Origin of the sequence: Salmonella sp. SAL00672, from assembly GCF_046552175.1 — a bacterium.
Lineage (GTDB): Bacteria > Pseudomonadota > Gammaproteobacteria > Enterobacterales > Enterobacteriaceae > Salmonella > Salmonella enterica.
This window is the reverse complement of sequence record NZ_JBGDUQ010000002.1, coordinates 173,015-288,357: the sequence shown is the minus strand read 5'-3', so window position 1 is coordinate 288,357 and position 115,343 is coordinate 173,015. Positions and strand designations below refer to the sequence as shown.

106 protein-coding genes, 1 tRNA gene, 2 pseudogenes and 1 riboswitch (1 of these 110 cut by a window edge) are annotated in these 115,343 nt (G+C 52.0%); of the genes and pseudogenes, 49 read left to right on the top strand and 60 right to left on the bottom strand.

Annotated features, from left to right (window positions below; genetic code table 11):
- The 3 genes in view from ripA to ripC are tightly spaced (at most 24 nt apart) and all read right to left on the bottom strand, a layout consistent with a single transcriptional unit that may run on beyond the window.
- On the bottom strand, positions 1–77 hold the 5' portion of the coding sequence (gene ripA / locus ACLJTG_RS07165) for an itaconate CoA-transferase RipA/Ict (RefSeq protein WP_000982337.1). Its footprint begins 1,249 nt before the window's first position; 77 of the gene's 1,326 nt are visible here — the first part of the coding sequence; its start codon is at positions 75–77; its stop codon lies beyond the left edge, outside the window.
- A gap of 24 nt (positions 78–101) precedes the next feature.
- On the bottom strand, positions 102–629 hold the full coding sequence (ripB, locus tag ACLJTG_RS07160; protein ID WP_001094307.1) for a (R)-specific enoyl-CoA hydratase RipB/Ich: 528 nt from the start codon (positions 627–629) through the stop codon (positions 102–104).
- A gap of 23 nt (positions 630–652) precedes the next feature.
- Positions 653–1,495 (bottom strand): itaconate degradation C-C-lyase RipC, encoded by an 843-nt coding sequence (ripC, locus tag ACLJTG_RS07155; protein ID WP_001112897.1) that lies wholly within the window; start codon positions 1,493–1,495, stop codon positions 653–655.
- 91 nt (positions 1,496–1,586) lie between these two features.
- Here ripC and ripR point away from each other — a divergent pair, with 91 nt between their 5' ends.
- The gene (ripR, locus tag ACLJTG_RS07150) at positions 1,587–2,465 is read left to right on the top strand and encodes an itaconate degradation transcriptional regulator RipR (RefSeq protein ID WP_000423175.1); all 879 of its coding nucleotides are present in this window, start codon (positions 1,587–1,589) and stop codon (positions 2,463–2,465) included.
- 47 nt (positions 2,466–2,512) lie between these two features.
- On the opposite strand, the gene ACLJTG_RS07145 is transcribed toward ripR, so the two are convergent.
- Entirely contained in the window at positions 2,513–4,252 is a 1,740-nt protein-coding gene (locus ACLJTG_RS07145) for an arylsulfatase (protein ID WP_079951106.1), read from the bottom strand.
- A gap of 68 nt (positions 4,253–4,320) precedes the next feature.
- Positions 4,321–5,505 (bottom strand): anaerobic sulfatase maturase, encoded by a 1,185-nt coding sequence (locus ACLJTG_RS07140; protein ID WP_198898186.1) that lies wholly within the window; start codon positions 5,503–5,505, stop codon positions 4,321–4,323.
- A 510-nt stretch (positions 5,506–6,015) separates the two neighbouring features.
- On the opposite strand from ACLJTG_RS07140, the gene ACLJTG_RS07135 reads away from it, so the two are divergent.
- Complete coding sequence (locus ACLJTG_RS07135) at positions 6,016–6,699, top strand: helix-turn-helix transcriptional regulator (RefSeq protein WP_001275354.1); 684 nt, start codon at positions 6,016–6,018, stop codon at positions 6,697–6,699.
- A gap of 104 nt (positions 6,700–6,803) precedes the next feature.
- Here ACLJTG_RS07135 and ACLJTG_RS07130 read toward each other — a convergent pair whose 3' ends face one another.
- The 4 genes from ACLJTG_RS07130 to ACLJTG_RS07115 all read right to left on the bottom strand — a co-directional run bounded on the left by ACLJTG_RS07130 (position 6,804) and on the right by ACLJTG_RS07115 (position 10,737).
- Positions 6,804–7,361 (bottom strand): DUF3156 family protein, encoded by a 558-nt coding sequence (locus tag ACLJTG_RS07130; RefSeq protein ID WP_000100101.1) that lies wholly within the window; start codon positions 7,359–7,361, stop codon positions 6,804–6,806.
- Positions 7,339–8,838 (bottom strand): APC family permease, encoded by a 1,500-nt coding sequence (locus ACLJTG_RS07125; RefSeq protein ID WP_000475960.1) that lies wholly within the window; start codon positions 8,836–8,838, stop codon positions 7,339–7,341. The genes ACLJTG_RS07130 and ACLJTG_RS07125 overlap by 23 nt, the downstream gene beginning before the upstream one ends.
- Before the next feature lie 208 nt (positions 8,839–9,046).
- Complete coding sequence (locus ACLJTG_RS07120) at positions 9,047–9,421, bottom strand: cupin domain-containing protein (protein ID WP_000542979.1); 375 nt, start codon at positions 9,419–9,421, stop codon at positions 9,047–9,049.
- A 14-nt stretch (positions 9,422–9,435) separates the two neighbouring features.
- Positions 9,436–10,737, bottom strand: coding sequence for an NAD(P)/FAD-dependent oxidoreductase (locus ACLJTG_RS07115; RefSeq protein WP_001092814.1), 1,302 nt, complete (start codon positions 10,735–10,737; stop codon positions 9,436–9,438).
- Positions 10,738–10,897: 160 nt separating this feature from the next.
- Between ACLJTG_RS07115 and ACLJTG_RS07110 the strand changes: the two genes are divergently transcribed.
- Positions 10,898–12,382, top strand: a complete 1,485-nt coding sequence (locus ACLJTG_RS07110; RefSeq protein WP_001286390.1) for an NAD-dependent phenylacetaldehyde dehydrogenase — start codon at positions 10,898–10,900, stop codon at positions 12,380–12,382.
- 135 nt (positions 12,383–12,517) lie between these two features.
- Here the strand turns inward: ACLJTG_RS07110 and iraD are convergent, their stop codons facing one another.
- The 5 genes from iraD to ACLJTG_RS07085 all read right to left on the bottom strand — a co-directional run bounded on the left by iraD (position 12,518) and on the right by ACLJTG_RS07085 (position 17,648).
- A complete protein-coding gene (gene iraD / locus ACLJTG_RS07105) occupies positions 12,518–12,898 on the bottom strand; it encodes an anti-adapter protein IraD (protein ID WP_000988938.1) in 381 nt (126 codons plus the stop codon).
- Positions 12,898–13,383, bottom strand: coding sequence for an Hcp family type VI secretion system effector (locus ACLJTG_RS07100; RefSeq protein WP_079951108.1), 486 nt, complete (start codon positions 13,381–13,383; stop codon positions 12,898–12,900). The genes iraD and ACLJTG_RS07100 overlap by 1 nt, the downstream gene beginning before the upstream one ends.
- 724 nt (positions 13,384–14,107) lie before the next feature.
- Positions 14,108–15,031 carry a polysaccharide deacetylase family protein gene (locus ACLJTG_RS07095; RefSeq protein ID WP_000540888.1) on the bottom strand — a complete coding sequence of 308 codons (924 nt, stop codon included), beginning with the start codon at positions 15,029–15,031 and terminating at the stop codon, positions 14,108–14,110.
- 38 nt (positions 15,032–15,069) lie between these two features.
- Complete coding sequence (locus tag ACLJTG_RS07090) at positions 15,070–15,948, bottom strand: carbon-nitrogen hydrolase family protein (protein ID WP_001137804.1); 879 nt, start codon at positions 15,946–15,948, stop codon at positions 15,070–15,072.
- A gap of 395 nt (positions 15,949–16,343) precedes the next feature.
- Complete coding sequence (locus tag ACLJTG_RS07085) at positions 16,344–17,648, bottom strand: MFS transporter (protein WP_000784371.1); 1,305 nt, start codon at positions 17,646–17,648, stop codon at positions 16,344–16,346.
- A gap of 404 nt (positions 17,649–18,052) precedes the next feature.
- Here ACLJTG_RS07085 and uxuA point away from each other — a divergent pair, with 404 nt between their 5' ends.
- The 3 genes from uxuA (at position 18,053) to uxaC (ending at position 22,244) form a co-directional block, all read left to right on the top strand.
- A complete protein-coding gene (gene uxuA / locus ACLJTG_RS07080; RefSeq protein WP_001620028.1) occupies positions 18,053–19,237 on the top strand; it encodes a mannonate dehydratase in 1,185 nt (394 codons plus the stop codon).
- A 110-nt stretch (positions 19,238–19,347) separates the two neighbouring features.
- On the top strand, positions 19,348–20,820 hold the full coding sequence (locus ACLJTG_RS07075; protein WP_000437132.1) for a fructuronate reductase: 1,473 nt from the start codon (positions 19,348–19,350) through the stop codon (positions 20,818–20,820).
- An 11-nt stretch (positions 20,821–20,831) separates the two neighbouring features.
- Entirely contained in the window at positions 20,832–22,244 is a 1,413-nt protein-coding gene (uxaC, locus tag ACLJTG_RS07070; RefSeq protein WP_000190180.1) for a glucuronate isomerase, read from the top strand.
- A 299-nt stretch (positions 22,245–22,543) separates the two neighbouring features.
- On the opposite strand, the gene ACLJTG_RS07065 is transcribed toward uxaC, so the two are convergent.
- Together ACLJTG_RS07065 and gss are read right to left on the bottom strand one after the other, a co-directional pair.
- Positions 22,544–23,602: a methyl-accepting chemotaxis protein gene (locus ACLJTG_RS07065; RefSeq protein ID WP_000475245.1), complete on the bottom strand. Its 1,059-nt coding sequence runs from the start codon at positions 23,600–23,602 to the stop codon at positions 22,544–22,546.
- A 669-nt stretch (positions 23,603–24,271) separates the two neighbouring features.
- A complete protein-coding gene (gene gss / locus ACLJTG_RS07060) occupies positions 24,272–26,128 on the bottom strand; it encodes a bifunctional glutathionylspermidine amidase/synthase (RefSeq protein WP_039518511.1) in 1,857 nt (618 codons plus the stop codon).
- A 226-nt stretch (positions 26,129–26,354) separates the two neighbouring features.
- On the opposite strand from gss, the gene yghU reads away from it, so the two are divergent.
- Positions 26,355–27,221, top strand: a complete 867-nt coding sequence (gene yghU / locus ACLJTG_RS07055) for a glutathione-dependent disulfide-bond oxidoreductase (RefSeq protein ID WP_000774853.1) — start codon at positions 26,355–26,357, stop codon at positions 27,219–27,221.
- A 67-nt stretch (positions 27,222–27,288) separates the two neighbouring features.
- On the opposite strand, the gene ACLJTG_RS07050 is transcribed toward yghU, so the two are convergent.
- The 14 genes from ACLJTG_RS07050 to ACLJTG_RS06985 all read right to left on the bottom strand — a co-directional run bounded on the left by ACLJTG_RS07050 (position 27,289) and on the right by ACLJTG_RS06985 (position 39,476).
- Positions 27,289–27,999: a molybdate ABC transporter substrate-binding protein gene (locus ACLJTG_RS07050; RefSeq protein WP_001220944.1), complete on the bottom strand. Its 711-nt coding sequence runs from the start codon at positions 27,997–27,999 to the stop codon at positions 27,289–27,291.
- Positions 27,999–29,051, bottom strand: a complete 1,053-nt coding sequence (locus tag ACLJTG_RS07045; RefSeq protein ID WP_410958911.1) for an ABC transporter substrate-binding protein — start codon at positions 29,049–29,051, stop codon at positions 27,999–28,001. Before ACLJTG_RS07045 ends, ACLJTG_RS07050 begins: the two co-directional genes overlap by 1 nt.
- Positions 29,052–29,126: 75 nt before the next feature.
- Positions 29,127–29,375 carry a hydrogenase maturation factor HybG gene (gene hybG, locus ACLJTG_RS07040; protein ID WP_000334887.1) on the bottom strand — a complete coding sequence of 83 codons (249 nt, stop codon included), beginning with the start codon at positions 29,373–29,375 and terminating at the stop codon, positions 29,127–29,129.
- Positions 29,376–29,402: 27 nt separating this feature from the next.
- A complete protein-coding gene (gene hypA / locus ACLJTG_RS07035) occupies positions 29,403–29,744 on the bottom strand; it encodes a hydrogenase maturation nickel metallochaperone HypA (RefSeq protein WP_000544945.1) in 342 nt (113 codons plus the stop codon).
- Complete coding sequence (hybE, locus tag ACLJTG_RS07030; RefSeq protein ID WP_000004951.1) at positions 29,737–30,225, bottom strand: hydrogenase-2 assembly chaperone; 489 nt, start codon at positions 30,223–30,225, stop codon at positions 29,737–29,739. Before hybE ends, hypA begins: the two co-directional genes overlap by 8 nt.
- Complete coding sequence (locus tag ACLJTG_RS07025; RefSeq protein WP_001221962.1) at positions 30,218–30,712, bottom strand: HyaD/HybD family hydrogenase maturation endopeptidase; 495 nt, start codon at positions 30,710–30,712, stop codon at positions 30,218–30,220. The genes hybE and ACLJTG_RS07025 overlap by 8 nt, the downstream gene beginning before the upstream one ends.
- Positions 30,712–32,415, bottom strand: a complete 1,704-nt coding sequence (gene hybC / locus ACLJTG_RS07020; RefSeq protein WP_000083044.1) for a hydrogenase 2 large subunit — start codon at positions 32,413–32,415, stop codon at positions 30,712–30,714. Before hybC ends, ACLJTG_RS07025 begins: the two co-directional genes overlap by 1 nt.
- Positions 32,412–33,590, bottom strand: a complete 1,179-nt coding sequence (gene hybB, locus ACLJTG_RS07015; RefSeq protein WP_000017678.1) for a Ni/Fe-hydrogenase cytochrome b subunit — start codon at positions 33,588–33,590, stop codon at positions 32,412–32,414. The genes hybC and hybB overlap by 4 nt, the downstream gene beginning before the upstream one ends.
- Complete coding sequence (gene hybA / locus ACLJTG_RS07010) at positions 33,580–34,566, bottom strand: hydrogenase 2 operon protein HybA (RefSeq protein WP_001081721.1); 987 nt, start codon at positions 34,564–34,566, stop codon at positions 33,580–33,582. Before hybA ends, hybB begins: the two co-directional genes overlap by 11 nt.
- Positions 34,567–34,568: 2 nt before the next feature.
- Positions 34,569–35,687: a hydrogenase 2 small subunit gene (gene hybO / locus ACLJTG_RS07005; protein ID WP_000145429.1), complete on the bottom strand. Its 1,119-nt coding sequence runs from the start codon at positions 35,685–35,687 to the stop codon at positions 34,569–34,571.
- 189 nt (positions 35,688–35,876) lie between these two features.
- On the bottom strand, positions 35,877–36,164 hold the full coding sequence (locus ACLJTG_RS07000; protein ID WP_001059119.1) for a DUF2623 family protein: 288 nt from the start codon (positions 36,162–36,164) through the stop codon (positions 35,877–35,879).
- Positions 36,165–36,248: 84 nt separating this feature from the next.
- Positions 36,249–37,892, bottom strand: a complete 1,644-nt coding sequence (locus tag ACLJTG_RS06995) for a methyl-accepting chemotaxis protein (RefSeq protein ID WP_021000782.1) — start codon at positions 37,890–37,892, stop codon at positions 36,249–36,251.
- A 306-nt stretch (positions 37,893–38,198) separates the two neighbouring features.
- On the bottom strand, positions 38,199–38,693 hold the full coding sequence (locus ACLJTG_RS06990; RefSeq protein WP_000439335.1) for a TIGR00645 family protein: 495 nt from the start codon (positions 38,691–38,693) through the stop codon (positions 38,199–38,201).
- 279 nt (positions 38,694–38,972) lie between these two features.
- Entirely contained in the window at positions 38,973–39,476 is a 504-nt protein-coding gene (locus tag ACLJTG_RS06985) for an ESA_00282 family adhesion-associated protein (protein WP_021000783.1), read from the bottom strand.
- A gap of 103 nt (positions 39,477–39,579) precedes the next feature.
- Here ACLJTG_RS06985 and ACLJTG_RS06980 point away from each other — a divergent pair, with 103 nt between their 5' ends.
- The 3 genes from ACLJTG_RS06980 (at position 39,580) to ACLJTG_RS06970 (ending at position 41,389) form a co-directional block, all read left to right on the top strand.
- Complete coding sequence (locus ACLJTG_RS06980; protein WP_000936449.1) at positions 39,580–39,990, top strand: hypothetical protein; 411 nt, start codon at positions 39,580–39,582, stop codon at positions 39,988–39,990.
- Positions 39,977–40,381: a hypothetical protein gene (locus tag ACLJTG_RS06975; RefSeq protein WP_000665654.1), complete on the top strand. Its 405-nt coding sequence runs from the start codon at positions 39,977–39,979 to the stop codon at positions 40,379–40,381. The genes ACLJTG_RS06980 and ACLJTG_RS06975 overlap by 14 nt, the downstream gene beginning before the upstream one ends.
- Positions 40,382–40,504: 123 nt before the next feature.
- On the top strand, positions 40,505–41,389 hold the full coding sequence (locus tag ACLJTG_RS06970; protein ID WP_000019032.1) for an SDR family oxidoreductase: 885 nt from the start codon (positions 40,505–40,507) through the stop codon (positions 41,387–41,389).
- A 112-nt stretch (positions 41,390–41,501) separates the two neighbouring features.
- Here ACLJTG_RS06970 and exbD read toward each other — a convergent pair whose 3' ends face one another.
- Both exbD and exbB read right to left on the bottom strand, forming a co-directional pair.
- Positions 41,502–41,927: a TonB system transport protein ExbD gene (exbD, locus tag ACLJTG_RS06965; RefSeq protein ID WP_001251476.1), complete on the bottom strand. Its 426-nt coding sequence runs from the start codon at positions 41,925–41,927 to the stop codon at positions 41,502–41,504.
- A gap of 6 nt (positions 41,928–41,933) precedes the next feature.
- Positions 41,934–42,668, bottom strand: coding sequence for a tol-pal system-associated acyl-CoA thioesterase (gene exbB / locus ACLJTG_RS06960; protein ID WP_000527859.1), 735 nt, complete (start codon positions 42,666–42,668; stop codon positions 41,934–41,936).
- Between the two features lie 251 nt (positions 42,669–42,919).
- Here exbB and metC point away from each other — a divergent pair, with 251 nt between their 5' ends.
- Positions 42,920–44,107: a cystathionine beta-lyase gene (gene metC / locus ACLJTG_RS06955; protein ID WP_000130262.1), complete on the top strand. Its 1,188-nt coding sequence runs from the start codon at positions 42,920–42,922 to the stop codon at positions 44,105–44,107.
- 139 nt (positions 44,108–44,246) lie between these two features.
- The gene (gene yghB, locus ACLJTG_RS06950) at positions 44,247–44,906 is read left to right on the top strand and encodes a DedA family general envelope maintenance protein YghB (protein ID WP_000268444.1); all 660 of its coding nucleotides are present in this window, start codon (positions 44,247–44,249) and stop codon (positions 44,904–44,906) included.
- Between the two features lie 63 nt (positions 44,907–44,969).
- Here the strand turns inward: yghB and ACLJTG_RS06945 are convergent, their stop codons facing one another.
- Entirely contained in the window at positions 44,970–45,869 is a 900-nt protein-coding gene (locus ACLJTG_RS06945) for an AraC family transcriptional regulator (protein ID WP_001078198.1), read from the bottom strand.
- A gap of 192 nt (positions 45,870–46,061) precedes the next feature.
- On the opposite strand from ACLJTG_RS06945, the gene yqhD reads away from it, so the two are divergent.
- The 4 genes and pseudogenes from yqhD (at position 46,062) to ACLJTG_RS06925 (ending at position 50,308) form a co-directional block, all read left to right on the top strand.
- The gene (gene yqhD, locus ACLJTG_RS06940; protein ID WP_079951110.1) at positions 46,062–47,225 is read left to right on the top strand and encodes an alcohol dehydrogenase; all 1,164 of its coding nucleotides are present in this window, start codon (positions 46,062–46,064) and stop codon (positions 47,223–47,225) included.
- Positions 47,226–47,330: 105 nt separating this feature from the next.
- On the top strand, positions 47,331–48,158 hold the full coding sequence (dkgA, locus tag ACLJTG_RS06935) for a 2,5-didehydrogluconate reductase DkgA (protein ID WP_000013101.1): 828 nt from the start codon (positions 47,331–47,333) through the stop codon (positions 48,156–48,158).
- Positions 48,159–48,323: 165 nt separating this feature from the next.
- Positions 48,324–49,809 (top strand): annotated as a pseudogene (locus ACLJTG_RS06930) (DASS family sodium-coupled anion symporter).
- A 43-nt stretch (positions 49,810–49,852) separates the two neighbouring features.
- Positions 49,853–50,308, top strand: a complete 456-nt coding sequence (locus ACLJTG_RS06925) for an HIT family protein (RefSeq protein WP_001527932.1) — start codon at positions 49,853–49,855, stop codon at positions 50,306–50,308.
- Between the two features lie 157 nt (positions 50,309–50,465).
- Here ACLJTG_RS06925 and ACLJTG_RS06920 read toward each other — a convergent pair whose 3' ends face one another.
- Positions 50,466–50,660 (bottom strand): hypothetical protein, encoded by a 195-nt coding sequence (locus tag ACLJTG_RS06920; protein WP_000525384.1) that lies wholly within the window; start codon positions 50,658–50,660, stop codon positions 50,466–50,468.
- 202 nt (positions 50,661–50,862) lie between these two features.
- A complete protein-coding gene (locus ACLJTG_RS06915; RefSeq protein WP_001274458.1) occupies positions 50,863–53,034 on the bottom strand; it encodes a YgiQ family radical SAM protein in 2,172 nt (723 codons plus the stop codon).
- A 487-nt stretch (positions 53,035–53,521) separates the two neighbouring features.
- Here ACLJTG_RS06915 and ACLJTG_RS06910 point away from each other — a divergent pair, with 487 nt between their 5' ends.
- Genes ACLJTG_RS06910 through ACLJTG_RS06900 form a run of 3 tightly spaced genes read left to right on the top strand, consistent with a single transcriptional unit; the run spans position 53,522 to position 56,347 of the window.
- Entirely contained in the window at positions 53,522–54,505 is a 984-nt protein-coding gene (locus ACLJTG_RS06910) for a TRAP transporter substrate-binding protein (RefSeq protein WP_000799367.1), read from the top strand.
- Positions 54,506–54,546: 41 nt separating this feature from the next.
- Positions 54,547–55,029: a TRAP transporter small permease gene (locus ACLJTG_RS06905; protein ID WP_001221827.1), complete on the top strand. Its 483-nt coding sequence runs from the start codon at positions 54,547–54,549 to the stop codon at positions 55,027–55,029.
- Between the two features lie 10 nt (positions 55,030–55,039).
- Positions 55,040–56,347 (top strand): TRAP transporter large permease, encoded by a 1,308-nt coding sequence (locus tag ACLJTG_RS06900; protein ID WP_021000787.1) that lies wholly within the window; start codon positions 55,040–55,042, stop codon positions 56,345–56,347.
- A 44-nt stretch (positions 56,348–56,391) separates the two neighbouring features.
- Here the strand turns inward: ACLJTG_RS06900 and ftsP are convergent, their stop codons facing one another.
- The 5 genes from ftsP to ACLJTG_RS06875 form a co-directional block, all read right to left on the bottom strand.
- Complete coding sequence (gene ftsP / locus ACLJTG_RS06895; protein WP_000010658.1) at positions 56,392–57,804, bottom strand: cell division protein FtsP; 1,413 nt, start codon at positions 57,802–57,804, stop codon at positions 56,392–56,394.
- Positions 57,805–57,877: 73 nt separating this feature from the next.
- Complete coding sequence (gene plsC / locus ACLJTG_RS06890; RefSeq protein WP_000965730.1) at positions 57,878–58,615, bottom strand: 1-acylglycerol-3-phosphate O-acyltransferase; 738 nt, start codon at positions 58,613–58,615, stop codon at positions 57,878–57,880.
- 256 nt (positions 58,616–58,871) lie between these two features.
- Positions 58,872–61,130 (bottom strand): DNA topoisomerase IV subunit A, encoded by a 2,259-nt coding sequence (gene parC / locus ACLJTG_RS06885; RefSeq protein ID WP_021000788.1) that lies wholly within the window; start codon positions 61,128–61,130, stop codon positions 58,872–58,874.
- Positions 61,131–61,240: 110 nt separating this feature from the next.
- Positions 61,241–62,107 (bottom strand): GyrI-like domain-containing protein, encoded by an 867-nt coding sequence (locus tag ACLJTG_RS06880; protein ID WP_000998788.1) that lies wholly within the window; start codon positions 62,105–62,107, stop codon positions 61,241–61,243.
- Positions 62,108–62,178: 71 nt separating this feature from the next.
- Positions 62,179–62,571 carry a YgiW/YdeI family stress tolerance OB fold protein gene (locus tag ACLJTG_RS06875; RefSeq protein ID WP_000731552.1) on the bottom strand — a complete coding sequence of 131 codons (393 nt, stop codon included), beginning with the start codon at positions 62,569–62,571 and terminating at the stop codon, positions 62,179–62,181.
- A gap of 151 nt (positions 62,572–62,722) precedes the next feature.
- Between ACLJTG_RS06875 and qseB the strand changes: the two genes are divergently transcribed.
- From qseB to ACLJTG_RS06855, 4 genes are all read left to right on the top strand, one after another.
- A complete protein-coding gene (gene qseB / locus ACLJTG_RS06870) occupies positions 62,723–63,382 on the top strand; it encodes a quorum sensing response regulator transcription factor QseB (protein ID WP_001221574.1) in 660 nt (219 codons plus the stop codon).
- Positions 63,379–64,728 carry a quorum sensing histidine kinase QseC gene (qseC, locus tag ACLJTG_RS06865; RefSeq protein WP_000779327.1) on the top strand — a complete coding sequence of 450 codons (1,350 nt, stop codon included), beginning with the start codon at positions 63,379–63,381 and terminating at the stop codon, positions 64,726–64,728. Before qseB ends, qseC begins: the two co-directional genes overlap by 4 nt.
- 106 nt (positions 64,729–64,834) lie before the next feature.
- Positions 64,835–65,416 (top strand): NAD(P)H-dependent oxidoreductase, encoded by a 582-nt coding sequence (locus tag ACLJTG_RS06860; protein ID WP_058653009.1) that lies wholly within the window; start codon positions 64,835–64,837, stop codon positions 65,414–65,416.
- Between the two features lie 31 nt (positions 65,417–65,447).
- Complete coding sequence (locus tag ACLJTG_RS06855; protein WP_000958587.1) at positions 65,448–65,762, top strand: putative quinol monooxygenase; 315 nt, start codon at positions 65,448–65,450, stop codon at positions 65,760–65,762.
- A 124-nt stretch (positions 65,763–65,886) separates the two neighbouring features.
- On the opposite strand, the gene parE is transcribed toward ACLJTG_RS06855, so the two are convergent.
- Genes parE through nudF form a run of 5 tightly spaced genes read right to left on the bottom strand, consistent with a single transcriptional unit; the run spans position 65,887 to position 70,291 of the window.
- Positions 65,887–67,779: a DNA topoisomerase IV subunit B gene (gene parE / locus ACLJTG_RS06850; protein WP_000195318.1), complete on the bottom strand. Its 1,893-nt coding sequence runs from the start codon at positions 67,777–67,779 to the stop codon at positions 65,887–65,889.
- A 27-nt stretch (positions 67,780–67,806) separates the two neighbouring features.
- Positions 67,807–68,388, bottom strand: a complete 582-nt coding sequence (gene yqiA / locus ACLJTG_RS06845; RefSeq protein WP_000105725.1) for an esterase YqiA — start codon at positions 68,386–68,388, stop codon at positions 67,807–67,809.
- A complete protein-coding gene (gene cpdA / locus ACLJTG_RS06840) occupies positions 68,388–69,215 on the bottom strand; it encodes a 3',5'-cyclic-AMP phosphodiesterase (protein WP_000444735.1) in 828 nt (275 codons plus the stop codon). The genes yqiA and cpdA overlap by 1 nt, the downstream gene beginning before the upstream one ends.
- 24 nt (positions 69,216–69,239) lie before the next feature.
- Complete coding sequence (locus ACLJTG_RS06835) at positions 69,240–69,662, bottom strand: DUF1249 family protein (protein WP_000833404.1); 423 nt, start codon at positions 69,660–69,662, stop codon at positions 69,240–69,242.
- Positions 69,659–70,291 carry an ADP-ribose diphosphatase gene (nudF, locus tag ACLJTG_RS06830; protein ID WP_001231950.1) on the bottom strand — a complete coding sequence of 211 codons (633 nt, stop codon included), beginning with the start codon at positions 70,289–70,291 and terminating at the stop codon, positions 69,659–69,661. Before nudF ends, ACLJTG_RS06835 begins: the two co-directional genes overlap by 4 nt.
- Before the next feature lie 200 nt (positions 70,292–70,491).
- On the opposite strand from nudF, the gene tolC reads away from it, so the two are divergent.
- The 3 genes from tolC to ACLJTG_RS06815 all read left to right on the top strand — a co-directional run bounded on the left by tolC (position 70,492) and on the right by ACLJTG_RS06815 (position 74,020).
- Complete coding sequence (gene tolC, locus ACLJTG_RS06825; RefSeq protein WP_072100461.1) at positions 70,492–71,967, top strand: outer membrane channel protein TolC; 1,476 nt, start codon at positions 70,492–70,494, stop codon at positions 71,965–71,967.
- Positions 71,968–72,179: 212 nt separating this feature from the next.
- Positions 72,180–72,851, top strand: a complete 672-nt coding sequence (locus tag ACLJTG_RS06820; RefSeq protein ID WP_000831528.1) for a DUF1190 family protein — start codon at positions 72,180–72,182, stop codon at positions 72,849–72,851.
- 5 nt (positions 72,852–72,856) lie between these two features.
- Positions 72,857–74,020 (top strand): glutathionylspermidine synthase family protein, encoded by a 1,164-nt coding sequence (locus ACLJTG_RS06815; protein WP_000442833.1) that lies wholly within the window; start codon positions 72,857–72,859, stop codon positions 74,018–74,020.
- Positions 74,021–74,081: 61 nt separating this feature from the next.
- Here the strand turns inward: ACLJTG_RS06815 and ygiD are convergent, their stop codons facing one another.
- Positions 74,082–74,870: a 4,5-DOPA dioxygenase extradiol gene (ygiD, locus tag ACLJTG_RS06810; RefSeq protein WP_001520560.1), complete on the bottom strand. Its 789-nt coding sequence runs from the start codon at positions 74,868–74,870 to the stop codon at positions 74,082–74,084.
- Positions 74,871–75,010: 140 nt separating this feature from the next.
- Here ygiD and zupT point away from each other — a divergent pair, with 140 nt between their 5' ends.
- Entirely contained in the window at positions 75,011–75,784 is a 774-nt protein-coding gene (gene zupT / locus ACLJTG_RS06805) for a zinc transporter ZupT (protein WP_000115874.1), read from the top strand.
- 66 nt (positions 75,785–75,850) lie between these two features.
- On the opposite strand, the gene ACLJTG_RS06800 is transcribed toward zupT, so the two are convergent.
- A complete protein-coding gene (locus ACLJTG_RS06800; protein WP_000469259.1) occupies positions 75,851–76,027 on the bottom strand; it encodes a hypothetical protein in 177 nt (58 codons plus the stop codon).
- Between the two features lie 399 nt (positions 76,028–76,426).
- Here ACLJTG_RS06800 and ACLJTG_RS06795 point away from each other — a divergent pair, with 399 nt between their 5' ends.
- The 3 genes from ACLJTG_RS06795 to dsbI are packed head-to-tail and all read left to right on the top strand — an operon-like array spanning position 76,427 to position 79,606.
- Complete coding sequence (locus ACLJTG_RS06795; RefSeq protein WP_000460259.1) at positions 76,427–78,223, top strand: aryl-sulfate sulfotransferase; 1,797 nt, start codon at positions 76,427–76,429, stop codon at positions 78,221–78,223.
- Positions 78,224–78,242: 19 nt separating this feature from the next.
- Positions 78,243–78,914, top strand: a complete 672-nt coding sequence (locus tag ACLJTG_RS06790) for a thiol:disulfide interchange protein DsbA/DsbL (RefSeq protein ID WP_000096230.1) — start codon at positions 78,243–78,245, stop codon at positions 78,912–78,914.
- Positions 78,915–78,928: 14 nt separating this feature from the next.
- Positions 78,929–79,606: a protein-disulfide oxidoreductase DsbI gene (gene dsbI, locus ACLJTG_RS06785; protein ID WP_000345576.1), complete on the top strand. Its 678-nt coding sequence runs from the start codon at positions 78,929–78,931 to the stop codon at positions 79,604–79,606.
- Between the two features lie 170 nt (positions 79,607–79,776).
- On the opposite strand, the gene ribB is transcribed toward dsbI, so the two are convergent.
- Positions 79,777–80,430 (bottom strand): 3,4-dihydroxy-2-butanone-4-phosphate synthase, encoded by a 654-nt coding sequence (gene ribB / locus ACLJTG_RS06780; protein WP_001076978.1) that lies wholly within the window; start codon positions 80,428–80,430, stop codon positions 79,777–79,779.
- Between the two features lie 105 nt (positions 80,431–80,535).
- A riboswitch (FMN riboswitch) is annotated at positions 80,536–80,734 on the bottom strand.
- A 132-nt stretch (positions 80,735–80,866) separates the two neighbouring features.
- Between ribB and ubiK the strand changes: the two genes are divergently transcribed.
- On the top strand, positions 80,867–81,163 hold the full coding sequence (gene ubiK / locus ACLJTG_RS06775) for a ubiquinone biosynthesis accessory factor UbiK (RefSeq protein ID WP_000566824.1): 297 nt from the start codon (positions 80,867–80,869) through the stop codon (positions 81,161–81,163).
- 73 nt (positions 81,164–81,236) lie between these two features.
- On the opposite strand, the gene glgS is transcribed toward ubiK, so the two are convergent.
- Positions 81,237–81,446, bottom strand: a complete 210-nt coding sequence (gene glgS / locus ACLJTG_RS06770; RefSeq protein ID WP_000928927.1) for a cell surface composition regulator GlgS — start codon at positions 81,444–81,446, stop codon at positions 81,237–81,239.
- A 257-nt stretch (positions 81,447–81,703) separates the two neighbouring features.
- Between glgS and ACLJTG_RS06765 the strand changes: the two genes are divergently transcribed.
- The 3 genes from ACLJTG_RS06765 to ACLJTG_RS06755 all read left to right on the top strand — a co-directional run bounded on the left by ACLJTG_RS06765 (position 81,704) and on the right by ACLJTG_RS06755 (position 84,321).
- Positions 81,704–82,324, top strand: a complete 621-nt coding sequence (locus ACLJTG_RS06765) for an OB-fold-containig protein (protein ID WP_001728637.1) — start codon at positions 81,704–81,706, stop codon at positions 82,322–82,324.
- Positions 82,325–82,342: 18 nt separating this feature from the next.
- Complete coding sequence (locus ACLJTG_RS06760) at positions 82,343–84,022, top strand: flotillin family protein (protein ID WP_000342882.1); 1,680 nt, start codon at positions 82,343–82,345, stop codon at positions 84,020–84,022.
- Positions 84,023–84,261: 239 nt separating this feature from the next.
- The gene (locus ACLJTG_RS06755; RefSeq protein ID WP_111754053.1) at positions 84,262–84,321 is read left to right on the top strand and encodes a type I toxin-antitoxin system Ibs family toxin; all 60 of its coding nucleotides are present in this window, start codon (positions 84,262–84,264) and stop codon (positions 84,319–84,321) included.
- 159 nt (positions 84,322–84,480) lie between these two features.
- On the opposite strand, the gene hldE is transcribed toward ACLJTG_RS06755, so the two are convergent.
- The 3 genes from hldE to ACLJTG_RS06740 form a co-directional block, all read right to left on the bottom strand.
- Entirely contained in the window at positions 84,481–85,914 is a 1,434-nt protein-coding gene (hldE, locus tag ACLJTG_RS06750; RefSeq protein ID WP_000867682.1) for a bifunctional D-glycero-beta-D-manno-heptose-7-phosphate kinase/D-glycero-beta-D-manno-heptose 1-phosphate adenylyltransferase HldE, read from the bottom strand.
- 47 nt (positions 85,915–85,961) lie between these two features.
- Complete coding sequence (gene glnE, locus ACLJTG_RS06745; protein WP_021000791.1) at positions 85,962–88,805, bottom strand: bifunctional [glutamate--ammonia ligase]-adenylyl-L-tyrosine phosphorylase/[glutamate--ammonia-ligase] adenylyltransferase; 2,844 nt, start codon at positions 88,803–88,805, stop codon at positions 85,962–85,964.
- 117 nt (positions 88,806–88,922) lie between these two features.
- Positions 88,923–90,224 (bottom strand): inorganic triphosphatase, encoded by a 1,302-nt coding sequence (locus ACLJTG_RS06740; RefSeq protein WP_021000792.1) that lies wholly within the window; start codon positions 90,222–90,224, stop codon positions 88,923–88,925.
- Between the two features lie 241 nt (positions 90,225–90,465).
- On the opposite strand from ACLJTG_RS06740, the gene ACLJTG_RS06735 reads away from it, so the two are divergent.
- The gene (locus ACLJTG_RS06735) at positions 90,466–91,080 is read left to right on the top strand and encodes a TIGR04211 family SH3 domain-containing protein (RefSeq protein ID WP_001125344.1); all 615 of its coding nucleotides are present in this window, start codon (positions 90,466–90,468) and stop codon (positions 91,078–91,080) included.
- A gap of 62 nt (positions 91,081–91,142) precedes the next feature.
- Positions 91,143–92,384, top strand: coding sequence for a multifunctional CCA addition/repair protein (locus ACLJTG_RS06730; RefSeq protein ID WP_021000793.1), 1,242 nt, complete (start codon positions 91,143–91,145; stop codon positions 92,382–92,384).
- Between the two features lie 104 nt (positions 92,385–92,488).
- Here ACLJTG_RS06730 and bacA read toward each other — a convergent pair whose 3' ends face one another.
- Positions 92,489–93,310 carry an undecaprenyl-diphosphate phosphatase gene (gene bacA / locus ACLJTG_RS06725; protein ID WP_001281933.1) on the bottom strand — a complete coding sequence of 274 codons (822 nt, stop codon included), beginning with the start codon at positions 93,308–93,310 and terminating at the stop codon, positions 92,489–92,491.
- A gap of 97 nt (positions 93,311–93,407) precedes the next feature.
- Entirely contained in the window at positions 93,408–93,767 is a 360-nt protein-coding gene (gene folB / locus ACLJTG_RS06720) for a bifunctional dihydroneopterin aldolase/7,8-dihydroneopterin epimerase (RefSeq protein WP_000355776.1), read from the bottom strand.
- Positions 93,768–93,873: 106 nt separating this feature from the next.
- On the opposite strand from folB, the gene plsY reads away from it, so the two are divergent.
- Positions 93,874–94,485, top strand: coding sequence for a glycerol-3-phosphate 1-O-acyltransferase PlsY (gene plsY / locus ACLJTG_RS06715; protein ID WP_410958909.1), 612 nt, complete (start codon positions 93,874–93,876; stop codon positions 94,483–94,485).
- A pseudogene (locus ACLJTG_RS06710) lies at positions 94,469–94,612 on the top strand (fumarate hydratase); the annotation flags it as partial. The gene plsY and the pseudogene ACLJTG_RS06710, both read left to right, overlap by 17 nt.
- Before the next feature lie 122 nt (positions 94,613–94,734).
- Here the strand turns inward: ACLJTG_RS06710 and tsaD are convergent.
- Complete coding sequence (gene tsaD / locus ACLJTG_RS06705; protein ID WP_001264391.1) at positions 94,735–95,748, bottom strand: tRNA (adenosine(37)-N6)-threonylcarbamoyltransferase complex transferase subunit TsaD; 1,014 nt, start codon at positions 95,746–95,748, stop codon at positions 94,735–94,737.
- A gap of 227 nt (positions 95,749–95,975) precedes the next feature.
- On the opposite strand from tsaD, the gene rpsU reads away from it, so the two are divergent.
- From rpsU to rpoD, 3 genes are all read left to right on the top strand, one after another.
- Complete coding sequence (rpsU, locus tag ACLJTG_RS06700) at positions 95,976–96,191, top strand: 30S ribosomal protein S21 (protein WP_001144069.1); 216 nt, start codon at positions 95,976–95,978, stop codon at positions 96,189–96,191.
- A gap of 235 nt (positions 96,192–96,426) precedes the next feature.
- Positions 96,427–98,172 (top strand): DNA primase, encoded by a 1,746-nt coding sequence (gene dnaG, locus ACLJTG_RS06695; protein ID WP_000918865.1) that lies wholly within the window; start codon positions 96,427–96,429, stop codon positions 98,170–98,172.
- 14 nt (positions 98,173–98,186) lie between these two features.
- On the top strand, positions 98,187–100,169 hold the full coding sequence (gene rpoD / locus ACLJTG_RS06690; RefSeq protein ID WP_001120159.1) for an RNA polymerase sigma factor RpoD: 1,983 nt from the start codon (positions 98,187–98,189) through the stop codon (positions 100,167–100,169).
- A gap of 123 nt (positions 100,170–100,292) precedes the next feature.
- Here rpoD and mug read toward each other — a convergent pair whose 3' ends face one another.
- Positions 100,293–100,799: a G/U mismatch-specific DNA glycosylase gene (gene mug, locus ACLJTG_RS06685; RefSeq protein ID WP_000237776.1), complete on the bottom strand. Its 507-nt coding sequence runs from the start codon at positions 100,797–100,799 to the stop codon at positions 100,293–100,295.
- Between the two features lie 125 nt (positions 100,800–100,924).
- Between mug and ACLJTG_RS06680 the strand changes: the two genes are divergently transcribed.
- A tRNA-Ile gene (locus ACLJTG_RS06680) sits at positions 100,925–101,000 on the top strand.
- A gap of 79 nt (positions 101,001–101,079) precedes the next feature.
- Here the strand turns inward: ACLJTG_RS06680 and ACLJTG_RS06675 are convergent.
- Positions 101,080–101,847, bottom strand: a complete 768-nt coding sequence (locus ACLJTG_RS06675; protein WP_000213686.1) for a siderophore-interacting protein — start codon at positions 101,845–101,847, stop codon at positions 101,080–101,082.
- A gap of 231 nt (positions 101,848–102,078) precedes the next feature.
- On the opposite strand from ACLJTG_RS06675, the gene ACLJTG_RS06670 reads away from it, so the two are divergent.
- Positions 102,079–102,726 (top strand): PadR family transcriptional regulator, encoded by a 648-nt coding sequence (locus ACLJTG_RS06670; RefSeq protein ID WP_000983434.1) that lies wholly within the window; start codon positions 102,079–102,081, stop codon positions 102,724–102,726.
- Here ACLJTG_RS06670 and ACLJTG_RS06665 read toward each other — a convergent pair.
- Both ACLJTG_RS06665 and ACLJTG_RS06660 read right to left on the bottom strand, forming a co-directional pair.
- Positions 102,723–104,288 carry a methyl-accepting chemotaxis protein gene (locus ACLJTG_RS06665; protein ID WP_000478471.1) on the bottom strand — a complete coding sequence of 522 codons (1,566 nt, stop codon included), beginning with the start codon at positions 104,286–104,288 and terminating at the stop codon, positions 102,723–102,725. The genes ACLJTG_RS06670 and ACLJTG_RS06665 overlap by 4 nt on opposite strands.
- Positions 104,289–104,675: 387 nt before the next feature.
- Entirely contained in the window at positions 104,676–106,196 is a 1,521-nt protein-coding gene (locus ACLJTG_RS06660; protein WP_000094649.1) for a PAS domain-containing methyl-accepting chemotaxis protein, read from the bottom strand.
- Between the two features lie 429 nt (positions 106,197–106,625).
- Here ACLJTG_RS06660 and ygjG point away from each other — a divergent pair, with 429 nt between their 5' ends.
- Together ygjG and ACLJTG_RS06650 are read left to right on the top strand one after the other, a co-directional pair.
- Positions 106,626–108,005, top strand: coding sequence for a putrescine aminotransferase (gene ygjG, locus ACLJTG_RS06655; protein ID WP_001520281.1), 1,380 nt, complete (start codon positions 106,626–106,628; stop codon positions 108,003–108,005).
- A gap of 170 nt (positions 108,006–108,175) precedes the next feature.
- Entirely contained in the window at positions 108,176–110,194 is a 2,019-nt protein-coding gene (locus ACLJTG_RS06650) for an NADPH-dependent 2,4-dienoyl-CoA reductase (RefSeq protein WP_017465428.1), read from the top strand.
- Between the two features lie 80 nt (positions 110,195–110,274).
- Here the strand turns inward: ACLJTG_RS06650 and rlmG are convergent, their stop codons facing one another.
- Positions 110,275–111,411: a 23S rRNA (guanine(1835)-N(2))-methyltransferase RlmG gene (gene rlmG / locus ACLJTG_RS06645; protein WP_000019985.1), complete on the bottom strand. Its 1,137-nt coding sequence runs from the start codon at positions 111,409–111,411 to the stop codon at positions 110,275–110,277.
- 85 nt (positions 111,412–111,496) lie between these two features.
- Here rlmG and ACLJTG_RS06640 point away from each other — a divergent pair, with 85 nt between their 5' ends.
- The 4 genes from ACLJTG_RS06640 to ACLJTG_RS06625 all read left to right on the top strand — a co-directional run bounded on the left by ACLJTG_RS06640 (position 111,497) and on the right by ACLJTG_RS06625 (position 115,163).
- Positions 111,497–111,994 carry a M48 family metallopeptidase gene (locus tag ACLJTG_RS06640; RefSeq protein ID WP_000202966.1) on the top strand — a complete coding sequence of 166 codons (498 nt, stop codon included), beginning with the start codon at positions 111,497–111,499 and terminating at the stop codon, positions 111,992–111,994.
- Between the two features lie 151 nt (positions 111,995–112,145).
- Complete coding sequence (locus ACLJTG_RS06635; RefSeq protein ID WP_410958908.1) at positions 112,146–112,838, top strand: vancomycin high temperature exclusion protein; 693 nt, start codon at positions 112,146–112,148, stop codon at positions 112,836–112,838.
- 87 nt (positions 112,839–112,925) lie between these two features.
- Entirely contained in the window at positions 112,926–113,924 is a 999-nt protein-coding gene (locus tag ACLJTG_RS06630) for a Gfo/Idh/MocA family protein (protein ID WP_053444906.1), read from the top strand.
- A 270-nt stretch (positions 113,925–114,194) separates the two neighbouring features.
- Entirely contained in the window at positions 114,195–115,163 is a 969-nt protein-coding gene (locus ACLJTG_RS06625; protein WP_001098836.1) for a TerC family protein, read from the top strand.
- The last annotated feature ends 180 nt before the right edge of the window (positions 115,164–115,343 follow it).

Genomic DNA, 115,343 nt, shown 5'->3' with positions numbered 1-115,343 from the left:
CTGCCGGAGGTAATTAAAGTAACCGCCTCGTCAGGCGTCACGCATTTTTCGGCATACACTGCATTAACATTCATCATGACTCTAAACCTCAGGGCGATTTCTCAATAAGCGGCGTCTTCTTCAGGCGAACATCCACAGCAATAAACTAACATTGTTCGTTCGAAGCGCATGACCTCTACACCATTCTGGTTAATACCACATGTCCGAACGGTAACGATGCCTTGTCCCGGGCGACTATTTGACAGGCGTTTGCTGAGTACAGTGCTTTCAGCATAAAGTGTATCCCCTGCGAAAACCGGATGGACGGCTTGTACCTTATCCCAGCCAAGATTGGCCACGACCTTGGCGCTGACAGTACGCACGCTCATACCGGTTAAAAGCGCCAGAGTGAACGTTGAATCAACCAGTAACTTTTTCCATTCCGTTTTGCTGGCGTAAGCCGCATCGAAATGGACCGGCTGCACATTGAGAGTGAGCAGGGTAAACCACACATTATCGGCGTCCAGAACCGTCCGACCGGGACGATGTTCAAAAACATCACCGGGATGAAAATCCTCCCAGTAAAGACCCGAAATTTCTCGGTAGCGCCCCTCGCTAATGGTTTTATAAGCGGGTAATAACGTGTTCATAATCAATTCCTCTGTTAATAAAATCAGGAAAAGATCCCTGCCCGGGCGAGTAATCTCCGGGCCTGACGGGCAACGGCTGCATCTATCATCATGCCGCTAACGATCCCGACGCCTTTGGCATTCTCTGTCAGTACTGCACGAGCATGATTAATTTCTGCCGTTGTAGGAGTAAATGCGGCGTTGATTACACTAATCTGAGCGGGGTGAATAGCCGATTTTGCAGAAAAACCAAAACTGAGCGCCTGCAGCGTTTCCTCTTTCAGACCTGAAAAATCGCCTATATCAAAGAAGGGAGCATCTATTGCAAGAAGCCCTTTCATAGCGCAGGCAGCCACTATTCTGGCCCGCGCCAGCGCAAGAGGCTCCCAGGCGGGTGTGGCGCCAATGTCAGCCGCCATATCTGCGGCGCCAAACATCAACCCGCAGAGTCTGGGGGTGGCGTCCGCAATAGACTCTACGGCATTAAGCCCAACAACTGACTCAATAATGCCAATAAGGCGAGTATCAGAACCAGCCATCATGATAAGACTATCCACGATTTGCAGGTGCGCGGCTGACTCTGTTTTTGGAAGAATAATGTAATCAGGAAAAAAACGGCATTCCAGTAACATATGCAGGTCTTCAATGCCAGCATGAGTATTCATTCCATTAATTCTTAATGCTATTTTCAGCGATGAGTTTGGTCGGGATGAAAGGAACTGCATCGCAATTTTCCGGGCCTGCGCCTTGTCATTCGGGGTGACGGAATCTTCAAGATCGATAATAGAAATATCCGCCGCACTTTCAACTGCTTTTATGAAACGTTCTGGTCGAATTGCTGGGGTAAAAAGCCAGCTACGTGTCGGTGTATGAGAAATATCGGGCATATAGCACCTCCTGTTAACCTCACTATGCGCTCGCTGGTTTCATTCTTCCAATATATGATGGTGCCATTCTTAATTGCTTTTGGAGATGAGGATGGAACTGCGCCATATTCGCTATTTTCTCGCCGTCGCTGAAGAGCGGCATTTCACGCGGGCTGCGACAAAATTAGGCATAGGTCAGCCGCCGCTAAGCCAACAGATTAAGGATCTGGAAAGAGAGCTGGGAGCGCAGCTATTCCGGAGAGTGCCTCATGGCGCGGAATTAACCGAGGCTGGAAAAGCATTTTATGATGTTGTTAAAGGGATGCCTGCTACCGCGACAAGAGCCGTGCTGGCGGCGCAGCGTGTCGCCAGGGGGGAGTCGGGCGTGTTAAGGGTGGGTTTTACTGCCTCTGCGGCATTTAACAGTGTGGTGCCCAGCGCAATCCGTACTTTCAAGCGGGCTTATCCTGACGTTCGTTTGCAGCTTGAGGAAGGAAATACAACCCAACTGGCTGATGAATTGAATGAAGGATCGCTGGATGTTGCCTTTCTGAGACCCGGTTTTACAGGCAATGAACGGTTCCAGCTCAGGTTACTGTCTGAAGAGCCAATGGTTATTGTGCTGGCAGAAACGCATCCTGCTGCGGCGTGTAAACAGATTGCACTCTCGATTCTCAAAGATGAGTTTTTTTTACTCTTCCCACGTGAAATCGGCCTGTCGCTTTATGACGCAGTGATCAAGGCCTGCGGTAAAGCGGGCTTTGAACCGAAAATTGGTCAACTCGTGCCGCAAATTTCGTCAGTCATTAACCTTGTGTCGGCAGAGATGGGCGTGTCGATGGTTCCAGATTCAATGAGACAGGTTAATGTCAAGGGAGTAGTATACCGCCCCGTTGCAGACCAGATGCCCGTCGCAAAGCTGGCTCTGGCATACCGGCGCGGCGATACATCGCCAACGCTGAGAAACTTCATCCTGAAAGTCACTGGCTGAATGCGGTTATGTGAGCGTTGAATAATCATTTGAAACGTAACCAATAATTATTGGTCCGATTTTGTGTCTAAAGGAATCGCTAACGGAGCAGGAACTGGCTGCAATGTCTGTGGATCGACAGCCAGATAACGCCCGGTTTTACTGTCGATACCCACATAATCGATAAGCTTGCCTTTGGCATAAAGCACCATTGTCTGTTTTGCAAATGCCTCATATGCGCTGCTCAGTATTTTCACTTTATCCGCATAATTTGCTGCGAGATTATGCGTTTCCAGGGGGTCACGTTGCAGGTTGAATAATTCCCATGGCGCATTACCCGCCTGTGGGAATACTGTGACAAGACGACGCAATTTCCATTCCCCATCTATCCAGGCCGCCTGATTATGGAGTTCAACACCATATTGTGTGCGAGGCGCGTGCAGACTTTCACCGGTCAGATAGCGTTTAAAACTCACGCCGATTATTGGCAGTGTCGGTCTTTCAGATAATGATTTACTGGCATCAATACCTGCAAATTCATAGAGCGTGGGCGCAACATCATACGCCGCCATCGTGGCGTTATCTATGGCGCCATGATGGATGATACCAGGACCGGAAATCATAAAACTGGTATTAATTCCCCCCTGACCGCTGGTCGTTTTGTGATAGCGACCATAAGGCGCATTGCTGACATCAGCCCAGTGGGGACCATAAGAGATAAATGAATTTTTACGACCAATATTTTCGTAACTATTATCGAATTGCTTCCAAAAATCTGGTTCAGATTCATAGTGAAAGCCCTCTGCCGGATTCACCCCATTATCACTTAAGAAGACCAGAATCGTGTTTTTATCGCGCCCGGTCTTTTTTAATGTCTCAATAACGGTACCAATCTGTGCATCCATATTGGCGATCATAGCAGCGTAAACCTGCATCACCTTCGCCGTATATTTCTGCTGTTCCGGGGTCATCGCCTGCCATTCTTTATCAAGTTCCAGTCCTGGCAGAGGTATGTCATCACGCAGGAAACCCAGTTTCTTCAAACGAGCAATACGCTGACGATAGACGTCTGCATAGCCCTGTTCATACTGACTTTTAAAACGACTAATCCATTCATCCGGCGCCTGCAGAGGATCATGTGGCGCAGTAAAGGCCAACCACGCGAAGATAGGTTGTTCCCGTGGCGTCTCGCTGATCCAGCGATTAATCTGGCTGGCATAGGCTTCGCTGGAGTAAAAACTGGAGGGCAGTGAAATGCGCTGATTGTCACGGGTATAATAGGTATGAAATATCTCCACGGTTCCCAGCGGCACGGCATCATCAAAGTGACTGGCGCCTCCCCCCATCAAGGCGAAAGAATGACGAAAGCCCCGATCTTTTGGCGTCGAGCCTGGCGTAAAACCAAGATGCCATTTACCCGCCATCAGCGTATTGTAACCAGCATCTTTAAAGCGTTCAGCCATGGTCGTCACCCGATCAGTCAGGCGCAATTCATAGCCTTCCTTACCTATGGTATTTTCATACCACCACATACCGCCTATACCCGCTTGCTGACTGGTGTTCCCGGTTAATAGCATCGCACGGGCGGGAGCAGACATGGGAGACGTGTAATATTGACTCATCCGCACGCCGTTCTCAGCCATCGCCTGCAAATTAGGCGTTGGGATTTCCCCACCGAAGGGAGTGATATCAGAATATCCCATATCATCAGCGATAATCACGATAATATCAGGACGTTCGTTTTGCGTACTGTGTGCCGTACCGGAGAAGATAATGCTGAGTGTGGCAAGTGTTACTTCTTTTTTCACGGCTTATTCTCCATTTCAGACTACGGATGTTGTACAAGAGCGGCAGGCAAATGCGGCAAGAGGGACCATCAGCCCGAAAATCTGCCCATAACGTCAGCACGCCAGGCCTTCAGTCCATTCAGATTCCGGGGCCAGGCGCGTAGCGGAGCCAGAATCTCCGTGAAAAAAGAGTAATAGCCGCTACAAAGTCGGTTGTAGCCGGCACTGTTGATATGTGCGGGGCAGCCTCCCTGGCAGACTATTTTCACAGAACACCGTTGACACTCCCGGCGCTGGCTTTTCTTAATACCAAAGGGAAGCCGGGTTGCGGAATCTACGGCTGGCGCTAACGTATTATTAGCAAGCTGTCCCAGGTAATGCTGGCTATTAATCAGATGATCGCAGGCATAGAGTTTGCCGTCCGGCTCCATGACCAGATTCGTGCCGCAGCGGGCGGAATGGACACAGGTGGCGCTGATATGCGTAAAATATTGTGCCCATGCCTGTTCAATGTTGATCACAAAAACCCGTCCCATATCACCGCGTTTGCGCCATTGACGCCAGATATCAATCATGAAACGTCCCCAGTTATCCGCACTCAATTGGTAACGTTGCTGTAGGGCGTTGCCTTCGTCCATCAGTGGCTGAAATTGCAGATAACGAGCGCCAAGGTTAACAACATGATCGTAGATGGCTGCCGCATGGCGAGCCATGTCATCATGCACGACAATCAGTACATTAAAATCGACTCGATAGTGTTGTAACAATGTGATTCCCCGCAACACCGCCGGATAGCTGGCCTCGCCGCGTTTGCCCGGACGATGATGATTTTGCAAGTCTTCACTGCCCTCAAGACTGATGCCAATAGTAAAATTATTGTCGCGAAACAGACGGCACCAGGCATCGTTTAACAACGTCGCATTCGTTTGCAGACTATTACTGATCGTCACGCCGTCAGGCGCATATCGTTGTTGAAGCGCTATTACCTTTTTATAAAAACCGATTCCGGCTAAAAGCGGTTCACCGCCTTGCCAGACAAAATTAATTTCACGCGCACTGGCAGGTTGCGCCGCAATATAGCGACAAATAAAAACCTCCAGCGTTGATTCATTCATTTTTTCTACGGGCGTTTCGCCCTGTGGGTAATAACAATAGCGGCAGGCCAGATTACATGCAGGGCCTATGGGTTTTGCCAATATATGAAAGGGTATCTGCGCGCGATATTCCGTCATTACGGGGATTTGTTGTTGCCGTAATGTGTTGAGATTCAACATTATTCTGTCCTGTAATTATCATTTCTGATGCGGAGACATGACTCACATTTCGCAATAGCGTTCGTCTGGCGCTGAGGGCAGAATGCCGAGAGCAGGCTGTATCTATTGATACGCCGGTTTTCTGCATAGCGCATGACGCTATTGAAATGTTATTTAGCAAATCCTGTCTGAGCCAGAAATTAAGTCTCTGTTAACCTGCGCTATTACAGAAAATCATAGAACAGGCGTCTCAAAAGAATATCGTCCTGAAGGACGAGAACTCACGGCATTTTCAGGAGATGAGTCAACCGCGACAGAAAAAATTATATTAATAATTTTAAATTATTTTTTAGAAAACCAGACAGGATTTAAATTAAAATCATTTATTTTCAATAGGTTATAAAAAATACCGCAACATACGTCACATTATTAACATGTGAATGATTGTGTTAACCGAATGTAAATTGTATGTTTCAACATACCACTATTTTACTGCGCCCCGACGCGCTCATCCGGATGGAAGGAGATAACATGTCAGCCTTATCAACTACTGGCCATAATGACGGGATCACTCTCCATTGCTTACAGAGCATTGCGCAACTCATTCCTCTGTCGTCGGCGGTTTTTTATCGTGTTAATGCTTATTTAAAGCCGGAAGCCTATGTTTTACATAATATTTCTAATAGCACACACCAACAATATCTGGAGCATTTTCAACCATTAGACCCGCTATCGCCTTCCCGATTCGGCCAACAGGTTATTACAGTAGCGACGATGACGCCCGGCATCTGTGCTCGTCATCGCCATTATTATCATGAATTTATGCTACCTAATCATGTGTGCGACATGATTGAGATCTTTATTCGTCGGGGCCATCGTATTATCGCGGGCATTTCATTAATGCGCGATATACCTTTTTCCAGCGAAGAGCGTTTGCGAGCCCAGGCAGTACAACCATTACTGGGACTGGCAATTCATGATTCTCTTCAGGAAGACAACGATCTGGCGTCAATATTGACCGCCAAAGAGCGTGAAATTGTGGGAATGGTCTGCGAAGGGGCCAGCAACAAATTGATTGCCCGTCAGTTGAATATTTCTCTCTCAACAGTGAAAACGCATTTACGTAATATTTTTGCTAAAACAGAAGTGATAAATCGCACGGAACTGGTTTCCCGAACCAGAATGTCCTCGGTACAACATTCACTGAATATGTGAAAGCGTTCTTTTTAACCCGCGTCAATTGCGGGTCTTTTCCCCATATGTCATATATGCCTGAATTAATACCACCCTCTGAGCTGATGCCGCAATAAAATGTCATATTATCTGGCGTCGGTATCCTGTTGCAGCCATTGATTCATGGCCTGATTGATCATATTTATCACACTAAGCAGAAGAACACGCTGGTGCCGCTCAAGCCGCAGATAACGGCGCAGCGGCGGCATTTTACAAACCACTTCGCTAGCAGCCCATAGCTCAATGCTGCAATACCATTCCTTATGATGTAAAACCAGCGTAAACCGACGATAATCCAGTTCACTCAGTGCCTGTTGTAAATTGGGGAAACAATTAAGATAGTTAATCAGCCCGGCGGTACTTTTGCTGCCAGTAAAAATGACGGGATAACGTTTCAGCCATCCGGGCTGATGAACGCGAATTTTGCCCTGCAAAGGATAATTGATTGTGCCTTTCACCCTGAATTCACAACTGTGAATACTGGCCATGAATAACCGTTTTTGCTGAACATGGCAGATAACCTGGGTAAATGCATTCAGATGCAGCACGGCGCTATGTTCGGTCAATTTTTCACAACGCCAGCCGCTCAAATCACGTAACACCATATTCATTAATGCGTTCTTAAACCAGGGGACGGAGGACATCTGGCGTCATCTCTTCATTGTTTCGCTTTTCATAATTGCCCATAGCCCGTTCCACGACCTCTTCTACCGGAAGCGGGAGGAAAGGATTAACCCGTTGCACACATAATGTCCAGAATAAGGCATAGGCGGCAGTCAATCCAAGCATAATACCGAATGGTATAAGTACATCCCGACTGTTCATTCCTGGAGGCGCGATATTAATAATGGCGATAATAATACCCACGCTCGAAATAATCTGAGGTAAGGGAAACCAGGGGGCCCGGTAAGCGCGTGGTAAATCGGGGCGCCGAATACGTAAGATAACGACCGATAACGTTACCAGCAGATAAGCTACTCCCCAGGCGCAGACCGCAGCGAGGATCAGCGGAACAATGTGGTCGATATCACCGTTCAGATACCAGGCATGTAAACAGGGAATCGCAACACCGAATGCGATGGCGATGACCGGTGTTTTAAAGCGGGGGTGCAACCAGGTCAGAAACCGCGGCAAAGCGCCGTCCAGCGCCATGCCGTATATAATACGCGGTACTGCCGCCATTAGCGTATTAATCGTCGCACATCCCGCTAACAACAACCCCACGCCCAGCCAGTATTGCCCGACATGTCCCATGACACGATTGGCAAAGGCGGGAATAGCCATCGGCGTATCCAGTAAAAAGATATGGTTTGCCGCATCGACCACCACATTATTTACCTGCCGGTTAATCGCAGCGCCATAGAGGAACATACAACCTGCCACCGCTAAAAGGCCAAGCGCCATTGCTCTGGGAATCGTACGATGCGCTTTTTTAATTTCCGGCGCCATTGGCGTGACCAGTTCACAACCGACGAACATAAACATCGCCATGCCTATATAACCAAACAGACCAGAAAGATTACTGACATCAAGCGGTGCGCCAAACCACCCGGAATGATGAGTGACCGGGGATAACAGGATCCCGCATAAACCGAAGATGGTCAGGGTAGTCCACATACCGAATGTAAGAAACACTTCCACCTTGCCAAATACTTCAACACCAATGGCATTCAGTAACCCGAAAACCACTACCATGCCGACGCCAACCATCCAGGTATTGTGCTGCATGGCCACGTGTTCGCTAACAGACTCAAAGTTCACCAGCGCCATGACGCCAGCGAGAATCGTTTCTGCCGTGCCGGCAAAAATGTGTACGATCAGGTAAGCGCAAAGCGCACCGGTGATAGCGAAAAAACGCCCCATCCCGCAGGAAATATAGTCGTAGACGGAGCCAGTCGTGGGAATAAGCGTTGCCGCTTCGGCAAAGGTGGTAATCTGCGCTTGCATCATAATAAATGCCAGTAATACCGCAAGAGCAAAGGTATCTCCCCCTGAGCCAAAACCACTGGTCACGGTCAGGATCACCGGGCTTGCCATAATCAGCCCGACGGAGCTGGCAAGCGTCGTGGGGAAACCAATAACGCCACGTTCAAGATGGCTGGCAAGTCTGTTTTTAAACATGGTCAACCTCTTCACTATTATTACAACAATAAATTACCGCTCCGGAATAACGCTTATTTATGGCAGGCACCGTATCTAACAGGTATCGTCCTGAAGAGGGATAACGGTAAATAACGTTGTGACGCCGTCCCCGCATGCGCTAATAGCAAGTGGGGAGCGCGTTATTCTCCCCAGTGATGCCAACGCTACTGACGAACAATTAAAGGATTCAACCCTGCTTATGGCTTTCAACTTTTGCCAGATAATGTTTTACAAAACGGGGCGTTAAAACTTTCCATGCCACTTCGGTTCCCTGTTCAACAAACCAACTATCGCCCGGTGAAAAACGTATCGGTTCCTGACCCGCGACAGTGAGTTCCACTTCCCCTTCCAGCACGGTTGCGTGCTCGGTAAAGGGATAAATCATCGTGAAACCGCCGCGGGTCGATGAAAACAGTCCACAGGTAAATACGTCCTCAGGTTTACCGTAAATCATCGCAACGGCGACCTGGGGATCGCCTTCTGTTGGCAACGCCCCCAACAGGCTGACACTCCCGATTGGCTGTAATTCAGGAACAGGTTGATTGAGTTTAAAAGCGTGCATTAATGTTCTCCTGGTTAATTCCGGCCTTTCCAGAAACCGGCTGTTTGATGTATCAGTTTTCCCGCACTGACCAGCAATAGACGTAGACTGTCGCGACCATAAATTGTCGCGTGGGGAATGCTACTCATCAGACGATACCGCTCGGAACCGCCATTTATTCCTTCGGCCAGGATTTTGCATACAATATGGGAAGGCGTGACGCCAAATCCGGAATAACCCTGAACATAAAAAACATTATTGTGCTCACGAAGCGTGCCAATCTGCGGAAACAGATTCGCGCTACAGGCCATCGGTCCGCCCCAGGCAAAATCGATTTTAACGTCTTTCAAATAAGGAAAGACCTCCGTCAACAGAGTGCGGTTCCAGGCAGCAAAATCGTGCGGGGTATATTCAAGAAACCTTGTGGCGCTGCCAAACAGCAGACGGTTTTCTTTTGTGAGACGGTAGTAATTTATCACCGGGCGGATATCACTAAAAGCCCCGCGCAAGGGACTGATCCGCTCAACAAGCTCGCTGGAGAGAGGTTCTGTAGAGACCTGATAAGAATAAGTAACCAGCGTTTTCTTATAAATTTCTGGTTCCAGATTATTGAGAAAACTATCACAGGCCCACAGCAATTTGGCCGCTTTTACGCTGCCCATCGCAGTACGTACCCGCACAGTTTTACCATAACTGACCTCAACCACAGGTGAATATTCGAATATCTTCACCCCCAGCGAATTCGCAGCCTGAGCGGAGCCCAGCAATAAATTCAGCGAGTGGACATGCCCTCCCCCCATATGCTTGAGAACACCGCAGTAGACGTCGGAACCAATAACCTGCTGCACGTCTTTACCGGTATAGAGTTCAATATCATCTTCCGGCGTAGCAGCTTTGAATTCTTTTTCCCATTGTTGCAGCGTTTTTAACTGCCGCTGGTTGTAGGCCAGATAACCATATCCGGGGACAAAATCAGCATCAATATGGTATTTACGAATTCGCTCCCGAATAATACCTGCGCCGAGGTTCGAGATTTTAAACAGCGTCTCCATTCCCGCTGCGCCTACATATTTTTTAACGGCTTCGATGTCGTGACCTATACCGGCCATCACCTGACCGCCGTTTCGCCCGGTGCCGCCATACCCAAGATGGCGGGCTTCCAGAACGACAACATTAGTGATCCCCTGCTCCGCCAGTTCCAGCGCGGTATTGATGCCTGAAAAGCCACCGCCAATGATCACCACATCGGCATCAATATCGTCTTGCAGAGCAGGAAAATGCAACGGGTATTTTTTCGTCGCGCCGTAGTAATTCAACGCATCGATTTTTGTATTCATCGCGTTACCTTGTCATCACGCTTGACTAAGACCGCTATCACAGCACGGTAACGTTTTACAAAATATCGTCCGGAAGAATGACGTTCTTTGGAACGATATTCAGTTCCAGGCAAGTATGTTGAGATGGAAAACGTACATTCCTGACCTACAGGCACTTCTGATGAGCGACGTGACATTACTTGCCGAAGTAACGACTTTTTTACGCCAACGACACGGACAATTTATTGCAGGTGAACGTCAGGCCGGAAACGGCACGAACTTCTCGGTCACTAACCCAGCCACCGGCAAAATCATCGCCGACGTTGTGTCGGCAACCCCTGCGCAGGCAGAAGAGGCCATGCAGAGCGCCAGACGGGCGTTTGATGTCTGGCGTAAAATGCCAACGTTACAACGCGGCGCATTACTGCTGAAACTGGCTGATACTCTTGCCGCTCATCGTGAAGAGTTAGCTCAACTGGAAAGCGTCTGTTCAGGTAAAACGATTATGCTGTCGCGCGGTCTTGAACTCGATCAGTCAGTGGCCTTCCTGCGTTACTTTGCCGGTTGGGCAGGAAAAATAACCGGTGAAACGCTGAATGTCTCCCTGCCATCAATGGGAGAAGAGAGATACACAGCGTTTACCCAACGCCAACCCATTGGTGTGGTCGTCGGTATTGTGCCGTGGAATTTCTCCATTATGATTGCTATCTGGAAGCTGGCCGCAGCGCTGGTATGTGGCTGCACCATCGTCATTAAACCAAGTGAATATACCCCGCTGACACTGCTGCGAGTCGCTGAACTGGCTAAAGAGGCAGGTTTCCCTGATGGCGTAATTAACGTGGTAAACGGTGCTGGCGGTGAGATAGCGCAACAGCTGATCGCGCATCCAGATTGCGCCAAAGTGAGTTTCACCGGGTCAGTCGCGACAGGTGAGAAAGTCCGGCGTTCGGCAACATCGTCAGGAAAACGCGTTACCCTCGAACTGGGAGGGAAAAATGCGGCGCTGTTTCTCAATGATCTCACGGCACAAGCCATGGTCAACGGTATTCTTGAAGCCGGTTATCTGAATCAAGGACAGATTTGTGCTGCCGCAGAGCGTTTTTATCTGCCCCAGGAAAAACTGGATACGGTCATGACGCTCCTCAGACAACGGTTATCGGAGATCGTGCCCGGCTCGCCTTTAGATGAAAAAACGGTGATGGGCCCGCTGGCGAATCAGGTTCAGCTTGAAAAAGTGCTGCGTCTGATTCAACGTGCACGGGAAGAAGGGGATACCATTGTTTATGGCGGTGAAACTTTACCCGGCGGAGGGTTCTTTTTACAGCCGACAGCGGTAAAAGTGCGTAGTAAAAACAGTACGCTGATGCACGAGGAGACCTTTGGCCCTGTCTGTAGCTTTATCGGTTATCAGAATGAAAAAGAGGCGCTTTCGCATATCAACGCTTCGCCATTCGGCCTTGCTGCAAGTGTGTGGTCGGAAAATATGTCTAAGGCATTACGCTACGCTGAAGATATTGATGCTGGCATGGTGTGGGTCAATATGCATACCTTCCTCGATCCCGCGGTACCCTTTGGAGGGATGAAAGGATCGGGTAGTGGTCGTGAATTTGGCAGCGCGTTTATTGATGACTATACCGAACTTAAATCTGTCATGGTCCGTTATTAACCATCCTGAAAATAATGCAGGCAGATCAACCATACCGAAAGGTGGACTGTCTGCCTGATTATCAGGTTCGCTCGCTGCGTTTTTTTGCTTTTGGGATAATGTTAAACGCCCGGCCCGGCGTTCCTTCCTGCATTACTAGCGCCATCTACCGTTAGAGTAGGCTATCTCCAGCCTTAACGGTTCAGACTCATCCTGTAACATCGCTTCCAAAGACAACGCCAGCGTCTGATGATGGGCATCTTTTACACTGACTTTCAGCATGTTGATGCTCGGTTCATAACGTAAAATAGCAGCGCGAAGCTCACGGCAAAACCAGTTGAGAACCCGTTTGTCACCCACATTCACCTCGTGCCATTCCGGCATACCCCGAGTGAGCAGCGGCGGTAATGTCTCGCCACCTGGCACGGCGCAAGAGTTGAATAAACACATTAACTTGCGTCGTACCAATTCATGTGGGCTTATCCCCTCAACCAAGAGCCTGTCGAATAGCGCGACCGGAATGGTTGGCGTCATCATCATTTCCCTATCTGGTCTATCGCCAGATCCCATACTGACGTTCTGGACTCCTGTTGAGCGCCGTCTGATTTCTCGGCAGTGATTTGCCATTCTATTTTCGTGAAGTTCAGCGACATCGTTTCCACCGGCTTACCGCCGGCGCCGCAGCTAACACTGAGTTGTGATATCAGCGCGTTTGTCAGGGTATAAACGATAAGCGACCGCATTTTGCCACCGTCATTGCGGCACAACGTCAGCACCGCTGTTCTAATTAGCCTCCCGCTACAGCAGTACTCATTGAGCACAGGCGTGGCGAGGTCGACAAATTTGGTGAGCGACATTTCACCAACATGCGCACGCCCGGAAGTCCGCTCAGTGAGGCTAACATCGTTATTTACCTGCATTGCCACATTGTGGCTATAAGACATGATCTCTATCTGATCTTCAAAGCCTTCAATCTGGCTTTCGCCTTTGATATTGTCGAGCTTTAAAAAAATCGCATCCATGATTTATCTCCTTGTTGATCAAGTGGCAGTTAAGCAGCCAGACGAATACCAGCGGCCAACGCTTGTGACTCTTATTAAAAGCGCAACGACCAAAAAACACAGCGTGAAAAGCGCCAGGTTTGCAGGGATTTTGCCAACGTTTACCCACGTCTGATAAACGTTATTCCGCTGGTTGCAATGCAATAGAGGTTTTTGGCCCGCTGTGGCCAAATACAATTGAGGTTATACTGAACGCTCTCTGCCATATTCAATCCCTTTTATCGCAAAGTATCCCTGGTGCCGGTATCACAGCGTCGTTATTCAAAAATTGACATTTCAGAATAATAATCAGCTATATATAAAAAACACATCAAAAAGCAAATATCAACTTAATTTTTACTTATTTAATAAAAAAATCCAAATTGATTTACATCAATTAACACATACAAAAGAATTAAAAATCAAAGCATTAAATAAAAATAATCACTATGGAAAATTTTATTTTTCTTAATACTCACATTATAAATTTTATTTGCTTATTTTCCTGTGAACACAAAAAATGATTTAAATCAAAAAACAAACTATTCTCGTTGATTAACGTTTTGACCGAAATAAAAAAGATTTTATACGTCCCGGGATAGTCTCCCTTTCTGATGGACAATATGCATTAACAAGCGGGCAAACAGGTAACTTCTGCCCGGGTAATCCGTTACCCGACTGATATTAACATTGTCATGAGGTGATATCATTTGCCCGGCCAGCCATAATCATCCGGAACCGGCGCTACGCCACGAACATCAGGACGGAGCATTTTTTGTCGATCCTCTTCGTCATCCACCCAGACACTGGCTATCTCTTCACAGGTTGCAAACCATACGCCATCATGCCCTTTAATATGTTCAATCAAACGTGACAACATCATCATATGATGCCCATGACCGATTATCTGCGGATGAAGGGCCATCGCATATAAACCGTTTTCCTGATGGTGATAAGCATAGGTAAAAATATCCTTCCAGCGTCGCAGAACACCGTCAGTATCGCTCATCCCCTCCTGGTTGCCGGTATACGCCAGTGCGGGAAAATCATCCAGATACCAGCTAACAGGAATCTCCAGAATCGCGCTGGCCGGGCCTGCGATATTTCCCGTCTCCCAATTCACCTGCCAACGTTGAGGATGGTAAGGCACAAGATCTCTCGCCATCAGGCTACTGTCATAGAGAAAACCGGCTTCCTCCAGAAGATCCAGCGTATTCTCGCTATAATCCCAATAGGGAGAACGGTATCCCACAGGGCGTATGCCGAAATGTCTTTTATAACAGGCGAACGCCAGATCCATAAGTCGGCGTTCTGTATCACGATTCACCAGCGTCGGATTTTCATGATAGTAGCCATGGTGAGCGATTTCATGCCCGGCATCAAAAATTGCTTTAATGATTTCCGGGAAGGTGTCTACAGTGTGTCCGGGAATAAAAAAGGTGGTTTTGATATTATTTTCTTTGAACAATTTCAGAAGCCTTGGTACGCCAACTTGAGCACCAAACTCTCCTCGTGACATAAAGGATGGCGACGGTCGATTAAATCCGCCCAGCCATAAAGACTGAGCATCTACATCAACACCAAGATTGACCGCAATCCTTTTACCCTCAGGTAATTTTAAATATCCCATAACGACCTCCAGCTAATACATAGAAGGGACACATTCTGTTATTTAATGTGTGATGGCCAGATATTATATATGCCTGCTTTTCTGCGTCTGTCCTTGAACGTTGTTGCTGCCCCCCCAAGTCTATTTTCATATAGAACATCGAGGTTAATTTCTCCTGAAATGACATCCTCTTGATTGACGTGCGCCTCTGCGATAATACCTTGTGGATTTTTCCACACGACATCACAGGGGCTTAAAATTGAACTTCGGGCCCAGCAGCCTGGCAGTGGCCCGCCCGGGTTTCCGCCCAGGCAACAGTGAACAAGATAAATTTGATTTTCAATACAACGTGCGTGGCAACAATGCCTGACTCGCCAAAATCCCTGTTCAGTAAACGTAGCGGAAGGCGTTAAAATTAACTCCGCACCCTGTTCCGCCAGCGTCGCGGCACACTCCGGTATTTCTGCTTCATAACAAATATTAAAACCCACCTTTGCAAATGGCAGTTGAAAAACAGCCATTTTATCGCCTTCCTGAGTATACCAACCCCGTTCAGCCGGGAAGATATGCGTCTTACTGTGAGCATAATGTTCGCCATCGGGTCCCCATATATGCGCAACATTCTCATAGCGATCTGCTCCAGTCTGCTCCAGATGAGAGCCAGCAATAATGAACTGTCCTCTTTCTTTCGCTTCCTGTTGAAAAAGCTGCTTATAGGCATCCGTGAACTGATCAATTAAAGTAAGGTGTGAAATGGGTCTTTCTTGCCATTTTTTCAATAATGTAAATAACTCAATGGTAAATAGCTCCGGGAAGATAACGACATCAGCACCCTGACTTTTATTAAGAAGTATCCTTACCTTTGTTATGAAATCTTCAAAAGTGTTTATTTCAGTAACAATATACTGACAGGCTGAAACAGTAAAATTACGTGGCATCGTGATATCCCCGGCATGAAATTTAAACTTAAATTAACGTATAGCGCATGGAGAATATTAGGGAGTGGACATTACGACATCAGGTTATTTTTTGTGAAGCTGCGCAAAATATATGGAGAAAAGAGTAGAAGCATTGAACCTTTATTTACATAAAGGGGACTTTATCGATGATCGCAGCGAGACAGAGAGTCGATAAAAATCCAGGCGAAAAACAATAACCCTTACCACAATATTATTTTCAGCATCTGAAAATAATCAGGCAAACTAAATGATAACGCGCTGGTATAAAACCAACGCGTATTTTTACCGATAAGGGTAATGAAGACGGCCACCCGAAGGTGGCCGTTAGAACCCGGTAGCGCTTCGCTTATCAGGCCAGTGAAACCGAGACAGCTTTAGCGGTGAGACGCCAGCGGCTGTTCCGTCATTGGCGGGTGGTGCTTTTCCGGATCTTTAATCAGTACCCACAGGATGATGGCGCCGATAATATCGAACAGACTGAGTGCAATGAAGAACGGGCCGTAACCGATAATAGCGACCAATGCCCCCATAAACAGGTTGAAGCTTAACTGTCCCATCCATGCCGCAGATCCTGCCAGACCGGCAACCGTCGCGACCTCATTTTTCTTGAACAGGTCAGCGCTCATGGTAATCACGACGGTAGACAGCGTCTGGTGCGCAAAACCGCCAATACTCATCAATGCAATGGCGACATACGGGTTAGTCGTAATGCTGACAAAACCGATCGAAATCATCAAAACAGCGCCGATGGTAAAGCTACAACGACGCGCATTGATCGTGGTCATGTGCATCTTTTCCATGAAGAACTTCGCCAGGAAACCGCCTGCAACGCAGCCAAAGTCCGCCGCCAGGAACGGCAGCCAGGCAAACATGGCGATCTCTTTTAACGGCAGATGCATCACGTTAATCAGATACAGCGGCATCCAGAAACTCAGCGTTCCCCATGCCGGGTCAGCAAGAAAACGGGTAATCGCCAACGCCCAGAAGTTACGCTTTTTAACGATCTCTTTAACGGCCGGTTTTTTATTATCGTCCTGGAGATAGCTTTCCTGGCCGTCTTCGATATAACGCAGCTCTTTGTGGGTGATCCACGGGTGTTTATTTGGCGAGTTATAAATCAGGAACCAGGTGATGGCGAACAGCACGCCGATCCCACCGGTAATCACAAACGCCATTTCAGTACCGATGCCGCTATCAGCAAAGGTCAGCATCGCCCAGACCACCAGCGGCGGCGCCAGCATCGCGCCAATTGAAGTACCGATATTAAACAGGCCCCCCGCAATACCGCGTTCTTTCGTCGGGAACCATTCGGCGCTGGCTTTAATCCCGGCCGGAATCGCTGACGCTTCGGTTAGCCCCATCAGACCACGCAGAAATGCCAGACTTATCCAGCCGCCGGCCAGCGCGTGCGCCATGTTGATCAGCGACCACAACAAGGCAAAGATAAAGAAGCCGATTTTCAGTCCGATGACATCCATCAAATAGCCGGTGATCGGCTGCGCAATGGTGTAACAAAGCTGGAAGGCGCTCACCACCCAGGAATATTGTTGCTCATCAAAATGGAGTTCTTTCATCATCGCTGGCGCCGCAACGCTAAGCGAGCTACGGGACAGGTAGTTTACGATGGTCCCTACGCAGACCAGGCCGATAATCCACCATCTTAATTTTGTCATCTTCATGATAAAGCCTCGTTAAAAAACATTAGCTCCGCGCCGTCTGACCTGTAGCGGGAAAACTGAAATCACAAAAATTGGTTGACCAATCAATATTTTCTCATCCGGACCGGTCAAAATCTGGCGGCAACTCCCGCACTTAATATTCTTGAAATAAATACATCAACTCATTTCAAGTTGAATGGTGAATGCTTTTCACCCAGCAAAAATTGACACAGATCAAATAAATAAAATTGGCAGACCGTGAATGATGATATTTGTGATTTGGTTAGCCAATTTAGACAATAAGGTTGACATGAGAAAAATTTTGGTTGAATTTAGGGGGCAGAACGGGTTTACAAAGCACGTTTCGATGTTGGCTGGCAATGGGTCAACCACGAAGACGTTATCGCAAGAAGAGGAAACGAGATATGAAACAAACCTGGCGCTGGTACGGACCTAACGACCCGGTAACGCTGTCAGATGTACGCCAGGCTGGCGCAACCGGCGTGGTAACGGCGTTACACCATATCCCGAATGGAGAAATTTGGTCGGTAGACGAGATCCAGAAACGTAAAGCTATCGTTGAAGAGGCGGGTCTGGAGTGGTCTGTGGTAGAGAGCGTACCTATCCACGAAGATATCAAAACCCACACCGGTCAGTACGATTTATGGATCAAAAACTACCAGCAAACGCTGCGTAACCTGGCGCAATGCGGTATCTATACGGTTTGCTATAACTTTATGCCGGTGCTGGACTGGACACGTACGGATCTGGAATACGTATTGCCGGATGGTTCCAAAGCGCTGCGTTTTGACCAGATTGAATTCGCCGCGTTCGAACTGCACATCCTGAAGCGTCCGGGAGCAGAAGCCGACTATACGGCAGAAGAGATTGCTCAGGCAGATAGGCGTTTCGCCACCATGAGCGAGGAAGACAAAGCACGTCTGACCCGCAACATTATTGCCGGTTTACCTGGCGCGGAAGAAGGCTATACGCTGGATCAGTTCCGTCAACACCTGGCGACGTATAAAGATATCGATAAAGCAAAACTGCGTGAACATTTTGCCTATTTCCTGAAAGCCATTATTCCGGTTGCCGACGAGGTTGGCGTGCGTATGGCCGTTCACCCTGACGATCCGCCGCGCCCTATTCTCGGCCTGCCGCGCATTGTCTCTACCATTGAAGACATGCAATGGATGGTGGAAACCGTTAATAGCATGGCGAACGGCTTCACCATGTGTACCGGATCTTACGGCGTGCGCGCCGACAACGATCTGGTTGATATGATCAAACAGTTTGGTCCGCGCATCTACTTTACGCATCTGCGCTCTACGCTGCGCGAAGAGAATCCGAAGACCTTCCACGAGGCCGCCCATTTGCACGGCGATGTGGATATGTATGAAGTCGTTAAAGCGATTGTGGAAGAAGAGCACCGTCGTAAAGCCGAAGGTAGCGACGATCTGATCCCAATGCGCCCGGACCACGGTCATCAGATGCTGGACGATCTGAAGAAGAAAACGAATCCGGGTTATTCCGCCATTGGCCGTCTGAAAGGGCTTGCGGAAGTCCGCGGCGTCGAACTGGCTATCCAGCGCGCTTTCTTTAGCAAATAACCTTCTTTCGCATGGCGCGACGCGTCATGCGATTTCCCCTACTCAATGCAATAGCAACATGCCTCGCCCCGGAGATCGCGGGCGAAGACGTCGAATGACAGGAGTTTGCAATGGAACAGAATATCGCCACCGCCCAGGTTTCCGTCGCCCGCCCAAACTGGGACAAATCACGTCTGGTATCCCGTATTGTGCATCTGGGCTGCGGGGCGTTTCACCGCGCGCACCAGGCGCTCTTTACCCATCATCTACTGGAAAAGAGCGACAGCGACTGGGGCATTTGTGAAGTGAACCTGATGCCGGGTAACGACGCGCGGCTGATCGCGAACCTGAAAGCGCAAAATCTGCTGTACACCGTTGCAGAACGCGGCGCAGAAAGCACCGAACTGAAAATTATCGGTTCAATGAAAGAAGCGCTACACCCTGAATTCGACGGTCATGCAGGGATTCTGGCGGCAATGGCGCGCCCGGAAACCGCCATCGTCTCCTTAACCGTGACCGAAAAAGGCTACTGCACCGACCCCGCCAGCGGCGAGCTTGATGTCAATAACCCGCTGATCCAAAACGATCTTGCCCATCCACAGCAGCCTAAATCCGCCATTGGCTATATTGTCGAAGCGCTAAACATGCGCCGGGAGCAAGGACTGAAAGCTTTTACCGTGCTGTCGTGCGATAACGTGCGCGAGAATGGTCACGTCGCGAAGGCTGCCGTCCTCGGCCTGGCAAAAGCTCGCGATGCCGCCCTCGCCGCATGGATTGCCGACAATGTAACCTTCCCCTGCACCATGGTTGACCGCATTGTTCCGGCAGCGACCGAAGAGACGCTACAGCTGGTTGCCGACCAGTTAGGGGTTTATGATCCCTGCGCTATCGCCTGCGAACCCTTCCGCCAGTGGGTCATCGAAGATAACTTTGTGAATGGTCGCCCGGACTGGGACACCGTCGGCGCGCAATTCGTTGCAGACGTCGTACCGTTTGAAATGATGAAGCTGCGTATGCTTAACGGCAGCCACTCTTTCCTCGCCTATCTGGGTTATCTCGGCGGGTATGACACTATCGCCGATACCATGACCAACCCGGCTTACCGTCGCGCGGCGCTGGCGCTGATGCTTGATGAACAAGCGCCGACGTTGTCAATGCCGGAAGGCACCGATCTGGAAGGGTATGCGAATTTGTTGATCGCGCGTTTCACTAACCCCTCGTTGAAACACCGCACCTGGCAGATCGCGATGGATGGCAGTCAGAAACTGCCGCAGCGTTTGTTGGACCCGGTACGTCTGCACTTGCAACAGGGCGATGACTATCGCCGCCTGACGCTGGGCGTCGCCGGATGGATGCGTTACGTCGGCGGTGTCGATGAGCAAGGTAAAACCATTGATGTCGTCGATCCGCTGCTCGCGCAGTATCAGGCGATTCATCAGCAATATCAGACGCCGGAAGAACGCGTTCGCGGGCTACTGGCCATCGAGTCTATCTTTGGCAACGACCTGCCGAAGAACCACGAATTTGTGCAAGCCGTTACCGACGCTTACCAACAGCTATTGCAGAATGGCGCGAAAGCCACGGTAGAAGCGCTGGCTAAGTAAGGAGATAAATCATGGCTACGTTTATGACTGAAGATTTTCTACTTAAAAACGACATTGCCCGCACGCTGTACCATAAATACGCCGCGCCCATGCCGATTTATGACTTCCACTGCCATTTAAGTCCGCAGGAAATCGCCGACGATCGCCGTTTCGATAACCTCGGTCAGATCTGGCTGGAAGGCGACCACTATAAATGGCGAGCGCTACGAAGCGCAGGCGTGGATGAGTCGCTGATCACCGGCAAAGAGACCAGCGATTATGAAAAATATATGGCCTGGGCCAATACCGTACCAAAAACTCTGGGTAATCCGCTGTATCACTGGACGCACCTTGAACTACGCCGTCCATTTGGCATTACAGGTACGCTGTTCGGACCGGATACCGCGGAAAGTATCTGGACGCAGTGTAATGAGAAACTGGCGACACCGGCCTTTTCCGCGCGTGGTATTATGCAGCAGATGAATGTGCGGATGGTCGGAACCACCGACGACCCGATAGATTCTCTGGAATATCACCGCCAGATAGCCGCCGACGACAGCATTGATATTGAAGTCGCGCCAAGCTGGCGCCCCGACAAAGTTTTCAAAATCGAACTGGACGGCTTTGTCGATTATCTGGGGAAACTGGAAGCGGCGGCAGATGTCAGCATTACCCGTTTCGACGATTTACGTCAGGCGCTCACTCGCCGTCTCGACCATTTCGCCGCCTGCGGCTGCCGCGCGTCCGATCATGGCATTGAAACGCTGCGATTTGCGCCGGTGCCCGACGACGCGCAGCTTGACGCCATTCTGGGCAAACGTCTGGCTGGCGAAACGTTGAGCGAACTTGAGATCGCCCAGTTTACCACGGCGGTGCTGGTCTGGCTGGGCCGTCAGTACGCCGCGCGCGGCTGGGTGATGCAGCTACATATTGGCGCGATCCGTAACAATAATACCCGTATGTTCCGCCTGCTGGGGCCGGATACCGGCTTTGACTCCATTGGCGATAATAACATTAGCTGGGCGCTCTCCCGTTTGCTCGACAGTATGGATGTGACCAATGAACTGCCCAAGACTATCCTCTATTGCCTGAACCCACGTGATAACGAAGTCCTGGCGACCATGATCGGTAACTTCCAGGGGCCGGGAATTGCCGGAAAAGTGCAGTTTGGTTCCGGCTGGTGGTTTAACGATCAGAAAGACGGGATGCTGCGCCAACTGGAGCAACTGTCGCAAATGGGACTGTTAAGTCAGTTTGTCGGGATGCTGACCGACTCCCGCAGTTTCCTTTCTTATACGCGACATGAATATTTCCGTCGTATTCTCTGTAACCTGCTGGGACAGTGGGCGCAGGACGGAGAGATTCCTGATGATGAAGCGATGCTAAGCCGTATGGTTCAGGATATCTGCTTCAATAATGCCCAGCGTTATTTCACGATTAAATAATCGCTATTAATCTGTGAGCACAGGTTTCAGGTATTTCTAGGAGCAGGAAGGCGGTAAGAGAGTGAGAAATTTAGCAGTAACGCACTTTTCCAGCCAAAGTCTGGCCGCCGATAAAAAGCAAAGAGGTTGCTGATTAATCCCGAATCACTTACTAAAGTAAGTGATTCGGGTAAACAAACACAGCCATCTTCTGCGTCATGCTTTTTTTCTCTGTCCGGAATAACTCCAGTGCAGAAAGTGTGATACATCAGTCCTGTTGATGATGGCTCCTGTTGGTTATACGGTAATAACTCATGACTTCACAGTGTGGTTTCTTTTAATAAATCGACAGCCAGCATTTCCAGCTGGTTAACCACCTCATTACTGGAACGCTCCATTCTGTCGAGTTCTTGCGACATCGCATTCATATCGCCTGCGGCAAAATAGTTCAGCGCAGAGTGACCAGCGCTATGCACCTCTTTATGCGGCGCTTCCAGACTACGGAAACTGTAGTAATTGCTAAACTGCTGCCCTTCAAAACCGTAGTACCATTTCCCCAGCCGACACTGATCGTGCATCGTTATTTTGCTGTTTATGTCTTTATTTAAGAGTAATTTGTAGACTTCCATTTTCCAGATAACATGGTCAACTTTAACAATATTCAAAAACTGCACCGTAGAGATGTACTGCATGACCGATTTCATGCTCAGCGATTTATCGATAACGATGCCAATAGACTCCACAATTTGATTTATGTTAGTCGTAATATTATCAATAACCGGCTGTTGGTTATCCAGCACCTCACTCACTCTGGCCGTATTATCTTTGATTACAGAGGTTAACGTACTGACGCTTTTCGAACTGTGTTTAACATCTTCGGACAGGTTTTTCACTTCTTTCGAAATAACGCTAAAACCACGCCCGGCATCCCCTACGCGCGCGGCCTCGATCGCGGAGTTAATCGCTATCAAATTGGTCTGGTTAGCGATCTTCTGTATCTCTTTAATACACGCATTAATTTGCGTTAAGGAGGTATTTAAGTCGCCCATACGACAGCCAATATCCGATGAAGTCGTGCCAATTTCGGTGATAAATTCCACGAGCGATTTTAATGAACTTCTGGCTTTATCATTCTGTTCGTTAAGTTCATTAATGCGTTCTTTTTCAATGTTGAGCTGCTCACAGGACTTAATGATGGCATTACGAATGATATCGATCGTCGAGATCCCCATCAGAATTTTTTGACACAGTATCCGCTCATAAGGCTCAGGAGTATCCACCACCACGTCAGACGCATTAGCGCCAGATTCTGCTGCTGGCGGCGGTATTTTTACAACATTATTATTCCAGTGGCGCAAGCCTAATACTTTTTTAAACATATACCATTCTCCTTATTATATGTGGACATCCTGATCTATGCCTGGATAAAGTATTATCAACTCATGCTAACATAATGAAAAATCGGCTGTCATCTGCCATAACCATACGTTCACCAGAATAAGACAAAACGTCCACTAAACTTAAATAATTACAGAGTAAACTATTCAACAATACTATTAATAGTCATAATGGAAGTCGCTTCACTTTATACGGAAATATTATTTACAAGGCTGACAATAATAGTTGAATAATAATTAACTGCATTTACTTAGGTGTAGCTATATCTCGCCACGAAGATTGCAGACAGGGTTTAAACGCAAACTTTTGCAATAGAAAAATAACCTAACGTAAACTTTTTATATGACCAATAATATCATTTGGACTCATCAATATATTATGCTGTCCGTTTACCAGCCAAACAGGCATGACCTAAATCCAAAGGAATGGGGGCAGCGTAACCAGCCGCAAAAAGTATCGATTAGTCGAAAATCAGGAAACGGATGCGCCAACGCGGCGAGCGTCACCGCCTGCGTCAGAAAAGTTAAGAATAATTTGTGATATTATTTCTCATATGTTACCAGTAAATGGCAGGCTGATAGCCGTTCGCTGGTAAACACAACAGGCGGGATATCGGCACCCACGCCGATATCCCGACGAGAATGACCCCGTTACGCTTTGATGACGATTAACGGTTCAATATCGCTCTCTTTTTTAATGACTAATGAATCATCGCCGCGCAGGCACGTACCGCCGTAGTTACCGCCCACGGTAAACGTACAGACCTGAATATACTTCCCGGCGACCTTTGGCAGGCACCACAACTGCTGATAGATATTTTTCTGCGTGGCGAACTTGCCGCTGGTTTTATCCAGGAGCTCTTCCTGATGGCTCACCAAATCGATATTACTACCGCAACGTCCGGCGATCGGTTTTACCGCATAGCCGGTCTGCACCAGCTCATCGTTAACGGTAAAATCCGTGTCGAGCAAATAGCGATGATGCGGGAACAGCGACCACAGGATGGGCAGGATCGCTTTGTTGCCCGGGATCACCGTCCACAGCGGTTCAAACACCAACACTTCCGGGCGCAGTAATACATCAATCAGCCGGACTTCATTTTCCGGGTGCCCGGTACGAATAGGCACTGCGGCGTACTCCGTCTCGCTGACTTCGCGTATCTGCTCCATCGCCGTTTCCCACGCCCAGGTTTTCCAGACACAATTCACCAGCCGTCCGTCGCCATCGATCAACTGCCCGGCGTCATCCCAGCGCAACTCGCCCAGCCCGCGGAGAATTTTGCTCGCGAAACCAGCCTGATGCAGCGCCTGCTGCATAAACTGCGCGTGATAGTCCTCCTCAATATCATCATCCTGCATGATATGAACGAAAGGACGCGCTTTACTGTGTTTCCAGGCGCCTGCCAGCTCGTTAATTAAGCCTTCCGCCGGGTTATGCCCTTTACCGGTATAGCCCTGCTCAGCCCATTTTTCGAGAATTAATCCCGCTTCGGTATGGCATGATGCGGAATCGGCATTGTATTCATAGACTTTCAGCCCGCGTTCATCCATGCAGAAATCCATACGACCGGTGATCATATGGTGACGACGGCGCTGCCAGGAGAGGCGCAGGCGCGGCCAAAGAATTTTGGGGATATCGAATAGCGCCAGCAGATTATCGTCTTTTAAAACTTTGTCCGTGGCGTGCAGGTACATCAAATGCAACTCATTGGTCGCTTTGATAAGCTCCTGTTCAGCGCTCTCGGTGATGGTAAAATACTGGTACGGGTCCTGATTGATAACGTGTCCGTTCGCCTGTACATAGGCTTTTTGTAACGGATCGCGCTCATCCAGCCACTGACCGTCAAACTGACCTTTCTCTGGCAGTCTTGCGCTGCGAATCGCCAGCGACTGATTCGCGATGTCAGGCTGTGACAAACTGTATTGCGTGTCGTCGGTCTGGATCATCCAGCCTAAAATCGTCGTGTCATCAAAGGTGTCGCGCAGGGTGTAACACCCGTTTTCTACAACCATTTCCAGTTCGCGAGTCCACTGCTGCCCTGGCGGCAATGGCGTGTGGATAACGTTTTGCTCAGCAATACGAATTTTGTTATCCAGGAGCTGGGTGATAATCGCAACGTGCCCGGTTTCGTTAAACTCGCCGCCCTTTTGCCAGATGAGCAGCGCCCCGGCCTCCGGCGCGCGCGGCGAACCGTTCGGGAAGGCCTGCAAAGGCAAAATATTGTCATTCACGACCTCGCGCAGAAAACGCAGCGAGAAGATTTCCCAGGCCATGCCGACGTCAGTAAAAACAACGCCATAATTCAGAAAGAGAAAACGGCGGGCAAATTCCACGCACTGCCATTTATGCCCCATGTATTCATCGTCGATGTAGCTACGAAAAGCTGCGTCGTCGTCGTCCCACGGATCGAGGGAATTGTAATCTGAAGAGTAGATCGCTACGCCGCCGGGGGCGTAACCCAATAATGTCCCGAAGGGGGCATCCTGACTGGTGGTTCCTTTGCTCATGCACTTACCTCAAAACAAGACCGCCTGAGCAGCCTGGCGTGATTTCGCTCTGATTGTCTGCTCTGTGACACTAACCGGACAGAGGTCGACATAATCATACACCTCAATAAGGCACACTGAGGCCAGAAGGTTAAAATTTCACTCGCCGGAATGTCCCAATAGGTTAAATGTCCGGTTAGCAAGCTGCTACACTGCTTCAACACCACCACTGTGAAGGCAGGTCAATATGGCAGATAATACTTATCAACCCGCAAAAGTCTGGACGTGGGATAAATCCGGCGGCGGCGCGTTCGCTAACATTAATCGCCCGGTTTCCGGCCCGACGCACGACAAAACGCTGCCCGTCGGCAAACATCCGTTACAGCTTTATTCGCTGGGGACGCCTAACGGCCAGAAAGTGACCATTATGCTGGAAGAGCTCCTGGCGCTGGGCGTGACCGGCGCCGAATATGACGCCTGGTTGATTCGCATCGGCGAGGGCGATCAGTTCTCCAGCGGCTTTGTTGACATCAATCCGAACTCAAAAATTCCGGCGCTGCGCGATAACTCACACAACCCGCCGATTCGGGTTTTTGAGTCGGGCGCAATTCTTGTTTATCTGGCGGATAAGTTTGGCCATTTCCTGCCGCAGGATCTGGCTAAGCGCACAGAAACCCTTAACTGGTTGTTCTGGCTACAGGGCGCGGCGCCGTTCCTCGGCGGCGGTTTCGGTCACTTCTATCATTATGCGCCGGTAAAAATTGAGTACGCCATTAATCGCTTCACCATGGAAGCCAAGCGTCTGCTGGACGTGCTGGATAAGCAGTTAGCTCACCACCCGTATGTCGCGGGAGAAGAGTACACTATTGCCGATATGGCCATCTGGCCGTGGTTCGGCAACGTGGTGCTGGGGAATGTCTATGATGCAGCGGAGTTTCTGGATGCCGGAAGTTATCAAAACGTACAACGCTGGGCGAAACAGGTAGCCGAACGTCCGGCGGTAAAGCGGGGGCGCATTGTCAACCGGACCAACGGCCCATTGAACGAACAGCTTCACGAACGCCATGACGCCAGCGACTTCGAAAACAATACCGAAGATAAACGTCAAAGTTAAACCATGATGCCGGATGAGGTAGTAATGTCGTCATCCGGCATGGTATTCCCTGCTGACGCTTCGCTTATCAGTTCTGCGAGTGTGTCATATTCGGCGCTTCACTAAACCCATGTTGCATGAGAATCAACCTCGCCCGTGCTGACAGTAAAAAGTCGGCAAGCGTTTTTCCCTGCTCGCTCAGGCAGGCAAAGCCATATTCAGCCACGGGATTATAAGGTTCCGGGATATCAACCACTCGCAGCGAATTAACCTGCCGTAGCCAGGGAGCATAGCTGGCATAGCCGATAAAGATATCGGTGTAATCATGATTGATGAGCCATTCCGCTGCCAGCCGGCCCGCCGGTAACGGCAAAGTCTGCCTGCCGCCAACCAGCGCTACCGCGCGTTTTCGGACCGCTTCGCCCTCCTTGCCCATCCGCGAAAAAAGCTGCTGCGTATAATCGCCGGAAGGATCGCAACCTGCTGTTGAGGTGCCGATCCGCAGATCCCGCCGGGTTAATAGCGACAGCCAGTCCTCGCCTTCACGCATCGCCTGTGCCCGCACGCTCAGACACAAACGGTTCGTCGTAAAAGGCGCGACCCGCAGCGCCCGCCCGCTTTCCAGCAGCGCCTGCGGATGCGCCAGGTTCGCCGAAGCAAAAAAGTCGCACGCTTCGCCCGCTTCGATGCGTTCACGTAACAGCCCCGCCGGACCGAAATCACATACCGCATCCGCCTGAAACGCCGCCATTAGCTGCGGCCAGACGACACGCAAGCTCCCCGCAGCCAGTATTCGCATCACTGTACGCCCTGATAGTCAGTACGGTAAAAACGTTGATACCAGTCGTTAGCGGCCTTTTGCATGTCAATATCGTGGAATTTTTGCGGATAGAGTTTTTTCGCCATCCACAGTTCGCCGATTCCCACCGCCTCCGGCATCGGATATCCCCAGGCTTTGGCATAATCCGGCATCAGGTAAACCCGATGATGCTTCACCGCGTCAATGACCTGCCACTGGGGATTGTGCAGGATCTCATTGACGACCTTTGGATAGCGATTCTGGACAAAGATCACCTGTGGATCCCAGGCAATCACCTGCTCCATTGTCACCTGCTTAAAGCCTTTCACCGAGGATGCCGCTACATTCAGCGCCCCCGCATGGGCCATCATCAGACCGGTATATTTACCGGAACCGTAGGTGGTCAACTCCGGATTCGCCATATAGGCGCGAACTCGCTCATTTTCAGGAACCGACTGCAAACGGTCGCTGACCATCTTGCGACCTTTATCCATCGCCTCAATCAGCGCTTTCGCCTCTTGCGGTTTATTGGCGATATCGCCAATCAGCGTTATTCCTTCACGCAGCCCGCGATTATAAGCCTGCTCTTCATCGGCCAGGGTCGGGTTCATTTTAGCCTGCTCGCCAGCAATATCATGGCGCAGCGAAATCGCCACTACCGGAATGCCAAGACGGCTGATCTTGTCGATCATCTCCTGCGGAGCGTAATTCGTGACAAACACCACCTGCGGGCGCAGCGCCACCAGTTTTTCAGGATCAACGTGCGTTAGATCGCCCAGCGAGGCTTTTTGCGCCAGTTCCGGCGCCAGACGCGCATAGCCGTCGCCTAATTGCTGTTTCCAGTTCGCCATGACCCCAACGATTTTGTCAGTGGCATTCATCTGTACAAGGAGATTGAGCGTTTGATGCTGGAGCACCACCACTCTGTCGACGGTGTCCGGAACCGTGACCTGGCGGCCAATTTGATCGGTAAAAGTACGCGCCGCCTGTGACATTAACGGCCAGCAAAAAAGCAACGCCAGCAGAGAGAGCTGGCGCAAAAATTTATTCATAGGTTTCGCCCCACAATCGATATATAAATAATTATACAACGATTATAGAGCGATATAATAGAGGTGATTAAGGGATCACGCGCTGGTGATGTCGTACTCCATGCGGCGCAGCGCATCTAACGTGGCTTTCGCTTCGTCTTCGTCAATGATGCTCATCGCAAAACCAACGTGTACCAATACCCATTGCCCTATCAGATCGGCTGGCTTACCTTCACAAATCAGAGCAATATTGACATCACGTTTGATGCCACACACTTCCACCTGCGCAAGCTGGTGAATATCATCTCCGACGGCCAGCACCTGACCGGGGACGCCAATACACATAATTAACCACCTGAAATAAAATGCGGGTTATTCGACCTCAATACTTTTTACTTTCAACGAATCGCCGGTATCCACCCGCAGGCGATCGCCATGACAATGCGGACATTGCGCGTCATGCCTGAGAATTTCCACCACCTGACTGCAATCCCAGCACCAGGCCTGGGCCGGTCTGTAGTCGATGTGCAATTCGCACCCTTGCGCTAAAGTTCCCTGGCAGGCGATGTCAAAGCTGAAACGAACCGCGCGCTCTTCAACGCACGAAAGCGCGCCTATCTCCAGCCATACGCCGGTGACGCGCGCCACGCCGTGCTGTTCTGCCTGCTGCTGAATAATTTCAACGGCGCTTTGGCAAAGAGACAGCTCATGCATTCTCACAGCTCCGACGGCCAAACAGCAACGCACGCCGGCTTGTCTGCGGCGCATCAGGATTGCTTACCGGCAGAGATAACAGCATCCGCGCGCAGTCATCCGCCAGCCGGACGCCCTCTTCCGGCGACAGGCTACGGGAAAGCGGCGACATCAACGAGCAGGCAAGATATTGCGAAACGCCTTCCAGTTCGCCAACGGTAAAGGTCATCGTGCCATAAGGCAGTTGCAGACCGAGTTTTTCACCGACGGTACGCCCGGGCCAGATCTGGTCCGGGCCAGGGAAGATTAATGCGCTTAACATCCACGGCGTAATTACCGTGCCCGTCCATTGTCCTTCAAACAACGTAAAATCAGAGACATGCACAGGCATAGTCGGATGCAGAAAGGAAAGATCGTGCATCGAACGATGGGCTATCTCTTCAAACGCCGCCTGAACCCGGGCGACGGGCGCCGTGTCGAATCCGGAAAACGTTTCAGACATGCGCCGTCTCCTTAGGAATTGCTTCGACGCCGGATTCACGCAGCGCAGCAAGAACCTGCTCAAGCGCAGGTTCAATCATCGCCTCGACGGTTGGCGTTAAGCCGATGTGCGGTTCCAGCGACTGTGGAATAACGCCGACCAGGGTCAACTTCTTCGGAAACTCGCCGGTAAAGCGGAGGGCCGACAATACGTCGGCCAGTCCAAGCTGATGGGGGGAGATTTTGTTGGTGAACAGCGCTGGAACTTCATCGTCGCGCAGTACCATAATGGTTCCCGGCGCGTTCTTTTTCGACACGATGGCGTCGGCAATGATCAAATGATCCCGACTCGCCATATCGCCAAGAAGTTCCATTCCCGCCGTACCGCCATCCAGAATCTCAACGAAATCCGGCAGGGTGTATCGTTGCTCTAACGCTTCAACAATACGCACCCCGATGGCTTCATCGGTCAGCAAAATATTGCCGACCCCTAAGACTAATATCCGCATTACAAAACCTTCACCGAGACCACTTCATTGCCATCGGCGTCCACCACGTGTACCGCGCACGCCATGCAAGGGTCGAAGGAGTGGATGGTACGTACCACTTCCAGCGGCTTCGCCGGATCGGCGATCGGCGTACCGACCAGCGACTGTTCGTACGGCCCCACGTCATCGTTGAAGTTACGCGGACCTGAGTTCCAGGTCGATGGCACCACCGCCTGATAGTTACTGATAATACCGTCTTTAATCACCATCCAGTGAGACAGCATACCGCGCGGCGCCTCCAGGAAGCCCACGCCTTTGAACTCGCCCGTCGCCGGAATGTTCGGCTTCACAAACGTGGTGTAATCGCCTTTGCCGATATTTACAATCAGCGCGTTGTATTGATCCTGCAATATGTTTTGCAGTTCACAACAGTGAACGGTACGCCCGATGATACGACCCAGCGTAGAGTGAAGTTGCGCCATTTCCAACGTTTTGCCGGTCAGCTTCTGATAAAGCGCAATGATTTCATTGAGCTTGGTCTGCGTGGATTCACGACCTGCAGCCAGTTTACACAGCATGTTCGCCAGCGGCCCGACTTCGACGGTTTTGCCGTAGAATGTCGGCGACTTGACCCATGAGTATTTACCGTCATCCGACCAACCGTCGTAAGCCGGGATCGTAGTGCCTTCCCACGGCGCCTGCGGCGCTTCATCTTTGTACCAGGCGTGCTTCGCGCTCTCCTGAATACCTTTAATCAGGAATTCGTCGGAGTGAGAGGTGATCGGACGGTATGTCGACAGATCGGCATTGGTAATGTAACCGCCCGGGAACAGGAAACTGCCGTTTTTACCGTCGGTCGGGAATTCCGGCGCGCTCAGGTAGTTCACCGCGCCTTTGCCGCGCTCCAGCCATTCCGGATAGTAGGCCGCGATGACTGCGGTATCCACTTTATACACCTGCTCGACAAAATCGCTCAGCTTATCGATAAACGATTTGATGTACATCAGGCGTTCAAGGTTCAACGTACCGATGCTGTCGAGATTGATCGGGTTCGCCACCCCACCGACCGCCAGGTTCTGGATATGCGGCGATTTACCGCCCAGCAACGCCACCACGCGGTTAGCGTCACGCTGACATTCCAGCGCCTGCAGATAGTGGGCGACCGCAATCAGGTTGACCTCCGGCGGTAACTGCATTGCCGGGTGCCCCCAGTAGCCATTGGCGAAAATACCTAACTGACCGCTGGCGACAAGATCCTTGATCTTGTTCTGAACTTTCGTGAACTCTTGCGCGCTGTTCAGGTGCCAGCTCGACACGCCATCCAGCATCGCAGAAGCTTTTTCCGGATCGGCTTTCAGCGCAGAGGTAATGTCCACCCAGTCCAGCGCAGAGAGCTGGTAGAAATGGACAATGTGGTCATGGGTGGTATGCGCCGCCAGAATAATATTACGGATATACTGCGCGTTGACGGGAACATCAATATTCAGCGCGCTTTCCGCCGCACGAACGGAGGAGATCGCGTGAGTTGTCGTACAAACGCCGCAAATACGTTGCACAATCATCCACGCATCGCGCGGATCGCGGTTCTTCACGATCTCTTCCATACCGCGCCACATGGTGCCGGACGCCCATGCTTTGGATACGACGCCGTTCTCAATTTCGCAGTCAATGCGTAAATGACCCTCAATACGGGTTACCGGATCAATAGTAATTCTCTGGCTCATGCTTTGCTCGCCTCATGACGATTATGATCGTTTTGTTTTAAAGGAGGAAGTATCGGCAGTAGACGAATGAGTACGATGTATGCACAAATCTCAATAGCCACAAAACCAATAGAAATCAACAATTCTTCCCAGGTTGGGAAGTAGTGGTAGCCGCCACCCGGGTTGAATGCCACCAGCGAATAGGTCAGACGCCACGTCGCGCAGCCCAACAGCGCGCTCAGCGCCGACAGGTACAGCATACGAGAGTCATTACGCAGTTTCGCCACACGCAGCACCACTAACGGGAAGACCATCAGGACGACTTCAATCCAGAACATAGCGGAGTAAAAATCGCCGGCAAACGCATAGGACAGCTTGTCGCGATAAATCAGTTCGCCAAAGCGCAGGACGACGAAAATCGCCAGCAGCACGCTGATGGTATTCGTCAGCTTAACAAACAAATTTTTCTCATCCGGACCGTTTCCTTTCAGGCCTGCCTGAACCAGCGAACCCTCAAATATGACAATGGAGAAGCCCATGATAAACGCGGTCAGAACCGAGAACAGCGGCAGCATTTCATAGCTTTGCCATAGCGGATGCACTTTATAGCCCGCCGAGATCATCAATGACCCCATTGAGGACTGGTGCATCGTCGGCAACAGCGCGCCCAGCGCGATAATAAAGAACATCACCTTATTCAGACGCTTGAGCGACACTTTCCAGCCCAGACGTTCAAACAAGGCAGGCGCAAACTCCAGCGCCATCACGCCGATGTAGATGGTCATACAGACCGCCGTCTCAAACAGTACCGAGTTCACGTTGAAGTGACCTGGAATGTAGAAGTACGGCAGGTTCCAGTAACGACCGACGTCGATAGTGATCGACAGGCCGCCCAGCGAGTAACCAAACAAGCTTGCCAGCAACGCCGGGCGCACCAACGGATGGTATTGCCCACGGTTAAAGACATACACCGCCCATGCCAACGCCCAACCGCCGCAGGCAAAGCCGGTGCCGATCAACAGGTCAAAGGCAATCCAGACGCCCCACGGGAAACCGCCGTTCAGGTCGGAAACGGAGCCCAACCCGAAGACCAGACGCTTCACGATAAGGAGCATACACAGGACGATTAACGGTCCAAAAATAATGACCGGTTTACTGATGATTTTTCCGCCCAGCGGTTTTGGATCATGACTCATGATCGTCTCCTCCATCGTGATGGTCGTTTTTGCTGTTACGACGAACCAGCACGGTTAAGCCCGCCAGCGCAGCCAGGGGTAGTATCATGCCTTTATAAAGCGTGTGTTGAACATGCTCGGAGCGCGCTCCGGTTGAAAGGTCATCCAGCTTCGGCAGATCCAGATCTTCATAAGGAACGCCTGTCAGCACCAGCACCTGAGTACCACCGCCCTCTTTTTCACCGTAGAGGTGTGGGTAGTATTTAGGCACCGTATGCAGATAGGTGTCGTCCGTTTTCAACGTCTGGCGCGGATAGTGATATTCACTGCCTGGTTTGAGGGCCAGACGTTTTTTCGCTTCCGCCATCAGCTCTTCACGAGTACCGAAAATCACGGCCCCTGCCGGACAAACTTCCACGCACCCAGGCAAACCGCCTTTATCCAGACGCTCAACGCCTTTCTGGTTACACAGCTCACACTTGTGAAGCGCGCCAAACGGGTTGTTGTAGTCGTACTTAGGTACGTTGTACGGACAGGCGACCATACAGTAACGGCAGCCGGTGCAGACATCTTTGTCATAGTGGACGATGCCGGTTTTCGGATCTTTTTTCAGCGCCGACACCGGACAAACGGAAACGCAGTTAGGATCGACGCAGTGCATACACTGTTTCTTGATGTAGGCATAGCCGTTCTCTTCCTGATCTTTGTTCACGCCCGTGCCGCTACGCCATACCTGGATAATGTTATTGGTATACGGCGACAGTTTGTCGTTGTTCGACCAGGTCTGCTCCCCTTCCGGGTTACGCGCCGGGAAGTTGATATCCTGACACTTTGTGACGCAGGCCTGACAGCCCACGCACAGAGTAGAGTCATACAACATACCCAGCGAACCTGGAATCGGCGGACGGTTTTCTGCAGCCGCATGGCTGACAGACGGCGCGGCGCCCAACAGCAATGCTCCACCGGAGGCTGCTTTAATAAAGTCACGTCTGTTCACGGTTATTCTCCCCGTGAGTCAGCGTTATCTTTCTTTTGCTGACGCCCCAGTTCACGTACCGCCATCACGCTGACGCCGGCAACCAGACCGACTACGCCGCCAAGCAGACCGACAGCGCCCGCAGAGATATTGCCGCCTTCTTTCATATTGACGTCAGGTTTCTCTGAACGCGGAGTTTGGTTTTCGACATGAGCAAGCTGGTGAATGCCCTTATGGAAGCCGATACCTTCTTCGTTACAGCCATAGCAAGGATGGCCGATCGCCACTGGCCAGACGCCGCCAACGTCACAGAACTGTAACGTAGAACAGTTGCCCCAGGTTTCCGGCCCTTTACAGCCAAGATGGTAGAGACACCAGCCCTGACGGTGGCCTTCGTCGCCAAATTCTTTGGCAAAACGGCCTGCGTCGAAGTGTGGACGACGTTCGCAATGCTCATGAATCAGACGGCCATAGGCAAAGGTTGGACGATTTTTCGCATCCAGCTTCGGCGGCGTGCCGTAAGTGATGATATGCGCGACGGTCGCCAGGAAGTTATGCGGGTTTGGCGGACAACCTGGAATATTGATAACCGTTTTGCCCGGTAAGACTTCCTGCAGACTGACAGCGCCGGTTGGGTTTACGCCAGCCGCAGCAACGCCGCCCCATGCCGAGCAGGAACCGATAGCGATAATCGCGGCTGCGCCGTCAGCGGCTTTGCGGATGTGATCCACGATCGGCTCGCCGGCAACCATGCAGTAGATACCGTTATCTTTTAGTGGGATAGAACCATCCACCACCAGAACATATTGCCCTTTATACTTCTCCAGAGCGTTATGTTTGTTTTCTTCGACCTGGTGACCGAATGCGGCGGAAAGTACCTCGTGGTATTCCAGAGAGATGGTCTCCAGAACGAGGTTTTCAACGGTTGGGTGTGTAGCACGAAGCAGTGATTCGGTACAACCGGTACACTCCTGAGCGCCAATCCAAATAACGGGCGGACGCTGTGGATTGGATACCGATTCTGCCATTTCTGCGGCGGCTTTGCTACTGAGCCCCATAGTAGCGGCCAGTGCTGCACAAAGCTTCATGAAATCACGACGGTTAATGCCGTGAGAAGTGATGAGAGTATTATCTCCAGTCATTTTATAGTTATTCCGTTACGAAGACCTGGCTTTTATTTTGCACTGTTCGCGAAGAAGTTATTGCGATCGGTACGCCATTTACCACACTTTTTTTATGGTTATGTGCGCCATAATACTTCGACGGAACAGTAAAACGAAGGGAAGAGGCGATAGTGTAATTAATTAAAGCAAGATAATACCCCTGTTGGATCAACCTTCGAGTCGATAACCGGCCATAAAGAAGCGAACCGCCATCCCGGAATGATTCTCTTTAAAGAAATCCATCACCATTTCTTTATCCAGACCATAGCGACGCGTCAGAATTCCAGCCTCCCACGCGCTAAGTTGACGATCGCCGGTCTTTTCGAACATACGGTGTGTAAAACCCAATACAAAGCCACGTTTATACTCAGAACAGAAATTCACCGCATGATGCGCGCTATATGCATATGGCGCGTGCAACCCGGCCATTAACCCTTTCCCAAAATGATTATTCATCTGACCTCCTTAGTCGCTATATAATAAATTATATAGCGACTAATTAAATGAAGGCCAGCGCATTACGCGCTTTTTTGCTTCACATCAGAAGGCAACCCATTCATCAGTAGACTGTGCGGGAGTCGACGCCATTCTCTGAACGCCAGGCGCCGCTTTCGCCGTTACGCGTTGTTGCGGCTCACTAGCGGAAAGCCGGAACTGCTGTACGGAGCGTTGCAAATCCTCCGTCTGCCGTTCCAGCGCCGCCGCCGCCGCGGAAACCTGCTCAACCAGCGCGGCGTTTTGTTGCGTAACGCTATCCATTTGCGTGATCGCCACGCCAACCTGAGAGATACCTTTACTCTGCTCTTCGGAGGCGGACGCGATCTGTTTCATAATCGTCGTCACTTCCGTGACGCCGCGCAGGATGGCGTCCATCGTCGCGCCGGTCTCCTGGACCAACTGCGCGCCTTGCGCTACGCGACGTACCGATTCGCCAATTAAGGCTTCAATTTCTTTCGCCGCCCCCGCGCTGCGGCTGGCCAGGTTACGTACCTCACCGGCGACCACCGCGAAGCCGCGTCCCTGCTCGCCCGCTCTGGCCGCTTCTACCGCTGCGTTCAAGGCCAGAATATTGGTCTGGAAAGCAATACTATTAATCACGGTAGTAATTTCGGCGATCTGCTGCGAACTGGCGGAAATACCGTTCATTGTTTCTACCACATCGGAAACCAGTTCACCGCCTTTTCCTGCCGTTAGCGAGGCGGCATCCGCAAGCTGACTCGCCTGGCGGGCGTGTTCGGCGTTCATTTTCACCGTTGCGGTAAGCTGTTCCATGCTGGCGGCAGTTTCTTCCAGCGCGGCGGCCTGTTCTTCCGTTCGGGAAGAGAGATCGTTATTACCGGTAGAAATTTCCGTCGCGCCGCGCCAGATATTGTCGCTTCCGGCGCGGATCGTACTCACGGCTTCGCGTAAACTGTCCTGCATCGCGCGCAGTAGCGGCACCAACCGGCCTACGCAGTTACGCCCCAACGCTTCAATCGGCTGGCTAAGATCGCCTTGCGCGATGCGCTGAAATTGCTGACGGATGCGCTCCAGCGGTTTCACCATCATTGCAACCAGATAGCGATCGGTAAAAATCAGGATAGCAATGCCCAGAATCACCGCCGTGATAAGCAGGATGCGGATGGTATAGGTTTTACCATCGACCATCACGCGGGTGTTATCCAGCATGGCGCCAGCTTCATGACTAAACCGTTCCGCGCTGGCGCCGAACGCGCGACTGAGTGCGGGCGTGACCGTACTGGCATGTTCGCTCCAGGCGGTCAGCGATCCTTGCTGCGCCAGTTGCATTTGAGGAACGACGCCTTTCTCCAGCAAGGCCTGCCAGTTGGACAACACCTCCCTTGAGATATCAGGGTTCATCGGCCCTGGCGATAGCGCTTTCATCTCCTCCAGCTTCTGACGCATATTCTCGAGCGACTGCCGGGCGGGCGCAAAATCGGGCGTGCCGCCGCCGATTTTTACATCCATCGCGCGGCTAAGGCGGGTAACAAAGCGGAAATATTGATCGTTACCCTGGCTTAGCACCGTCATTTGCCGCACAAGATGCCGGTCAATATCATTTCCTTCCGAAACTTCGGATAAAGCATGGACGCTGTATAAACCCACCCCCGACCAGAGTAGACAAAAAAGTCCCAGTATCGTCAGCATGACCATACGAATAGTAAAGTTTTGCAGCAAACGCATATGAATTTCCTTGCTGAATATAAGAGATTAGTCATCAGACGATGACGCACTCTCGTTATCGGCAAGGCGCGGAGAATATATAATGCATTCTCCATTTTTTTACAGTTATCGCCGTTTACGTACCCGTAGATGTTATATATCTGTGAACGCAGAGAAAATCTTTCAGTGTTATTACTGAGTAAATGAATAGATGTAGTAAAAATATTGCGTAAGGCTGCAGGGAGACGGTTATCCACCGTTAAAGAAGCGCTGTTTTACAGCCGGGCTCAGCATCCTTTGCCCGACTGCCCCGCCGTGGACGGCGGCTCAATGGTTATGTCGCGTCAATCTGTCCAGATAGCCCATCACGAACGCCGACAGGACAAAGGTCAGATGGATGATGACATACCACATTAATTTGTTATCCGGGACGTTTTTCGCATCCATAAACACGCGTAACAGGTGAATGGAAGAGATAGCGACTATTGATGCCGCCACCTTATTTTTTAGCGAAGTCGCATCCATTTTCCCCAGCCAGTTCAGCTTCTCCTTGCCCGCAGAGATATCCAGCTGAGAGACAAAATTCTCATACCCGGAGAACATGACCATTACCAGCAATCCGCCGACCAGCGTCATATCAACCAGAGATAACAGCACCAGGATCAGATCGGCCTCCGCCAGGGCAAAAACGTTCGGCAGAACGTGTAGAATTTCCTGGAAAAATTTTAGCGCTAAAGCGATCAGCGCCAAAGAGAGGCCAAAATACACCGGCGCGAGCAGCCAGCGAGACGCATACATTACATTTTCAAGAAAGCGTTCCATAGGGACCTGTCAGGTAACTAAAACCAGCAACAGTATATCTCAACCATGCAACATCAGATCAACATGCCAGTTAAGAGCCTATCCCACCAGGCGTTATTGGCGCAGCCAGTTTGGACGCGGACAGCGCACAAAAACCGGAGCGTACACGTAGTACGTGAGGTTTGACTCGCTACGCTCGCCCTTCGGGCCGCCGCTAGCGGCGTTCAAAACGCTAACGCGTTTTGGCGAGCACTGCCCAGGTCCAAAATGGCAAGTAAAATAGCCCTAATGGGATAGGCTCTAAGTCTCATCCGGTTTAACCTGTGGGCGCTGATATTCCGGCCATACCAGCGCGACCAACGCCGGGTAGGCTTCAAGACTGAACTCACGAAAACACTGGCGTAAATTCAGGACGTCCAAATCCGAATACGGCACCTTTTCTCCGTTCAGACAACGCTTCTTAATATTGTCGTAATACTTATAAACGGCAGAGTTAAGGTCGCTGCAACGACGCTGTGCGTCAAATAATCCAGGCGTTTCATTCAACTCAGTCATTGTCATTCGTTTTATCGTTGCATGAAGGAAATCGATATATTCATGGTTAACGCGCCAGTACCATACCGGCGTTATCGAATTCATTAATACTGAGAAATGATCTTCGCCCTCTTCCTTTGTCATGGGTTCAGTTTGATTTAAATTTACGATTTTTCCACCAGGACGTTTTTTATTAACCTCCCACATCAGGAAGAGTATCGCGCCGGTCAGTAATAGCAATATAATAACAGAATAAAAAATACTGTTCATAGCAGGCTCCATTTTTTTTGATTTTAAAATTACGCCATGTTATTGTCAACGAAACCTACACTATTAAAAATAGTATACCACTGATCGTAAAGGATATTTAGTCATGCTTCCTGAGCATCTGGTTTCCTCTCATTTTCGCCTGTCATCGCCGCCCCCTGAAGCCACAGAAAACAGTAAAAATTTGCCTCAGGGAAAGACAAAACTCAGCGATTACGAGCCCGATATTTTAATTTGCGCTAACGCAACCGGGCAACACAGAAACGTATTATTTGAAGAACGCGACCGTCATATTAAAGAACGTCTGTATTGTGTGGCTAAAATTGAAACGTTTGCCCGCCTGATAAACGCACTACAGGCAGAAGGCGATATTGATGCCCAAACGCTAAGTAAAATACTGGCGGATAAAACCGCAATGATAAATGAAAAAGGTAATGCCATTTGGCTTAATTTAATCACTCGCGAAACCAATATGCCGCTATTTTATTCACTGGAAGATAAAGATGAAAGAAGTTGAAGACAATAACGTTTATTTGGCTTTAGACAACCATAAAAGTGATGAATTTATCTTAAAGCAAAATCTTGCAGCGCTAATCGCCAGTAAAAATGCCACCCTGGAAAAGGTAACGCAGGAAGTGGTATCCATACCGGCGGCGTTAGTGCGCCTGAAGTGGCAAAACCGACGAGAGATGTATGCGTTACAGGTCAAAGAGGAGATTTATGGCGCGACCATCAATGCTATTATCGAGCAGCATCCTGAATTACGAGACAAAATTATGTCTCATCTTGAAAGTGACTGGCAGCATCTGCTGGCTCGCGAGACGGCAACCTTACGTCTGACGCGTAAGCTTTCCGATGGAGACTACCGGACGCGCAACGTCACCACCGTCGCACGGCAAGAAAAATAACCTTCATGGCTAGTTAACTCTGTTGTGAATACGGGCGAAGCATAAGGATCGTTCTGATTCTCCCTCTTACGGTAGTAAAAGTGTCTACGCTTAAAGGGTGTTCAACCTGAAGGGAGAAGCTCAATGTCTCATCTATACGACCCTACCACGCAGTATTACACCGGCGAATATCCTAAGCAAAAACAGCCGGCGCCCGGCGTCCAGGCGAAAATGACGCCTGTTCCTGACTGTGGCGAAAAAAGTTATGTCGGCAGTGGTCGCCTTAAAGATCGTAAGGCGCTGGTGACAGGGGGCGACTCCGGGATTGGGCGCGCTGCCGCTATCGCTTACGCGCGTGAAGGCGCAGATGTCGCGATCAACTATTTGCCAGCGGAAGAAGAGGACGCCCAGCAGGTTAAAGCGCTGATCGAGGAGTGCGGTCGTAAAGCGGTGTTATTGCCAGGCGATCTTAGCGACGAATCCTTCGCCCGTTCGCTGGTCCATAAGGCGCGTGAAGCGCTGGGCGGGCTGGACATTCTGGCGCTGGTAGCCGGTAAACAAACGGCAATCCCGGAGATAAAAGATCTGACCAGCGAGCAATTTCAGCAAACCTTCGCCGTTAACGTTTTTGCCCTGTTCTGGATAACCCAGGAAGCGATTCCGCTGCTGCCAAAAGGCGCCAGTATTATCACGACGTCGTCTATCCAGGCGTATCAGCCCAGTCCGCACCTGCTGGATTATGCGGCAACCAAGGCGGCAATCCTCAATTACAGCCGTGGCCTGGCGAAACAGGTGGCGGAAAAAGGAATTCGTGTGAATATTGTCGCGCCTGGCCCTATCTGGACAGCGCTGCAAATTTCCGGCGGTCAAACCCAGGATAAAATTCCGCAGTTTGGTCAGCAGACGCCAATGAAGCGGGCTGGCCAACCGGCAGAGCTGGCGCCGGTGTATGTCTATCTGGCAAGCCAGGAATCCAGTTACGTTACCGCAGAAGTGCACGGCGTGTGCGGCGGGGAGCATTTAGGCTAACGCATGAAGTCGATTAAGGTGGCGCAATTCTGTTAAGCAAGGCGCCACTTTAGGCAATAAAAAAGCCGGGTGGCGACTTCGCCTTACCCGGCCTACAGCGTCAGCAGAATACTTATTTCGCTTTCGCGGTCTCTTCGCCGACCAGACCAATTTTGAGATAGCCCGCCTGATGCAGCATATCCATCACTTTCATCAGGGTTTCATACTCTACGGTTTTATCCGCGCGGAAGAAAATCGTAGTATCCTTTTTCCCTTCCGTCAGGGCCGTTAGCTCGGCAATCATCGTATCATCCGTCACCGGATCGTTACCGATAAACATGGTGTTATCCGCTTTCACCGACAGATAAACCGGTTTTTCCGGACGCGGCTGTGGCGTACTGGTAGAAGCGGGCAGATTCACCTTGACGTCCACCGTCGCCAGCGGCGCAGCCACCATAAAGATAATCAGCAGAACCAACATGACATCGATAAACGGCGTCACGTTGATTTCATGCATTTCGCCGTTGTCATCCAGGTTCTCGTTAAGACGCATTGCCATGACGCATTACCCTACCCGTAATTTCTGCGCGGCGCGTACCGGCTGCGCACTGGCGCTCGCATTCAGATCGAGATCGCGGCTTTGCAGCAGCAATACCTGCGCCGCCACGTCGCCCAGCGTTGCTTTGTAACTGCCTATCTGACGTGCGAAGATGTTGTAAATGACGACCGCCGGGATCGCGGCTACCAGCCCAATCGCCGTCGCCAGCAGCGCTTCCGCAATCCCAGGAGCAACCACCGCCAGGTTGGTGGTCTGCGTTTGCGCAATACCGATGAAACTATTCATAATGCCCCATACGGTGCCAAACAACCCGACGAAGGGGGAAATGGCGCCGATCGTCGCCAGATAACCGTTGCCTCGTCCCATGTAGCGGCCAACTGCCGCGACGCGACGTTCCAGACGGAAGCCGGTACGTTCTTTAATCCCTTCGTTATCTTCGCTGCCCTGAGAGAGTTCCAGTTCATTCTGCGCTTCATTGATGAGCTGTGCGCTGAGGCTTTTTGCGCTGAAACCTGCCGCAATGTCGGAAGCCTGATCTAAAGAGCGTGCATCGGCTAATTGCAGTTGTTCACGCTTTAAGCGGCGCTTTTGCGTGAAAAATTCAACGCTTTTACTGAAGAAGATAGCCCAGGTGACGACTGACGCCAGAATCAGACCAATCATCACGCACTTCACGACAATATCGGCGTGCTGATACATACCCCAGACGGAGAGATCCGTCTGCATCAAATTATTACCCACTCTGTATCTCCAGGACGCAAATCACAAAATCTGAGCATAATAATATCAAAACAACGTCGAATTGATAGTCGTTCTCATTACTATTTACATACTGCCGCACCTTTACTGCTTTTTCTTTGCGCTTACGCATTAAAAAAGCCACCTGTTTTTATTTTGGCAAAATTTTCATCTGTATCACACGTCGCCAGGGTGCAGATGGTTATATTCATGCTAGTTTAGACATCCAGACGGTTAAAATCAGGAAACGCAACATGACGGATAAACAGTTGGATACCAAACTGGTAAACGCAGGACGCAGCAAAAAATACACGCTTGGCTCAGTGAATAGTGTGATTCAACGCGCTTCTTCACTGGTGTTTGACACCGTCGAGGCCAAAAAACACGCTACCCGCAATCTCGCCAACGGCGAATTATTTTACGGACGCCGGGGAACGCTGACCCACTTTTCGCTCCAGGAAGCCATGTGTGAACTGGAAGGCGGCGCCGGATGCGCGCTCTTCCCGTGCGGCGCGGCGGCGGTTGCCAACACCATTCTGGCATTCGTTGAGCAGGGCGACCACATCCTGATGACCAACACAGCCTATGAACCCAGCCAGGATTTCTGCAGCAAAATTCTCGGCAAACTGGGCGTGACGACAAGCTGGTTCGACCCGCTCATCGGCGCTGATATCACGCAACATATTCAACCGAACACGAAAGTCGTATTTCTGGAATCCCCCGGTTCTATTACCATGGAAGTACATGATATTCCGAGCATTGTTAGTGCGGTCAGACGCGTCGCGCCAGAAGCCGTCATCATGATTGATAATACCTGGGCGGCTGGCGTTCTGTTCAAAGCGCTGGAGTTCGATATTGATATCTCTATCCAGGCGGGCACTAAGTATCTGATTGGTCATTCTGATGCGATGGTCGGTACTGCCGTTGCAAATGCGCGCTGCTGGGAACAATTGCGGGAAAACGCCTATCTGATGGGGCAAATGCTCGACGCCGACACGGCTTATATGACCAGCCGCGGTCTGCGCACGCTCGGCGTCCGACTGCGCCAGCATCAAGAAAGCAGCCTCAAAATCGCCGCATGGCTGGCGAACCATCCTCAGGTCGCGCGCGTTAATCATCCGGCCCTGCCGGGTAGCAAAGGTCATGCGTTCTGGAAACGAGACTTTACAGGCAGCAGCGGTCTGTTCTCCTTTGTGCTCAATAAAAAGCTGACCGAGGCAGAATTATCAGCCTATCTGGATAACTTTTCGCTGTTCAGTATGGCCTACTCCTGGGGAGGCTACGAATCGCTGATTATTGCTAATCAGCCGGAACAGATCGCCGCGATTCGTCCCGCAGGCGGCGTAGATTTTACCGGTACGCTGGTCCGGGTGCATATTGGTTTAGAGAGTGTTGATGATTTGATCGCTGATTTAGCCGCCGGCTTCGCCAGAATTGTGTAAAGTTGCCGGGGATGGACATATATGCAGACAATTTCCGTGGAAAAGTCTGCGTTTGTTGCGTCCGGGATCAAGGCATCCCGGACGATTCAGGAGTACAATAGGCAGATAAAAGCGTAAATGCTGTTCCACAGGAAAGTTCATGGCTGTCATTCAAGATATTATCGCTGCGCTCTGGCAACATGATTTTGCCGCGCTGGCGAATCCACACGTTGTTAGCGTCGTCTACTTTGTCATGTTCGCCACGCTATTTTTAGAAAACGGTCTGCTGCCAGCATCATTCTTACCTGGCGATAGTCTGCTGCTACTGGCAGGCGCGTTGATCGCCCAGGATGTGATGCATTTTTTGCCGACAATTGGCATTCTCACCACCGCGGCCAGTCTCGGCTGCTGGCTAAGTTATATCCAGGGACGCTGGCTCGGTAATACGCGTACCGTCAAAGGCTGGCTGGCGCAGCTTCCGGCAAAATATCATCAGCGCGCCACCTGCATGTTTGACCGTCACGGTTTGTTAGCGTTGCTTGCCGGGCGCTTTCTGGCGTTTGTCCGCACTCTGCTGCCAACAATGGCGGGTATTTCCGGCCTGTCCAACCGCCGGTTTCAGTTTTTTAACTGGTTAAGCGGCCTGCTGTGGGTGACTGTCGTGACCAGCTTCGGCTACGCGCTCAGTATGATCCCGTTTGTTAAGCGCCATGAAGACCAGGTAATGACATTTTTAATGATCCTTCCCGTCGCGCTACTGGTCGCCGGGCTGTTAGGTACGCTGGTCGTGGTGATTAAAAAGAAATACTGTAACGCCTGACGTATCCATAATCGGCCAGGATGGCCCGGTTACGCTTCGTTGACCCGTGGCGGGATGCCCCACTTAGCTCCCTTGCATTGTCCGCATTCTTGCCGCATCTTCGCCCGGCGTAACGCCAAAATAACGTTTAAACTCCCGGCTAAACTGCGATGCGCTCTCATATCCGACCCGCATCGCCGCGGCGCTGGCCTTCATACCGTCGTGAATCATCATCATTCGCGCTTTATGCAGTCGGTAGCTTTTTAAATACTGCAACGGCGAGGTGCTGGTGACCGCCTTAAAATTATGGTGAAACGCCGACACGCTCATGTTCGCTTCTGCCGCCAGTTGCTCAACATTCAGGTTCTCGGTGTATTTCATTTCGATCTGTTTAAGTACGCGACTGATCAGGCTAAAGTGCGTCTGGCGACTAACCAGTGCAAGCAGCGCCCCGCCGCGCGGTCCCATCAGCACATGATAAAGAATTTCGCGAATAATCTGTTTTCCCAGAATCCGCGCATCCAGCGGGCGCTCCATCACATCCAGCAATCTTTCCACCGCACATAAAATCTCGTCCGACAGCGTGGCGGAGTTAATCCCACTGGCCGCCATCGGCAACTGGAAACGCTCATCTTCGCCAATGTCCATGAGCAACTCTTGCAGTTGCAGCACATCAATATCGAGCCGAATACCGGCCAGCGGTACCTCCGGCGTCGCCCAGGTCTCGCATTCAAAAGGGAGCGGCACGGTCAGTAAAAGATATTCATTAGCGTCATAACGAAACTTGCGCTTGTTAATATAGCCAATTTTATGGCCGGAAAAGAGAAATATGATGCCAGGCTGATACATGACCGGCGTGCGCGGCCCCGGTTCAACACCATACAACAGACGAATGCCCGCCAGCCGCTCGCTGATTATTTTATCATTATTTTTTAAATGATTAATTTTATCCGCCAACTGTAAGCAAATTGCTTCACGATTCATAACGCGCCATTTTTTCATCAAATCCACTCCGCTGGATTGTGCGCATTTTTAGCGATTTTCTCCAGCATTCTGGAGAAATAGGCAAAACATTGGCAGAAATGTGCATTGAGAGACATCCCTCACGAGACCACAATGATGGCCATCAGGCAGACAGCCGCCTGCCCTCTTTTTACCCACATAAGGGAATGAGCAATGAACAATTTCAAATTACATACCCCTACCCGCATTCTGTTTGGTAAAGGCGCTATCGTCGATCTTCGCGATCAAATCCCGCAGGACGCCCGCGTGCTGATTATCTATGGCGGCGGTAGCGTGAAAAAGACCGGCGTACTGGCGCAAGTTCAGGAAGCGTTAAAAGGACTGGATGTACGGGAGTTTGGCGGTATTGAACCGAACCCGTCCTATGAAACGCTGATGAAGGCCGTGCAGCTTGTGCGCGACGAAAATATTACCTTCCTGCTGGCCGTTGGCGGCGGTTCCGTACTGGACGGCACCAAATTTATCGCCGCAGCGGCGCAATATACGGACGGCGTCGATCCGTGGCACATTCTGGAAACCGGCGGTACTGAGATTCGTAGCGCAATCCCGATGGGGTCTGTGCTGACCCTACCGGCAACCGGCTCAGAATCGAACGCCGGCGCAGTCATTTCCCGTAAAACCACTGGCGACAAACAGGCCTTCCACTCCTCGTTCGTGCAACCGGTGTTTGCCGTACTGGACCCGGTCTACACCTATACATTGCCGCCACGCCAGGTTGCGAACGGCGTCGTGGATGCTTTCGTCCATACCGTTGAGCAGTACGTCACTTACCCGGTTAACGGCAAAATTCAGGATCGTTTCGCCGAAGGTATTTTACTCACACTGATCGAAGAAGGTCCCAAAGCGCTGCAAGAGCCTGAAAATTATGACGTCCGCGCCAACGTGATGTGGGCCGCTACTCAGGCGTTGAATGGCCTGATTGGCGCTGGTGTTCCGCAGGACTGGGCGACGCATATGCTGGGCCACGAGCTTACCGCGATGCACGGTCTCGATCATGCCCAGACGCTGGCTATCATTCTGCCTGCGCTATGGAACGAAAAACGAGACGTTAAACGTGCAAAACTCCTGCAATATGCTGAACGTGTATGGAATATCACCGACGGTTCCGACGACGAGCGTATTGATGCCGCCATTGCCGCCACCCGCCGTTTCTTTGAACAGATGGGCGTGCCTACCCACCTGTCCGATTACGGTCTGGATGGCAGCACTATTCCGGCGCTACTGGCTAAACTTGAGGCGCATGGATGCACAAATTTAGGTGAAAATCAGGATATTACGCTGGATGTCAGCCGTCGGATTTATGAAGCGGCGCGCTAAGGTTTTTTCGCCTCTGACTTTCGTTTTTGGCCATTTCGTCCAGACTTAAGTCACTTAGTCTCGCCGGCCCCGACTCCGGCGAGCCAATTAAAAGAGGAACACATCATGGCTAATCCAACCATTATCAGGCTACAGGATGGCAACGTAATGCCACAACTTGGGCTGGGAGTCTGGAAAGCAAGTAATGAAGAGGTGATCGCGGCGATTCATAAAGCGCTGGAGGTGGGCTATCGATCGATTGATACCGCCACAGCATATCAGAATGAAGAAGGCGTCGGCAAAGCGCTAAAAGCAGCAAGCGTAGCGCGGGAAGAGCTGTTTATCACCACCAAGTTGTGGAATGACGATCAAAAACGTCCCCGCGAAGCCCTGCAGGAGAGTCTGAAAAAACTGCAGCTTGATTATCTCGATCTCTATCTGATGCACTGGCCCGTACCGGCTATCAATCACTATGTCGACGCCTGGAAAGGCATGATCGCGCTGCAAAAAGAGGGGCTGGTAAAGAGTATCGGGGTCTGTAACTTTCAGATCCATCACCTCCAGCGTCTGATCGATGAAACCGGCGTTACCCCTGTGATCAACCAGATCGAGCTTCACCCCTTGATGCAACAGCGCCAGCTACATGCGTGGAATGCGACGCATAAAATCCAGACCGAGTCATGGAGCCCGCTGGCGCAGGGCGGCGAAGGAGTATTCGATCAGAAAGTGATTCGCGAACTGGCGGATAAATACGGCAAAACGCCCGCCCAGATTGTTATTCGCTGGCATCTGGACTGCGGGCTGGTCGTCATTCCGAAATCCGTCACCCCTTCCCGTATCGCGGAAAACTTTGCTGTCTGGGATTTCCGTCTCGATAAAGATGAATTAGGCGAGATCGCAAAACTGGATCAAGGAAAACGCCTCGGCCCCGATCCGGATCAGTTCGGCGGTTAAGCCGGATTTATCGCACGCCATGCCCGACGATGTCGTCGGGTTTTTTTGCATTCCGAAACATTAAGAAACAATTACGCGCATTTAACAGTATATTTCCCCCACACACAAGCGCAGAATTATTCTGATTTTGTGAATATTTATTCATATTTATTATGAATTTACTTAATACATATAAAATATTTATGGATGTGTGATTGTGGCGGAAAAAAAATCTCAGGGCGTCAAATGGCTCCCATTTATTCTTATTCTGGTTATCGCCGCCGGGCTGTGGCAGCTAACGCCCCCTTCCGGGTTAAGCGCGCCGGCCTGGCATTCCGCGATTATTTTTGTCGCGACGATCGCCTCTATCGTGGCGAAAGTGCTGCCTATTGGCGCGGTCGGTATTATCGGCATCACCGTCTTTGCGCTCGCCTATGCTGCCGGCGACAAAACGGCCAGCGGCGCGATTACCACGGCCTTGAGCGAGCTGAACAGTTCGCTGATCTGGCTTATCGTCGTCGCCTTTATGATTGCCCGTGGGTTTATCAAAACCGGGCTGGGTCGGCGTATCGCCCTACAAATGATCCGTCTGTTAGGTAAACGAACGCTGGGTCTGGCTTATGGTCTGGCGTTTGCCGATCTGATCCTCTCCCCCGCGATGCCCAGTAACACCGCGCGCTGCGGCGGCGTGATTTACCCGATCGCCGACTCGCTGGCGCGCAGCTTTGATTCACATCCGGAAGATGAGTCTCGCAGCAAAATCGGCACCTTTCTGATCACCTGTATTGGCAATGTTAACGACGTCACCGCCGCACTGTTTATGACCGGTTATACGGGTAACCTGCTGGCGGTAAAACTGGCGGCGAACGCCGGCGTTACGTTGAGCTGGGGAAGCTGGTTTATCGCCGCGCTCCTGCCTTGCCTGGTCTCTTTTCTTATCGTCCCGCTGCTGGTCTACTGGCTGACCCGTCCGGAAATTAAACATACGCCGGATGCGCCGGATTTGGCGCGCAAAGAGCTGGCGCAAATGGGCAGTATGACGCGCGGCGAGTGGCTCATGCTGGCGACCGTCGGCGTGTTGCTGGTGCTATGGATTTTTGGCAGCTCGCTCGGCGTGGATGCCACGACGGCCTCTTTTGTCGGTCTCTCGATTTTATTACTGAGCGGCGTGCTCACCTGGGAAGACGTTAAAAGCGAAAAAGGCGCCTGGGATACGTTGATTTGGTTTGCCGCGCTGCTGATGATGGCTAACCAGTTGAAGAAACTAGGATTCACCAGTTGGTTTGGCAACCTGATTGGCGACAGCATCGGCAGTACGATGCATGGAACCAGTTGGATAATCATTCTGCTGCTGCTTAACGCAGCCTATTTTTATACCCACTATTTTTTCGCCAGCGGCAACGCGCAAATCGCCGCGCTGTATGCGGTGTTTCTGGGTGTCGGTCTGCATCTGAATATACCGGCAGCGCCGATGGCGCTTATGCTGGCGTTTACCAGCAGCCTGTACTGCTCTCTTACGCAGTATACCCACGCACGCGGCCCCATTCTTTTTGGCGCCGGCTATGTACCGACGGGCGTCTGGTGGCGAACGGGATTTATTATCAGCCTCTTTAATCAGGCGGTCTTTTTGACAGTCGGCCTCGCATGGTGGAAAGTGTTAGGGTTGTATTAAACGCTTAACGCATCGATAAGCCCTCGGTTAACGGAGAAATGGAATGACCTGCATTTTCTGTCAAATAGTTGAAGGTAAAGCACCTTGTCATAAAGTTTGGGAAGATGAGCATCACCTGGCTTTTTTGTCGATTTTTCCGAATACCGATGGGTTTACCGTAGTGATCCCGAAAAAACATTACCCCAGCTACGCGTTCGATCTACCGCCGCAGGCGTTAGCGGACCTGATGCTGGCGACCCAAAAAGTGGCGAAGAAACTGGATAAGGCTTTCCCGGATGTCAGTCGTACGGGAATGTTCTTCGAAGGTTTCGGCGTAGACCATGTGCACAGTAAATTAAGCCCCATGCACGGTACTGGCGATTTAACCCACTGGAAACCGATTGAATCGCGGCAGAATAAATTTTTCGAACAGTATGAAGGATATCTGTCGTCACACGATCATGAACGGGCGGATGATGAAAAACTGGCCGCGCTGGCGGCCAGAATTCGTGCGGCATAAATACGGAGCACTTCTGCCGGATGGCGGTGTAAGCACCTTATCCGGCCTACAAAACTGTGCTATTCATAGACCTGATAAGCGCAGCGCCATCAGGCATTATACCTTAGATTATATACTTCTTATCTATTTTAATATATCAACCCTGGTAGGTTAAATATTACGGCGCGTGGCTAAATATTTCGTACAAAAACCATCCAGGAATAGCGGCAATAACACCCATTAAAATTATCCCTGCAAGAGTCATTTGCCTGTCTTCACGTTTTTCCATACTACATGCTTTAATAGCCATTATGAATATAACAACAGCTATTATAGCAATTACGATAAAACAGGGAATAATAATCATACCCATGATATCCCCTCCTCTGGGGCTGTATACAAGCATCATGCCTTAATCATTAAGGTAATATATAATTAATTTATACAATCAATAATATTTAAATAAAATATAAAGCTCCCCGTAATTTAGCAATTACTAAAGATCGACACAATATATTTAGATGTCTGTTACTTCCAGAAACATTAGCTTCCAGAAGCAACAGATTCAAAGGTAATTAACGCCCTGCGCCTTTCCCGCGCTTCTTATTCGCAGCAAGCCCCTGCCGCTGATGTTCCACCGGCGTATGCTTGGTCAACGCCGGGCGCGTGTTGCGGTTCTGGCGACGCGCTTCGCGCATCTCTTCAATGGTCGGCGCAGGCACCAGACACTCACGGCGACCGCCAATCAAATGCTTTTTCCCCATCGCTTCCAGCGCCTGGCGAATCAGCGGCCAGTTCGCCGGATCGTGATAACGCAGCAGTGCCTTATGCAGGCGACGCTGCCTGTCTCCCTTCGGCACCACCACATCTTCACTCTTATAACCAATTTTACCCAGCGGGTTTTTGCCGGTGTAATACATGGTGGTCGAATTTGCCAACGGCGACGGGTAGAAGTTCTGCACCTGATCCAGACGGAAGCGGTGGCGCTTGAGCCACAGCGCCAGATTCACCATATCCTCGTCCCGCGTGCCCGGATGCGCGGAGATAAAATATGGGATCAGATACTGCTCTTTTCCGGCCTGTTTAGAGTAAAGGTCAAATAACTCTTTAAAGCGATCGTAGCTGCCCATACCCGGCTTCATCATTTTCGACAGCGGACCTTCTTCAGTATGCTCCGGCGCAATCTTCAGATAGCCGCCCACATGATGGCTTGCCAGCTCTTTAATGTAGCGAGGATCTTCTACAGCGATGTCGTAGCGCACGCCGGAGGCAATTAAGATTTTCTTAATGCCTTTCAGCTCACGGGCGCGGCGATAAAGATTGATCGTCGGCGTATGGTCAGTATCCATATGCGGACAGATATCCGGATAGACGCATGACAGGCGACGACAGGTCTGCTCCGCACGCGGCGACTTACAGCGCAGCATATACATGTTCGCGGTAGGACCGCCCAGATCGGAGATCACGCCGGTAAACCCCGGCACCGTGTCGCGGATCGCTTCGATCTCGTTGATAATAGAGTCTTCCGAGCGGCTCTGAATGATGCGCCCTTCATGTTCAGTGATCGAGCAGAAAGAGCAGCCGCCAAAGCAGCCGCGCATGATATTGATCGAAAAGCGGATCATCTCATAGGCCGGAATACGGGCATTGCCGTAAGCCGGGTGCGGCACACGCTGATACGGCAGCGCAAACACGCTATCCATCTCTTCAGTGGAGAGCGGTATGGCGGGCGGGTTGATCCAGACATAGCGGTCGCCGTGTTTTTGCATCAGCGCCCGCGCGCAGCCAGGGTTAGTTTCGTGATGCAGAATACGCGACGCATGGGCGTACAGCACCTTGTCGCCTTTCACCTTTTCAAAGGATGGCAGCAGGATATAGGTTTTTTCCCACGGCTTCGGACGCGGCGGCTGCACGGTAATCGCTTTAGCTTCCTGCTTTTTCGGCGCGACCGGCTTGTTATCCGCGCACGGCAGATCCTCACCATAGGGATGGGGAATTGGATCGATTTTACCCGGCGTGTCCAGACGAGTGGAGTCGACGCCGCTCCAGCCAGGCAGCGCTTCTTTAACCATAATCGCAGTGTTACGCACGTCGCGAATCTGATCGATGGTTTCGCCCATTGCCAGACGGTGCGCCACTTCCACCAGCGGACGCTCGCCGTTGCCAAACATCAGCATGTCGGCTTTGGAATCGACTAACACTGAACGACGCACAGTATCAGACCAGTAGTCGTAATGCGCGGTACGGCGCAGACTGGCCTCAATGCCGCCGAGGATCACCGGGACATCTTTCCACGCTTCTTTGCAACGCTGGGTATAGACCAGCGTGGCGCGGTCCGGGCGTTTGCCCGCGACGTTATCTGGGGTGTAGGCGTCATCGTGGCGCAGCTTACGGTCAGCGGTGTAACGGTTGATCATTGAGTCCATGTTGCCGGCGGTGACGCCGAAGAACAGGTTCGGTTTTCCCAGACGCATAAAGTCGTCTTTGCTGTTCCAGTCCGGCTGGGCGATGATCCCCACGCGGAAGCCCTGCGCTTCCAGCATACGACCGCAAATCGCCATGCCGAAGCTCGGATGGTCGACGTAGGCGTCGCCGGTTACCAGAATAATGTCGCAGCTATCCCAGCCAAGTTGATCCATCTCGTCACGTGACATCGGCAAAAACGGCGCCGGCCCAAAGCAGGCGGCCCAGTACTGCGGCCAGGAGAAAAGGTCGCGATCCGGTTGGATCAGGGAGATAGCGCTCATATTGCTTCCAAAACGATTGGCAAAAAAATAATCAAAGGTCGGGGATTATAAGCCGTATCTATAGCGAAAATGAAGGAGATTATCGCCTTATATGCAGGGCTGGCGCGAAATAGAAACAACTTTCAACGGCCTGGCCTGATGTGTTTGAAATTGGTCTTATGAATATCTCCAAATTGGTATGCAATTAATTATACCCACGTCTAAAACCGCAGTATCGCCATAACAACAAAAAGTAAAAAAACATCACATTATCAGCAATATATAAAAAAACTTCGCTGAATTGCTCACGACACTGTTTTTACCATGACTTTCTTCTGTGAACCAGATCTCTTTCTTTGGTCTATTGATTAAATTAAATTGGCTGACAGAATTCAGGGGATAAAGAACACCATCACCACGCCTTTCCCCAACGCAACACCTTACGTATCAGCGGGTTATTAATTAATCAACGATAACCACAGGAATCCCAACCTATAAGGAAGCAGATATGAAAAACACACGTTCATTCACAACATCAGCGGTATTACTGGCCGGCTGTTTGCTACTGGCATTTCCAGCGCTCGCCAAAACCACGCTGAAACTGAGCCACAATCAGGATAAAAGCCACGCCGTTCACAAAGCGATGAGCTATCTGGCCGATAAAGCGAAAGCCTATTCGGACGGCGAATTAAATATTCGTATTTACCCCAACGCCACGCTGGGCAACGAACGTGAATCGCTGGAATTGATGAACTCCGGCGCTCTGCAAATGGTGAAAGTCAATGCGGCATCGCTGGAGTCTTTTGCGCCGGAATATAGCGTGTTTAGCCTGCCGTTTTTATTCCGTGACCGCGATCACTACTACAACGTACTGAAAAGCGACTTAGGGAAACGCATTCTCGCGTCCTCCGAAAGCAAAGGCTTCGTCGGCTTAACCTGGTACGACGGCGGTGCCCGCAGTTTTTACGCTGGTAAGCCCATCACTCAACCCGACGATTTAGCCGGTATGAAAATCAGAGTGCAGCAAAGCCCCAGCGCTATCGCGATGGTGAAAGCGCTCGGCGGCGTGCCGACGCCGATGGCGCAAGGCGAACTCTATACCGCGCTCCAGCAAGGCGTGGTCGATGGCGGCGAAAACAACCCCGTGGTTTATGCCGATATGCGTCATGCGGAGGTGGCGAAATTCTATTCCCGCGACGAGCACACGATGGTGCCGGATGTCCTGGTCATCAGTACCAAAGTACTTAACAAATTGAGCGATAAAGAGCGGAAAGCGTTATATAAAGCCGCAGATGAATCCATGCAGCAAATGAAAGATGTCATCTGGCCCGCCGCGGAAAAAGAGGCTTATGAGAGCATGAAGGCCATGAACGCGACTGTTGTTGATATTGATAAATCCGCGTTCAAACAGCGTGTTAAGCCCTTGTTTGATGAGTTCCGCGCAAAAGACGCTCAGTCAGCGAAGGATCTGGAATACATCGAGAATATGTAAATCTGCCGGGCAGGGTTCTCCTGCCCTTTACAGGATGTAATATGCGAATACTCACCAATGCACTGAACAAAATACTGGCCGGGTGCTGCTGTATTATTCTGGCGGTCATGGTTGCCTGCGTATCCTGGCAGGTGGCGGCGCGCTTTATATTCAACGCGCCAAGCAGCACGCTCGACGAATTCACCCAGATTCTTTTTATGTGGATGATTCTGTTAGGCGGCGTCTATACCGCCGGATTAAAAAAACATTTAGCTATCGATTTGTTAGCGCAAAAACTCTCCCGAACGCCCGCCCTCATGCTCGACAGTATCATTCAGGTGATTATTACCGTGTTCGCGCTGATTTTTATGGTGTACGGCGGTGATATTATTGTTGAAAAAGCGGCGCACGTCAGCCAAATGTCCCCGGTATTAAAATGGCCTATGGATAAAGTCTATTGGGTCATGCCGATTAGCGGCGTCATCCTGGTGTACTACACCATTGTGAACGTTATTGATAATTATCATCAGCGCCATCTTCGCTAACGAGGGATATATGGACTTTGAATATATTTACCCAATAATTGTTTTATTTGGCAGCTTTGCCATTATGCTGGCGGTCGGCGTTCCTATTACATTCGCTATCGGGCTGTCATCCTTATTCTCAATCCTGATAGCCCTTCCCCCGGATGCCGCAATCTCGGTTATTTCGCAAAAAATGACCGTCGGTCTTGATGGCTTTACGCTGCTGGCGATCCCCTTTTTTGTGTTAGCCGGCAATATCATGAATACCGGGGGAATCGCCCGGCGCCTGGTGAATCTGGCTCAGGCGTTAGTTGGCCGCCTTCCCGGTTCGCTGGCGCACTGCAATATTCTGGCGAACACCCTGTTTGGCGCGATATCCGGCTCGGCTGTCGCTTCTGCGGCCGCGGTGGGCGGCATCATGTCGCCATTACAGGAAAAAGAAGGCTACTCTCCGGCGTTCTCTACGGCGATCAACGTCGCTTCGGCGCCGATTGGCTTGATGATCCCGCCCAGCAATGTGCTAATTGTCTATTCGCTGGCTAGCGGCGGCACCTCTGTCGCCGCCCTGTTTTTGGCGGGCTACCTGCCCGGCATCTTAACCGCGCTGGCTTTAATGACGGTAGCGGCGCTGTATGCCCATCGCCACCATTACCCGGTTGCCGAACGCATCAACCTGCGGCAGTTTCTGTCGGTATTCCGCGATTCGTTGCCCAGCCTGTTGCTGATATTTATTATTATCGGCGGCATTATCGGCGGCGTATTTACGCCAACAGAGGCCTCTGCGATCGCAGTAATCTATAGCCTGGCGCTGGCGGCCATTTATCGAGAAATTAATGTGAGTAAGTTGCGCGATATTCTGCTGGATTCGGTAGTAACCAGCTCTATTGTTCTCTTACTGGTCGGCTGCTCAATGGGAATGTCATGGGCGATGACCAATGCCGATGTTCCTGAACTGATTAATGAAATGATTACCAGCGTGTCCGAAAATAAATGGGTCATCTTGCTGATTATCAATCTCATTTTGTTATTCGTCGGGACGTTTATGGATATTACCCCGGCTATTCTGATCTTTACGCCTATTTTCCTTCCCATTGCTCAACATCTGGGAATCGACCCTGTCCATTTTGGCATTATTATGGTTTTCAATTTAACCATCGGACTGTGTACGCCCCCGGTAGGCACTATTTTGTTCGTCGGTTGCAGTATCGGCAAAATCAGTATTGATAAAGTCGTCAAACCGCTATTACCGATGTTTCTGGCACTCTTTATGGTCATGGCGATGATTTGCTACTTCCCGCAGTTGAGTCTGCTGCTTCCCACGCTGTTTGCTCCTTCCTGAAAACCCTGACGGGTCTGCGCTATTCAGACCCGTACTCGGACGCTTTACGACGCCGGATTCACCAGCATTTGCCCAATCGAGCCGCGGTCAGCCATTTCCAGCGTCTGGCTGTTGAAATAGAACGGGAAGTGCGGCCAGGACGGCTGACCGTAATAGACCAGCAATTCGACTTGCCCATCCACCCAGACGGTATCTTTCCAGCCTCTATCTTCCGGGAACGGCATAGCGCCGTTGACGTTACGAATCAGGAAAGAGACGCCCTCAATATGGAACGACTGCGGCATATCGGCGCGTACCGTCCAGCGCTCCCAGGTGCCTTGTTGGGCGGTAATATCAATGCGATTCACATCCCACAGTTGGCCGTTAATCCCCGGATCGTCGCCAAGACTGATGTCCCGACTGCGGACAGGCGCGCCGCTCATGATCTCCGTCGGCAACAGACGCATCGGAAGATTATCGGTCACCAGCGGCAGCAATCCGGTTGGCCGTAACGTCAGCACCAGGGTCGAAACCAGAATACTGGAAGGCTCAAAGAAACCGCGAATCCGATCGACTATGCTGGCCGCTTCCCCGCAGGTGATCGAGACTTCGTCGCCGTTGGTCATATCAACCAAGATTTCACGTCGCTCGCCGGGCGCCAGTGACAACTGTTTGACGGAAACCGGCGCAGGTAAAAAGCCCTGATCGCCTGAAATCACATGCAGCGCCCGGCCATCGCTCATCTGAAGCTGATAGCGCCGCGAGTTCGAGGCGTTCAACAACCGTAATCGCACCCAGCCGCGGGACACTTCGACATAGGGGCTTTGCGCGCCGTTCACCAGCAGCGTATCGCCGACAAAACCACCGCTTCCCGGTTCGCTGTACTCCGGCGTCCCAAAGTTATCCAGCCGTTTATCCTGGATAATGACGGGAAAATCATCCACGCCGTAATGGTTCGGAATGGGCAGCGTTTTACTGATGTCGTCTTCGACCAGCCACATTCCGGCCAGGCCGTTATACACCTGCTGCGCAGTGCGGTTAGGCGTGTTAGCGTGATACCACAGCGTGGCGGCGCTCTGACGAATCGGCAGCACCGGCGCCCAGTCCGCGTTCGGCGACATCATACGCGCCGGGCCACCCATCAGCGGCCCCGGCACCAGTAAACCAGCAACCGTCATGGAGACATTTTCCGCCAGGCGGTTGCTATAGATGAGTTTAACGTCATCGCCTTTCCAGACGCGGATTGTCGGCCCCAGATAACGACCGTTCACTCCCCAGACCGGCGCGCGCGTGCCTTGCGTAAAGGACCAGTGCGCTCGCTGTAGCGTCATAAACAACGGCTGCCCGCGACGGGACTCCAGCAACGGCGGAACAGGCAACGGCTGTTGCTGACCGGCAGCATTCGCCCTGAGGGGAATCGCGCCTGCACATAGTGCGATTCCCGATGCCTGAAGAAACTGACGCCGACTGAATGACATATAAGCTCCATGTAAAACAGGCTAAAGAGTTGTGCCTGAAAAAATGATTTCTACAATAACAGAGTAAGACTGCTTAAACCTTACCGGTCGCTTCACGTTCCGCAACCTCTTTATCAAGTTCCGCGATTTTTTGCTCCATTAACGCACGGCAGTGGGCCGCCAGCTCGCGAACCTGGTCTTTACCATATTCGCTGACATCGACTGGCGGCAGCATTTCCACAATAACCAGTCCGTTGTTCAGGCGGTTTAGATTGACTTTGTTAGAGGTGTTGGAAACGCAGACAGGAATGATCGGCACACCAGCCGCGATAGCCGCATGAAACGCGCCGGTTTTAAACGGCAGCAGACCGCGTCCCCGGCTACGCGTACCTTCAGGGAACATCCAGATAGAAATACGGCGCTTTTTAAAATGGTTAACCACTGCCGCAATGGTGCTATGCGCTTTGGCGCGGTTATTACGGTCAATCAACAGATTACCGGTCAGCCAGTACAGTTGCCCAAAAAACGGGATCCAAAGCAGGCTTTTTTTCCCCACCGTCACCGTTGGCGGCTGCACAATATTCGCCGCCGTGACCATATCATAATTATTCTGGTGGTTAGCAATATAGATAGCATTGCCATAGTTTTCCGCGTCGGCGGGTTTGCGGCACTCCACTTTCAGGCCAAACAGCGGGGCCAGACGACCGAACATATGTCCAAACGTCGCCACGTGTTTTGGGTTACGTGGGCTGAAAAGGCAGTAAATAGAACCGAAAACACAGACCAGAATGGAGTAAATAACGGTAACAATAAGACGAAAAATATATAGCATAACAACCTCTGAAGGCCTAAGAGCCCGGCATTCTACGTCACCTGAAATTCAGGTTAGGATTTTGGTAAGTGTGGCTCTCTGGAAAAACGTATTGTTAATCGCAATGCACGAATAAACAACGGTTTTACGGGAAATTTTAATGTTAATCCGATCTGAAACCGTAGGCCGGATAAGACGCTACTGCGTCGTCATCCGGCAACGGCAGAGCGCCGGATGGCGGCTTAGATGCCTTGTCCGGCCTACGGGCGCCCCTGTCTTACTCTTCGCTGTCGCCATGACTTACGCGATGCGGCGAATCAATCTCAATGCGATCGATACGCTGCAGGCCGCGCATTAATGTGCCACGGCGTCCGCGTTCACCGACTACCTTTTGTAACTCTTCAGGGCGCAGTTTGATTTTGCGCTTCCCGACATGGATAGTCAGAGTGCTTTGTGGCGGCAGCACGTACAGGTGCGCCAGTCCATCATCGCCTTTCGCCGCTTCCGCAGAGGGGATATTAATGATCTTATTCCCTTTGCCTTTCGACAGCTGCGGCAGAGAGTCTACCGGGAACATCAACATCCGTCCGGCCTGGGTAATCGCCAGCAGCATATCGTGCTCGTCTTCAATCACCAGCGGCGGCATGACGTGCGCATTTTCCGGCAGTGTAATCAATGTCTTACCGGCACGGTTACGGGCAACCAGATCGTTAAACGTACAAACGAAGCCGTAGCCCGCATCCGACGCCATCAGCAGTTTCTGGTCATCGCCTTCCATCAGCATATGCTCTACGGTCGCCCCCGGCGGCAGCGTGAGTTTGCCGGTCAGCGGCTCGCCCTGCCCACGCGCCGACGGAAGCGTAATGGGATCAATAGCATAGCTGCGCCCGGTGGTATCAATAAACACCACCGGTTGATTACTCTTACCTTTCACCGCGGCTTTAAAGCTGTCGCCCGCTTTATAGTTAAGCCCCGGCGCATCAATATCATGACCTTTGGCGCTGCGCACCCAGCCCATCTGCGACAGCACGATAGTCACCGGTTCGGACGGCAGCATGTCGTGTTCGCTCATCGCTTTAGCTTCTTCGCGCTCACGCAGCGGAGAACGGCGATCGTCGCCATAGGCATCGGAATCTGCCTGTAGTTCTTTTTTCAGCAAGGTATTCATTTTGCGTTCAGACGCGAGAATGCCCTGCAACTGGTCACGCTCTTTTTCCAGCTCGTCCTGCTCGCCGCGAATTTTCATCTCTTCCAGTTTGGCGAGATGGCGCAGTTTCAGTTCGAGAATCGCTTCCGCCTGGGTTTCGCTGATGCCGAAACGCGACATCAGCGCGGGTTTCGGCTCATCCTCGTTACGGATAATCTCAATCACTTCGTCGATGTTGAGAAACGCCACCAGCAAACCTTCGAGGATATGCAGGCGCTTAAGCACTTTCTCCAGACGATAGTTCAGACGACGGCGTACCGTGTCGCGACGGAACGCCAACCACTCGGTGAGGATCTCCAGCAGGTTTTTCACCGCCGGACGACCATCCAGACCGATCATGTTCAGGTTAATACGGTAGCTTTTTTCCAGATCGGTGGTGGCGAACAGATGGTTCATCACCTGTTCCATATCCACACGGTTGGAGCGTGGCACAATCACTAAACGCGTCGGGTTTTCGTGATCCGATTCATCGCGCAGATCGTCCACCATCGGCAGTTTTTTATTACGCATCTGCGCAGCAATCTGCTCCAGCACTTTCGCGCCAGAGACCTGATGCGGCAGCGCGGAAATTACCACAGCGCCGTCTTCTTTGGTCCATACCGCGCGCATACGCACGGAGCCCCGCCCGTTTTCGTAAATTTTACGAATTTCCGCACGTGGGGTAATGATCTCCGCTTCGGTCGGGTAATCCGGCCCCTGGACGATATCCAGCAACTGATCCAGCGTCGTTTTCGGCTGCTCAATCAGCGTAATCGCCGCTTTCGCGACTTCGCGCAGGTTATGCGGCGGAATATCTGTTGCCATGCCCACCGCAATACCGGTGGTGCCGTTCAGCAGGATGTTCGGCAGACGCGCCGGTAACATTTTCGGTTCCTGCATGGTGCCGTCGAAGTTTGGCACCCAGTCCGCCGTCCCCTGACCGAGTTCGCTTAACAGCAGCTCGGCGTATTTGGACAGGCGGGATTCGGTATAACGCATCGCCGCGAATGACTTCGGATCATCCGGCGCGCCCCAGTTCCCCTGGCCATCGACCAGCGGGTAACGGTAAGAGAACGGCTGCGCCATCAGCACCATGGCTTCATAGCAGGCGCTGTCGCCATGCGGGTGATACTTACCCAGTACGTCACCAACGGTACGGGCGGATTTTTTAAATTTAGCGGTGGCGTTCAGCCCCAGCTCTGACATCGCATAGACGATGCGGCGCTGTACCGGCTTCAGGCCGTCGCCAATAAACGGCAACGCACGATCCATGATCACGTACATGGAGTAGTTTAAGTAGGCGTTTTCCGTAAATTCATGTAGCGCAAGGCGCTCTGCCATATCGCTCATTAACAGGGGATCCTCAATCTGCATGCTGACCGTTCGGACGGCAATATTGCCGCAGATAATACCCTATCTCACGGTCTGAGTCACAAACCGTGAGACAGGTGGCGAGGAAGTTAACGAAGCGGCAGATAGATATCCGTCAGCAGCTCATGTTCCGCGACCTCATGGACGAAATTCAGGTACTGGAAGAAGACCGGAAAATCGCGCGGCGTCTCACCGCTGGCGGGTAGCCATTCGCGGAATAAATACCACACGCTCTCCGGGAGGCTGTCGAGCGATCCCTGATGGCGCACCACCGCGCAGCGCCCGCCAGGAATCTCGCTATTCACCACGCCAACGTCATTTTCGGCTATCGGCTGGCGGACGCTGCCGCAGATATCAAAGCGGAATTGAGCCGGCGGCGTCGTCTGCGGGTCGTGCCAGGCAATACCAAAAGTTTGACTGCTGGCAATCGGCGACTGGCCCGTTTCGCGTCGCCATGCAATAAATTTCGCCGCGCTGGCGTTGACCTTATCCGGATGCCCCAGATGCGTCAGCATCGCGACGCGGGTAGGTGGAAATTCAACGATTTTTACGTCCATGACATGCTGCTCCTGTAACGCAAGTTTAGGAACGCGTTGGTGCCAGGCCAGCCAGTCCGGCGATTGCCGAAACCGGCACGGGCTTTGACCAAACGCGGTTTTGAAAGCACGTGTGAACGACTCCGGATTCTGAAATCCGGCATCCAGCGCGATATCGATAACTTTATCTTGCGGATTAAACGCCAGCCGCCATGACGCCCGGCGCAAACGCAACCACTGGATATAGCGATAGAGCGGAAGCCCGCTCCAGGTGGTAAACTGCCGGTGAAAATGAAACGGCGAACTGTGCGCCATCCGGCTTAACGCCTCAATCGACAGAGGCTCATCCAGATGACGCTCAATGTGGTCGCAAACGCGCCGCAGACGTTCGGAATAAGCCGCGCTGATCAGGTCATTCATCACTGCCTCCTTGTGGCCTATTCTGCCCACCGGGCGGCTGTGAATCCTGACCGATCTTGCGCAATGTGGGATTACGGATTCACTTTACGAATCTGTTTTACGTCGATTTCGACAGAGTTCCAGTCTTTATCCACTTCACCCTGAATTTCAACGGTATCCTGCGGGGTTACGGTCAGGCCGTTCCAGCGCTTGTGGTCAATATCCACATTGATAGTACCGGTCGCATCTTTAAACACATACAGGTCGTCGGAAATGCGCTCGACGATATTCCCGCGCAGCGTTACCCACGCATCGTCACGCAGCGATTTAGCGCTCTCTACCGTCGTGCTGCTGCCGTTCGGGCCGACAAATCCGCCGCCTTGCGTTTGCGTCGCCGACGGGCCGGAGAAACCGCCCTGCTGAGCCGCCAGAACCGGGGTAGAACACAGTGCCATAACGGCAACGATTGCAGCTAATTTTTTCATGATTACTTTTCCCTTTCATGTCGTTTCAGATCCATTTAATAAGGTAATCCTTAACAACTTCTTAAGGCAAAAAAAGAATCTTTTTTTCTGTACATCGCCTGCGGCGACAAGGTTAACTGACGGCAACGCGAGTTACCGCAAGGAAGAACAGATGCGAATTTTACTGGTAGAAGATGACACACTTATTGGCGATGGCATAAAAGCGGGCCTGAGTAAAATGGGTTTCAGCGTCGACTGGTTTACCGAGGGACGCCCGGGCAAAGAGGCGCTTTACAGCGCGCCTTATGATGCGGTTATTTTAGATTTGACGCTGCCAGGCATGGACGGACGGGATATTTTGCGCGAATGGCGCGAAAAGGGTAAACAGGAACCGGTGCTGATCCTGACGGCGCGCGACGCGTTAGCAGAGCGTGTCGAGGGGCTACGTCTGGGCGCCGATGACTATTTATGTAAACCTTTCGCGCTCATTGAGGTCGCCGCCCGTCTGGAGGCGCTGGTACGCCGCGCCAGCGGTCAGGCCAGTAGCGAATTGCGCCACGGCCAGGTGACGCTCAATCCAGGCAATCTCGTCGCGACGCTTGCCGGCGAACCACTGGCCCTAAAACCAAAAGAGTTCGCGTTGCTGGAACTCTTACTGCGCAACAAAGGTCGCGTGCTGCCGCGCAAGCTTATTGAAGAGAAGCTGTATAACTGGGATGACGACGTGTCCAGCAATGCAGTGGAAGTCCATGTTCATCATTTACGCCGCAAGCTCGGCAGCGAATTTATTCGCACCGTACACGGCATCGGCTACACCCTGGGTGACGCATGAAATTGACGCAACGTCTCAGCCTGCGCGTCAGGCTGACGCTTATTTTCCTGATTCTGGTCTCCATCACTTGGGCAATTTCCAGTTTTGTGGCCTGGAGAAAGACGACGGATAATGTCGACGAGCTGTTTGACACACAGTTGATGTTGTTCGCCAGACGGCTTAGCACCCTCGATCTTAACGAGATCAACGCCCCGCAGCGCATGGCGCATACGCCAAAGAAATTAAAACATGGGCATATCGATGACGATGCGCTGGCGTTCGCCATCTTTTCCGCTGATGGCAAAATGTTGCTGCATGATGGCGACAACGGTCAGGATATTCCGTATCGCTATCGCCGGGAAGGTTTCGACAATGGCTATCTGAAGGATGACAACGACCTCTGGCGTTTTTTGTGGTTGAACTCGGCGGACGGCAAGTATCGTATCGTCGTCGGTCAGGAGTGGGATTACCGCGAAGATATGGCGCTGGCGATCGTAGCGGCGCAATTAACGCCGTGGCTGATCGCCCTTCCCTTCATGCTGCTGATTTTATTGCTCCTGCTTCACCGCGAGCTCAGACCGTTGAAAAAACTGGCGCAGGCGCTACGCTTCCGGTCGCCGGAATCGGAAACGCCGCTCGACGCCAAAGGCGTACCGAGCGAGGTTCGCCCACTGGTCGAAGCGCTTAATCAGCTTTTTAGCCGCATCCACTCCATGATGGTGCGCGAACGGCGATTTACCTCCGACGCCGCCCATGAATTGCGCAGCCCGCTGGCCGCGCTGAAAGTACAAACCGAGGTGGCGCAGCTCTCGGGCGACGATCCGCTATCGCGTGATAAAGCGCTGACCCAGCTCCATGCGGGGATCGATCGCGCCACGCGGCTGGTCGATCAGCTACTGACGTTATCGCGTCTCGACTCGCTCAATAATTTGCAGGATGTAGCGGAGATTTCGCTGGAAGAGCTGCTGCAGTCCGCGGTAATGGATATTTATCATCCGGCGCAGCAGGCGAATATCGACGTGCGTTTACAGCTTAACGCCCATGACGTCATACGTACCGGCCAGCCGCTACTCTTAAGCCTGTTAGTGCGTAACCTGCTGGATAATGCGATTCGCTACAGTCCGCAGGGCAGCGTCGTCGACGTTACCTTACATGCCCGCAGCTTCACCGTCAGAGATAATGGCCCCGGCGTAGCGCCAGAGATTCTGACGCATATCGGCGAGCGTTTTTACCGCCCGCCAGGCCAAAGTGTGACCGGCAGCGGTCTGGGATTATCAATCGTCCGCCGCATCGCTACGCTGCACGGCATGACGGTGTCGTTTGGCAACGCCGCGGAAGGTGGATTTGAGGCCGTAGTACGCTGGTAGCAGAGATTTTTGCCAAAAACGCAAAAGACTTTGCACATTTTGCTAATTTCACCGCACCGCCCGTCAGCGTAGAATCAGCAGCAAACGCATTTCTTGAGGACACAAAATGAGTAACATCCTGATTATCAACGGGGCGAAAAAATTCGCGCACTCCAACGGCCAGTTAAATGACACCCTGACCGAAGTTGCCGATGGGCTTCTGCGCGATCTGGGTCATCAGGTTAAGATCGTCCGCGCCGACAGCGACTATGACATTAAAGAAGAGGTGCAGAATTTCGTCTGGGCTGACGTGGTGATTTGGCAGATGCCAGGCTGGTGGATGGGCGCGCCATGGACAGTAAAAAAATATATGGATGATGTCTTTACCGAAGGTCACGGTACGCTCTATGCCAGCGATGGCCGCACGCGTTCCGATGCCACTAAAAAGTACGGTTCCGGCGGTCTGGTGCAGGGGAAAAAATATATGCTGTCACTGACGTGGAACGCGCCGATGGAAGCATTTACCGAAAAAGATCAATTTTTCCACGGCGTAGGCGTAGATGGCGTCTATCTGCCATTCCATAAAGCCAACCAGTTCCTGGGCATGGACGCGCTGCCAACGTTTATTGCCAACGACGTGATTAAAATGCCGGATGTTCCGCGCTATACCGCAGAATATCGCAAGCATCTGAGCGAAATTTTTGCTTAACTGGTCATCCTGGAATTAGAAGGAGTTAACCATGCTTACCGTCATTGCCGAAATTCGCACACGTCCGGGCCAACATCACCGTCAGGCCGTCCTCGACCAGTTTGCGAAAATTATTCCAACCGTTCTTAAAGAAGAGGGGTGCCACGGTTACGCGCCGATGGTGGATCATGCCGCGGGCGTGAGTTTTCAGACTCTGGCGCCTGACTCGATCGTGATGATTGAACAGTGGGAAAGCGTTGCGCACCTTGAGGCGCATCTGCAAACCCCGCATATGAAAGCCTACAGCGACGCGGTAAAAGACGATGTGCTGGAAATGAATATTCGTATTCTGGAATCCGGCGTTTAAGTTATTACCCTCGTCTGACGTCGCCCTGATGCGATGCGCAAGTGTCGCCATCAGGCTGCGGCGTCATGTCGGATTCGCTTATCCGGCCTGCGCCGCGCAGACCGGATAAAGCGTGCAACAACCGTTACACGTCGAGATCCGCGAGATCGCCTTTTTCCTGTAGCCAGTTGCGTCGATCTTCAGAACGTTTCTTCGCCAGCAGCATATCCATCATCGCGTTAGTACGCTGATCGTCTTCATCGCTAATGGTGAGCTGCACCAGGCGGCGAGTATTCGGATCAAGCGTGGTTTCGCGTAACTGCATCGGGTTCATTTCACCCAGGCCTTTGAAACGCTGTACGTTCGGCTTGCCTTTCTTACGCTTCAGTTGTTCCAGTACGCCCGCCTTCTCTTCTTCCGTCAGCGCGTAATAGACCTCTTTACCCAAATCGATACGGTATAGCGGCGGTAGCGCGACATAGACATGACCATTCTTCACCAGCGCGCGGAAATGTCTGACAAACAGCGCGCAAAGCAGAGTAGCGATATGCAAACCATCGGAGTCCGCATCCGCCAGGATACAGATCTTGCCGTAGCGCAGCTGACTCAGATCGTCGCTGTCCGGATCGATACCGATCGCCACGGAAATATCATGCACCTCTTGCGAGGCCAGCACTTCATCGGAAGAGACTTCCCAGGTGTTAAGGATCTTACCTTTGAGCGGCATGATCGCCTGATATTCGCGATCGCGCGCCTGCTTGGCGGAACCGCCTGCCGAATCCCCTTCCACAAGGAACAGCTCGGTCCGATTAAGATCCTGCGCGGTACAGTCCGCCAGTTTCCCCGGCAACGCCGGACCGCTGGTGAGCTTTTTGCGCACCACTTTTTTTGCGGCGCGCAGTCGCCGCTGCGCGCTGGCAATCGCCATCTCTGCCAGTTGTTCCGCCGCCTGCACGTTCTGGTTCAGCCACAGGCTGAAGGCATCTTTCACCACGCCGGAAACAAATGCCGCACATTGACGCGACGACAGACGCTCTTTGGTCTGCCCGGCAAATTGCGGGTCCTGCATTTTCACGGAAAGCACATAAGCGCAGCGATCCCAGATATCTTCCGCCGACAGTTTGACGCCGCGCGGCAGAATATTGCGGTATTCGCAAAATTCGCGCATCGCGTCGAGCAACCCTTGACGCAGGCCATTCACGTGAGTGCCGCCCTGCATGGTCGGGATCAGGTTGACGTAGCTTTCCGTCAGTAATTCGCCGCCTTCCGGCAGCCACAATAGCGCCCAGTCAACCGCTTCCGTTTCACCGTTAAAATTACCGATAAACGGCTTTTCCGGCAGCGTCGGCAGGCCGTTTACCGCTTCGCCCAGATAGTCGTTCAGACCATCCTGGTAGCACCAGCGCTGCTCGCTGTTATTCACTTCATCTTTAAAAGTGATTTCTACGCCGGGACACAGCACCGCTTTTGCTTTCAGAACGTGCATTAAGCGAGAGACAGAAAAACGCGGGCTGTCGAAGAAACTTTCGTCCGGCCAGAAATGCACGCTGGTGCCAGTATTACGTTTACCGCAGGTGCCGACAACCTGCAAATCCTGCACTTTTTCGCCGTTTTCAAACGCGATGTTATAGACCTGACCGTCGCGGCGCACGGTCACTTCCACGCGCTTTGACAGGGCATTTACTACCGAAATCCCCACCCCATGCAGACCACCAGAGAACTGATAGTTCTTATTGGAGAATTTACCGCCGGCATGAAGCCGACAGAGGATCAGTTCTACCGCCGGAACCCCCTCTTCCGGATGGATATCCACCGGCATCCCGCGTCCGTCGTCAATCACTTCCAGCGATTGATCGGCATGTAAAATGACATCCACGCGTTTGGCGTGACCTGCCAGTGCTTCATCCACACTATTATCAATCACTTCCTGACCCAAATGGTTGGGGCGGGTCGTATCGGTGTACATCCCCGGGCGGCGGCGTACCGGCTCAAGCCCAGTGAGTACCTCAATGGCATCAGCGTTATAAGTTTGCGTCATGGTTTAATTAGCAATTCGAATTGATTGTCAGCAACTGTGCAGTCCAAGAAAATCGACAATCTGGTTGAAATAATCTTCGAAGCCCGTGAATGCGTGATTACCACCCTCGGTCACTGTCTGACGGCAGGAGGCGTAATATGCCACCGCCTGGCGGTAATCCAGCACTTCATCGCCCGTCTGTTGCAGTAGCCAGATCAGGTCCGGCGCTTCCAGCGGGTCAATCTGCATGACTTTAAGATCATAAATATGGCGAGACTCTAGCACATATTGCTGCCCGGTGTAGGGGTTCTCGTTCTGACCGAGATAGTCGGTCAGTAATTCAAAGGGCCGCACGGCGGGATTCACCACCACAGCCGGCAGCATAAAACATTGCGACAGCCAGGTGGCGTAATAACCACCCAGCGACGATCCTACCAGCCCTAATGGCGCACCGCCATGCTCAAGCACGAGAGATTCCAGCAACTCCGCCGCATCGGCAGGATACGGCGGTAGTTGAGGGACGATCATCTCAACATGCGGATGACGCTCCGCCAGCCAGTTTTTTAGCTGGCACGCTTTTGCCGAGCGAGGGGAACTGTTGAATCCGTGCAAATAGAGAAGCGTAGACATCAGTATCCTTCCGAAGCGGTATCGGGTCGGAACCGGGTATCCTGCAGGCGATGCACTTCCGTCTCCAGGACGCCGTTCGCCCGGAGCTCCAGCGTACGCCAGCCCGGCGCGATAGTATCCAGCGTAAAGTTCGCGCAGTGCGGTTTGAACTGTACGCAGGTTGACGGCGACGCCAGCAGACGCCGTCCGTTCCAGTCGAGATCCAGCTCCTGGTGAATATGTCCGCATAGCAGATACTTTACACGCGGGAAATTCGCCAGCACGCTATCCAGCTCACCAGCATTACGCAAGCTGTGCTGATCCAGCCAACTGCACCCTGCCGGCAACGGATGGTGGTGCAACAGGAGCAATGTCTGTCTCTCTGGCGCATCGGCGAGCTTACGCTCAAGCCATTCCAGTTGGAACTCGCTCAGTTCGCCATGCGGGACGCCAAACACCTGGCTATCCAGCAACAAAATCTGCCATTGTTCACCGATTAACACGCGTTTAGCCGGGGAAATCCCCGCCTCTTGCAGCGCGCTGTACATTGCCGGCTGAAAATCATGATTGCCCGGTAGCCAAACGCAAGGCGCGCGAAAGCTTGCGATACCCTCAGCAAAATGCTGATAAGCCGCAGCGGATTGATCCTGCGCCAGATCGCCGGTGGCCACGATCAGATCATATTCATACTGTTGCGCCCGAATAGCCTCCAGCACGGCCTGGTAACTTTCCCAGGTATTGACGCCTAACAGCGTTTCATGCTTTTCGGCAAACAGGTGAGTATCTGTAATTTGTAAAATCCTGACTCGGGCCTCACCAGCCAGAGGTAGGGTTAACAGGCTTTCCAAATGGTGTCCTTAGGTTTCACGACGCTAATAAACCGGAATCGCCATCGCTCCATGTGCTAAACAGAATCGTAGCCAGTCGGCCAGAAACTGATTAATTTGATGCTTTTCGTCGCGTTGATGCAACTTTTTATTTGGATAATCATACCGCGCTTTGAAGCGAAAGATCTGCTGGCTTGAACACACTTCAGCCACCATCGCATCATGGTAGAGGCGCACCGTCAGCGACGGCAGGCTCCAGTAGGTGATGGCTGGCGCCGTTTGCTCGATCGTTACAAGCGTAGTGTATCGGGTCGATTCCACAATCGTTAACCGATATTGTACGTTGCCCACCTGATAGCTCACCGTTTCACCGGGGGCGTCATTGCGCGGCAGCAGGCGGCGCAATTGCGAAAAATTGGTTTCGCACAAACGCATCATTTCTGGGAAGTCAGGTGTATAACGCTTCATTTTTTCCACTCGTTTTTTAACTCTTGATGATGCAACTGAAGCCATTGCAAAGCGATGACTGCGGCTGCGTTGTCGATTTTCCCCTCTTCTACCCACTGGTATGCCTGTTCCCGGCTTACCACATGAACCCGAATATCTTCGTTTTCATCCGCCAGACCATGAATACCTGCCGCGGTCGTGGCGTCCACTTCACCCACCAGAATAGATGAGCGCTCGCTGGTTCCTCCTGGGCTCGCCAGGTAACTGATGACCGGTCGGGTGCGGCCTACGGTCAGCCCCGCTTCTTCCATCGCCTCCCGCCGGGCGACCGCCTCAATGGTTTCGCCTTCTTCTATCATGCCGGCGACCATCTCCAGCAGCCACGGCGTAACGCTTGTGTCATACGCGGCAATACGAATCTGTTCGACCAGCACCACCTCGTCACGTTCAGGGTCAAAGGGTAGCAAGACGGCGGCGTGCCCGCGCTCAAAAATTTCGCGCTTTACCTCGCCACTCATTTCTCCGTTGAATAAACGATGGCGGAATCGATACACATCCAATGAAAAAAAACCGCGATAGCGCGTTTCCCGTGCAATAATTTCTACATCGCTTTTGGTGAAAGTAACTGGCAAGTTGTCTGATTTACGCATTGTGCTGCCCTGCTAGCAATAATGATTAAATGATGAATTTCAAGGGTGGTTGACTGCTGTTTTATCACCCTTGTGGTAAATTGGTGCCAATTAAGGCTCGTATGGCACGTAACGCCAACTTTTTGCAGTGGCGGATTCTGCTAGAATCAGCAATTATTTTTACAAATTGATCAGCGCTAAATACTGCTTCACAACAAGGAATGCAAATGAAGAAATTGCTCCCCATCCTTATCGGCCTGAGCCTGTCGGGGTTCAGCACACTAAGCCAGGCAGAGAACCTGATGCAAGTTTATCAGCAAGCACGCCTGAGCAACCCGGAATTGCGTAAATCCGCTGCCGATCGCGATGCTGCATTCGAAAAAATTAACGAAGCGCGTAGTCCTTTACTGCCGCAACTGGGTTTGGGTGCCGACTACACCTACAGCAACGGTTATCGCGATGCGAACGGTATCAACTCCAATGAAACCAGCGCTTCCCTGCAATTAACGCAGACGCTATTTGATATGTCGAAATGGCGTGGGCTCACCCTGCAAGAAAAAGCAGCAGGCATTCAGGATGTCACCTATCAGACCGATCAGCAGACGCTGATCCTCAATACCGCGAACGCGTATTTTAAGGTATTGAACGCTATTGATGTGCTTTCCTATACCCAGGCGCAAAAAGAGGCTATCTACCGTCAGTTAGATCAAACGACGCAACGTTTTAACGTGGGTCTGGTCGCCATTACCGACGTGCAAAACGCCCGTGCGCAATATGATACCGTACTGGCGAATGAAGTGACCGCCCGCAACAACCTGGATAACGCGGTAGAAGAGCTGCGCCAGGTAACCGGCAATTATTACCCGGAGCTGGCGTCGCTTAACGTCGAACATTTTAAAACCGACAAACCCAAAGCTGTTAATGCGCTGCTGAAGGAAGCGGAAAACCGTAACCTGTCGCTGTTACAGGCGCGTTTAAGTCAGGATCTGGCGCGCGAGCAAATCCGTCAGGCGCAGGATGGTCATCTGCCGACGCTGAATTTAACGGCCTCAACCGGCATTTCTGATACCTCTTATAGCGGTTCTAAAACCAACTCCACCCAGTACGACGATAGCAACATGGGGCAGAATAAAATCGGCCTTAACTTCTCCCTGCCGCTGTATCAAGGCGGGATGGTTAACTCGCAGGTAAAACAGGCGCAGTATAACTTCGTCGGCGCAAGCGAACAGCTGGAAAGCGCGCACCGTAGCGTGGTGCAGACCGTACGTTCTTCCTTTAACAATATTAACGCCTCCATCAGCAGCATCAACGCGTATAAACAGGCGGTCGTTTCCGCGCAAAGTTCTTTGGATGCAATGGAAGCCGGTTACTCGGTCGGTACACGTACCATTGTTGACGTACTGGATGCCACCACCACTCTGTATGATGCCAAGCAGCAACTGGCCAACGCGCGTTATACCTATTTGATTAATCAGTTAAATATCAAATATGCGCTCGGTACGCTGAACGAGCAGGATCTGCTCGCGCTTAACAGTACGTTGGGTAAACCTATCCCGACGTCGCCGGAAAGCGTAGCGCCGGAAACGCCAGAGCAGGATGCTGCCGCAGACGGTTATAATGCCCATAGCGCCGCGCCGGCAGTACAGCCGACCGCCGCTCGCGCCAACAGCAATAACGGCAATCCATTCCGGCATTGATAAGTTATTCGCTGGCGCTGCGCTTATCAGACCTGTGCCCTTGTAGGTCTGGTAAGCGCGGCGCTACCTGTCATGAAGCCGCGCCTGAACGTAAGGCAACGTAAAGATCCTGCTATTCCGCCGCATTCTCGCCTTTTCTCGCTTCAATTTCGACCAGTCATCCTCTATTCTGAAGGCATGTTGTATTTACCACTGGGTCCTGGAAGACAAATATGAAACGGACAAAATCCATCCATCACGCATCATTTCGCAAAAGCTGGAGCGCGCGGCATTTAACGCCGGTCGCCCTGGCGGTTACGGCTGTTTTTATGCTGGCTGGCTGTGAAAAAAGCGATGAAACCGTATCGCTGTATCAAAACGCTGATGACTGTTCAGCGGCGAATCCGGGCAAAAGCGCGGAGTGTACAACCGCGTATAACAATGCGCTGAAAGAGGCCGAACGTACTGCGCCTAAGTACGCTACACGCGAAGATTGCGTCGCTGAGTTTGGCGAAGGTCAGTGCCAGCAAGCGCCCGCACAGGCTGGCATGGCGCCGGAAAATCAGGCGCAGGCCCAACAATCCAGCGGCAGTTTCTGGATGCCGCTCATGGCCGGTTACATGATGGGGCGTCTGATGGGCGGCGGCGCAGGCTTTGCGCAACAGCCGCTGTTTAGCTCGAAAAACCCGGCCAGCCCTGCATACGGCAAATATACCGATGCGGCAGGTAAAAACTACGGCGCGGCGCAACCGGGCCGGACAATGACCGTACCGAAAACCGCGATGGCGCCGAAACCTGCCACCACAACAACCGTTACCCGCGGCGGTTTTGGCGAATCCGTCGCCAAACAGAGCACCATGCAGCGTAGCGCTGCCGGTACTTCAACACGTTCGATGGGCGGCTGATACGCATGGAAAGAGTCAGTATTACCGAGCGCCCGGACTGGCGCGATAAAGCGACTGAATACGGGTTTAATTTTCACACTATGTATGGTGAACCGTACTGGTGTGAAGACGCTTATTACAAGTTAACGCTCGCCCAGGTGGAAAAACTGGAAGACGTTACCGCCGAGCTGCACCAGATGTGCCTCAAGGTAGTAGAACGCGTCATCGCCAGCGATGAGCTGATGACGAAGTTTCGTATTCCAAAACATACCTGGGGTTTTGTTCGCCAGTCCTGGCAAACGCAACAACCGTCGCTCTATTCCCGCCTCGATCTGGCCTGGGACGGTATCGGCGAGCCTAAGCTGCTCGAAAATAATGCCGACACGCCAACGTCGCTGTATGAAGCGGCGTTTTTTCAGTGGATTTGGCTGGAAGATCAGATCAACGCGGGCAATCTGCCGGAAGGCAGCGATCAGTTTAATAGCCTGCAGGAAAAGCTGATTGAACGCTTTGCTGAACTTCGCGAGCAGTACGGTTTTCAGTTGCTGCATCTCACCTGCTGTCGCGATACGGTTGAGGATCGCGGCACCATTCAGTATTTACAGGACTGCGCGGCCGAAGCGGAAATCGCCACCGAATTTCTCTATATCGACGATATTGGTCTGGGGGAAAAAGGCCAATTTACGGATCTGCAGGATCAGGTCATTGCGAACCTGTTCAAGCTCTATCCGTGGGAATTTATGCTGCGCGAGATGTTTTCCACCAAGCTGGAAGATGCCGGCGTGCGCTGGCTGGAACCGGCCTGGAAAAGCATTATCTCCAATAAAGCGTTGTTGCCGCTGTTGTGGGAGATGTTCCCTGACCATCCGAATCTGTTGCCTGCGTATTTCGCCGAAGACGAACATCCGCCAATGGATAAATATGTCGTGAAACCGATCTTCTCCCGCGAAGGGGCGAACGTATCGATTATTGAGAACGGTAAAACGATCGAATCCGTGGAAGGCCCGTATGGCGAAGAGGGTATGATCGTGCAACAGTTCTATCCGCTGCCAAAATTCGGCGACAGTTACACCCTGATTGGTAGCTGGCTGATTAACGATCAGCCCGCCGGAATTGGTATCCGTGAAGATCGGGCGCTGATCACCCAGGATCTCTCCCGCTTCTATCCGCATATTTTTGTCGAAGGATAGATTTTCCTGTAAGCCCGATGCGCGTAGCGCCATCGGGCAATCATTCCGCGCCTTATCCGGCCTACCCCACCTGCACCGACAACATACTTATACTGCCCATCTCAATACCGTCGACCGGGATGGTGATAGGTTCCTTGCCGTCCCAGGCGCCAAGTACATACAGCAAAGGCAAAAAGTGCTCCGGCGTCGGGTTCGATAAGGCGCCCCCTTCATGTTGCAGATAATTCACCAGCGGGTGCTGTTCTACCGGCCCCTGCCACGTCAGGTTGGCTTTCACAAAGTCATTAAATGACGCCGCCCAGGGATACGGTATATTGTCACCGTGCCAACGCACAGTCCGCAGGTTATGAACCACATTCCCGCTGGCCACCAGCATCACGCCTTCGTCACGCAGCGTCGCCAGTTTACGGCCCACCTCAAAATGCCATGCCGCCGGTTTGGTACTATCAACACTAAGCTGCACCATCGGGATATCCGCATTCGGGTACATCTTGATCAATACGCCCCAAGAGCCGTGATCAAATCCCCACGCTTCTTTATCGAGCGCGACGGGAACGGGAGCCAACAGTTCAACCAGACGCTGCGCCAGCGCAGGCGATCCAGGGGCCGGATAATGCGTGTCATACAGCGCCTGCGGAAAACCGCCAAAATCATGGAGAGTTTGCGGCCTTTCCATCGCTGTGACGCCAGTCCCACGGGTATACCAGTGCGCCGACACCACCACTATCGCCTGTGGTCGCGGCAGGGCTTCCCCCAATCGCCGCCAGGCGCGGGTATAATCATTATCGTCCAGCACGTTCATCGGGCTGCCATGCCCCAAAAACAATGCTGGCATACACGTTAAAGACATGATGTTATCCTTACAGGAAAGACATTTTGTTAACATCACCATACGCTTTCTTCACAGAGGAAGAACTCAGATAACTATGATGAAGATCATCAGTTATTTTGAAGGTCAGGTTCGGACGGCAAATTGATAAGGAGTAATGGATGTCAGTACCACTTATTCTGACCTTACTGGCGGGCGCTGCCACCTTTATTGGCGCGTTTCTTGGCGTTCTTGGCCAAAAACCGTCTAACCGCGTGCTGGCTTTTTCGCTGGGCTTCGCCGCAGGGATTATGCTGCTCATCTCGCTGATGGAGATGCTGCCCGCCGCGTTAGATACCGAGGGGATGTCGCCTGTACTGGGCTACGGGATGTTTATTATCGGCCTGTTGGGCTACTTCGGGCTGGATCGCCTGCTTCCTCACGCTCATCCGCAGGATCTGGTGCAAAAAAGGCAGCAGCCGCTTCCCGGCTCGATAAAACGCACTGCGATTTTATTGACGCTCGGCATTAGCCTGCACAACTTTCCGGAAGGGATCGCCACCTTTGTCACTGCCAGCAGCAATCTTGAACTGGGTTTCGGCATCGCACTGGCGGTGGCGTTGCACAATATTCCTGAAGGTCTGGCGGTTGCCGGTCCGGTTTATGCCGCGACGGGCTCAAAACGTACCGCGATTTTTTGGGCCGGTATCTCCGGCATGGCGGAAATTCTTGGCGGCGTGCTGGCGTGGCTGATTTTGGGCAGTCTGGTTTCGCCAATCGTTATGGCGGCTATCATGGCGGCAGTCGCCGGTATTATGGTGGCGCTCTCCGTCGATGAACTGATGCCGCTGGCAAAAGAGATCGATCCTAACAATAACCCCAGCTATGGCGTGCTTTGCGGTATGTCCATCATGGGGCTCAGTCTCGTCATTTTGCAGACTATAGGTATCGGTTAAGAGAAACGTCGCGCCGGATGCAGGCCTTTAGCCAGGCAACATCCGGCTTCCCGTCAAGGATATGCGCTATTTCTGCTCATTCATCACGCTGTCGCCTTCGCTCGTCTGGCGAAAACGTTTCGTTCGCGCTTCAAGTAATGCATCTCTGTCTTGCCGAAACGCTCTGCAATAACGCTTCATATGGCAAATATACCCTACTACCACCAGAACGATTAATATTATCCAATACCAGGCAATAAACATCCTTTTTACCCTTAAAATTTAACATCACTAAACATTTAACGTTAAAATTTTACATACCCTTATTTTGACGTATTCATATACTGGCATATTTGTGGAACAAATAAATGATTTTGATCATATAAATCAGTGGTGAAACACAATAATGAAAGAGGTATTAAGCAGAAAACAATGTCGATAAGATCACACTTCGTACTAATTTATATTGTTCTTAAAATATCACACTCCTACTATCGACTCACTCAGGCAATTAAAAAATATTGATACAGAATATACTTTAAAATAAGTAACAGCATCATGACTTATATTTAAAGACCAATCATTTACCTCATTTATTATTCATAAAAACATAGTATATTCAGAAGTATTATATTTAGAAGTTGTATATAAGGAGATATATCCATGTTTGACCAATACCGGAAAACAATACTTGCCGGTGCCGTCGCACTGACATGCGGACTCACCGCAGCCAGTACGTTTGCCGCAGGTTTTCAACCGGCACAGCCCGCAGGAAAATTAGGCGCAGTCGTTGTCGATCCTTACGGAAATGCCCCTCTCACCGCGCTGGTGGAATTAGATAGCCATATTATTTCAGACGTTAAAGTTACTGTACATGGCAAAGGGGAAAAAGGCGTTCCTGTTACTTATACTGTTGGGAAAGAGTCTTTAGAAACCTATGACGGTATTCCTATTTTTGGCCTTTATCAGAAATTTGCCAACAACGTCACGGTAGAATATAAAGAAAACGGCAAAGCCATGAAGGATGACTATGTGGTGCAGACGTCCGCCATCGTCAACCATTATATGGATAACCGTTCTATTTCAGATCTCCAGCAAACGAAAGTTATTAAAGTTGCGCCAGGATTTGAAGATCGCCTTTATCTGGTAAATACCCATACCTTTACGCCGCAGGGCGCTGAATTTCACTGGCACGGCGAAAAAGATAAAAATGCGGGCATTCTTGATGCCGGCCCGGCGGGCGGGGCTTTGCCTTTCGATATCGCCCCTTATACGTTTGTGGTCGACACCCAGGGTGAATATCGCTGGTGGCTGGATCAAGATACCTTCTACGACGGCCACGATATGAATATCAACAAACGCGGCTACCTGATGGGTATTCGTGAAACGCCTCGCGGCACCTTTACCGCGGTGCAGGGCCAACACTGGTACGAGTTTGACATGATGGGGCAAATTCTTGCCGATCATAAACTGCCGCGCGGGTTCCTGGATGCGTCTCATGAATCCATCGAAACCGTGAACGGCACCGTACTGCTGCGCGTCGGCAAACGCGATTACCGCAAAGAAGACGGCATACATGTTCATACTATTCGTGACCAAATCATTGAGGTCGATAAGTCTGGCCGCGTAGTAGACGTTTGGGATTTAACCAAAATCCTCGACCCTATGCGTGATGCGCTGCTCGGCGCGCTGGATGCGGGCGCAGTATGCGTGAACGTCGATCTGGCCCATGCCGGACAGCAGGCGAAACTTGAACCGGATACGCCGTATGGTGATGCGCTTGGCGTTGGTGCCGGTCGTAACTGGGCGCACGTCAACTCTATCGCTTATGACGCGAAAGACGACTCCATCATCCTTTCTTCCCGCCATCAGGGTATTGTAAAAATTGGTCGCGATAAGCAGGTGAAATGGATACTGGCACCGTCTAAAGGCTGGAATAAGCAGCTAGCCAGTAAATTGCTGAAACCGGTAGACGATCATGGTAAGCCGTTGACCTGTGACGAAAACGGCAAGTGTAAGGACACCGATTTCGATTTCACCTATACCCAACATACGGCATGGCTTTCCAGCAAAGGCACGTTAACGGTCTTTGATAACGGCGATGGTCGCGGCCTGGAGCAACCGGCTCTACCGACCATGAAGTATTCCCGTTTTGTCGAATATAAGATCGATGAGAAGAAAGGCACCGTACAACAAGTTTGGGAATACGGTAAAGAACGTGGATATGATTTCTATAGTCCTATTACCTCGGTTGTTGAATATCAAAAAGACCGCGACACCATGTTCGGCTTTGGCGGTTCTATTAACCTGTTCGATGTTGGTAAACCAACAGTCGGCAAACTGAATGAGATTGACTATAAAACGAAAGAAGTGAAAGTTGAAATTGATGTGCTGTCGGATAAACCCAACCAGACTCACTATCGTGCGTTACTGGTTCATCCAACGCAAATGTTTAAATAAATAACGGGAAGGAATTAATATGTCATCTAAATGGATTACCTCTTTATTTAAAAGCGTAGTATTAACCGCGGCATTGGTCACTCCTTTTGCGGCATCGGCTTTTACCGAGGGCACAGATTATATGGTTCTGGAGAAACCAATTCCTAATGCGGATAAAACGCTGATTAAGGTATTTAGCTATGCCTGCCCTTTCTGCTACAAATATGACAAAGCCGTAACAGGTCCGGTTTCTGATAAAGTAGCCGATCTCGTTACGTTCACCCCGTTCCACCTGGAAACAAAAGGCGAATATGGAAAACAGGCCAGCGAAGTATTTGCAGTCCTGATCGCCAAAGATAAAGCTGCCGGGATTTCGTTATTTGATGCTAAATCACAATTCAAAAAAGCGAAGTTCGCCTGGTATGCGGCTTACCATGATAAGAAAGAGCGCTGGTCAGATGGGAAAGATCCGGCGGCATTTATTAAAACCGGGCTGGACGCCGCAGGCATGAGCCAGGCTGATTTTGAAGCAGCGCTGAAAGATCCTGCCGTTCAGGAGACTCTGGAAAAATGGAAAGCCGCCTATGACGTTGCCAAAATTCAGGGTGTTCCGGCTTACGTCGTCAACGGCAAGTACCTTATCTATACCAAAAACATCAAATCCATCGATTCTATGGCTGAACTCGTTCGGGAACTGGCCACTAAAAAATAAGCAGGGAAACGATTATGGATTTTATTAAGGGATTATGGCGAGACCTACGCGCAAGACCAGTAGATACGCTGGTGAGATGGCAGGAACAGCGCTTTCTGTGGCTGTTAATGGCCATCGCGATGGGAGGGTTAATTATCCTGGCGCACTCGTTCTTCCAAATCTACCTCTACATGGCACCGTGCGAGCAGTGTGTTTACATCCGTTACGCGATGTTTGTGATGGTAATTGGCGGGGTGATTGCGGCGATAAATCCCAAAAATATCGTGCTGAAGCTGATTGGCTGCATCGCGGCGTTTTATGGCAGCATTATGGGCATTAAGTTTTCTATTAAGCTTAATGGTATCCATCATGCGGTACATAATGCGGACCCCGATTCACTTTTTGGCGTGCAAGGATGTTCGACTGACCCTACCTTTCCTTTCAACTTACCGTTGGCGGAATGGGCACCGGAGTGGTTTAAACCTACCGGAGACTGCGGTTATGACGCGCCTATCGTCCCTGATGGCGTAACGCTCAGTAGCGTACAGCAGTGGTTTGTCGATCTCTACCAGCAGTCCGAAGGCTGGTATCTGCTTCCGCCCTGGCACTTTATGAACATGGCGCAGGCATGTATGTTGGCCTTTGGGTTGTGCCTGATTCTGCTGCTGGTGATGAGCGGCGCCTGGGCATTGAAACTGGCCAGAGGCAAATAACCTGAATAGATAAACCAAAGCAGAGGTCTGCATTCAGGCCTCTGCTTTTCTCACAATAATTTTACCATTCAGCTTATTCGTCGTTCTTTGAAACTGAACAATATGGCACCGAAGGAATACAAAAAAGCCGATGACATCTCATCGGCTTTTTTCAACCATGATCCGTTCGATCAGCTGGCTTTGCGCTCATGCGCCTGGCGGTAAGCCACCAGATCTTCAATCGTGACTACCGCCATATTATGCTGGCCTGCAAACGCGATACACTCCGGCGCGCGCGCCATCGTCCCATCGTCGTTAGTCAACTCGCACAGTACACCTGCAGGTTTAAAACCGGCCAGCGTCATCAGATCGATGGTCGCCTCCGTATGACCGCCGCGCGTCAGCACGCCGCCCGCCTGAGCGCGCAGTGGGAAAACGTGCCCCGGACGGTTAAGATCGGACGGTTTTGCGCCATCCTTAATTGCCGCACGCACCGTAGTGACACGGTCAGCGGCGGAAACGCCGGTGGTCACGCCTTCTGCGGCTTCAATGGTCACGGTAAAACCGGTGCCGTAGGCGCTGGTGTTGTTTTCCACCATCATTGGCAAGTCGAGCTGCTTACGACGATCTTCAGTAATACACAGACAAACAATACCGCTACCGTGACGAATGGTTAACGCCATCTGTTCTACGGTCATCGTCTCTGCGGGGAAAATCATATCGCCTTCGTTTTCACGATCTTCATCATCAAGCACCATCACACCGCGTCCTTCACGCAGCGCATCCAGTGCAAGTTCAACACGTTCAAAAGGCGTACCAAAAGAGGAAAGTAGCGTCTGATTCATGGTAAAAAAACCTCATTAACATTATGGTTACCAGAATCAGGGCAGTCTTAGGAGTGCCGACAAGCGGCAAAAAAATAACGTGAGCGGGTCCATGCCCGACTGGATCGTTACCCTCTCCCATCCGGACTTTAACCGTCGGCCCCGGAATTACACCGGATCTGCTGACCTTTTCGCTATGGCAAAAAGCGCTCGCGGGCTTTCAACCTGCTCTCCGCGTTCCGTCACGGCGCGCCGTGATGAGAAATGCGTTAAACATCGCTGATTTACCGCCGGTGGGGAATTTCGCCCCGCCCTGAGAATAAGCGGGTTAACTATAACGCTATTGATTACCTTCATCAACGCCTTTACTCCGTATGACGTCACACAATTCTGGTTTATGGCGTCCACATATCGCACTACAATAAGAGCTAACACTTACCAGTTCAGGGAAACCACAATGATTGACCCGAAAAAAATTGAGCAAATCGCACGCCAGGTTCATGAGTCAATGCCGAAAGGTATTCGCGAGTTCGGGGAAGATATCGAGAAAAAAATCCGTCAAACGCTGCAATCTCAGCTGACGCGTCTCGATCTGGTGAGCCGCGAAGAGTTTGATGTCCAGACTCAGGTCTTGCTGCGCACCCGGGAAAAACTGGCGCTGCTGGAGCAACGCCTCAGCGAACTGGAAGCTCGCGACAAGCCTGAAGAAGTAAAACCTGCGCCCGCCATCCCGCCAGTCGATCCACAAGAGTAAAAACGTGAACGGGCCTGACGGCCCGCTCATATAAGATCTGAATAATGCCCTGCACCTGTAAAGGGAGCCTGCATTAGTGTTCTAATTCTAACCTTTTCGCCTGAGTCGCCTGCTGGCAGTAAAGCGCGTAACGCTTGCAAAACCAGTCGCGGTGCTCCTCGTCCATATTGCCGGTTACCGCCTGGATATCAACAGGACGCCCCTCCGCCTGCATTCTGGCAAAACTGCGCGCCAGAAAATCGAAATTATTTAATGAATAGACGTTATTGTTGTTCATCAGCATACCCTCCAGTTATTGAATTCTGTTAAGGCTATATGCTTTTTCTGATTTCAGTATTTCCCTATATGTACGGCGGTTTTATACATAACGTGCGCAAATTTAATGCGCAAAATCACAATATTCACCAAAGATAACGACGGATAAATCGCTTTTCGGACTTAAGGAGATATGGGTCACATGATATTGTAACGCAATGAAATAACAAGCATGAAAATTATCACGCGAACATCCTTCTGAAGGCGGCGACAAGGATAGAAAATATGACCTTATTTGCGGAGTATAACAGCCCCTATCTGTTTGCCATCGCGTTCGTTTTCTTTATCGGCGTGCTGGAGATGATTTCTCTGATTTTTGGCCACTTTCTTTCAGGCGCGCTCGACGCCCATCTCGATCATTATGATGCCCTGTCATCCGGCCCTGCGGGCCAGGCGCTTCATTATCTGAATATTGGACGCGTTCCCTCCCTGGTCGTCCTCTGTCTATTGGCCGGCTATTTCGGCCTCTTCGGTATCCTCATCCAGCATGGCGGGATCATGCTCTGGCAGGCGCCGCTCAGCAATCTGCTGCTGGTCCCGTTAAGCATTGTCCTGTCGGTCTTTGCCGTGCATTACAGCGGAAAAATCCTCGCGCCCTGGCTACCCAGAGATGAAAGCTCCGCCCTCCGGGAAGAGGAATTTATCGGCGGCATGGCGATTATTACCGGCCACGCCGCCGTCGCCGGAACACCTTGCGAAGGAAAATTTACCGATAAGTTCGGCCAGATTCACTATTTACTGCTGGAACCCGAAAAGGGAAAAGAATTTAAAAAAGGAGACAAGGTGCTGATTGTCTGCCGACTTTCCGCAACGCGTTATTTGGCTGAGCGTACCTTCTATGTTTAATTGAGAGGAACTTACATAATGGATGATGTTTTTGGCATATTGCCATCATGGATGTTTACCGCCATCGTGGCGGTTATCGTCTTACTAATTATCGGGATCATTTTTGCTCGCCTTTATCGCCGCGCATCTGCGGAACAGGCGTTTGTCCGTACCGGGCTTGGCGGGCAAAAAGTGGTGATGAGCGGCGGCGCTATTGTGATGCCAATCTTTCACGAAATTATTCCGATCAATATGAATACCCTAAAACTTGAAGTCAGCCGTGCTACCGTCGACAGCCTGATCACCAAAGATCGTATGCGCGTTGACGTGGTCGTCGCTTTCTTCGTACGTGTAAAACCCTCTGTTGAAGGTATTGCCACCGCCGCACAAACGCTTGGCCAGCGAACGCTGTCGCCGGAAGATCTGCGTATGCTGGTTGAGGATAAATTCGTTGACGCCTTACGCGCTACCGCGGCCCAGATGACGATGCATGAGCTACAGGATACGCGTGAAAACTTCGTTCAGGGCGTACAAAACACCGTTGCGGAAGATTTGTCGAAAAACGGCCTGGAACTGGAAAGCGTCTCATTAACCAACTTTAACCAAACGTCCAAAGAGCATTTCAACCCAAACAACGCCTTTGATGCCGAAGGTCTGACGAAACTGACGCAGGAAACCGAACGCCGCCGTCGTGAACGTAATGAAGTGGAACAGGATGTGGAAGTGGCGGTGCGCGAAAAGAACCGCGACGCGCTTGAACGCAAGCTGGAAATCGAGCAGCAAGAAGCCTTTATGACTCTGGAGCAGGAGCAACAGGTTAAAACCCGCACCGCCGAACAAAACGCCAAAATTGCCGCTTTTGAGGCCGAGCGCCATCGTGAAGCAGAACAGACGCGCATTCTTGCTGAGCGGCAGATCCAGGAGACGGAGATCGAACGTGAGCAAGCAGTACGGTCCAGGAAAGTTGAGGCCGAGCGTGAAGTACGTATTAAAGAGATAGAACAGCAACAGGTGACAGAAATCGCCAACCAGACGAAATCTATCGCCATTGCCGCCAAATCCGAGCAGCAATCGCAAGCGGAAGCGCGCGCCAACGACGCGCTGGCCGATGCGGTTCGCGCCCAGCAAAACGTAGAAACCACCCGCCAGACCGCCGAAGCGGATCGCGCCAAGCAGGTCGCTCTGATCGCCGCGGCGCAGGATGCGGAAACCAAAGCGGTCGAACTGACCGTTCGGGCAAAAGCAGAGAAAGAAGCGGCAGAATTGCAAGCCGCCGCCATCATCGAACTGGCGGAAGCAACGCGTAAAAAAGGTCTGGCGGAAGCCGAAGCGCAACGGGCGCTGAATGACGCTATCAACGTACTATCTGACGAACAAACCAGCCTCAAATTTAAACTAGCGCTCTTACAATCGTTGCCTGCTGTTATTGAGAAGTCTGTTGAACCGATGAAATCCATCGACGGCATTAAGATTATTCAGGTCGATGGCCTCAATCGCAGCGCGACGGCGGGCGACGTCGCCGCTGGCGGCGCTAACGGGGGAAACCTGGCGGAACAAGCCTTATCTGCCGCGCTCACCTATCGTACCCAGGCGCCGCTGATCGATTCGCTGTTAAACGAGATTGGCATCGCCGGCGGCTCGCTAAAGGCGCTGACCACACCGTTGGTTTCATCGGCAACGGATGAGATTAATCGCGAAGCAACGGTAAAAGAGCAATAACCCCCCGCTATATCTCCTGTCCCTGGCCATAAGGCCGGGGATTTTTTTATCTTTTTTCCACCTTGTCTGTACAAAGCGTTATGACCAGCAGGCCATTTTGCGTGGGCGATCCAGTAACGCAAAATCGGCGGGAGAAAGCCCTTGCGCCAGACAGGCCACTCACCAACAATCGCGATGTCAGCAAGGGGCTGAAACGGGAAAGCCCCTCCCGAGGAAGGGGCTTTAATAAGGAAAGGGTTATGATGCAACAGGTCATCATACTGATTGTTCTGTTACTGATAAGTTTCGCAGCTTACTAACAGACAATCAGAGGGGGGAGAGATCCCCTCTCACCCTTATTCCTTTACTTTAGGTCGAAAAAAAAGCAGCGTCAACCGCGAGATACGCGTCGAAACAAAATGTCCGACGCGCCTTCAAAATCAGCGCCCGCCGCGTCTGTAACGCCTGATGACGCGGTTTTACTTCTCGCTCTCGGTCTGGATCTTTTTGATGATATTGGTCGTGGAACAACCATCTTCGAAGTTCAGCACCATGACTTCACCGCCGTTGGCCCAGACCTCTTCGCTGCCCGCGATCTCTTCCGGCTTATAGTCGCCGCCTTTTACCAGCAGATCCGGCAGAATACCGGCAATCAGTCGTTGCGGCGTATCCTCTTCAAAAGAGACAACCCAGTCGACCGACTCCAGCGCGCCCAGCACGATCATACGCTGTTCGAGCGGATTAACCGGACGGCTTTCGCCTTTCAGACGTTTAGTCGAGGCGTCACTATTGACCGCAACAATCAGGCGGTCGCCCAGTTTGCGCGCGTTCGCCAGATAAGAGACGTGGCCCGCGTGCAGAATATCGAAAACGCCGTTGGTCATAACCACTTTCTCGCCACGCTTACGCGCGCTGGCGACGGCCTGTCTCAACTCCTCTTCGGTCATGACGCCGAAGCCGGTATCCGCGCGTCCGCGCACTGCGTTTTCCAGCTCAATAGGGGAAACCGTTGACGTCCCGAGTTTACCTACCACTACGCCCGCCGCCGCATTGGCGAAATAACACGCCTCTTCCAGGGTATTTCCCGCCGCCAGCGTCGCCGCCAGCACGCCGATCACCGTATCGCCCGCACCGGTAACATCATAAACTTCCTGCGCCTGCGTCGGCATATGTAGCGGCGCTTTATTCGGTTGCAGCAGCGTCATTCCCTGTTCGGAACGCGTGACCAACAGCGCGGAAAGGTCGTAATCGGCAATGAGCTTCATACCACGTTCAACCAGTTCGTCTTCGCTTTTACATTTCCCCGCAACCGCCTCGAATTCAGAAAGGTTTGGCGTCAGCAGCGTGGCGCCGCGGTAACGTTCAAAATCCGTTCCTTTCGGATCGATGAGCACCGGCACGCCCGCCTGGCGCGCCAGGGAAATCATAGTCTGCACGCTGGTCAGAGCGCCTTTGGCATAATCGGACAATACCAGCGCGCCGATCGATCCCAGCGCCTGGTTGATACGCTCATGCAACGGCTGCGGGTCCACGCCCTCAAAGCCTTCTTCAAAATCAAGACGAATGAGCTGCTGATTACGTGATAGCACGCGCAGTTTGGTAATCGTCGGATGCGTCGGCACAGAAACGAAGTCGCACTTCACATTGACCTCCGCCAACGTTTTGCTCAGCGCGCGCGCGGCGTCATCAATACCCGTCAGGCCGACCAGACGGGCGTTCGCTCCCAGAGACGCAATGTTCATCGCCACGTTCGCCGCGCCGCCCGGACGTTCCTCAACGGTATTTACCTTAACCACGGGCACCGGCGCTTCCGGTGAAATACGGCAAGTGGGGCCATACCAATAGCGATCCAGCATTACATCACCCACAACCATGACGCCTGCACGTTCAAACGCTGGCAGATTTACTTTCATTCCTGTCTCCTGAGAGATTCAAAATTTGCGCGCGATAATAGCATAATTCAAACGGCTACCAGCCACTTCCGCCAGCTTGCCTGCACCAGCGCGCGCTCTTTGCTAAAACACGTCTGCGCCACATGACCGGGAAGCTCCTGCAACGCCAGGTGGTGCAGTTCATCACGCAGTGTGGTGTAGGCTACCGTCAGCGCCTGCGCCTCGTGTTCATCCATAATGCCGTTTTGCGCCAGAAGCTCCAGGATGCGCACGTTATCAGACCAGCGCGTTAATTTAGGTTTTTCATGAGCGTAGCGCAGTACCAGATATTGCGCGATAAACTCAATATCCGTAATACCGCCTTCATCAGCTTTAATATCAAAACGATCACGATGCTTATTGCCGAGATGCGCCCGCATTTTCTCGCGCATTTCACGCACTTCAGTCTGCAATGTCTTGCCGTCGCGCGCCGTCGTCATGATAGTGCGGCGCACCGTATCAAACTGTGAGGTAAGCTGCGGGTCGCCATATACCACGCGAGCGCGTACCAATGCCTGATGTTCCCAGGTCCAGGCTTCATGCTGCTGATAATCGGCAAACGCGTCCGCTGAAGTCACCAGCATTCCCGCCGCACCAGAGGGGCGTAGACGCGCATCCACCTCATACAAAATGCCGGAGGAGGTGCGCGTACTGAACAGATGCATAATGCGCTGCGCCAGGCGCAGATAAAACTGCCGCCCGTCGATTTCGCGTTCGCCGTTGGTCATGACGTCCATCGGACAGTCATGCAGGAAGATGAGATCCAGATCGGAACTGTAGCCCAGCTCCCATCCGCCCAACTTGCCATAACCGACGACCGCAAACCCCCGCCCCTGGCGTTCGTCCAGATGCGCTGGCTGACCATAACGCGCAACCATTTGCGTCCACGCCTGCTGCACCACAGCATCAATCATCGCCTCCGCCAGCCATGTGAGGTGATCGCTCACTTTCATCACCGGCAGCGTACCGGCAATATCCGCCGCCGCAATCCGCAAAAGCTGTGCCTGTTTAAACTGGCGTAATGCCTCCAGTTGTTGTTCTTCGTCCTCTTCCGGCACCCGCAGCAAATACTGGCGTAATTCGTCGCGGTAAGCGCCGGTAGCCGTCGGCTGATAAAGCGTGCTGGGGTCGAGCAGTTCATCAAGCAACAACGGATAACGCGCCAGTTGGCTCGCTATCATTGGCGAAGCGGCGCAGAGCATAATCAGGTGTTTCAGCGCGCCGGGAAATTCGCTCAACAGCTCCAGATAGGTGGTGCGAGTGACAATCCCCGCCAGCAACGGCGTTATCCGCGATAGCGTAACAGCGGCGTCTTCGCGGGAACAGACGTCAGCAAGCAGGTGCGGCATCAGTTGGTCCAGCACTTGCCGCCCGCGCGGGCCGATAGGGCGTTTATCCAGTTCCTTACGGAAGTCAGCGATGAGGGTCAGAACCTGTCGCCGATCCTCATCGGCTAAATGCGCCAGCACTGGCGTCGAATCATCCTCCTGTAGCGCATCCTGCCATACTTCACGCCACGGCTCTGAACGTTCTTCCTCCTGCGGGGTATCGGCTTCATCATCGCCAATTAATTCGTTGAATACGCGGCGTACATTAGCCATATGATCCGTCAGTTCGCCAACAAGCTGCGGCCAGTTCTCCGCCTTCATTCCCCAGGCCAGCCGCGCCCGATTCAGATCGTCGGCAGGCAACGTTTGCGTCTGTTCGTCATTGATGCTTTGCAGTAGATTCTCCAGACGACGTAGAAAAAGATAGGCCATGCGCAGTTGCGCCACGTCATTCTCAGGCAGCAAATGCAGCGCAGCGATAGCATCCAGCGTTGGCAGTAACGAACGCGACTGTAGCGACGGCTCGCGTCCGCCGCGGATGAGCTGGAATACCTGCACGATAAACTCAATTTCACGAATACCGCCCGCGCCAAGTTTAATGTTGTCTTTCAAACCGCGGCGTCGCACTTCGCGGGCGATCATCCCTTTCATATTACGTAGCGACTGGATGACGCTGAAATCGATATAGCGGCGGAAAACGAAAGGCCGCAGCATGGCGCGTAATTCACGAGACCAGGCGTCGTCGTTATCGCCCATTAGCCGCGCTTTCACCATGGCGTAGCGTTCCCAGTCGCGTCCTTGCTCCTGATAGTAATCCTCCAGCGCGGCAAAACTCAGTACCAGCGGGCCGCTGTCGCCAAACGGTCGCAGGCGCATGTCCACCCGATAGACAAAACCATCCATTGTGGGCTGATCCAGCGCTTTGATCAGCCGCTGCCCGAGACGCGTAAAAAACTGGGCGTTATCGAGTTCACGACGCCCGCCCCGGGTCTCGCCATGTTCCGGCCAGGCGAAAATCAGATCGATATCAGACGAAAAATTCAGTTCGCCGCCGCCCAGCTTGCCCATGCCTAAAATCAACAGCGGCTGCGGAACGCCCTGCGGGTTACAGGGGGTTCCCCATTCGCGGCAACAGGCGGCATACAGCCAGTCGCGCGCCCCCACAATGAGCGTCTCCGCCAGATGGCTCAACTGTTGTAAAATAGTCTCATCGTCCACCAGCGACAGCGTCTGCGCCCAGGCGATGCGTACCATGATGCGACGACGAAAAAACCTCAGTTCACGCATCAGCGAGGCGTCGTCACAGACACCTGCCAACGCCTCCTGTAACCAGCCAGCATAATGTCGCCATTCATCAGCCTGCGGCGATGCGGATTCCAGTTCGGCAAGCCACTCCGGATGCGCTATCACGCTATCCAGCGCAAAATCGCTAAATGTAAGTACTGACTTCGCCTGCACGTTAAGCGATGTCTCAGTAAATCCTTCTGGTAGGCGCTCAACAACGGTCTGCCAGTACTGCGATAAGGGTGAAGAGAGCGGCGTCATTTAGGGGATATCCTTTAAATAATGCCGGATGGCGGCGTTTCGCCTGATCCGGCCTACAAGTCCGCATACCGTAAGCCTGATAAGCGCAGCGTCATCAGGCGCTTTCTACGGTTCTGATTATCGTTTTCCGCTGTGCAACCAGAACGGCTGCTGGTTAATGGCCTCATTACGGAAATGTTCAATTTCAATACGTTGTCCGGTAAGAATGGCGTGACGCAATCCCTGCCAGTTTTCCAGCCATGCCTGCGCGACCATCGCATCATAATACCCGGCCAGCAGTAAAACGCTGTCGATATCGCGAGTCAAACGCGGCAACTGGTCGCGATACTTATCACCCAGCGGTTGTCCAAAAACTTTTTTTAATTCAGCAGCATGACGAGAAAGATGAATGTCGGCGAAACGCTTAAAAGAATCGGCCATTTTGGCCTGCGCCTTCGCGTCCAGAAATGGCTGCCAGGCTTTCGTCACCAGCCATTCCGTCAATGCCAGTTTCGCCATCGCCGTTTGCGTACTATAAACGGCTGTGACGGCGGACACCGCGGATGTCATCGTCGCTTCCGCCTGGGTAAGTAGATCACGTAAGTGAGCGCTCGCTTTACGCGGAACAATGCCACCAAAAAGCATTAAGGCATGGCGCACTAATCCCATAGCATCCAGCACGTGTTCTTTCGCCGACTCGTCGCCGCGCAGCCAGAGCTCTTCATGGTACTGCCACTGTGACAACGCCAGATCCAGCGAGGCCTCCAGCCCTTGCTCTACCGTGGCTTTCGCGGCAGTCCGCAGAATTGCCGTTGGTGTATTCTCTCGCGGCGCATTCCCCTGCGCCAGGTGATAACCTCGCGCCGCCTTACTCAGACTGCCCTGACGCAAACCGGTTTGCGACAGCAGTTGCTTCGCCAGTTTTAACACGGCGCGCGTATCGCCGCGAAGCAACTCAAGCTCCAGCTCACAAATCGGTTCGGCAAACTCGCCCGCTTTTACGTCGCCGAGATCGAGCGCAATTTCAATCCTGCTGCCGTCAACGTCCAGACACCATTTTTCCCGGTAAAAATCGGTACTGAACAGCGGCTGTACGCTTGATGCCAGGCCAGCGGGCAGTTTGCCATCCGGCCAGACCTCCGCCGGAAGTTGCGTCAGATCCAGCACGGGTTCGCTTAACGCGACATTGTATTCGGGTCGCTGGTGCAGCCCGCCCGTTACCCGGCCGGCAATTTTCATGGTCATTTCATAGCGCCCATTTTCACCACGAATACGCAGCCCCATATCATGGCGGCGTAGCCAGTTATCAGGCGTTTCGAAGTAGATATTCAGCAACTGGCTGGGCGCATGATGCTCGCCGCCGAGCGTATGAAGATGATTTCGCAGCGCATCTACGGCGTCGTGATTGACGATAAACTTTAATTCGATTTCCTGAGCCATGGCCTTGTACTTATGGGTTATGTCACATCTGGGAAGATTCTTGGCGAACTTACCCGCATTATTTTTGTCAGTAGATAGTATTTTGCGCCAAATTGCCATGCAACGAGCAATTTGACGGGCGTAAAAGTTTGACGTAGCGGCAAAGGCGACACAGATGATTCCGATTGATGTCGACTACTTTGCGTAGCGACACTGATGCCGTTACTATCGTTCCACTTTCTCTGACAATAACGACAGCCTGATGCCAAAATTACGCCTGATTGGACTAACTTTACTTGCGCTTAGCGCCACCGCCGTCTCTCATGCTGAAGAGACGCGTTACGTTTCTGATGAACTGAATACCTGGGTCCGCAGCGGTCCGGGAGATAATTATCGCCTTGTGGGTACCGTCAACGCCGGCGAGGAAGTCACGCTCTTACAGAGCGATGCCAACTATGGTCAAATCAAAGACAGTTCTGGTCGTACTGCCTGGATACCGTTAAAAGAACTGAATACCACGCCAAGCCTGCGTACCCGCGTGCCGGATTTGGAAAATCAGGTCAAAACGTTGACCGATAAACTCAACAATATTGATACCACGTGGAATCAGCGCACCGCCGATATGCAGCAGAAAGTGGCGCAAAGCGACAGCGTCATCAACGGACTAAAAGAAGAGAACCAGAAGCTGAAAAACGAGCTGATTGTCGCGCAGAAAAAAGTTAGCGCCGCGAATCTGCAACTGGATGACAAACAGCGCACCATTATTATGCAGTGGTTTATGTATGGCGGCGGCGTATTGGGTATTGGCTTGCTGTTAGGGCTGGTGCTGCCGCATATGATCCCAAGCCGTAAACGCAAAGACCGCTGGATGAACTAAATCGCCTTCTCTGCGGCACTGTCTTATCATTAGAGGATGATCGTTTTTAAAAGGAAAGTGGCGTGAAGATTTATCTGGTCGGTGGTGCGGTTCGGGATGCGTTGTTAGGGCTACCGGTTAAAGATAAAGATTGGGTCGTTGTCGGCGCCACGCCGCAGGAGATGCTTGATGCGGGCTACCAGCAGGTAGGCCGTGATTTTCCTGTGTTTCTCCATCCGCAAACTCACGAAGAATACGCGCTGGCGCGTACTGAGCGTAAATCCGGTTCCGGCTACACGGGCTTCACCTGTTATGCCGCGCCGGACGTTACCCTGGAAGCCGATCTCCAGCGTCGCGATCTGACCATTAATGCTCTGGCGCGCGACGATGACGGCCAGATTATCGACCCTTACCACGGGCGCCGGGATCTGGAGGCGCGTCTACTGCGACATGTCTCTCCCGCGTTTGGCGAAGATCCCTTGCGCGTATTGCGCGTGGCGCGTTTTGCCGCCCGTTACGCTCATCTTAGTTTCCGTATCGCCGATGAAACACTGGCGCTAATGCGCGAAATGACCGCGGCAGGCGAGCTGGAACATCTGACGCCGGAACGGGTATGGAAAGAGACGGAAAATGCGCTTACCACCCGCAATCCGCAGGTTTACTTCCAGGTATTGCGCGACTGCGGCGCCCTGCGCGTCCTGTTTCCGGAAATCGACGCGCTGTTTGGCGTACCCGCGCCGGCAAAGTGGCATCCGGAAATTGATACCGGAGTTCATACGCTGATGACGCTGTCGATGGCCGCCATGCTCAGTCCGCAGCTTGATGTCCGTTTCGCCACGCTTTGTCATGATCTGGGCAAAGGCTTAACGCCGAAAAACCTCTGGCCGCGCCATCATGGTCACGGCCCGGCGGGCGTGAAACTGGTCGAACAGTTATGCCAGCGTTTGCGCGTCCCCAATGACCTGCGTGATTTAGCTAAACTGGTCGCCGAATACCACGATCTGATCCACACCTTTCCGATACTCCAGCCGAAAACGATCGTTAAGCTGTTTGACGCCATTGATGCATGGCGTAAACCGCAGCGCGTCGAGCAGATTGCGCTGACCAGCGAAGCCGATGTCCGTGGACGTACCGGCTTTGAAGCATCGGATTACCCGCAGGGGCGCTGGCTGCGCGAAGCCTGGCAGGTGGCCCAAGCGGTACCGACGAAAGAGGTGGTGGAGGCCGGATTTAAGGGCATTGAGATTCGCGAGGAGCTGACGAAGCGACGAATTGCAGCGGTCGCCAGCTGGAAAGAGAAGCGCTGCCCGAACCCCGCCAACTAAACGCCATCCGGCACGATAAATTGCCTGATGGCGCTGCGCTTATCGGACCGGCAAAACAGTTAGGCCGGACAAGGCGGTACGCCGCCATCCGGCACGGTCAATCATCAGAAGAAGACGACGTAAACGGCAGCCGCCACCACAAAGCGGTAAATCGCAAACGGAATAAACGAGATACGCTTAATCAGTTGCAGGAAAGTCTTGATGGCGATCAGCGCCACCACAAACGCCGTCACAAAGCCCACCGCGAACATCGGAATATCCGCTGCGGTCAGGAATGACCAACTTTTGTAGAGATCCAGAACCGTTGCGCCCATCATCATCGGCACAGCCAGTAAGAACGAGAACTCAGAGGCGGCGTAACGGCTGACGCCCATCAGCATCCCACCGGAAATGGTCGCTCCGGAACGCGAGAAGCCCGGCCACAGCGCCAGACACTGGAAACAGCCAATCATAAACGCCTGACGATACGTCATATCATCCAGCCCCGGCGCGCGCGGTTCTTTCGGCTTCAGGCACTCGGCGGCAATCAGCAACAGACCGCCTACCACCAGCGCGTACATCACGTTAATCGGGTTAAATAGCGACTTGATCGTGTCATGAAAGACTAACCCCAGCACCACCGCCGGAATCATGCCCAGCAGGATGTGAATCAACGTTAATCGACCTTTACTTTCACCTTCACGCTGTAGCGGGCGGCCAAAGTGAATACCGATGAGACCAAACAACCGCCGCCAGAACATCACCACGACCGCCAGAATAGATCCAAGTTGAATCACCACTTCGAATGTCTTGGCCGTATCGCCTTCAAACCCCAGCAGATGACCCACAATAATCATATGGCCCGTGCTGGATACCGGCAAAAACTCCGTCAATCCTTCGACCACACCCAAAATTGCCGCTATCAGCAGCGAGTGCATATCGCTCATCAATAAACCCCTAAAATGAAAAACACTGCAAAAATGGATCTCGCGTTAAGACCCCATATATAACCGTTTGGTTTAAAAAATATAAAATTATTTATTTTTATTTCAGATTATTGCCACGCTCAATAATTACCCCTACGTTCGCCGCGCGCGCGACGGCGCCAGGCTTGCTCAGTTTGATGCGAACCCACGGAGAATTGAATCGGCTAAGCAGCAGATCCGCCACCTCTTCCGCCACGCGTTCGACCAGAGCAAAACGACCGCCTTCGACATGATTTATCACCGTGTCGGCGATATCCGCATAACTTAGACAATCTGCGACATCATCGCTTTTCGCCGACTTGCGGTTATCCCATGCCATTTCGATATCGAACACCAGTTTTTGCTCGATAGTCTGTTCCCAGTCGTAAACACCGATAGTGGTGATTACCGAAAGTTGCTCTATAAATACAATATCCATCACGACCTGCCTGCTTTTTGGCTAACCCGGATACCACTTCCGGCGAAATGTGCGTATTATCCACAGAAATAGTAAATAAAACGACACTTTCAATACGGAACAGCTTATGAGTGCAATCGCGCCTGGAATGATCCTCTTCGCGTACCTCTGCGGCTCAATTTCCAGTGCCATTCTGGTTTGCCGCATCGCCGGGCTGCCCGATCCGCGAGAAAGCGGCTCCGGCAACCCGGGCGCGACGAACGTATTACGAATCGGTGGCAAGGGAGCGGCTGTCGCGGTACTTATTTTTGACATCCTTAAAGGCATGTTGCCCGTCTGGGGCGCGTATGCGTTAGGCGTTACCCCTTTCTGGCTGGGGCTTATCGCTATCGCCGCCTGTCTGGGGCATATCTGGCCGGTCTTTTTTGGCTTTAAAGGTGGGAAAAGCGTAGCAACCGCATTTGGCGCCATTGCGCCCATCGGCTGGGATTTAACCGGCGTCATGGCTGGCACCTGGCTGCTGACGGTCCTGTTAAGCGGTTATTCATCGTTAGGGGCGATTGTCAGCGCCTTGATTGCGCCGTTTTACGTCTGGTGGTTTAAACCGCAGTTCACCTTCCCGGTATCGATGCTGTCATGTCTCATTTTGCTGCGCCATCATGACAACATCCAGCGTCTGTGGCGTCGACAGGAGACGAAAATCTGGACGAAGCTGAAAAAGAAACGCCAGAAAGATTGAGCTGGAGCTGCGTCTGGAAGAGGGCCTCAACCGTCTGGGGATCGGCTCACAAGGGTTGACCGGCAATAGCTCGGTGATGGGCGTACATATCGAATCCGCCGCGCGTCACCCTTCCACCATTGGCGTGGTTAGGCGCGATTTTCGGCCTGCTCTTCCTGGTGCTGCTGATCGTCACCGGGCTGTTGTGGATGCCCGTCGTTTTGCTGTAAACCCGTTGGGGCGGCATGATGTCGCCCCCTTTTTCCGCTTTTACGCCGCTGGCAGCTCGGCCAGCGGCCAGCGCGGACGTACCGTTACGCCAAGATCCGCCGTAACGCCCGCCTTAAACCGCACCATTCCGGCATAGGCGATCATCGCCCCGTTGTCAGTACAAAACTCCGGGCGCGCATAGAACACTTCGCCGCGGCGTTTTTGCATCATTTCGGCAAGCTTCGCGCGCAGCGTGCGGTTAGCGCTGACGCCGCCCGCCATGACCAGACGCTTAAAACCGGTGCTTTCCAGCGCGCGCTTGCACTTGATCATCAGCGTATCCACGACCGCATCTTCAAAAGCGCGCGCAATATCAGCGCGAGTTTGTTCGTCGTCGCCATTACTACGAATGGTGTTAGCGGCAAAGGTTTTCAGACCGGAAAAACTAAAATCCAGCCCCGGACGATCGGTCATCGGGCGCGGAAAGACAAAACGCCCCGCCGTCCCCTGCGACGCCATTTTCGACAGCATCGGGCCGCCAGGATAATCCAGCCCCAACAATTTGGCGGTTTTATCAAACGCTTCACCGGCGGCATCGTCAATCGACTCTCCCAGCAGTTCGTACTGACCGATTCCGGTCACGCTAATGAGCTGCGTATGTCCGCCGGAGACCAGTAGCGCCACAAACGGGAATTCCGGGGGATTATCTTCCAGCATTGGCGCCAGCAGATGACCTTCCATATGGTGTACAGGAATGGCCGGCACATTCCAGGCAAATGCCAGTGAACGCCCGACGGTTGCGCCGACCAGCAGCGCGCCGACCAGGCCCGGGCCTGCGGTATAGGCCACCGCGTCGATATCGCTCGCCGTCAGACCGGCTTCTTTTAATGCCGCCTGAATCAGCGGCACGGTTTTACGCACATGATCGCGGGAAGCCAGTTCAGGCACTACGCCGCCGTAGTCAGCATGTAATTTCACCTGACTATACAATTGGTTGGCTAACAGACCCTTTTTGTCGTCGTAAATAGCGATGCCGGTTTCATCGCAGGATGTTTCAATACCCAGTACACGCATGACTTGTTTTACCTCGCTCTAATACCGCGCAGTGTAGGTCGAATGCGGGTGGATGTATACCCTCAGTCCCGACTTCGTGTATACTCCCTCCCCTTATAAAAGTCCCTTTCAAAAAAGGCCGCGGTGCTTTACAAAGCAGCAGCAATTGCAGTAAAATTCCGCACCATTTTGAAATAAGCTGGCGTTGATGCCAGCGGCAAACCGAATTAATCAAAGGTGAGAGGCACATGCCGGTAATTAAAGTACGTGAAAACGAGCCGTTCGACGTAGCTCTGCGTCGCTTCAAGCGTTCCTGCGAAAAAGCAGGTGTTCTGGCGGAAGTTCGTCGTCGTGAGTTCTATGAAAAACCGACGACCGAACGTAAGCGCGCTAAAGCTTCTGCAGTGAAACGTCACGCGAAGAAACTGGCTCGCGAAAACGCACGCCGTACTCGTCTGTACTAATCTTTTGAGAGCGGGCTGCTCTCAATTCAGATCGAGTTGTAGTTGTAAGGCCGTGCTTCCGAAAGGAATGCGCGGCTTGTTTTCGTTTATGCATTAGCATATACACAAAATCATTCATGCTGCGTCCAGGCGGCAAGAGAGCAAGTCCCCGGCGCTTACGCAAGTCAGCGACAGGGGTGAGCAAACGTAGCCAACACTACGGCAGCCTGAAGAATGACGTGTATAAAAGGGGCATATGGCTGGACGAATCCCACGCGTATTCATTAATGACCTGCTGGCGAGAACCGATATCGTCGATCTGATCGACGTGCGCGTAAAACTCAAGAAACAGGGCAAGAACTATCACGCGTGTTGTCCATTCCATAATGAGAAAACCCCTTCTTTCACCGTAAACGGTGAAAAACAGTTTTATCACTGCTTTGGATGCGGCGCGCATGGCAATGCGATCGACTTTTTGATGAATTACGACAAGCTCGAATTTGTCGAAACCGTCGAAGAATTAGCGGCCATGCATAACCTGGAAATTCCCTATGAAGCAGGCACCGGGCTTAGCCAGATAGAGCGCCATCAACGGCAAAACCTCTATCAGTTGATGAATGGTCTGAATGACTTTTATCAGCAGTCGCTTACCCATCCTGCGGCAAAACCTGCGCGTGACTATCTGCAAAAGCGCGGTCTGAGCGCTGAAATTATTCAGCGTTTCGCCATTGGCTTCGCGCCGCCAGGTTGGGATAACGCGTTAAAGCGCTTCGGTAATAACAGCGATAACAAGGCATTGTTGCTGGATGCCGGGATGCTGGTCAATAACGAGCAGGGCAGCACTTACGATCGTTTCCGTAATCGGGTCATGTTCCCTATTCGGGACAAACGCGGCAGGGTGATTGGTTTTGGCGGCCGAGTTCTGGGGAACGACACGCCGAAATACCTTAACTCTCCGGAAACGGACATTTTCCATAAAGGCCGCCAGCTATATGGTCTTTATGAGGCTCAGCAATATAGTGCTGAACCGCAACGCTTGCTTGTGGTCGAAGGTTATATGGATGTCGTCGCACTAGCGCAATACGACATTAACTATGCGGTCGCTTCGCTGGGTACCTCAACCACGGCAGACCATATGCATATGTTATTCCGGGCGACGAACAACGTAATTTGCTGTTACGACGGCGACCGGGCTGGCCGTGATGCCGCCTGGAGAGCGCTGGAAACAGCAATGCCTTATATGACCGACGGTCGGCAGGTACGCTTTATGTTTTTACCTGACGGCGAAGACCCGGATACGCTGGTGCGTAAAGAAGGCAAGGCGGCTTTTGAAGCGCGGATGGAGCAGGCGCAGCCGCTCTCTACGTTTCTGTTTAATAGCCTCCTGCCGCAGGTGGATTTAAGCTCGCCGGATGGCAGCACGCAGTTAGCCGCGCTGGCGCTGCCGCTCATTAATCAGGTGCCTGGCGACGCGCACCGTATTCAGTTGCGCCAGACGTTGGGGCTGAAGTTAGGCATTTTCGATGATAGTCAGCTTGATCGTTTAGTGCCAAAACAGGCGGAAAGCGGCGTTTCCCGCCCGGCTCCGCAGCTAAAACGCACGACCATGCGTATACTGATAGGATTACTGGTGCAAAATCCGGATCTCGCGCCGTTAGTGCCGCCCTTAGACGCGCTGGATCAGAATAAGCTGCCTGGACTTGGCTTATTTAAAGAATTGGTCAAAACTTGTTTGGCTCAGCCAGGTCTTACTACCGGACAACTTCTGGAACTCTACCGTGGCACAAATGATGCTGCGACCCTTGAAAAATTATCGATGTGGGACGATATAGCAGATAAGGCGATTGCCGAAAAGACCTTTACCGACTCACTCAACCATATGTTTGATTCGCTGCTGCAACTGCGACAAGAAGAGCTGATCGCTCGCGATCGCACTCACGGTTTAAGCAGCGAAGAACGCCGAGAGCTCTGGACGTTAAACCAGGAGCTGGCCAGAAAATGAATTTAACGGCTTAAATGCCGCATATCGATCGGGAAGCCCCCGACAGCCGCAGTGAGAGGCAGCGGCCAAAATATAAGTATGCCCTCGCTTTAAATGTCGACAGCTATACCGTCGACACCAATCAAACGAATAAGTGTGGATACCGTCTTATGGAGCAAAACCCGCAGTCACAGCTGAAACTTCTTGTCACCCGTGGTAAGGAGCAAGGCTATCTGACCTATGCTGAGGTCAATGACCATCTGCCGGAAGATATCGTCGATTCAGATCAAATTGAAGATATCATCCAAATGATCAACGACATGGGTATTCAGGTAATGGAAGAAGCGCCTGATGCCGATGATCTGCTGCTGGCTGAAAATACCACCAGCACCGATGAAGATGCGGAAGAAGCTGCTGCACAAGTTCTGTCCAGTGTTGAGTCTGAAATCGGTCGTACGACTGACCCGGTACGCATGTATATGCGTGAAATGGGCACTGTTGAACTGTTGACCCGGGAAGGCGAAATCGACATCGCTAAACGTATCGAAGACGGGATCAACCAGGTTCAATGCTCCGTTGCCGAATACCCGGAAGCCATTACCTATCTGCTGGAACAGTACGATCGCGTTGAGGCTGAAGAGGCTCGTTTGTCCGATCTTATCACCGGCTTTGTCGATCCGAACGCGGAAGAAGAGATGGCGCCGACCGCAACTCACGTCGGTTCTGAACTCTCCCAGGAAGACCTGGATGATGACGAAGACGAAGATGAAGAAGACGGCGACGATGACGCCGCCGATGACGACAACAGCATTGACCCTGAACTGGCACGCGAAAAATTCGCTGAGCTGCGCGCGCAATACGTCGTTACGCGCGACACCATCAAAGCGAAAGGCCGCAGCCATGCTGCCGCGCAGGAAGAGATTCTGAAGCTGTCTGAAGTGTTCAAACAGTTCCGTCTGGTACCGAAGCAATTCGACTATCTGGTCAACAGTATGCGCGTGATGATGGATCGCGTGCGTACTCAGGAACGTCTGATCATGAAGCTCTGCGTCGAGCAGTGCAAAATGCCGAAGAAGAACTTTATCACGCTGTTTACCGGTAACGAAACCAGCGAAACCTGGTTCAACGCCGCTATCGCGATGAACAAACCGTGGTCGGAAAAACTGCACGATGTCGCGGAAGAAGTGCAACGCTGCCTGCAAAAACTGCGGCAGATTGAAGAAGAGACCGGTCTGACCATCGAACAGGTGAAAGACATCAACCGTCGCATGTCTATCGGGGAAGCGAAAGCCCGCCGTGCGAAGAAAGAGATGGTTGAAGCGAACTTACGTCTGGTTATTTCTATCGCTAAGAAATACACCAACCGTGGCTTGCAGTTCCTTGACCTGATTCAGGAAGGCAACATCGGCCTGATGAAAGCGGTAGATAAGTTCGAATACCGTCGTGGTTACAAGTTCTCCACCTACGCTACCTGGTGGATTCGTCAGGCGATCACCCGCTCTATCGCGGATCAGGCGCGCACCATCCGTATTCCGGTGCATATGATTGAGACCATCAACAAGCTCAACCGTATTTCTCGCCAGATGCTGCAAGAGATGGGCCGCGAGCCAACGCCGGAAGAGCTGGCCGAGCGCATGCTGATGCCAGAAGATAAGATCCGCAAGGTGCTGAAAATCGCTAAAGAGCCTATCTCCATGGAAACGCCGATCGGCGACGATGAAGATTCGCATCTGGGTGATTTCATCGAGGATACCACCCTCGAGCTGCCGCTGGACTCTGCCACTACCGAGAGCCTGCGCGCCGCCACTCACGATGTTTTGGCTGGCCTGACCGCTCGTGAAGCGAAAGTGCTGCGTATGCGTTTCGGTATCGATATGAACACCGACCACACACTGGAAGAAGTGGGTAAACAGTTCGACGTTACCCGCGAACGTATCCGTCAGATCGAAGCGAAGGCGCTGCGTAAACTGCGCCACCCGAGCCGTTCTGAAGTGCTGCGCAGCTTCCTCGACGATTAATTCGCCGCACACGTATAAACGCCGCCGCAAGGCGGCGTTTTTTTATCAGGCCATGCGCAAGCACCCTATTTGGCCTACAGAATTTCTACACAGCGCGAGTATTCGCGCCCTCATTCCCCATTGCTATAGCCCACGCATAATGAGCGCTTGATCCAGTTCGCGATAGGCCTCGACCAGTTTTTCCGTTTTAATTCGGTTTAAGCCACTGGGATTCGGCAACACCCACACCATCGTCGCGCCAATGGCGATCTTTTGTTTACCCCAGGCGATACCGCGCTGGCTGAATCCCTGTTCAAAAGCCTGTTTACCAAGCACCGCCAGCGCCGCGGGCTGGTAGTCCTCTATCTTTTCAATCAGGTTTCGTCCGCCGCTACGTAATTCATGCAACTTCACCTCAGTCGCTTGTACCGTCGGTCGATCGACGAGTTTCGTTACCCCGCAGCGAAAATCCAGTAATTTTTCCGCCTCTTCCGGTTTCAACTGTCGATCGGTGAAACCGGCCAAATGAATAACTTTCCAAAAACGATTCGCGGGATGCGCAAACGGAAAGCCGGTATTCGCCGAGGAGAGTCCCGGATTGATGCCGCAAAAAACCACCCGTAGCCCTGGCGCCAGTATGTCCTTAACCATTATTACTCCTGAGCAATACAACGTTCTTTAAGTATAACGGGTTGAAAACACATTGTTTATAAAAACAGCACCCGCACGGTTACGGCTGGATTACAGCGTAAAGTTACATTATAATCCACCGCCACGGCCCCTTAGCTCAGTGGTTAGAGCAGGCGACTCATAATCGCTTGGTCGCTGGTTCAAGTCCAGCAGGGGCCACCAAATTTTAGCTTTAAAATCATATAATTAAGCCACTCTAAAGAGTGGCCTTTTTGTTTCTGACAGGGCTCACCCCATACCGCTATTTACGATGCCAATAGGCTGCCGCACGTACCAGGTGTGGATCAAACCCCTTTTCAAAGCACTGACTTAAACGTTTTACCGTTTTGCCTTCGCCAGTAATCCAGATGAAATAGTCTGATTCTGGTATTGTCAGCTGCGACAGGCGCGTTTGCATTGCCTGTTCATCGCCGCCAACAACATATTCCACAGTAATATCCGTCAAATGGGCGAGATAATCGCGATATGCCGCATCCTGAATGCTCACCAGCGCGGTTACCGCAGGGCGCGCAGGCAGACGGCTAAGCGATTCCAGACGACGACGTAGCGCAGGCATACCGGACTCATCGCAGACATAAACCTGACAGGCATAATCTTCCGGCACCACCAGCGAACCGCGCGGCCCGCCGATCGTCAGTGTATCGCCTTCACGGGCTTCCATTGCCCAACGGCTGGCTACGCCGCCATCGTGGATAAAGAAATCCAGCGCCAGCTCGCGACGCGCCTCGTCATACAGCGGCGTGTAATCCCTGGAGACCGGACGAACGCCCTCCCCCCAGATAATGCCTTCCTCAGTGACTGTCGGAGGCGTAAAGCGACAGCCTGGCTCAGGGAAAAAAACTTTCGTGTGATCGTCAAAGCCCAGGGAGGTGAAACCGTCCAGCGCCTCGCCGCCAAGTACGATCCGCTGAAATCCTGCGCTAATACGTTCTACCCGCAGAACGGTCAGCTCGCGAAAACGCAGTTCATTACGAACACGCTGTGGATAGCGTGCGGATGATGTCGTCATTTTTTGCCTTCGTGAAGTAATACGATATATCTAAATTAAAATTTTAAATGATAATGATTGTTAATCAGTAAAAATGCAACTGTTTTTTGATAGTGTTCTGGCCACGCGTCGCTAACTATAACCTTACAATAAAACCTTATAAATTAATAGATTATATAAACAATCGCTTTTGCCCTTGCTAAAAATCATCATTTAGATATAAATTAGATATATCTAAATAAACAGGAGACAATGATGCAAAATCAACATGAAGGGTGTTGCAAAAACCGGGATCATAAGCACGATGGTTGCTGCAAAGATCGCGAACATCAGCATGAAGGCTGCCATAGCGCGCATCAGCATGAGAACGCCAGTTGCGGCGGCGAACACCGTCACGGACACGGCTGTGGTCGTCATGGACAGGGCGGTGGTCGACGTCAGCGATTTTTTGGCCACGGGGAACTTCGGCTGGTCATTCTTGATATCCTGACCCGGGACGCCAGCCACGGCTATGAACTGATTAAAGCGATAGAAAACCTGACGGGGGGCGGCTATACGCCAAGCGCTGGTGTGATCTACCCTACGCTGGATTTTTTACAGGATCAGCAATTTATCACGATTAGCGACGAAGAAGGCGGGCGGAAAAAAATCGCGATTACCGCGAACGGCGCGCAATGGCTTGATGAAAATCGCGAACACCTGACGCATATTCAGGCGCGGCTAAAAGCCCGTTGTGTGGGCATGGAGTTACGTAAAAATCCGCAGATGAAGCGGGCGCTGGATAACTTCAAGGCCGTGCTGGATCTGCGGATAAACCACAGCGATATCAACGACGCGCAAATCAAACGCATTATCGGCGTGATTGATCGCGCGGCGCTGGAAATCGCCGAACTGGATTAAGCGGGCTGCGTGTCCTCTTCGCGGACGCGGAACACGTTAACCAGCTCTTTTAAATGTAACGCCTGTTCGTTCAGCGACGCTGCGGCGGCAACAGACTCTTCCACAAGGCAGGAGTTTTGTTGCGTGGCGGCGTCAATCAGGCCAATCGCGCTGTTAATCTGCGAAATACCGTCAGTTTGCTCACGGCTGGCCTGCCCAATCTCGCGTAATATCACATCCATCTCTTCGACGTTATCCACCATGCCATTAATCAGGGCGCTGGCTTTCTCCACCAGGTGCATCCCTTCCTGAGTCTGACTGGTTGAATCTTCAATCAAATTACGGATTTCACTGGCTGACGAGGCGCTCTTTTGCGCCAACTGGCGAACCTCTCCGGCGACAACGGCAAAACCACGTCCATGTTCGCCCGCACGCGCCGCTTCAACCGCCGCGTTCAGCGCCAGAATATTGGTCTGAAAGGCAATGGAATCAATGATATTGATGATATCCGACATACGATTTGCCGTATCGTTAATGACGCGCATTTTCTGCGTCACTTGATTCATCATCTCCCCATTGTTTTTCACTACGCTGGCGGCGCCGGCAGAGAGTTTGGTCGCTTCACTGGTATGGTCAGCTGTGTTTTTAACCGTGGCGGTAATCTGTTCCATCGACGCCGCCGTTTCTTCAACCGAGCTGGCCTGTTCTTCCGTACGCGCCGCCAAATCCTGGTTACCGGCGACAATTTGCGCCGCCGCCGTGGAGATACTCTCCGAACCGTTTTGCACTTCCTGTACGATATCCAGCAGACGCGTTTTCATCGCCATTAATGCTTGCAGTAGTACGCCTGTTTCATCTTTATAGTCGGTGGTGATATGGCGAGTCAGATCGCCATCGGCAATCGCCTCGGCAAAGCGTACTGCGTCATCAAGCGGTCGGGTAATGGAACGTACGATATACCATCCCATTACGCATCCGGCAGCGATGCTTATCAGCGCCAGGGTAATTAACAGCGTCCGGTTAGTTTTAAAATCTCCTTCGACCTGCACGCCCGCGTTGTGCATCTGCGCATCCTGAACGGCGATAAGTTCCTGAACTTTGTCCTTATAGACCTTTTGCACTTGCACCGTTCTGGTCATCATCTCCTGAATGGCCGCCTGACGATTATGGCTTTGAATATCTTGCAAAATACGGAATCTGGACTCCAGGTATTGCTGGCGCGCTTCACGGATCTCGGTAATGATTTTCTGCGAAGCCGCATCGTGACGATTGCTGGAAAGCTCATCCAGTAACGCCGTAATACGCTGGCTTATTTCATCCAGCTCTTTCTGCGAACTCTGGCTCCAGCGCCCCTCTTCATCCAGTAACATGAGCTGCTGCGCGATGATGAAATCATTAAAATTATCGATTAACAGATTGGCTTTTACCGTGGTGGGATAATCATTGGTAATAATGTTCTGCATACCCGTATTAGCCCGATCAAGGCTAAACAAAGACAGAGCGGAACTCACCACCATGAGAACAATGAATAAGCCAAAGGCCATAAATAATTTTGAACGTATTTTAATGTTATGCAAAAACATATTTTCTCCCTGGGATTGCATATCCTCATACAGGAAGATTTATCGGCAATAATGTTACTAACTTTATGATATTGATCGCTTTTTATTTCGGAGCATTATTAGTAAGTAATTTTTATTGTTCACAGAAAGATGAACCAAAAGTGACATAAATTGGCACTAATAATGAAAGAAATACGCTAAAAGGTTAACCATTTCTTATTTATTAACTGATCTTATACCCATTAATGGGTAGGCAGGAGAGAGGAAAGAAATATTACATTATTTTTAACAATATATGTCACTGATACTCTCTATGATGGCAGGAGCCGCCTTCTATCAGAGCGCATCCGCCCGGTAAGCTTGTTGCTACCGGGCGGATGTCATTACCGTTGCTACCTACAAATAAACTTAATGCAGTACCGTGACCGCATCCTCCAGCCGGCTGGCACGGTGTTTTACCATTGCGGAGACTTGTGCGCTCTCTTCCACCAGCGCCGCATTTTTCTGGGTTATGCGGTTCAACTCGTCCACGGCGCGAGTCAGGCTGGAAAGCCCATCTGTCTGTTCCTGCGTCGACTGACTGATCCGTGCGATAAGCAGGGTGACATTTTGCACCTGAGCTACAATGTCATCCATGGTACGGCCTGCGGCGTGAACCTGCTCGGAGCCTGACTGCACCTTTGTTGCGCTGGCATCAATTAATTTACGAATATCGTTCGCCGCATTAGCGCTGCGGCTGGCAAGATGGCGTACCTCGCCAGCAACCACGGCAAACCCTTTCCCCTGCTCGCCCGCTCTCGCCGCTTCTACCGCCGCATTCAGCGCCAGGATATTCGTCTGAAAAGCGATATCGTTAATTAGCGTGGTGATCGTCCCGATACGTTGCGTACTGTGAGCGATATCATCCATCGTTTTAATCACCGTATCCATCGCCTCACCTCCCTGAGTCGCCGCGCTACTGGCCGCCATGGAAAGCTTATCCGCAGCGGAAGCCGTCTCGGAATTGAGCTTCACGGACTCCGCCATCTGGTTCATGGTCGTTACCGTTTCCTGAACATTCTCCACGGTCTGACGGGTGTGTTCGTTCAGATCATTATTACCCTTCGCCAGCCTTTCACTGCCGTTTCTGACGCTGGAAACCTGACTTGATACGTCATTGATCAGCCAGCGGCACATCAAGCCAAGCTGCCCCACGGCCCTCAGCGTCAGCCCCAACTCATCGCTACGATTAAGGTGTTGTACGCTGTTGCGTTCGCCGGTCGCCACTTTCAGCGCCTGCGTCGCCACATTTTCAATGGGACGCACAATTTGCCATTCAAATAGCGCCGTACCTGCCAGCATCGCCAACGCGCCCAACAGCAACGCCTGCCATGACGCATCCGTACCGAACAGCGCCAACACCAGCATTACGGCCATTAGCCCCATAATGCTACGCACTCGCCAGCGAACAGGCATAGCGGGCAGTTTGCCCAGCAAGCCCTGACGAACCACCAAGCCTTTATGAATACGTTTACTACACCGCCCTTCATTTAGCGCCTGATATAAAGGCTCGACGGCGGCAATCTCATCATCCGTGGCGCGGGTACGGATCGACATATATCCCGTCACACGCCCTTCACGTATCATCGGTACCGCGTTGGCCCTCACCCAATAATGGTCGCCGTTTTTACGCCGGTTTTTCACAATGCCGCTCCACGGTTCGCCCTGTTTTAGGGTATACCACATATCTGCGAAGGCAGCTTTCGGCATATCCGGATGACGCACCAGATTATGTGGCTGCGCCAGTAACTCGTTTAACTGATAGCCGCTCACCTGGACAAAAGTGTCATTGGCGTGAGTGATATAGCTTTCCAGGTCGGTCGTAGACATCAGAGTGGTATCATCATCCAGCGGGGTATTTAGCTGGCTGACGTAGGGATGAGAAGACATGATAGCGTCCTGTGCAGGTTATCTGGATGTTAATTTTTCGCTCAGATGTTATTTCGGCGCTAATCTATTTATCTTTAGTTGTTAAAATTGCTCTGGATCGCAATTTGCGATTAATCCTTAATATTTGTACGATTTTCACCTCATCCCGCGCCTTATTTTCATTATGAAATTGTTTAGCGTGGACAACCTTTTTCTTTAAAATCTGCCCTGGCTCACCTTTTTCTCACGCTGCCGCTAACGCAACACACCGTAAACCGTAAAACAAGATCTGCTCAAAATGCATCCAATTGTTAACACATGACATTAAATATTGTGTAAATGTGATTATTCCTGGTGTTTATCCCGATTTTCACTATGGGCTTAGACCCCCGCTAATCCCTGCAATACTTAATTCAGTATCATGTGATACACGGCCCTCTGGAGCTCATTTTGAACAGGTTACCTTCCAGCGCATCGGCTTTGGCCTGTAGCGCGCACGCACTGAATCTCATCGAGAAGCGAACGCTAAACCATGAGGAAATGAAAGCACTAAACCGAGAGGTCATTGACTACTTTAAAGAGCATGTAAATCCAGGATTTCTGGAATACCGGAAATCTGTTACCGCCGGCGGGGATTACGGAGCCGTAGAGTGGCAAGCGGGCAGTTTGAATACGCTTGTCGACACCCAGGGGCAGGAGTTTATCGACTGTCTTGGGGGGTTTGGCATCTTTAACGTGGGGCACCGTAATCCTGTTGTGGTATCCGCCGTCCAGAATCAACTCGCAAAACAACCTCTCCACAGCCAGGAGTTACTTGATCCCTTGCGGGCGATGCTGGCAAAAACGCTGGCGGCGCTGACACCGGGGAAACTCAAGTACAGCTTTTTCTGTAACAGCGGCACCGAATCCGTCGAAGCGGCGCTAAAACTGGCAAAAGCGTATCAGTCGCCGCGCGGCAAGTTTACCTTTATCGCCACCAGCGGCGCATTTCATGGCAAATCATTGGGCGCGCTCTCCGCCACGGCCAAATCCACCTTCCGCAGACCCTTTATGCCTTTACTGCCGGGCTTCCGCCATGTGCCGTTTGGCAATATCGACGCGATGAGCATGGCATTTAGCGAAGGCAAAAAAACGGGCGACGAGATAGCAGCCGTGATTCTGGAGCCTATTCAGGGTGAAGGCGGCGTGATCCTGCCGCCGCAGGGATACCTGACAGAGGTACGTAAGCTCTGTGACGAATTCGGCGCGCTGATGATTCTGGATGAAGTACAAACCGGCATGGGGCGTACCGGCAAGATGTTTGCCTGTGAGCACGAAAATGTGCAGCCTGATATTCTGTGTCTGGCGAAAGCCCTGGGCGGCGGCGTGATGCCGATTGGCGCCACCATCGCGACTGAAGAGGTGTTTTCGGTTCTGTTCGACAACCCCTTCCTGCATACCACCACTTTTGGCGGTAATCCGCTGGCTTGTGCTGCCGCGCTGGCGACCATTAACGTACTGCTGGAGCAAAATCTCCCGGCCCAGGCGGAACAAAAAGGCGATACGCTCCTGGATGGTTTTCGACAACTTGCGCGTGAGTATCCCAATCTGGTACACGATGCGCGCGGCAAAGGTATGTTGATGGCCATTGAATTTGTCGACAACGAAACGGGCTACCGTTTTGCCAGTGAGATGTTCCGTCAACGCGTGCTGGTCGCTGGTACGCTGAATAATGCGAAAACAATTCGTATCGAGCCACCGCTCACGCTAACCATTGAACTGTGCGAACAGGTATTGAAATCAGCGCGTAATGCGCTGGCGGCGATGCAGGTGAGCGTTGAAGAGGTTTAAAAACGATGCCGGATGGCGCTGTGCTTATCCGGCCTGTTTTCTCCGGGTCGCGGCCTCTTTTTTGAATCCCATCACAATCACCACATTCCCCTTTTCCCTTTTATCTCGCGACGGCTACAGTAGTAACTCATCCGACCACATAACAATAATTTTACATACTGGATACGCTTATGAGCTACCCGTCGCTGTTCGCCCCGCTCGATCTGGGCTTTACTACTCTCAGAAACCGTGTGCTGATGGGATCGATGCACACGGGTCTGGAAGAACATCCTGATGGCGCTGAGCGCCTGGCGGCATTTTATGCCGAGCGCGCACGACACGGCGTAGCGTTAATCGTCACCGGCGGTATTGCGCCCGTTCCCTCCGGGGTCGTGATGACCGGCGGCGCGATGCTGAACGACGCCAGCCAATTAACGCCTCACCGCGTGGTGACCGATGCCGTACATGCGGAAGGCGGTAAAATCGCGCTGCAAATTCTGCACACCGGACGTTACAGCTATCAGCCGCACCTGGTCGCGCCGTCGGCAATTCAGGCGCCAATCAACCGCTTTATGCCACATGAACTGACGCATGATGAAATCTTGCAGTTAATCGACGACTTCGCACATTGCGCGCAGCTGGCGCGGGAAGCAGGCTACGACGGCGTAGAGGTGATGGGATCAGAGGGCTATCTGATTAATGAATTTCTCACGCGGCGAACTAACCATCGCGATGACGAATGGGGCGGCGACTATACCAGCCGTATGCGCTTCGCGGTTGAGGTAGTACGCGCGGTACGCCAGCGGGTAGGGAACGACTTTATTATTATCTATCGCCTGTCGATGCTCGATCTGGTGGAAAATGGCGGCACGTTCGACGAAACGGTACAACTGGCGCAAGCCATTGAAGCCGCAGGCGCAAGCCTAATTAATACCGGCATTGGCTGGCATGAGGCGCGAATCCCGACCATCGCCACGCCAGTACCGCGTGGCGCCTTTAGCTGGGTGACACGGAAACTCAAAGGTCATGTGTCGGTTCCGCTGATCGCGACCAATCGCATTAACGATCCGCAGGTCGCCGAGACGATCCTGACGCGCGGCGATGCCGATATGGTGTCGATGGCGCGTCCCTTCCTTGCCGATGCTGAATTCCTGACTAAAGCGCAATCCGGACGCGCAGATGAGATCAATACCTGTATCGGCTGTAATCAGGCCTGTCTGGATCGGATCTTCATCGGCAAAGTGACCTCCTGTCTGGTGAACCCGCGCGCCTGTCACGAAACCCACATGCCGATAACGCCGGCCATACGCAAAAAGAACCTGGCCGTTGTCGGCGCAGGCCCGGCGGGGCTGGCTTTCGCGATTAACGCCGCGTCGCGCGGCCATCATGTCACGCTGTTTGACGCTCAGAGTGAAATTGGCGGTCAGTTTACTATCGCCAGGCAGATCCCGGGTAAAGAGGAGTTTTATGAAACGCTGCGCTACTACCGTCGAATGATCGATGTTACTGGCGTTACGCTGAAACTGAACCAACGGGTGAACGCAGAGGATCTTCAGCCGTTTGACGAAGCGATCCTCGCCTGCGGAATAGTACCGCGACGCCCGCCGATAGACGGTATCGATCATCCAAAAGTATTGACCTACCTGGAGGTATTGCGCGATAAAGCGCCGGTTGGTAAGCGAGTGGCGATCATCGGCTGCGGCGGGATCGGTTTTGACACGGCCATGTATCTGAGCCAGCATGGCGAATCCACCAGCCAAAATATTGCTGAATTTTGTACGGAATGGGGAATTGATACCAGCCTGCAACAGGCAGGCGGTCTGCGCCCGGAAGGCCCGCGCCTGGCACGTAGTCCACGGCAAATCGTCATGCTGCAACGCAAAGCCAGCAAGCCGGGCGAAGGGTTAGGTAAAACCACCGGCTGGATCCATCGCGCGACGTTACTGGCGCGCGGCGTGAAGATGATCCCGGCGGTCAGTTACCAGAAGATCGACGACGACGGATTACATCTCTTGATCGGCGGCGAACCGCAGTTGCTGGAAGTGGATCATGTGGTGATCTGCGCCGGACAGGAACCTCGCCGCGAGCTGGCGGACCCGTTACGCGCCGCAGGTAAAACGGTACATCTTATCGGCGGATGCGATGTCGCGATGGAGCTGGATGCCCGACGGGCGATTGCCCAGGGCACCCGACTGGCGCTGGAGATTTAACGACTTTACCTGATGGCGCTGCGCTTATCGGGCTTACGTCGTCATACCGGTTTTACAGGCCGGTATGACGCTTGAGCGCCTTATCGACGGCGTCCCTGCTTCACCGCTTTCAAAATAACAAATTTATTGTTGGTTGCTATCGTCGCGCAATTACCGAAAATCTTCTTCAGCTTGTGGAAATAGTCCAGATGGCGGTTCGCCACAATATACAGTTCGCCGTTGATTTTCAGGCAGCGGCGGGCATGATGGAACATCTCCCAGGCGATATTATCCGTCAGCGCATGTTTCTGGTGGAACGGCGGGTTGCAGAACACAGCGTTAAAACGGAACGGCTCCACGCCGGAGAGCGCATTGTTGATCATAAATTCGCAGCGTTCGAACGCTTCCGGCAGGTTCGTTTCTACATTCAAACGGCTGGAATCTACCGCCATCGGCGATTCATCGACAAATACCACTTTCGCCTGCGGATTTTTCGCCAGTAAGCTCAGGCCAATCACCCCATTGCCGCAGCCGAGATCGACAATCTCCCCGTCGAGGTTTTCCGGCAAATGCTGCATAAAGAAGCGCGCGCCGATATCCAATCCGGTACGAGAAAACACATTCGCGTGGTTGTGAATCGTCCAGCCTGTATCTTCCAGTTTCCAGCTTAGCGTTTGCGGCGCGTCGGCCAGTTGCGGATGACTGAAGGTACAGTTAATCAGGCGCGCTTTCTTCCACGCCAGCGTCGTCGTGGTTGGGCCCAGCACTTTTTCAAACAGTTCCAGCGTAGAGGTATGAATATCACGCGCTTTCGCGCCGGCGATAATACGCGTTTGCGCCGTAACGACCTTACGCAAAGCGCGTAACTGCTGTTCCAGCAATGCCAGTGTTTTCGGTACCTTAATCAATACCACGCCCGGCGCCTGCGGGTAGTCAGCGGTACTGTCGAGAAACGTTACGCTGGACTCCGCGATGCCGTTATGGCGTAAATTCTCTCGCGTACCCAGTTCGCTTAAATACGAATCGCCAATACTGTATGGCGAATGCTCCGCCAGCGCACAGCTTAGCGCGCCAAACGTATCATTCAGGATCAGCACCGGGCCGCGAATTTCCGTCTCATCCAACTGTTGCAGCAGATACTCATCGGCCGCCTCCCACGCCAGAAGCGGGTTAACATCATCCGTTTGCGGAAAACGTTTCAGCGTCAGTGAACGGAAACCGTCGTCTACGTGGCTCATTAGGCCTCCTGAATGGTAAAATTGCGGCGTTATCCCTGAAAAGGGTGCGTGAGTATACACTTTTTATCAGCAACATGGAGCTTTGATGACCTCACTAACTTACCTTCAGGGGTATCCGGAACATCTCCTTGCCCAGGTGCGCGCCTTAATCGCCGAGCAGCGCCTGGGAGCAGTGCTGGAAAAACGTTATCCCGGCGCGCATGATTACGCCACTGACAAAGCGCTATATCACTATACTCAGGAACTGAAAAGTCAGTTTCTGCGCAATGCGCCGCCCATTAATAAAGTGATGTATGACAGCAAGATCCATGTGCTGAAAAATGCGCTGGGACTGCATACCGCTGTCTCGCGCGTTCAGGGCGGCAAGCTCAAGGCAAAGGCGGAGATCCGCGTCGCCACCGTGTTTCGTAACGCCCCGGAGCCATTCTTACGGATGATTGTGGTTCACGAGCTGGCGCACCTGAAAGAGAAAGATCATAACAAAGCGTTTTATCAGCTCTGCTGCCATATGGAGCCGCAGTACCATCAACTGGAGTTTGATACGCGACTGTGGCTGACGCATCAGGCGCTGTCGGCACAATAAATTCTGAAAATGCCCCTTCCCCCGTATCTTTTTAACGGCGTGGGCATAAAATCGGCGCGTTCACATTTCGCTCATTGCCTGCCGCCACGTCAAGGATGACGATCTGTAGAGGGTATTTTTTATCCACCGCCAACGGAACCGCGCAACGACCATGCTCCCACAATGTGCCCGTTTTATCCGCCGCCTCTGTTTTACACGTCGGGCGTTAACAGTGGCGTGCTTTCTGCTTGTCGCAGCAGGCGTCGCGCTTTTCTATTCTAACTGGCTTATCGTCAACGCCTCGCAGCATCTGACATGGAATGATATTCAGACCGTTCCCGCCCGCAACGTCGGGCTGGTGTTAGGCGCGAAACCCAGCAATCGGTATTTTACCCGGCGGATTAATACTGCCGCCGCGTTGTATCACGCCGGTAAAGTGAAGTGGCTGTTAGTCAGCGGCGATAACGGCAAAAAAGAGTACGATGAACCTTCGGCGATGCAGCAGGCGCTGATAGCGAAAGGTGTGCCGGAAGCAGCCATTTTTTGTGATTATGCCGGATTCTCCACGCTGGACTCCGTGGTTCGCGCCCGGAAAGTGTTTGGCGAAAGCCGCATTACGATTATCTCGCAAGCATTTCATAATCAACGGGCGATCTGGCTAGCGCAACAATATGGCATTGACGCTATCGGCGTTAACGCGCCGGATCTGAATAAAAGGCACGGAACCTACACACGACTTCGGGAAAAGCTGGCGCGGGTTAGCGCAGTGCTGGATGCCAAAATTTTGCATCGTCAGCCTAAATATCTGGGCGCTGGCGTCACTATTGGGGCTGATAGCGCACACGGGTGCCCTTCTCGCCAGTAAAATGCCAGAGTGCGTCGCAGCGCACTGGCAAGGGCGGAAAGGCGTGCTACATTGACGAAAATCCCTTTCTGGAGTCCGCTGACGTTTATGATACGTTTCGCTGTAATTGGGACTAACTGGATCACGCGCCAGTTTGTCGACGCCGCCCATGAAACCGGCAAATTCAGGCTCGCCGCCGTTTACTCCCGTAGTCTTGAACAGGCGCAGTCTTTCGCAAATGATTATCCCGTCGAGCATCTGTTTACCTCGCTGGAAGCGATGGCGCAAAGCGACGCGATCGAGGCGGTTTATATCGCCAGCCCGAATTCCCTGCATTTCTCCCAGACGCAGCGTTTTTTGCAGCATAAAAAGCATGTCATGTGCGAAAAGCCGCTGGCTTCTAACCTGGCGGAGGTTGATGCCGCTATCGCCTGCGCGCGCGATAACCAGCGGGTACTGTTTGAAGCCTTTAAAACCGCCTGCCTGCCCAATTTCCTGCTGCTGCGGGAATCGTTGCCGAAAATCGGCAGAATGCATAAAGCATTACTAAATTACTGCCAGTACTCTTCACGTTATCAGCGCTATCTGAACGGCGAAAACCCGAATACGTTTAATCCGGCCTTCTCCAATGGTTCGATTATGGATATCGGGTATTACTGTCTGGCGTCGGCGATCGCGCTATGGGGCGAACCGCGCAGCGTTCAGGCGTCGGCGAATTTATTGGAAAGCGGAGTAGATGCGCACGGCGTCGTGGTTATGGATTACGGCGATTTTAGCGTCACGCTACAGCATTCCAAAGTCAGCGACTCGGCACTGGCCAGTGAAATTCAGGGCGAGAGGGGATCGCTGGTCATTGAAAAGCTGTCGGAATGCCAGAAAGTGTGTTTTGCGCCGCGCGGCGCGCTGATGCAGGATCTGACCCAGCCTCAGCATATTAATACGATGCTGTATGAAGCCGGGGCGTTTGCCCAGCTTATTGAAAACCACGCCGTGGAACATCCGGGGTTGTCGCTAAGTCGCGCCACGGCAAAATGGCTGACAGAAATACGCCGTCAAACCGGGGTCATCTTCCCGGCGGACGATCTGACTCATCCCCTTACTGCGTAAAATTATGTAAATCATATGTTACAGGCCATTGACTCTACGCGTGGCCTGTCATACTTTGTTACGCGCAAAGGGGAGTAACTTCATTGCCGGTCGATCGTCATTACGATGTGTGCAAAACCACATCCGGTCACCGGGCAGCCATAAAGGAATGCGTCAGCGTATTCCTTTATTGTTGTAAGTGAGACCTTGCCGAATGGCAAGGTCTATGCATAAAAGCAACGGCTAATGCCATTCGGCGTTAGCCGTTTTTTTTTTGCATAGGGAGAAATAATGAATACTGTTGGTACGCCATTATTATGGGGTGGATTCGCGGTTGTTGTGGTGATAATGCTATCCATCGACCTGTTGTTGCAGGGACGCCGTGGCGCACATGCTATGTCGATGAAACAAGCGGCAGGATGGTCAATCCTGTGGGTAACGCTCTCGCTACTGTTTAACGCCGCTTTCTGGTGGTATCTGGCTGAAACGCAAGGGCGCGAAGTTGCTGACCCGCAGGCATTGGCGTTCCTTACCGGCTATCTGATTGAGAAGTCGCTGGCCGTAGATAACGTCTTTGTCTGGCTGATGCTGTTTAGCTATTTCTCCGTCCCTCCGGCTCTGCAACGCCGGGTGCTGGTGTATGGGGTTCTTGGCGCGATCGTGTTGCGTACTATCATGATTTTCGCCGGTACCTGGCTTATCACTCAGTTCGAATGGCTGCTGTATGTGTTCGGCGCCTTCCTGCTGTTTACCGGCGTAAAAATGGCGCTGGCGAAGGAAGACGAATCCGGCATTGGCGAAAAACCGATGGTGCGTTGGCTGCGCGGGCATCTGCGTATGACCGATACGATCGAGAACGAGCACTTTTTCGTACGTAAAAATGGCCTGTTGTATGCCACGCCGCTGCTGCTGGTGCTGATTATGGTTGAGCTCAGCGATGTAATCTTCGCCGTTGACAGTATTCCGGCGATCTTTGCGGTCACCACCGACCCGTTCATCGTACTGACCTCTAACCTGTTTGCCATCTTAGGACTGCGCGCGATGTACTTCCTGCTGTCCGGCGTGGCGGAACGCTTCTCGATGCTGAAATATGGTCTGGCGGTCATTCTGGTCTTTATCGGCATTAAGATGCTGATCGTCGACTTCTACCATATTCCTATCGCGATTTCGCTGGGCGTAGTGTTTGGCATTCTGACCATTACGCTGGTGATTAACGCCTGGGTTAACCATCAGCGCGATAAGAAACTACGAGCGCAATAATCTTTTATCGGGGTAAACCTGCCCCGTCAAAAACGCCCGACAGCGCACACCTGTCGGGCGTTTTTGTTTAACATGTCACAATACTGTTAATATAAAGTTATAAAACATGATCACAGCAAAAAATCCAGGATATTTCGCTTCCCGAACCTTCAACTTTCCTTATACTCAACCAGGTAAACA

Coding starts and splice junctions, on each gene's coding strand:
- yghB (WP_000268444.1), top strand. CDS start 44,247: ATGGCTGTCATTCAAGATATTATCGCTGCGCTCTGGCAACATGATTTT.
- hypA (WP_000544945.1), bottom strand. CDS start 29,744: ATGCATGAGCTGTCTCTTTGCCAAAGCGCCGTTGAAATTATTCAGCAG.
- ripB (WP_001094307.1), bottom strand. CDS start 629: ATGAACACGTTATTACCCGCTTATAAAACCATTAGCGAGGGGCGCTAC.
- ribB (WP_001076978.1), bottom strand. CDS start 80,430: ATGAATCAGACGCTACTTTCCTCTTTTGGTACGCCTTTTGAACGTGTT.
- iraD (WP_000988938.1), bottom strand. CDS start 12,898: ATGATGACGCCAACCATTCCGGTCGCGCTATTCGACAGGCTCTTGGTT.
- hybO (WP_000145429.1), bottom strand. CDS start 35,687: ATGACTGGAGATAATACTCTCATCACTTCTCACGGCATTAACCGTCGT.
- ACLJTG_RS07090 (WP_001137804.1), bottom strand. CDS start 15,948: ATGCCACGTAATTTTACTGTTTCAGCCTGTCAGTATATTGTTACTGAA.
- ACLJTG_RS06660 (WP_000094649.1), bottom strand. CDS start 106,196: ATGTCTTCTCATCCCTACGTCAGCCAGCTAAATACCCCGCTGGATGAT.
- ripC (WP_001112897.1), bottom strand. CDS start 1,495: ATGCCCGATATTTCTCATACACCGACACGTAGCTGGCTTTTTACCCCA.
- uxaC (WP_000190180.1), top strand. CDS start 20,832: ATGGCTACGTTTATGACTGAAGATTTTCTACTTAAAAACGACATTGCC.
- rlmG (WP_000019985.1), bottom strand. CDS start 111,411: ATGAGCCACGTAGACGACGGTTTCCGTTCACTGACGCTGAAACGTTTT.
- ACLJTG_RS07075 (WP_000437132.1), top strand. CDS start 19,348: ATGGAACAGAATATCGCCACCGCCCAGGTTTCCGTCGCCCGCCCAAAC.
- ACLJTG_RS06835 (WP_000833404.1), bottom strand. CDS start 69,662: ATGAAGCGTTATACACCTGACTTCCCAGAAATGATGCGTTTGTGCGAA.
- ACLJTG_RS07000 (WP_001059119.1), bottom strand. CDS start 36,164: ATGAATAATCATTTTGGGAAAGGGTTAATGGCCGGGTTGCACGCGCCA.
- ACLJTG_RS06670 (WP_000983434.1), top strand. CDS start 102,079: ATGATGCAAAATCAACATGAAGGGTGTTGCAAAAACCGGGATCATAAG.
- ACLJTG_RS06975 (WP_000665654.1), top strand. CDS start 39,977: ATGAAAGAAGTTGAAGACAATAACGTTTATTTGGCTTTAGACAACCAT.
- rpoD (WP_001120159.1), top strand. CDS start 98,187: ATGCCGCATATCGATCGGGAAGCCCCCGACAGCCGCAGTGAGAGGCAG.
- ACLJTG_RS06740 (WP_021000792.1), bottom strand. CDS start 90,224: ATGGCTCAGGAAATCGAATTAAAGTTTATCGTCAATCACGACGCCGTA.
- ACLJTG_RS07130 (WP_000100101.1), bottom strand. CDS start 7,361: ATGTCCTCCGTCCCCTGGTTTAAGAACGCATTAATGAATATGGTGTTA.
- qseC (WP_000779327.1), top strand. CDS start 63,379: ATGAAATTGACGCAACGTCTCAGCCTGCGCGTCAGGCTGACGCTTATT.
- ACLJTG_RS06635 (WP_410958908.1), top strand. CDS start 112,146: ATGCTCCCACAATGTGCCCGTTTTATCCGCCGCCTCTGTTTTACACGT.
- ACLJTG_RS06675 (WP_000213686.1), bottom strand. CDS start 101,847: ATGACGACATCATCCGCACGCTATCCACAGCGTGTTCGTAATGAACTG.
- ACLJTG_RS06625 (WP_001098836.1), top strand. CDS start 114,195: ATGAATACTGTTGGTACGCCATTATTATGGGGTGGATTCGCGGTTGTT.
- ACLJTG_RS06880 (WP_000998788.1), bottom strand. CDS start 62,107: ATGAATGACCTGATCAGCGCGGCTTATTCCGAACGTCTGCGGCGCGTT.
- exbD (WP_001251476.1), bottom strand. CDS start 41,927: ATGGCAATGCGTCTTAACGAGAACCTGGATGACAACGGCGAAATGCAT.
- ftsP (WP_000010658.1), bottom strand. CDS start 57,804: ATGTCATTCAGTCGGCGTCAGTTTCTTCAGGCATCGGGAATCGCACTA.
- ubiK (WP_000566824.1), top strand. CDS start 80,867: ATGATTGACCCGAAAAAAATTGAGCAAATCGCACGCCAGGTTCATGAG.
- ACLJTG_RS06650 (WP_017465428.1), top strand. CDS start 108,176: ATGAGCTACCCGTCGCTGTTCGCCCCGCTCGATCTGGGCTTTACTACT.
- folB (WP_000355776.1), bottom strand. CDS start 93,767: ATGGATATTGTATTTATAGAGCAACTTTCGGTAATCACCACTATCGGT.
- metC (WP_000130262.1), top strand. CDS start 42,920: ATGACGGATAAACAGTTGGATACCAAACTGGTAAACGCAGGACGCAGC.
- bacA (WP_001281933.1), bottom strand. CDS start 93,310: ATGAGCGATATGCACTCGCTGCTGATAGCGGCAATTTTGGGTGTGGTC.
- ACLJTG_RS07050 (WP_001220944.1), bottom strand. CDS start 27,999: ATGCGAATACTGGCTGCGGGGAGCTTGCGTGTCGTCTGGCCGCAGCTA.
- tolC (WP_072100461.1), top strand. CDS start 70,492: ATGCAAATGAAGAAATTGCTCCCCATCCTTATCGGCCTGAGCCTGTCG.
- dnaG (WP_000918865.1), top strand. CDS start 96,427: ATGGCTGGACGAATCCCACGCGTATTCATTAATGACCTGCTGGCGAGA.
- ACLJTG_RS07120 (WP_000542979.1), bottom strand. CDS start 9,421: ATGCACGCTTTTAAACTCAATCAACCTGTTCCTGAATTACAGCCAATC.
- ACLJTG_RS06875 (WP_000731552.1), bottom strand. CDS start 62,571: ATGAAAAAATTAGCTGCAATCGTTGCCGTTATGGCACTGTGTTCTACC.
- yghU (WP_000774853.1), top strand. CDS start 26,355: ATGGCAGATAATACTTATCAACCCGCAAAAGTCTGGACGTGGGATAAA.
- ACLJTG_RS06795 (WP_000460259.1), top strand. CDS start 76,427: ATGTTTGACCAATACCGGAAAACAATACTTGCCGGTGCCGTCGCACTG.
- ACLJTG_RS06915 (WP_001274458.1), bottom strand. CDS start 53,034: ATGAGCGCTATCTCCCTGATCCAACCGGATCGCGACCTTTTCTCCTGG.
- ACLJTG_RS06995 (WP_021000782.1), bottom strand. CDS start 37,892: ATGCGTTTGCTGCAAAACTTTACTATTCGTATGGTCATGCTGACGATA.
- ACLJTG_RS06970 (WP_000019032.1), top strand. CDS start 40,505: ATGTCTCATCTATACGACCCTACCACGCAGTATTACACCGGCGAATAT.
- hybC (WP_000083044.1), bottom strand. CDS start 32,415: ATGAGCCAGAGAATTACTATTGATCCGGTAACCCGTATTGAGGGTCAT.
- ACLJTG_RS06905 (WP_001221827.1), top strand. CDS start 54,547: ATGCGAATACTCACCAATGCACTGAACAAAATACTGGCCGGGTGCTGC.
- hldE (WP_000867682.1), bottom strand. CDS start 85,914: ATGAAAGTAAATCTGCCAGCGTTTGAACGTGCAGGCGTCATGGTTGTG.
- ACLJTG_RS06900 (WP_021000787.1), top strand. CDS start 55,040: ATGGACTTTGAATATATTTACCCAATAATTGTTTTATTTGGCAGCTTT.
- parC (WP_021000788.1), bottom strand. CDS start 61,130: ATGAGCGATATGGCAGAGCGCCTTGCGCTACATGAATTTACGGAAAAC.
- hybG (WP_000334887.1), bottom strand. CDS start 29,375: ATGTGTATTGGCGTCCCCGGTCAGGTGCTGGCCGTCGGAGATGATATT.
- rpsU (WP_001144069.1), top strand. CDS start 95,976: ATGCCGGTAATTAAAGTACGTGAAAACGAGCCGTTCGACGTAGCTCTG.
- yqhD (WP_079951110.1), top strand. CDS start 46,062: ATGAACAATTTCAAATTACATACCCCTACCCGCATTCTGTTTGGTAAA.
- ACLJTG_RS07085 (WP_000784371.1), bottom strand. CDS start 17,648: ATGAAGATGACAAAATTAAGATGGTGGATTATCGGCCTGGTCTGCGTA.
- ACLJTG_RS06985 (WP_021000783.1), bottom strand. CDS start 39,476: ATGAACAGTATTTTTTATTCTGTTATTATATTGCTATTACTGACCGGC.
- mug (WP_000237776.1), bottom strand. CDS start 100,799: ATGGTTAAGGACATACTGGCGCCAGGGCTACGGGTGGTTTTTTGCGGC.
- hybB (WP_000017678.1), bottom strand. CDS start 33,590: ATGAGTCATGATCCAAAACCGCTGGGCGGAAAAATCATCAGTAAACCG.
- nudF (WP_001231950.1), bottom strand. CDS start 70,291: ATGCGTAAATCAGACAACTTGCCAGTTACTTTCACCAAAAGCGATGTA.
- ripR (WP_000423175.1), top strand. CDS start 1,587: ATGGAACTGCGCCATATTCGCTATTTTCTCGCCGTCGCTGAAGAGCGG.
- ACLJTG_RS06860 (WP_058653009.1), top strand. CDS start 64,835: ATGAGTAACATCCTGATTATCAACGGGGCGAAAAAATTCGCGCACTCC.
- ACLJTG_RS07100 (WP_079951108.1), bottom strand. CDS start 13,383: ATGGATGCGATTTTTTTAAAGCTCGACAATATCAAAGGCGAAAGCCAG.
- glgS (WP_000928927.1), bottom strand. CDS start 81,446: ATGCTGATGAACAACAATAACGTCTATTCATTAAATAATTTCGATTTT.
- ygiD (WP_001520560.1), bottom strand. CDS start 74,870: ATGTCTTTAACGTGTATGCCAGCATTGTTTTTGGGGCATGGCAGCCCG.
- ACLJTG_RS07095 (WP_000540888.1), bottom strand. CDS start 15,031: ATGGGATATTTAAAATTACCTGAGGGTAAAAGGATTGCGGTCAATCTT.
- ACLJTG_RS06910 (WP_000799367.1), top strand. CDS start 53,522: ATGAAAAACACACGTTCATTCACAACATCAGCGGTATTACTGGCCGGC.
- ACLJTG_RS07125 (WP_000475960.1), bottom strand. CDS start 8,838: ATGTTTAAAAACAGACTTGCCAGCCATCTTGAACGTGGCGTTATTGGT.
- ACLJTG_RS06925 (WP_001527932.1), top strand. CDS start 49,853: ATGACCTGCATTTTCTGTCAAATAGTTGAAGGTAAAGCACCTTGTCAT.
- ACLJTG_RS07065 (WP_000475245.1), bottom strand. CDS start 23,602: ATGTTTAAAAAAGTATTAGGCTTGCGCCACTGGAATAATAATGTTGTA.
- ACLJTG_RS06800 (WP_000469259.1), bottom strand. CDS start 76,027: ATGTTTATTGCCTGGTATTGGATAATATTAATCGTTCTGGTGGTAGTA.
- ACLJTG_RS06630 (WP_053444906.1), top strand. CDS start 112,926: ATGATACGTTTCGCTGTAATTGGGACTAACTGGATCACGCGCCAGTTT.
- ACLJTG_RS06640 (WP_000202966.1), top strand. CDS start 111,497: ATGACCTCACTAACTTACCTTCAGGGGTATCCGGAACATCTCCTTGCC.
- ACLJTG_RS06735 (WP_001125344.1), top strand. CDS start 90,466: ATGCCAAAATTACGCCTGATTGGACTAACTTTACTTGCGCTTAGCGCC.
- gss (WP_039518511.1), bottom strand. CDS start 26,128: ATGAGCAAAGGAACCACCAGTCAGGATGCCCCCTTCGGGACATTATTG.
- tsaD (WP_001264391.1), bottom strand. CDS start 95,748: ATGCGTGTACTGGGTATTGAAACATCCTGCGATGAAACCGGCATCGCT.
- ACLJTG_RS07115 (WP_001092814.1), bottom strand. CDS start 10,737: ATGAATACAAAAATCGATGCGTTGAATTACTACGGCGCGACGAAAAAA.
- ACLJTG_RS06790 (WP_000096230.1), top strand. CDS start 78,243: ATGTCATCTAAATGGATTACCTCTTTATTTAAAAGCGTAGTATTAACC.
- ACLJTG_RS06765 (WP_001728637.1), top strand. CDS start 81,704: ATGACCTTATTTGCGGAGTATAACAGCCCCTATCTGTTTGCCATCGCG.
- qseB (WP_001221574.1), top strand. CDS start 62,723: ATGCGAATTTTACTGGTAGAAGATGACACACTTATTGGCGATGGCATA.
- ACLJTG_RS06815 (WP_000442833.1), top strand. CDS start 72,857: ATGGAAAGAGTCAGTATTACCGAGCGCCCGGACTGGCGCGATAAAGCG.
- yqiA (WP_000105725.1), bottom strand. CDS start 68,388: ATGTCTACGCTTCTCTATTTGCACGGATTCAACAGTTCCCCTCGCTCG.
- ACLJTG_RS07140 (WP_198898186.1), bottom strand. CDS start 5,505: ATGTTGAATCTCAACACATTACGGCAACAACAAATCCCCGTAATGACG.
- ACLJTG_RS07025 (WP_001221962.1), bottom strand. CDS start 30,712: ATGCGGATATTAGTCTTAGGGGTCGGCAATATTTTGCTGACCGATGAA.
- ACLJTG_RS06820 (WP_000831528.1), top strand. CDS start 72,180: ATGAAACGGACAAAATCCATCCATCACGCATCATTTCGCAAAAGCTGG.
- zupT (WP_000115874.1), top strand. CDS start 75,011: ATGTCAGTACCACTTATTCTGACCTTACTGGCGGGCGCTGCCACCTTT.
- ACLJTG_RS07135 (WP_001275354.1), top strand. CDS start 6,016: ATGTCAGCCTTATCAACTACTGGCCATAATGACGGGATCACTCTCCAT.
- ACLJTG_RS07045 (WP_410958911.1), bottom strand. CDS start 29,051: ATGAATAAATTTTTGCGCCAGCTCTCTCTGCTGGCGTTGCTTTTTTGC.
- ACLJTG_RS06980 (WP_000936449.1), top strand. CDS start 39,580: ATGCTTCCTGAGCATCTGGTTTCCTCTCATTTTCGCCTGTCATCGCCG.
- hybE (WP_000004951.1), bottom strand. CDS start 30,225: ATGTCTGAAACGTTTTCCGGATTCGACACGGCGCCCGTCGCCCGGGTT.
- ACLJTG_RS07110 (WP_001286390.1), top strand. CDS start 10,898: ATGAGCGACGTGACATTACTTGCCGAAGTAACGACTTTTTTACGCCAA.
- ACLJTG_RS06920 (WP_000525384.1), bottom strand. CDS start 50,660: ATGGGTATGATTATTATTCCCTGTTTTATCGTAATTGCTATAATAGCT.
- glnE (WP_021000791.1), bottom strand. CDS start 88,805: ATGACGCCGCTCTCTTCACCCTTATCGCAGTACTGGCAGACCGTTGTT.
- ACLJTG_RS06760 (WP_000342882.1), top strand. CDS start 82,343: ATGGATGATGTTTTTGGCATATTGCCATCATGGATGTTTACCGCCATC.
- dkgA (WP_000013101.1), top strand. CDS start 47,331: ATGGCTAATCCAACCATTATCAGGCTACAGGATGGCAACGTAATGCCA.
- ACLJTG_RS06855 (WP_000958587.1), top strand. CDS start 65,448: ATGCTTACCGTCATTGCCGAAATTCGCACACGTCCGGGCCAACATCAC.
- ACLJTG_RS06665 (WP_000478471.1), bottom strand. CDS start 104,288: ATGTTTTTGCATAACATTAAAATACGTTCAAAATTATTTATGGCCTTT.
- plsY (WP_410958909.1), top strand. CDS start 93,874: ATGAGTGCAATCGCGCCTGGAATGATCCTCTTCGCGTACCTCTGCGGC.
- plsC (WP_000965730.1), bottom strand. CDS start 58,615: ATGCTATATATTTTTCGTCTTATTGTTACCGTTATTTACTCCATTCTG.
- ACLJTG_RS06990 (WP_000439335.1), bottom strand. CDS start 38,693: ATGGAACGCTTTCTTGAAAATGTAATGTATGCGTCTCGCTGGCTGCTC.
- parE (WP_000195318.1), bottom strand. CDS start 67,779: ATGACGCAAACTTATAACGCTGATGCCATTGAGGTACTCACTGGGCTT.
- uxuA (WP_001620028.1), top strand. CDS start 18,053: ATGAAACAAACCTGGCGCTGGTACGGACCTAACGACCCGGTAACGCTG.
- ACLJTG_RS06945 (WP_001078198.1), bottom strand. CDS start 45,869: ATGAATCGTGAAGCAATTTGCTTACAGTTGGCGGATAAAATTAATCAT.
- dsbI (WP_000345576.1), top strand. CDS start 78,929: ATGGATTTTATTAAGGGATTATGGCGAGACCTACGCGCAAGACCAGTA.